The sequence below is a fragment of the Posidoniimonas corsicana genome (assembly GCF_007859765.1).
Lineage (GTDB): Bacteria > Planctomycetota > Planctomycetia > Pirellulales > Lacipirellulaceae > Posidoniimonas > Posidoniimonas corsicana.
The window spans coordinates 2,308,996-2,424,338 of record NZ_SIHJ01000001.1 but is presented as its reverse complement, the minus strand read 5'-3'; the positions used below and the strand labels follow the sequence as shown (position 1 = coordinate 2,424,338).

General features: G+C 68.4%; 89 protein-coding genes and 2 pseudogenes (1 of these 91 running past the window's edge). 49 read left to right on the top strand and 42 right to left on the bottom strand.

Going from position 1 to position 115,343, the window contains the following annotated elements:
* The 4 genes and pseudogenes from KOR34_RS09325 to KOR34_RS09310 form a co-directional block, all read right to left on the bottom strand.
* Window positions 1–1,463: the start of a TAT-variant-translocated molybdopterin oxidoreductase gene (locus KOR34_RS09325; RefSeq protein ID WP_146564289.1), read on the bottom strand. Its footprint begins 1,849 nt before the window's first position; the window shows 1,463 of its 3,312 coding nt (coding positions 1–1,463); it begins with the start codon at window positions 1,461–1,463; its stop codon lies beyond the left edge, outside the window.
* Window positions 1,464–1,550: 87 nt separating this feature from the next.
* Entirely contained in the window at window positions 1,551–2,246 is a 696-nt protein-coding gene (locus KOR34_RS09320; RefSeq protein WP_146564287.1) for a cytochrome c3 family protein, read from the bottom strand.
* Between the two features lie 268 nt (window positions 2,247–2,514).
* Window positions 2,515–3,051 carry a response regulator transcription factor gene (locus KOR34_RS09315; RefSeq protein ID WP_146564285.1) on the bottom strand — a complete coding sequence of 179 codons (537 nt, stop codon included), beginning with the start codon at window positions 3,049–3,051 and terminating at the stop codon, window positions 2,515–2,517.
* A gap of 68 nt (window positions 3,052–3,119) precedes the next feature.
* Window positions 3,120–4,817, bottom strand: a pseudogene (locus KOR34_RS09310) (phytoene desaturase family protein); the annotation flags it as partial.
* A gap of 121 nt (window positions 4,818–4,938) precedes the next feature.
* Here KOR34_RS09310 and KOR34_RS09305 point away from each other — a divergent pair.
* Both KOR34_RS09305 and KOR34_RS09300 read left to right on the top strand, forming a co-directional pair.
* Entirely contained in the window at window positions 4,939–6,060 is a 1,122-nt protein-coding gene (locus tag KOR34_RS09305; RefSeq protein WP_197531278.1) for a glycoside hydrolase family 18 protein, read from the top strand.
* A gap of 43 nt (window positions 6,061–6,103) precedes the next feature.
* Window positions 6,104–8,248, top strand: coding sequence for a prolyl oligopeptidase family serine peptidase (locus KOR34_RS09300; RefSeq protein WP_197531277.1), 2,145 nt, complete (start codon window positions 6,104–6,106; stop codon window positions 8,246–8,248).
* Between the two features lie 16 nt (window positions 8,249–8,264).
* On the opposite strand, the gene KOR34_RS09295 is transcribed toward KOR34_RS09300, so the two are convergent.
* From KOR34_RS09295 to KOR34_RS09285, 3 genes are read right to left on the bottom strand one after another with little or no spacing between them, the layout of a single operon-like run.
* Entirely contained in the window at window positions 8,265–9,074 is an 810-nt protein-coding gene (locus KOR34_RS09295) for a zf-HC2 domain-containing protein (RefSeq protein ID WP_197531276.1), read from the bottom strand.
* A complete protein-coding gene (locus KOR34_RS09290; RefSeq protein WP_146564277.1) occupies window positions 9,064–9,675 on the bottom strand; it encodes a sigma-70 family RNA polymerase sigma factor in 612 nt (203 codons plus the stop codon). The genes KOR34_RS09295 and KOR34_RS09290 overlap by 11 nt, the downstream gene beginning before the upstream one ends.
* Before the next feature lie 16 nt (window positions 9,676–9,691).
* Complete coding sequence (locus KOR34_RS09285; RefSeq protein ID WP_228714555.1) at window positions 9,692–10,237, bottom strand: hypothetical protein; 546 nt, start codon at window positions 10,235–10,237, stop codon at window positions 9,692–9,694.
* Between the two features lie 286 nt (window positions 10,238–10,523).
* On the opposite strand from KOR34_RS09285, the gene KOR34_RS09280 reads away from it, so the two are divergent.
* Complete coding sequence (locus KOR34_RS09280) at window positions 10,524–11,405, top strand: DUF4394 domain-containing protein (RefSeq protein ID WP_197531275.1); 882 nt, start codon at window positions 10,524–10,526, stop codon at window positions 11,403–11,405.
* A gap of 351 nt (window positions 11,406–11,756) precedes the next feature.
* Window positions 11,757–13,166: a vitamin K epoxide reductase family protein gene (locus KOR34_RS09275; RefSeq protein ID WP_146564273.1), complete on the top strand. Its 1,410-nt coding sequence runs from the start codon at window positions 11,757–11,759 to the stop codon at window positions 13,164–13,166.
* Window positions 13,167–13,172: 6 nt separating this feature from the next.
* On the opposite strand, the gene KOR34_RS09270 is transcribed toward KOR34_RS09275, so the two are convergent.
* Window positions 13,173–13,457 (bottom strand): hypothetical protein, encoded by a 285-nt coding sequence (locus KOR34_RS09270; protein ID WP_146564271.1) that lies wholly within the window; start codon window positions 13,455–13,457, stop codon window positions 13,173–13,175.
* A 613-nt stretch (window positions 13,458–14,070) separates the two neighbouring features.
* Here KOR34_RS09270 and KOR34_RS09265 point away from each other — a divergent pair.
* Window positions 14,071–15,624 carry a calcium-binding protein gene (locus tag KOR34_RS09265; protein ID WP_146564269.1) on the top strand — a complete coding sequence of 518 codons (1,554 nt, stop codon included), beginning with the start codon at window positions 14,071–14,073 and terminating at the stop codon, window positions 15,622–15,624.
* Between the two features lie 486 nt (window positions 15,625–16,110).
* Here the strand turns inward: KOR34_RS09265 and mntR are convergent.
* Window positions 16,111–16,545, bottom strand: a pseudogene (gene mntR, locus KOR34_RS09260) (manganese-binding transcriptional regulator MntR); the annotation flags it as partial.
* 100 nt (window positions 16,546–16,645) lie between these two features.
* On the opposite strand from mntR, the gene KOR34_RS09255 reads away from it, so the two are divergent.
* From KOR34_RS09255 to KOR34_RS09240, 4 genes are all read left to right on the top strand, one after another.
* On the top strand, window positions 16,646–17,722 hold the full coding sequence (locus KOR34_RS09255; RefSeq protein WP_146564265.1) for a DUF1559 domain-containing protein: 1,077 nt from the start codon (window positions 16,646–16,648) through the stop codon (window positions 17,720–17,722).
* A gap of 49 nt (window positions 17,723–17,771) precedes the next feature.
* A complete protein-coding gene (locus tag KOR34_RS09250) occupies window positions 17,772–18,095 on the top strand; it encodes a hypothetical protein (RefSeq protein ID WP_146564263.1) in 324 nt (107 codons plus the stop codon).
* A 76-nt stretch (window positions 18,096–18,171) separates the two neighbouring features.
* Window positions 18,172–18,435, top strand: coding sequence for a hypothetical protein (locus KOR34_RS09245; RefSeq protein ID WP_146564261.1), 264 nt, complete (start codon window positions 18,172–18,174; stop codon window positions 18,433–18,435).
* Window positions 18,436–18,626: 191 nt separating this feature from the next.
* Window positions 18,627–20,213, top strand: a complete 1,587-nt coding sequence (locus KOR34_RS09240; protein ID WP_146564259.1) for a glycosyl hydrolase — start codon at window positions 18,627–18,629, stop codon at window positions 20,211–20,213.
* Here KOR34_RS09240 and KOR34_RS09235 read toward each other — a convergent pair.
* From KOR34_RS09235 to KOR34_RS09220, 4 genes are all read right to left on the bottom strand, one after another.
* On the bottom strand, window positions 20,210–20,719 hold the full coding sequence (locus KOR34_RS09235) for a TspO/MBR family protein (RefSeq protein ID WP_228714554.1): 510 nt from the start codon (window positions 20,717–20,719) through the stop codon (window positions 20,210–20,212). The genes KOR34_RS09240 and KOR34_RS09235 overlap by 4 nt on opposite strands.
* A 68-nt stretch (window positions 20,720–20,787) precedes the next feature.
* Complete coding sequence (locus tag KOR34_RS09230; RefSeq protein ID WP_146564257.1) at window positions 20,788–21,477, bottom strand: response regulator transcription factor; 690 nt, start codon at window positions 21,475–21,477, stop codon at window positions 20,788–20,790.
* Complete coding sequence (locus tag KOR34_RS09225; protein WP_228714553.1) at window positions 21,474–23,426, bottom strand: sensor histidine kinase; 1,953 nt, start codon at window positions 23,424–23,426, stop codon at window positions 21,474–21,476. Before KOR34_RS09225 ends, KOR34_RS09230 begins: the two co-directional genes overlap by 4 nt.
* 10 nt (window positions 23,427–23,436) lie before the next feature.
* Window positions 23,437–24,879 carry a DUF3108 domain-containing protein gene (locus KOR34_RS09220; RefSeq protein ID WP_146564255.1) on the bottom strand — a complete coding sequence of 481 codons (1,443 nt, stop codon included), beginning with the start codon at window positions 24,877–24,879 and terminating at the stop codon, window positions 23,437–23,439.
* A 443-nt stretch (window positions 24,880–25,322) separates the two neighbouring features.
* Here KOR34_RS09220 and KOR34_RS09215 point away from each other — a divergent pair, with 443 nt between their 5' ends.
* Genes KOR34_RS09215 through KOR34_RS09205 form a run of 3 tightly spaced genes read left to right on the top strand, consistent with a single transcriptional unit; the run spans window position 25,323 to window position 28,884 of the window.
* Window positions 25,323–26,189 carry a hypothetical protein gene (locus KOR34_RS09215; RefSeq protein WP_146564253.1) on the top strand — a complete coding sequence of 289 codons (867 nt, stop codon included), beginning with the start codon at window positions 25,323–25,325 and terminating at the stop codon, window positions 26,187–26,189.
* Window positions 26,190–26,191: 2 nt separating this feature from the next.
* Entirely contained in the window at window positions 26,192–27,277 is a 1,086-nt protein-coding gene (locus tag KOR34_RS09210) for a 3-oxoacyl-[acyl-carrier-protein] synthase III C-terminal domain-containing protein (protein ID WP_146564251.1), read from the top strand.
* Window positions 27,274–28,884, top strand: coding sequence for an FAD/NAD(P)-binding protein (locus tag KOR34_RS09205; RefSeq protein ID WP_146564249.1), 1,611 nt, complete (start codon window positions 27,274–27,276; stop codon window positions 28,882–28,884). Before KOR34_RS09210 ends, KOR34_RS09205 begins: the two co-directional genes overlap by 4 nt.
* On the opposite strand, the gene KOR34_RS09200 is transcribed toward KOR34_RS09205, so the two are convergent.
* From KOR34_RS09200 to KOR34_RS09175, 6 genes are all read right to left on the bottom strand, one after another.
* The gene (locus KOR34_RS09200) at window positions 28,857–30,230 is read right to left on the bottom strand and encodes a cytochrome P450 (protein WP_146564247.1); all 1,374 of its coding nucleotides are present in this window, start codon (window positions 30,228–30,230) and stop codon (window positions 28,857–28,859) included. The genes KOR34_RS09205 and KOR34_RS09200 overlap by 28 nt on opposite strands.
* A 131-nt stretch (window positions 30,231–30,361) precedes the next feature.
* Window positions 30,362–31,534, bottom strand: a complete 1,173-nt coding sequence (pgsW, locus tag KOR34_RS09195) for a poly-gamma-glutamate system protein (protein ID WP_146564244.1) — start codon at window positions 31,532–31,534, stop codon at window positions 30,362–30,364.
* 81 nt (window positions 31,535–31,615) lie between these two features.
* Complete coding sequence (pgsC, locus tag KOR34_RS09190) at window positions 31,616–32,113, bottom strand: poly-gamma-glutamate biosynthesis protein PgsC (RefSeq protein ID WP_146564243.1); 498 nt, start codon at window positions 32,111–32,113, stop codon at window positions 31,616–31,618.
* The gene (pgsB, locus tag KOR34_RS09185; protein ID WP_146564241.1) at window positions 32,110–33,306 is read right to left on the bottom strand and encodes a poly-gamma-glutamate synthase PgsB; all 1,197 of its coding nucleotides are present in this window, start codon (window positions 33,304–33,306) and stop codon (window positions 32,110–32,112) included. The genes pgsC and pgsB overlap by 4 nt, the downstream gene beginning before the upstream one ends.
* A 243-nt stretch (window positions 33,307–33,549) precedes the next feature.
* Entirely contained in the window at window positions 33,550–35,622 is a 2,073-nt protein-coding gene (locus tag KOR34_RS26585; protein WP_197531274.1) for a sodium:solute symporter family transporter, read from the bottom strand.
* A gap of 154 nt (window positions 35,623–35,776) precedes the next feature.
* Window positions 35,777–36,652, bottom strand: coding sequence for a hypothetical protein (locus KOR34_RS09175; protein WP_146564238.1), 876 nt, complete (start codon window positions 36,650–36,652; stop codon window positions 35,777–35,779).
* Between the two features lie 267 nt (window positions 36,653–36,919).
* Between KOR34_RS09175 and KOR34_RS09170 the strand changes: the two genes are divergently transcribed.
* From KOR34_RS09170 to KOR34_RS09155, 4 genes are all read left to right on the top strand, one after another.
* Entirely contained in the window at window positions 36,920–37,420 is a 501-nt protein-coding gene (locus KOR34_RS09170; protein WP_146564236.1) for a hypothetical protein, read from the top strand.
* 320 nt (window positions 37,421–37,740) lie between these two features.
* Window positions 37,741–38,388 carry a hypothetical protein gene (locus tag KOR34_RS09165; protein WP_146564234.1) on the top strand — a complete coding sequence of 216 codons (648 nt, stop codon included), beginning with the start codon at window positions 37,741–37,743 and terminating at the stop codon, window positions 38,386–38,388.
* A 50-nt stretch (window positions 38,389–38,438) separates the two neighbouring features.
* On the top strand, window positions 38,439–39,611 hold the full coding sequence (locus KOR34_RS09160; RefSeq protein WP_146564232.1) for a TadE/TadG family type IV pilus assembly protein: 1,173 nt from the start codon (window positions 38,439–38,441) through the stop codon (window positions 39,609–39,611).
* Window positions 39,612–39,655: 44 nt separating this feature from the next.
* Window positions 39,656–40,060 (top strand): TadE/TadG family type IV pilus assembly protein, encoded by a 405-nt coding sequence (locus KOR34_RS09155; protein WP_146564230.1) that lies wholly within the window; start codon window positions 39,656–39,658, stop codon window positions 40,058–40,060.
* A 16-nt stretch (window positions 40,061–40,076) separates the two neighbouring features.
* Here the strand turns inward: KOR34_RS09155 and KOR34_RS09150 are convergent, their stop codons facing one another.
* The gene (locus KOR34_RS09150; RefSeq protein ID WP_228714656.1) at window positions 40,077–42,212 is read right to left on the bottom strand and encodes a retropepsin-like aspartic protease; all 2,136 of its coding nucleotides are present in this window, start codon (window positions 42,210–42,212) and stop codon (window positions 40,077–40,079) included.
* Between the two features lie 469 nt (window positions 42,213–42,681).
* Between KOR34_RS09150 and KOR34_RS09145 the strand changes: the two genes are divergently transcribed.
* The 6 genes from KOR34_RS09145 to KOR34_RS09120 all read left to right on the top strand — a co-directional run bounded on the left by KOR34_RS09145 (window position 42,682) and on the right by KOR34_RS09120 (window position 53,239).
* Entirely contained in the window at window positions 42,682–45,915 is a 3,234-nt protein-coding gene (locus KOR34_RS09145; protein WP_146564227.1) for a BamA/OMP85 family outer membrane protein, read from the top strand.
* Between the two features lie 9 nt (window positions 45,916–45,924).
* Window positions 45,925–46,710 (top strand): FkbM family methyltransferase, encoded by a 786-nt coding sequence (locus tag KOR34_RS09140; protein WP_146564225.1) that lies wholly within the window; start codon window positions 45,925–45,927, stop codon window positions 46,708–46,710.
* A gap of 163 nt (window positions 46,711–46,873) precedes the next feature.
* Entirely contained in the window at window positions 46,874–49,561 is a 2,688-nt protein-coding gene (gene mutS, locus KOR34_RS09135) for a DNA mismatch repair protein MutS (RefSeq protein ID WP_146564223.1), read from the top strand.
* Between the two features lie 560 nt (window positions 49,562–50,121).
* Window positions 50,122–51,174, top strand: coding sequence for a substrate-binding domain-containing protein (locus KOR34_RS09130; protein WP_146564221.1), 1,053 nt, complete (start codon window positions 50,122–50,124; stop codon window positions 51,172–51,174).
* Between the two features lie 99 nt (window positions 51,175–51,273).
* Window positions 51,274–52,194, top strand: a complete 921-nt coding sequence (locus KOR34_RS09125; RefSeq protein ID WP_146564219.1) for a hypothetical protein — start codon at window positions 51,274–51,276, stop codon at window positions 52,192–52,194.
* Between the two features lie 82 nt (window positions 52,195–52,276).
* Window positions 52,277–53,239, top strand: a complete 963-nt coding sequence (locus tag KOR34_RS09120; protein WP_146564217.1) for a dockerin type I domain-containing protein — start codon at window positions 52,277–52,279, stop codon at window positions 53,237–53,239.
* Window positions 53,240–53,246: 7 nt separating this feature from the next.
* On the opposite strand, the gene KOR34_RS09115 is transcribed toward KOR34_RS09120, so the two are convergent.
* From KOR34_RS09115 to sufU, 3 genes are all read right to left on the bottom strand, one after another.
* Window positions 53,247–54,014 (bottom strand): hypothetical protein, encoded by a 768-nt coding sequence (locus tag KOR34_RS09115; RefSeq protein ID WP_146564215.1) that lies wholly within the window; start codon window positions 54,012–54,014, stop codon window positions 53,247–53,249.
* A 131-nt stretch (window positions 54,015–54,145) separates the two neighbouring features.
* A complete protein-coding gene (locus KOR34_RS09110; protein WP_146564213.1) occupies window positions 54,146–55,426 on the bottom strand; it encodes a cysteine desulfurase in 1,281 nt (426 codons plus the stop codon).
* Window positions 55,427–55,451: 25 nt separating this feature from the next.
* The gene (gene sufU / locus KOR34_RS09105; RefSeq protein WP_146564211.1) at window positions 55,452–55,847 is read right to left on the bottom strand and encodes a Fe-S cluster assembly sulfur transfer protein SufU; all 396 of its coding nucleotides are present in this window, start codon (window positions 55,845–55,847) and stop codon (window positions 55,452–55,454) included.
* 195 nt (window positions 55,848–56,042) lie between these two features.
* On the opposite strand from sufU, the gene KOR34_RS09100 reads away from it, so the two are divergent.
* Window positions 56,043–57,275, top strand: coding sequence for an LL-diaminopimelate aminotransferase (locus KOR34_RS09100; RefSeq protein ID WP_146564209.1), 1,233 nt, complete (start codon window positions 56,043–56,045; stop codon window positions 57,273–57,275).
* A 61-nt stretch (window positions 57,276–57,336) separates the two neighbouring features.
* Here the strand turns inward: KOR34_RS09100 and KOR34_RS09095 are convergent, their stop codons facing one another.
* On the bottom strand, window positions 57,337–61,065 hold the full coding sequence (locus KOR34_RS09095; RefSeq protein ID WP_146564207.1) for a bifunctional proline dehydrogenase/L-glutamate gamma-semialdehyde dehydrogenase: 3,729 nt from the start codon (window positions 61,063–61,065) through the stop codon (window positions 57,337–57,339).
* A gap of 183 nt (window positions 61,066–61,248) precedes the next feature.
* On the opposite strand from KOR34_RS09095, the gene KOR34_RS09090 reads away from it, so the two are divergent.
* The 13 genes from KOR34_RS09090 to KOR34_RS09035 all read left to right on the top strand — a co-directional run bounded on the left by KOR34_RS09090 (window position 61,249) and on the right by KOR34_RS09035 (window position 75,846).
* Window positions 61,249–62,163 (top strand): RDD family protein, encoded by a 915-nt coding sequence (locus tag KOR34_RS09090; protein WP_197531271.1) that lies wholly within the window; start codon window positions 61,249–61,251, stop codon window positions 62,161–62,163.
* Window positions 62,160–63,170, top strand: a complete 1,011-nt coding sequence (locus KOR34_RS09085; RefSeq protein ID WP_146564203.1) for a stage II sporulation protein M — start codon at window positions 62,160–62,162, stop codon at window positions 63,168–63,170. The genes KOR34_RS09090 and KOR34_RS09085 overlap by 4 nt, the downstream gene beginning before the upstream one ends.
* A 37-nt stretch (window positions 63,171–63,207) precedes the next feature.
* On the top strand, window positions 63,208–64,020 hold the full coding sequence (locus KOR34_RS09080; RefSeq protein WP_146564201.1) for a hypothetical protein: 813 nt from the start codon (window positions 63,208–63,210) through the stop codon (window positions 64,018–64,020).
* Complete coding sequence (locus KOR34_RS09075) at window positions 64,017–64,793, top strand: DUF4129 domain-containing protein (protein WP_146564199.1); 777 nt, start codon at window positions 64,017–64,019, stop codon at window positions 64,791–64,793. The genes KOR34_RS09080 and KOR34_RS09075 overlap by 4 nt, the downstream gene beginning before the upstream one ends.
* A complete protein-coding gene (locus KOR34_RS09070; RefSeq protein WP_146564197.1) occupies window positions 64,790–65,956 on the top strand; it encodes a hypothetical protein in 1,167 nt (388 codons plus the stop codon). Before KOR34_RS09075 ends, KOR34_RS09070 begins: the two co-directional genes overlap by 4 nt.
* 61 nt (window positions 65,957–66,017) lie before the next feature.
* Window positions 66,018–67,076: an AAA family ATPase gene (locus KOR34_RS09065; protein WP_146564195.1), complete on the top strand. Its 1,059-nt coding sequence runs from the start codon at window positions 66,018–66,020 to the stop codon at window positions 67,074–67,076.
* A 42-nt stretch (window positions 67,077–67,118) separates the two neighbouring features.
* Window positions 67,119–68,714 carry a DUF58 domain-containing protein gene (locus KOR34_RS27310; RefSeq protein ID WP_261342643.1) on the top strand — a complete coding sequence of 532 codons (1,596 nt, stop codon included), beginning with the start codon at window positions 67,119–67,121 and terminating at the stop codon, window positions 68,712–68,714.
* A gap of 95 nt (window positions 68,715–68,809) precedes the next feature.
* Window positions 68,810–71,041, top strand: coding sequence for a penicillin acylase family protein (locus tag KOR34_RS09055; RefSeq protein WP_146564193.1), 2,232 nt, complete (start codon window positions 68,810–68,812; stop codon window positions 71,039–71,041).
* A gap of 543 nt (window positions 71,042–71,584) precedes the next feature.
* Complete coding sequence (locus KOR34_RS27095) at window positions 71,585–72,334, top strand: hypothetical protein (protein ID WP_228714663.1); 750 nt, start codon at window positions 71,585–71,587, stop codon at window positions 72,332–72,334.
* Between the two features lie 130 nt (window positions 72,335–72,464).
* Window positions 72,465–73,463: a hypothetical protein gene (locus tag KOR34_RS09050; RefSeq protein WP_261342642.1), complete on the top strand. Its 999-nt coding sequence runs from the start codon at window positions 72,465–72,467 to the stop codon at window positions 73,461–73,463.
* An 87-nt stretch (window positions 73,464–73,550) separates the two neighbouring features.
* A complete protein-coding gene (locus KOR34_RS09045; protein ID WP_146564189.1) occupies window positions 73,551–74,027 on the top strand; it encodes a hypothetical protein in 477 nt (158 codons plus the stop codon).
* Window positions 74,028–74,067: 40 nt separating this feature from the next.
* Window positions 74,068–75,315 (top strand): PEP-CTERM sorting domain-containing protein, encoded by a 1,248-nt coding sequence (locus KOR34_RS09040; RefSeq protein ID WP_146564187.1) that lies wholly within the window; start codon window positions 74,068–74,070, stop codon window positions 75,313–75,315.
* A gap of 84 nt (window positions 75,316–75,399) precedes the next feature.
* A complete protein-coding gene (locus tag KOR34_RS09035) occupies window positions 75,400–75,846 on the top strand; it encodes a hypothetical protein (RefSeq protein WP_146564185.1) in 447 nt (148 codons plus the stop codon).
* Between the two features lie 285 nt (window positions 75,847–76,131).
* On the opposite strand, the gene KOR34_RS09030 is transcribed toward KOR34_RS09035, so the two are convergent.
* The 4 genes from KOR34_RS09030 to KOR34_RS09015 all read right to left on the bottom strand — a co-directional run bounded on the left by KOR34_RS09030 (window position 76,132) and on the right by KOR34_RS09015 (window position 79,075).
* A complete protein-coding gene (locus tag KOR34_RS09030) occupies window positions 76,132–77,163 on the bottom strand; it encodes an SDR family NAD(P)-dependent oxidoreductase (protein WP_146564183.1) in 1,032 nt (343 codons plus the stop codon).
* 88 nt (window positions 77,164–77,251) lie between these two features.
* Window positions 77,252–78,058 carry a cyclase family protein gene (locus tag KOR34_RS09025; protein WP_146564181.1) on the bottom strand — a complete coding sequence of 269 codons (807 nt, stop codon included), beginning with the start codon at window positions 78,056–78,058 and terminating at the stop codon, window positions 77,252–77,254.
* A 24-nt stretch (window positions 78,059–78,082) separates the two neighbouring features.
* Complete coding sequence (locus tag KOR34_RS09020; RefSeq protein WP_146564179.1) at window positions 78,083–78,391, bottom strand: hypothetical protein; 309 nt, start codon at window positions 78,389–78,391, stop codon at window positions 78,083–78,085.
* A gap of 69 nt (window positions 78,392–78,460) precedes the next feature.
* On the bottom strand, window positions 78,461–79,075 hold the full coding sequence (locus KOR34_RS09015) for a MarC family protein (protein WP_146564177.1): 615 nt from the start codon (window positions 79,073–79,075) through the stop codon (window positions 78,461–78,463).
* Between the two features lie 202 nt (window positions 79,076–79,277).
* Between KOR34_RS09015 and KOR34_RS09010 the strand changes: the two genes are divergently transcribed.
* Window positions 79,278–80,114 carry a hypothetical protein gene (locus tag KOR34_RS09010; protein ID WP_146564175.1) on the top strand — a complete coding sequence of 279 codons (837 nt, stop codon included), beginning with the start codon at window positions 79,278–79,280 and terminating at the stop codon, window positions 80,112–80,114.
* On the opposite strand, the gene KOR34_RS09005 is transcribed toward KOR34_RS09010, so the two are convergent.
* Both KOR34_RS09005 and KOR34_RS09000 read right to left on the bottom strand, forming a co-directional pair.
* Complete coding sequence (locus tag KOR34_RS09005; protein ID WP_146564173.1) at window positions 80,099–80,542, bottom strand: NUDIX hydrolase; 444 nt, start codon at window positions 80,540–80,542, stop codon at window positions 80,099–80,101. The genes KOR34_RS09010 and KOR34_RS09005 overlap by 16 nt on opposite strands.
* Window positions 80,543–80,623: 81 nt before the next feature.
* Entirely contained in the window at window positions 80,624–82,342 is a 1,719-nt protein-coding gene (locus tag KOR34_RS09000; RefSeq protein ID WP_146564171.1) for an esterase/lipase family protein, read from the bottom strand.
* A gap of 286 nt (window positions 82,343–82,628) precedes the next feature.
* Between KOR34_RS09000 and KOR34_RS26580 the strand changes: the two genes are divergently transcribed.
* Entirely contained in the window at window positions 82,629–84,263 is a 1,635-nt protein-coding gene (locus KOR34_RS26580) for a phage tail protein (protein ID WP_197531269.1), read from the top strand.
* Between the two features lie 97 nt (window positions 84,264–84,360).
* Window positions 84,361–86,016 (top strand): glycoside hydrolase family 43 protein, encoded by a 1,656-nt coding sequence (locus KOR34_RS08985; protein WP_146564169.1) that lies wholly within the window; start codon window positions 84,361–84,363, stop codon window positions 86,014–86,016.
* On the opposite strand, the gene KOR34_RS08980 is transcribed toward KOR34_RS08985, so the two are convergent.
* Window positions 86,013–86,276, bottom strand: coding sequence for a hypothetical protein (locus KOR34_RS08980; protein WP_146564167.1), 264 nt, complete (start codon window positions 86,274–86,276; stop codon window positions 86,013–86,015). The two genes, KOR34_RS08985 and KOR34_RS08980, sit on opposite strands and share 4 nt — an antisense overlap.
* A 188-nt stretch (window positions 86,277–86,464) precedes the next feature.
* Between KOR34_RS08980 and ggt the strand changes: the two genes are divergently transcribed.
* The 5 genes from ggt to KOR34_RS08955 all read left to right on the top strand — a co-directional run bounded on the left by ggt (window position 86,465) and on the right by KOR34_RS08955 (window position 93,247).
* Window positions 86,465–88,168 carry a gamma-glutamyltransferase gene (ggt, locus tag KOR34_RS08975; RefSeq protein WP_146564165.1) on the top strand — a complete coding sequence of 568 codons (1,704 nt, stop codon included), beginning with the start codon at window positions 86,465–86,467 and terminating at the stop codon, window positions 88,166–88,168.
* A gap of 198 nt (window positions 88,169–88,366) precedes the next feature.
* Window positions 88,367–90,004: an FAD-dependent oxidoreductase gene (locus KOR34_RS08970; RefSeq protein ID WP_146564163.1), complete on the top strand. Its 1,638-nt coding sequence runs from the start codon at window positions 88,367–88,369 to the stop codon at window positions 90,002–90,004.
* A 22-nt stretch (window positions 90,005–90,026) separates the two neighbouring features.
* The gene (locus KOR34_RS08965; RefSeq protein WP_146564161.1) at window positions 90,027–91,424 is read left to right on the top strand and encodes a sulfatase; all 1,398 of its coding nucleotides are present in this window, start codon (window positions 90,027–90,029) and stop codon (window positions 91,422–91,424) included.
* Window positions 91,425–91,552: 128 nt separating this feature from the next.
* Window positions 91,553–92,410 (top strand): hypothetical protein, encoded by an 858-nt coding sequence (locus KOR34_RS08960; RefSeq protein ID WP_146564160.1) that lies wholly within the window; start codon window positions 91,553–91,555, stop codon window positions 92,408–92,410.
* Between the two features lie 156 nt (window positions 92,411–92,566).
* Window positions 92,567–93,247: a carbonic anhydrase gene (locus KOR34_RS08955; RefSeq protein ID WP_146564158.1), complete on the top strand. Its 681-nt coding sequence runs from the start codon at window positions 92,567–92,569 to the stop codon at window positions 93,245–93,247.
* Between the two features lie 68 nt (window positions 93,248–93,315).
* Here the strand turns inward: KOR34_RS08955 and KOR34_RS08950 are convergent, their stop codons facing one another.
* Both KOR34_RS08950 and gap read right to left on the bottom strand, forming a co-directional pair.
* Complete coding sequence (locus KOR34_RS08950) at window positions 93,316–94,803, bottom strand: mechanosensitive ion channel domain-containing protein (protein ID WP_197531268.1); 1,488 nt, start codon at window positions 94,801–94,803, stop codon at window positions 93,316–93,318.
* Between the two features lie 249 nt (window positions 94,804–95,052).
* A complete protein-coding gene (gap, locus tag KOR34_RS08945; protein ID WP_146564154.1) occupies window positions 95,053–96,072 on the bottom strand; it encodes a type I glyceraldehyde-3-phosphate dehydrogenase in 1,020 nt (339 codons plus the stop codon).
* 295 nt (window positions 96,073–96,367) lie between these two features.
* Between gap and sdhB the strand changes: the two genes are divergently transcribed.
* Window positions 96,368–97,210: a succinate dehydrogenase iron-sulfur subunit gene (sdhB, locus tag KOR34_RS08940; RefSeq protein ID WP_228714552.1), complete on the top strand. Its 843-nt coding sequence runs from the start codon at window positions 96,368–96,370 to the stop codon at window positions 97,208–97,210.
* On the opposite strand, the gene KOR34_RS08935 is transcribed toward sdhB, so the two are convergent.
* Window positions 97,188–98,735, bottom strand: a complete 1,548-nt coding sequence (locus KOR34_RS08935) for a hypothetical protein (protein WP_146564150.1) — start codon at window positions 98,733–98,735, stop codon at window positions 97,188–97,190. The genes sdhB and KOR34_RS08935 overlap by 23 nt on opposite strands.
* A gap of 237 nt (window positions 98,736–98,972) precedes the next feature.
* Between KOR34_RS08935 and KOR34_RS08930 the strand changes: the two genes are divergently transcribed.
* A complete protein-coding gene (locus KOR34_RS08930) occupies window positions 98,973–99,242 on the top strand; it encodes a GlsB/YeaQ/YmgE family stress response membrane protein (RefSeq protein WP_146564149.1) in 270 nt (89 codons plus the stop codon).
* A gap of 113 nt (window positions 99,243–99,355) precedes the next feature.
* On the opposite strand, the gene dnaE is transcribed toward KOR34_RS08930, so the two are convergent.
* The 5 genes from dnaE to purH all read right to left on the bottom strand — a co-directional run bounded on the left by dnaE (window position 99,356) and on the right by purH (window position 106,992).
* The gene (gene dnaE / locus KOR34_RS08925; RefSeq protein ID WP_146564147.1) at window positions 99,356–102,961 is read right to left on the bottom strand and encodes a DNA polymerase III subunit alpha; all 3,606 of its coding nucleotides are present in this window, start codon (window positions 102,959–102,961) and stop codon (window positions 99,356–99,358) included.
* Window positions 102,962–103,099: 138 nt separating this feature from the next.
* Window positions 103,100–103,786 carry a hypothetical protein gene (locus tag KOR34_RS08920; protein WP_146564145.1) on the bottom strand — a complete coding sequence of 229 codons (687 nt, stop codon included), beginning with the start codon at window positions 103,784–103,786 and terminating at the stop codon, window positions 103,100–103,102.
* A complete protein-coding gene (locus KOR34_RS08915; protein ID WP_146564143.1) occupies window positions 103,783–104,463 on the bottom strand; it encodes an FHA domain-containing protein in 681 nt (226 codons plus the stop codon). The genes KOR34_RS08920 and KOR34_RS08915 overlap by 4 nt, the downstream gene beginning before the upstream one ends.
* A 253-nt stretch (window positions 104,464–104,716) precedes the next feature.
* A complete protein-coding gene (locus KOR34_RS08910; protein ID WP_146564141.1) occupies window positions 104,717–105,280 on the bottom strand; it encodes an RDD family protein in 564 nt (187 codons plus the stop codon).
* A 134-nt stretch (window positions 105,281–105,414) separates the two neighbouring features.
* Window positions 105,415–106,992 carry a bifunctional phosphoribosylaminoimidazolecarboxamide formyltransferase/IMP cyclohydrolase gene (purH, locus tag KOR34_RS08905; RefSeq protein WP_146564138.1) on the bottom strand — a complete coding sequence of 526 codons (1,578 nt, stop codon included), beginning with the start codon at window positions 106,990–106,992 and terminating at the stop codon, window positions 105,415–105,417.
* Window positions 106,993–107,907: 915 nt separating this feature from the next.
* On the opposite strand from purH, the gene KOR34_RS08900 reads away from it, so the two are divergent.
* The 3 genes from KOR34_RS08900 (at window position 107,908) to KOR34_RS08890 (ending at window position 112,126) form a co-directional block, all read left to right on the top strand.
* Window positions 107,908–109,599: a S41 family peptidase gene (locus KOR34_RS08900; RefSeq protein WP_197531267.1), complete on the top strand. Its 1,692-nt coding sequence runs from the start codon at window positions 107,908–107,910 to the stop codon at window positions 109,597–109,599.
* Window positions 109,600–109,747: 148 nt separating this feature from the next.
* Window positions 109,748–110,287, top strand: coding sequence for a hypothetical protein (locus KOR34_RS26575; RefSeq protein ID WP_197531266.1), 540 nt, complete (start codon window positions 109,748–109,750; stop codon window positions 110,285–110,287).
* A gap of 291 nt (window positions 110,288–110,578) precedes the next feature.
* Entirely contained in the window at window positions 110,579–112,126 is a 1,548-nt protein-coding gene (locus KOR34_RS08890; protein ID WP_146564134.1) for a tetratricopeptide repeat protein, read from the top strand.
* 157 nt (window positions 112,127–112,283) lie between these two features.
* On the opposite strand, the gene KOR34_RS08885 is transcribed toward KOR34_RS08890, so the two are convergent.
* Genes KOR34_RS08885 through KOR34_RS08875 form a run of 3 tightly spaced genes read right to left on the bottom strand, consistent with a single transcriptional unit; the run spans window position 112,284 to window position 114,674 of the window.
* Window positions 112,284–113,363, bottom strand: a complete 1,080-nt coding sequence (locus tag KOR34_RS08885; protein ID WP_146564132.1) for a deiodinase family protein — start codon at window positions 113,361–113,363, stop codon at window positions 112,284–112,286.
* 14 nt (window positions 113,364–113,377) lie between these two features.
* The gene (locus KOR34_RS08880; RefSeq protein WP_146564130.1) at window positions 113,378–113,758 is read right to left on the bottom strand and encodes a hypothetical protein; all 381 of its coding nucleotides are present in this window, start codon (window positions 113,756–113,758) and stop codon (window positions 113,378–113,380) included.
* Window positions 113,745–114,674, bottom strand: a complete 930-nt coding sequence (locus tag KOR34_RS08875; RefSeq protein ID WP_197531265.1) for a DUF1559 family PulG-like putative transporter — start codon at window positions 114,672–114,674, stop codon at window positions 113,745–113,747. The genes KOR34_RS08880 and KOR34_RS08875 overlap by 14 nt, the downstream gene beginning before the upstream one ends.
* Window positions 114,675–115,343: the final 669 nt, after the last annotated feature.

Below are 115,343 nucleotides of genomic sequence, written 5' to 3'. Positions count from 1 at the left end.
TGAACGCAGACCGTTCCGTCCCAGGCGCGGGTGTCCCCCCACGACTCGAAAGGGTGGGTCTCCGGCAGGCTCCAGGTGCAGGCCTGCGAGGTTTCGTCGTCGTAGGGGCTGAGGTGGATGGAGGTCTCTACCTCGCCCAGCCGCTTCGCGAAGTCGAGGTCGACCGGCGCGTCGTAGATGGGGTTGCCGCCCAGGATCACCAGCGTGTCGATGCGCCGCGCGGCGATCTCGCCGGCCAGGTCCGCGAGCGGCTTGACCTCGGCGGCGCCCTGCGGCTCGGCCGAGTAGAGCACCGTCTGGCCGGCGTTCTCCAGAGCCGCGTTGATCTTGTGGGCCAAGGCGAAGGACTCGGCCGACTGGCAACCGCCCACCGCGACCACGCCCGCCCCCTTGTGGGCGAGCAGGTCCTGGGCAAGGGCGGCCAGGAACTGGTCTTCGGTCGGCGACTTGGCGTCTTCGGCAATCGCCGGCACGGTGACCTCGCCGCTCTCGACCAGAGCCAGCAGCTTGGACAGGGCAGCCGGGACGGCCGACGACTTCAACGGCAGGCGATGGTCGGCGCAGCCGCCGGTCATGCTGAACTGGCTCTCGACACAGTACAGGCGGTTCATCTCGCCGTCGGGGTCGCGGCCCTCAGCGTAGTCGGCCGACAGCGCGATCGACTCGGGGTCGTCCTTCAGCAGGTCGCAGTCGAAGCAGGCGATTACCTTCGCGTCCGCCAGGCTGTAGCGGGTGCGGACCCGCTCGCCAAAGGCGAGCTCGGCGCCCGCAAGCTCGGCCTCGCGCGAGATTGGGGCATACTCGTAGAGCTTGGCCTGCGGGAACTTTTCCAGCAGCGACTTGAGTGCGGCGTCGATCGACAGCGAGCTGGTTGGCTGCTTGAGCACCGCCAGCGAGGCGCCCCCACCTTCGCCGAGCTTGGTGGCGAGCTCGCCCAAGCGCGATTCGACGTCGGCCCAGTCGACGCCCTGCGCCTCCTTGCCGCTGCGGTCGATGGGCTGCTGCTGGCGGTCGGGGTCGTACAGCGAAAGCGTCGCGGCCTGACTGAACGAGTCGCTGCCACCCCGGCTGGCCGGGTGATTGGGGTTGCCGTCAACCTTGATGGGGCGGCCGTCGTAGCACGAGACCAGCAGGTGCCGGGGCGCGCCCGCCCAATCGATGTTGGTGGCGTACTTGGTGATCGACCCGGGGACGTAACCCTCGGGGCGATCGGAGAACGTGGCGATCGTTTCGGTCTTCCACCGGCAGCCCTGCACAGCGGCCAGCGCGAACGAGGCGCTCATCAGCTGCATCCAACGCCGGCGGCTGACGCCTGCGGGGATCTCGTCCGCGGCCTGCGGGAACTCCCGGTGCACAAACTCCAGGAACTCGGGGGTCTGCTGCAGCTCGTCGATGCTGCGCCAGTACTTGCTGGGGCCCGACTTGGGGGAGCTGGTGCGGGTTTGAGTGGTTGCTTCGCTCATCGCGTGAGGCTGACTTGTGATCGGTTGCGCGTTGCGGAAAGGCCGCGGGCGGCCTGGTTGCGGGGCCTGCGTGAGAGGTCCCGTTGTCTACCGGTGGCAGGTGGAGCAGCTAGTCGGCGCCTGCGAGCTCCAACCGTGCTTCTTCTGCAGCTCCTCGCCGTAAGCCTGCGGGTCGACGTCGCCGTCGAGGCTCCAGGCCAGGTTGGTGATCTGGTCGGGGTCGCGTTGCCGTGGCGCGGGATTGCGGTGGCACTCCAGGCACCAGCTCATGCTCAGCGGCTTCATCTGCTCGACCCGCTCCATCTGATCGACGCGGCCGTGACACTCAACGCAGCTGACGCCCCGGTTCACGTGGACGCTGTGGTTGAAGTAGACGTAGTCGCCCAGGTCGTGGACCCGCTCCCACTGCATCGGCTCGCCGGTGGTGATCGCCTCGCGGATCGGCAGCAGTTTGAGGCTCGCGGTGTGCACGGCGGTGGTCGTGTTGTTGCCGTCCGCGCCCGGCCCACGGTGGCAGTTCGCGCACACGTTCGTGCCCGGAACCGCGGCGTGGGCCGATGACTCCACGGTGTTGTGGCAGTACCGGCAGTCCATCTTCAGCTCGCCGGCGTGCAGCTTATGGCTGAACGGGACGGGCTGCTCGGGCGCGTAGCCGGCGTTCATGACGCTAGGCCAGGTGCCGTACAAGAACATGCCGCCCACGTAGGCGCCGCCCGCGGCAGCGCCGCCGAGCACCATCAGAGTGAACGTGTTGACCCAGGGCGGAAAGTGAAAGCGGTCCACAGCCGGTCCGTCAAATTGCAAGTGTCTATCAAAAAACGACTTACGACGAACCGGCCTGGTCTCCAGGACGGCCCGCCAGCACCTATGCAACGTCAGTTAGAAGAGCTACTTCGAGGCGTGACTCGGTGAGCGCGACGCTGCACAAGTGCAGTAAGGAGCTAAAGATAACGACCGAATCGCGGCTCAACTAGACGGCAAAGAGTCACACCCGAATGGGTGGGCTTGGATGTTTGCGCGTGGCCGCTGGCGCCGCGGCGCCCCAGATCCACTAAGGCGCCAGCTTCTTCAGCTTGCGTTGCAGGGTACGACGGGGGATGCCGAGCTTCTCCGCCGCGCGGGTGACGTTGCCGTCGCAGTCCGAAAGCGTCTGCTGGATGTGGTTCCACTCGGCTTCGGCGAGCGAAGGCGGGTGGATCTCGTCGGCCGCGGCGGGCTCGGTAGGCAGCTCGCCCCCGCCGCGGCGGAACGCCTCGACGACCTGATCGGCGTCGGCCGGCTTGGTGATGTAGTTGACCGCGCCCAGCCGCATCGCGTCGACCGCGTTGGCGATGCTGCCGTACCCCGTCAGGATCACACACTTCAATTCGGGCAGCAGACCCCGCAGCTCGGTCAGCAGCTCCAGTCCGGTGCGGCCTGGCATCTTGAGGTCGAGCACTGCAAGGTCCGGCCCCTCCGCTCTGGCGACGGCGACTGCCTCATCCGCGTTTGCGGCCGGGTGCACCTCGAGCCCGCGTTTGGTCAACGCCCGCGCCATCCGCTCGCGGAGCAGCTCATCGTCGTCGACTAACAGGAGCTTCTGGGCCATTCGGCTAGTTTGCCACAAACGGGGCGCCCCGACAAACAGCTAGCCAGCATACGGCTGCCCCAGGACCGCTACCCCCACCGACCGTCGCGGAGGATCTCTTCCGCCGCGTTCTTGCCGCACGCGCCCATCACACCGCCGCCTGGGTGACTGGCGGCGCCGCACAGATAGAGTCCGCTGACCGGGGTGCGGTGGTCGGCCCATCCCGGCACCGGCCGGAAGCAGTAGAGCTGGTTGGCGTTCATCGCGCCCTGCATGATGTTGCCGCCGGTGATGCCGTAGGTCCGCTCCAGGTCCAGCGGGCTGAGCACCTGGCGGTGCTCGATGGCGTCGGGCACGTTGGGGGCGTACTCGGCCAGCTTGCGGATGCAGCGGTCGGCAAAGTCGTCCTTGATAGCGTCCCACTGGTCGGGCGACTTCTGCACGGTCTCCTCGGTGCGGTCGCGGGCGTCTAGCGGCGCCAGGTTGAAGGGCGCGTACTGTACGAACATCGACAGGATGTGCTTGCCGGCCGGGGCGATGGTCTCGTCGACGCTGGTCGCCATCGTCATCTCGAGGATCGGCTCCTCGGCCGGACGGCCGTACTTGGCGTCGTCGTAGGCGCGTTCCAGGTAGTCCATCGAGGGGCCAATGTGCATCGTGCCGTGGTGGTGCGGCATCACGCCCCGCGGTGCTCCCGGCTCGGTCGGGCGGGCGGTGAAGTTGGGCGGCTCGGCGAGCGCCAGGTTGATCTTCATTGACGCCGAGGCGTAGTCGATGTTCGCCACCGCCGTGCGGAAGCTCTCTGGCAGATCCGCCGGCTGTAAGAACTTCTCGAACGTCAGGTGCGCGTCGACGCTCGAGCCGACGACCGGCGCCTCGATGACCGAGCCGTCAACCAGCGTCACGCCGACCGCCTTGCCGCCGCTGGTGTTGATGCCGGCCACCGGCGACTCGCGTCGCACGTCCACCCCCAACTGCTTCCCGGCGCTGGCGAGCGCCTCAGACAGGGCGCCCATGCCGCCCCGGACGTAGCCCCACACGCCGCGGGCGCCGCCCGCCTCGCCCATCACGTGGTGCAGCAGCACGTACGCGCTGCCGGGCGAGCTGATCGACAGGAAGGCGCCGATGATGGCGTCGGTCGCGAGGGTGGCCTTGAGCGCCTCTGACTCGAACCATCGCTCCAGGATAGGTCGCGCGGGGCCGGTGAGCAGCTCGATGGCGGCGGGCATGTCGTCCCCAAGCGACGCCATCGCCTGATACATCGACCAGCCCTTCTTAATGTCCCGCATCTTCTTGGGGATGCCGATCTTCCGCCAGCTGGCTGGCAGCGGCAGCGGGTCGGGCGCGGCTTCGCTGAGCACCGGCTCCAGCACCGCGGCTACCCGTTCCAGCAGGGCTTCGTACTTGGGGTACTGCTCGGCGTCGCGGGCGCTGAACTGGCTTATCTCGCGGTGGCACAGCTCGGCGTCGGGGCCCATCAGCAGGCTGCGGCCGTCGGGCAGGGGGGTGAACGAGCTAGGAGTCCGCGGCAGGACCTCGAGGCCATGCTCCTTGAGCTTGAGGTCGCGGATGATCTGCGGGAGGAACAGGCTGATCACGTAGGCCGCGGTGCTGACCTTGTAGCCGGGCCAAAGCTCCTCGGTCGTTGCACAGCCGCCCAGCACGTGCCGGCGCTCCAGCACGCAGACCTTCTTGCCCGCCTTGGCAAGGTAGCAGGCACAGACCAACCCGTTGTGACCGCCGCCGATGATAACCGCGTCGTACGCCGCGTTGCCTGCCATGTGCGCCGATTCCTTTCGCGTGCCCGCTCCTGGCGCCCTAGGGGGTTTGGGGCTGGCGGAGTGTTCCTGTTTGACGGACCATAAGAATAGCGAAAGTCACGAATCGAGAAATGCCAGAGTAGCCGCTATGGTCGCCCGCCGACTCGCCCCGCTGATGATCCTCGCCACGGCTCTGGCCTGCGCCACGCCCGCAACTGCCCAGCGGACCCCACGGGTGTTCCTGGGCTACTACGCGGCGATCGGCGACCTGCCGATCGAACAGATCCCGTGGCGCCAGCTGACGCACGTCAGCCACGCGTTCCTGGCGGTCGACTCCGACGGAGAACTGGTCGAGAACGACCTGGTCCCCAGCAAGCGGCTGACCGAAGCGGCCCACCAGAACCGTGTGAGGGTGCTGCTCAGCCTGGGCGGCGGGAAGACCGCGGAGGGCCTGACAAAGATTGCCCAATCGCCCGAACGCCTTGAGGCATACGCGAAGTCGGTCACCGCCGCGGCAATCGACAACGGTTACGATGGCGTCGACATCGACTGGGAGTCGCCCCACAACCAGCAAACCATGGAGGGCTTTGCTCGGCTCGTGAAGCTGCTCCGCGGCGAACTCGACGCGGCAGCTCGGCGTTCGCGGAGGAGGACCCCTTACCTGCTGACCGCGGCGGTGCCGCCGTCCAACCACCTCGGCAAGTGGTTCGATACCGGCGCCATCGCCAGCCGCATCGACTGGTTCAACGTCATGGCCTACGACATGAGCGGGCCCTGGGAGCGGACCGCAGGACACCACGCGCCGCTGTTCCCTTCCCCGAAGGACCCGGAGCGCAGCTGGCGATCGGTGCAGTCGGCCATGGAGTACTGGCACAAGGACCGGGGAGTCCCGAAGGGGAAGCTGATCGTCGGGTTGCCGATGTACGGGAGGGCGTTGCCGGTCTCCAAGCCGCTGGAGCCGCTCGACCCGGCCAAGCGTCAGCAGCACGGCGCGCTCGACTTCCGCAAGGTCCGCGAGCTCGTCGGGCAGGGCTGGCCGGCCATGTGGGACCACGACAGCCATGCCCCCTGGGCGAGGCCCCCCGCGCAGCGGAAGTCGCCGCTGCTGATCTGCTTCGACGACCGCAACAGCATCGACGAGAAGTCCAAGTGGGCCCAGCAGCAGGGCTACCGGGGTCTGTCGTTCTGGGCGATCCACCAAGACCTGATGCCCGACGGCGCCCACTGGCTGCTGCAGTCCGCCTACCGCGCCTGGCCGCCCGCGAACTGACGCCCCGCCTCTCACCCAACCTCGCCCCACATTGAGCAACGCCATGAAGCCCTCCGCCTGGTTGATGACGCCGCTGCTGTTTGTCGTACCCACTCCCGTACCCGCCGAGGCGCCCAGCGTGGACAAGCCCCCGTACCCACAGACCCGGACCGTCGACCACGTGGACGTGCTGCACGGGCAGAGCGTCCCGGACCCGTACCGCTGGCTCGAGGACGACGTGCGCGTGTCGGACGAGGTCGCCGACTGGGTGAAGTCGCAGCAAGCATTCACCGACAGCTACCTGGAGAACCTGCCGGGGCTCGAAGCGGTCAAGGAGCGGCTGACGGAGCTCTGGAACTTCGAGCGTTACGGTCCGCCCCGCAGAGTGGGCGATCGGTACCTGTACTCCAAGAACGACGGGCTGCAGAACCAGGCCGTCTTGTACATCACCGACGCCTACGACGCCGACGGCCAGGTGCTGATCGACCCCAACACCTGGAGCAACGACGGCACGGTCGCCCTGGCGGGCACGTCGGCCAGCGAGGACGGCCGCTTCCTGGCCTACCAGAAGAGCGAGGCCGGCAGCGACTGGCGGACCATCTACGTGATGAACCTCGACGACAAGTCGACTCTGCCCGACGAGCTCAAGTGGGTGAAGTTCACCAGCGTCACCTGGGACAAGCCGGGCGAGGGGTTCTACTACAAACGGTACCCCGAGCCGGCCGAAGGCGAGGAGTTTCAATCGGCCGCTTTAAACCCGGCAATCTACTACCACAAGCTCGGCGAGCCCCAGGCGGAAGACCGGCTGGTGTTCCGCATCCCGGAGCACCCGGACTGGTCACTCGGCGTCAGCCGCACGTTTGACGGCAAGTACCTGCTCGCGACCGCCCGCCACGGCACCGACTGGCAGAACCATCTGTACTACCGCCCGGCGGCGGAAACGGAGGCCGAGTTCCGCCCGCTGGTCGACAACTTCGACCACCTGTTCGCCCCCATCGGCAGCGATGGCGCCACACTCTACCTGCTGACTGACTACCAGGCGCCCCGACGGCGGGTGGTGGCGATGGACATCAACGAGCCGGCGCTCGACAAGCTGGTCGAAGTCATCCCACAGTCCGACGCCGCGTTGGAAGACGTGTCGCACGTCGGCGGCAAGCTGATCGCCAGCTACCTGCAGGACGTGGCGTCGGTGGTGAAGGTGTACAGCGTCGACGGCGAGCTGGAGCGCACTGTGGAGCTGCCCGGACTCGGCAGCGCGGGCGGCTTTGGCGGCAAGCCTAACCAAACCGAAACCTTCTACACCTACAGCAGCTACGACCACCCGCCCAGCACCTACCGCTACGACATCGCGTCAGGCGAGAGCCGGCTGGTCCGCCAGCCCAAGGTCGACTTCAACCCAGCGGACTACCAGGTCAGCCGCGTGTTCTACGAGAGCAAGGACGGCGTGCGGATACCCATGTTCCTGGCGCACAAGAAGGGGATTCAGCTCGACGGGCAGAACCCAACTCTGCTGTACGGCTACGGCGGGTTCAGCATCTCGGTCACGCCCGGCTTCTCCGTCAGCCGCCTGGAGTGGATGGAGCAGGGCGGCGTGCTGGCGGTGGCGAATCTCCGCGGCGGCGGCGAATACGGCGAGGACTGGCACCTGGCCGGCAAGCTCGACAAGAAGCAGAACGTCTTTGACGACTTTATCGCCGCGGCCGAGTGGCTGATCGAACACAAGTACGCCAGCCCCCAGACGCTCGGCATCCAGGGACGCAGCAACGGCGGCCTGCTGGTTGGCGCGGTCATGACCCAGCGGCCCGAGCTGTTCGGCGCGTGCCTGCCGGGCGTGGGCGTGATGGACATGCTGCGGTTCCACCAGTTCACGGCCGGTCAGTTCTGGCGGAGCGAGTACGGCTCGGCCGACGAGCCCGACCAGTTCGAGACGCTGCTAGCCTACTCGCCCTACCACAACATCGAACCCGGGACCGCCTACCCGCCGACCCTGATCAGCACCGCCGACACCGACGACCGCGTCGTGCCGATGCACAGCTTCAAGTTCGGAGCAAGAATGCAGGCCGCCCAGGCAGGCGACGCGCCGATCCTGATGCACATCGAGTCGCGGGCCGGGCACGGCGCCGGCACGCCCACCACCAAGCTCATCGAGCAGGCCGCCGATGACATCGCGTTCCTGCTCTACCACCTGCGGCCCGACGACTCGCCGTAGCGAAATGGAATTGGCGTCACGGCTCGGCGCCGATCTGCATCCGACCCAACTCTGGGCCGGTGGGCGCGGCGTGGTCGCCGGCCGGTTCATCGGTGAGCAGCACGCCGCGGACACGCGTGGTGTCGCCGGGGACATCCACGACGCCGCTCGCCTGCGCGGCGCCGATCGAGTCGAGAGGGCCGCCGAACAGCACCGCGTCGGCGTCGTCGACGAACCAGGCCCACACGCGGCGTCCCGGATCGCTCACCTCAACGCCCGCCACCAGCACGTGCATCTGGCTGGCGAGCGGGTCGTAGAAGACAACCGCCTGGATCCGCGGGTCCTCGGACCTGGTCGGCATGCCGGTCAATTGCGCCCGCGGCGGTCCAAACTCGCGCTCGGCGGCCGCGACACGCCGGCGCCACTGGATGACGCCCGCCTCGTCGGCTGCGGGGTCGCTCACACCGGCCACACCCCCAGGGTCGGTCGCTCCGCCGGGGCCCAGGAACAACGAAGCGGCCACGCCGACCACGGCTGCACAAACCGTGACCGCCAGGTACGGCAGGTACCCTGCCCAGCTTTGTTCACTAGCCGGATTGCCGGCCGTCGCCGGCGTTACGCGTTCGTTCTCAATGGCGGCCAGCACATCGTCGCGGAGACCCGCGCGGGGCGTGACAGGCGGCAGGCCCTCAGCCAGCAGGCCAACCGCCTGCTCAATGGCGTCACGCTCGGCGGCGCATTCCGGACACCCCGAGCGCAGGTGCGCGTCGACACGCGCCCGCTCGCCCTCGGGCAGCGAGCCCGCGACGTACTCGGGCAGTCGGTCTTGAACCTCGTCACACCGCATCACGCACTCCCATCTCGGCCAGCACACGTCGGAGCGTCTTGAGGCCGCTCCGGATGCGCGTCTTGACGGTGCCCAGCGGAAGGCCGAGTTGTTCAGCAATCTGCTTGTGGGTGAGACCATCGAAGAAGGACCGCATCAACACTTCTCGTTGCTCGTCACTGAGCTGACGCACCGCCAGCCGCACGGCGCTGCGTTGCTCGGACGACTCAACCGCCGCGGAGGGGTCGGGGGCCGACGCGTCGTTGCCGGTCGCTGAGGCGCCCGATTCTTGGGCCTCGGCCGTCTTGCCGCGGCGGGTGGCGGCCGACCTCAATCGGTCAATAGAACGGCTACGGGCCAGCGTTACTAAGTACGTGCGGCAGGAGCCCCTGGCGCCATCAAATCCCGAAGGTTTCCGCCAGATTTCCAGAAACACATCCGAAACTGCCGCCTCGGCGTCTGCCGGCTGCCGCAGAACCCGCAGGCAGACCGCGTAGACGATCGCCGCGTAGCGGTCGTACACCTCGGCCAGCGCCGCGCGGTCCCCGTGGGCCACTCGGTCCATCAAGGTGGAGTCGGTCGGGCCGTCGGGCGCGGCGTCTGGCTGAGCGGCTTCTGGCAAGTGCGGACGCCTGCGGCTAGATCTGGGACGGCTCGGTGGCGGGCGCCGGCGGCGCTCCGCCCGTCAGACAGTAGACATGGTCCGTCAGCCAACTGCCATTGGCCTCGCCCGCGTCGCGGCTCAGGTAGAACCTGAACAGCGCGACCTCGTTGTTGGGTCCGACCACGGTTACCAGCACGGTGGCGAGGTCCCCGTGCTGAGCCGCTCGACCTGCGTGCCAGCTCCGGTTCACCACCATCGTGTCGTACGGCGGCGACAACACCATCTTCTCAAACTCCGCGTCCGTCCCCGTCGCCGCCCGGTTGGCCGACGAAGCGAACGCCCGCACCTGGTGGATTGCGCTGCGGTCGTGGCGGCACCGGGAGAGCGCGTCCATCTGCTCCGCCACCACCTGCCCGGGCGAAAGTTCAGGCCGCGGGAGGCTCAGCTCTTCCGGCAGCGGGGGGCCATCGATCGGCTGGGAGTTGGGGCTGGTCGTTGTGCGACCAGTGGTCGCCCAACCGAGCGGCGCGGCCGCGCCCAGCCACCCGGCGACAAACCCCGCCGCGGCCAGCGCGCCCATCAGCGCCCAACGGCGGTTTCGTCGCGCGGCAGGACGGGGAACGGGCGTCACAATTGGCCTCAGAGAGGAGCTGCAAGACACATGAGCAACGAGCGGTGCACGCTACTGAAGCGCGGACTGCATCGTAGGCTCAGCGACCGGGTCGGTCAATTTCGCACCATGGTTTCGAACACTTGAGGGAAACTTCGAGTTTCTTGAATCCGTCGCACGCGACCGGCCGTAGCTCCGGTAATCGGATTGGGCGCCCATGCGCCCGCCACAAAAGCAAGCACCAGGAGCAGCTGTAATGAAACAACGACTCGCGTTGGCGTTTATCGTGACCGCCACACTCTCTATCGCCGGCTCCGCCCCGGCGGGCGAGATCGTCTTCGGCGTCACCGACGACCAGACCCTTGTGAGCTGGGACTCTACCGCGCCCGGCGCGCTGCTGAGCGGCTCCGCGATCATGGGTCTGCAGAGCAACGAGAGGGTCGTTGGCATCGACTTCCGTCCGGCGACCGGTCAGCTCTATGCGCTCGGAAGTTTCAGCCGGCTCTACACACTCGACACGTCGACCGGCATGGCGTCTGAGGTCGGCAGTGGCCCGTTTGCGCCGCCGATCAGCGGTTCCAACTTTGGGTTCGATTTTAACCCGGTGATCGATCGAATCCGCCTCGACTCGGACACCAACGCCAACTACGTGCTGCACCCGGACACGGGCGGCGCGACCGTCGTGACCGACCTGTTCTACGGTCCGGGCGACCCCAACGAGAACGAAGACCCCAACGTGGTGCACGCCTCGTACACCAACAGCTTCGCCGGCACGACCTCCACGCAGCTGTACGGCGTCGACACCGGCCTGGACATCCTGGTCACGCAGGCCAACTCGGCCGGCACCCTTGGCACGGTTGGCTCGATCGGGACCGACGTCACCGCGACCGGCGGGTTCGACATCTCTGGATCGACGGGCGTGGGCTACATGGCGATCGAGGACGCCGCCACTTCATTCTCGACTTTCTGGACCGTCGACCTGACCACAGGCACGGGGACGGGTATCGGCGAGATCGGCAGCGGCATCGTGATCACCGCGATGGCCGTCTCCCCGGTTCCCGAACCGGCAACCTCGCTGCTGGCCGTGGCGGCGATTGGCGCCGTGGGCGCTGTTCGACGGACGCGCCGCAATGCGTAGCTCCACCCGCTAGGCGCGTCGGTTGGCAAGCTGTCCCCCCAGCGACTCTGACTCGACCCCGCCAACCGGCGTCGCCTGCGGTACCCCAGCTCATCCAACCTCGCAGCAGCCGCCTCCCAGGCGGCTGCTTTCGTGCGCTGCCACGCTGGGTCGCGGCAGCGCAGTCTGGAGCGGGACCTAGCGGTTGTGAGAGTCGTGCGACGCGGGGCGCGTCACAACCGGCCCCCCGGGGCCTGGCGCCAGGCTTGGTGAGCAGCGCCGGCGAGCGTGTTCCGGCTGCGGCGACTACAATACGAGGATCGACCCACTCGACCTCGGCCTTGTAGCCGCCGCCCAAGGAACCGCCTCGCTATGCGGGACAAACGCACCACCGCCGCCCTGCTGATCTCGCTGCTCGCGCTGGCCGCCGCCGGCGTGTCCGCGTACCTGGCGTGGAAGTCCATCACCGCCGGCCCCGTAGCGGGCTGCGGAGCGATTGATGGGCCGGCATGCGACGAGATCCTCGCAAGCCGCTGGTCGAAGTGGTTTGGCGTGCCGGTCAGCCTGCTGGCGGTAGGCGTCTACCTGATGATGATCCCAGCCGCCTGGGCGGCCGCTCTGCGGCCCGGTCGGGCGACCCTCGCGCTGCTGGCGTGCCTGTCGCTGTCGGCGTTTGGCGCCGGCGCGTGGTTTGTCGGCGTTCAGGCGGTGCTGCTGCATGGCTTCTGCCCGTGGTGCCTGGCGGTGCACGTGTGTGCGGCCCTGACGGCGGTGCTCACCTTCTACCTGATCTCAGCGGCAGCCGGCTCCGATGAGCAGCGTGCCGCCACGCTGGTGAGCGCCACGGTGCCCGGTGTGCGGCGTAGGGCGGCGCCGAGGCGTGCGTCCGGTGGCCCGCTGCTGGGAGCGCTGGGCGCGGTGCTCGGTGTGGCGGCCCTCGTAGGCGGACAATTGGCGTCTGAGGACGAGTCGCCCGCAATGCAGGAGGTCGTGATCGCCACGCCCGACCAGGCGACCAGTGCCGACGCGGAGGCGCCCCCAACCGACCCGACCGATGACGCCGGCAACGATCAAGACCAGCCAACCGACGACGACGACCCGGTTGCCGCCCCTACCGAAGACGGCGCCCCACCCCCGCTCGAGCCGATCGAACTCAGCGCTTCGCCCGAGGCCGCGTCCGGCGGCGCCGGCGACCGTGAGTTCCGCTTCGTCGGCCTGAGCGAGCCGGTCGACCTCGACCAGATGCCGGTGCTCGGCAGCCGCGACGCCAAGCACGTGATGGTCGAGGTGGTCGACTACACCTGCAAGCACTGCCGCGCGCTGCACCCGTATGTGAAGCAGGCGCTGGAGGACCACGACGGGCAGGTCGCGGTTGTGGTGCACAACTTGCCGCTGAACCCGGCGTGCAACCCGAACTTCCCGGCCGGCAAGGAGCCGTCAGAGGCCGCGCGGCACGCCTGCGACTACGCCCGCCTGGCGATCAGCGTGTGGCGGCTGGCACCCGACAAGTTCCCCGCCTACCACGACTGGCTGATGGAGGGCGACAAGCCGCCGCGGATCACCAAGGCGCGGGTCCGCGCAGCCGACCTGGTTGGCGACGACGTCCTGCTAAGCAGCAAGCTGCGGGACGAGGTCGCCAACCGCATCAACGATCAGTGCACCAGCCTCAAGAGCCTCAAGGGCGGCCTGCCCGTGATGCTGTTCGAGTACAGCGCCGTGCAGGGCGTGCCGAAAGACCCGGACGCCTTTGACGACCTGCTGAGGTCGAAGTTTGGCCTGTAGCGTGGCTCAGCCCTGCGGGCCAGGCGGCAGCATGTTGTTGCCGTAGATCACCTGCGGCGAGTCCATCGGCGCGTAGTTCAGCTCCGACCCGCCGTAGCCAGCCGACACGCCGCAGCTGTCGCACCCGCCGCACGGCGAGCTCGGGCAGCAGGACGGCGCCGGGGCCGGCGCGCAGAGCGGGGCCGGCTGCACCACCGCCGGGCGGGGCGTAAACAACCGACGGCAGAAGCAGCAGCCGCTGCACGAGGTGATGACCATCGCGGCGGCAAGCGCCAAACATGTCTTGTTCATCTTGTCCCTCCTGGACGGCCGCGGCGGGGAGGTGGGAAACAGGGGGCGGGGCGCTCGCGGGGAGCGCGGGGGGCCGCGGTGGTTTCGTCCAAGCAACTGTGCGCTGCGACGCGCGTCGTGCAAACGCCACGGTCGCATTTTCGCAACATCCGACGCCCCCCCTCGCCGCGCCAACCGCAACGACCCGCACACGCGGCCCCGCGCACCCCAGGCGGCGGTGTTCAATCCCGCGTCGCGCACCGCTGCAACGAGGCGCAAAACGCACCGCCCAACCGGCCCGCGCATCCCAACACGAGACTCCCACGCGTCCCGCTGAGAGACGCCGTCCCTTATCTGGAAAGACCCTAGTTCTCGCTTGATCCGCCGGCGACCGGCCGCCAATACTCGAATCAGCGGCGGGCACAACTTCTCTTACGCCCCCGCCGGCGCCATCTGGGGCGGCGCCGCTGCACGTGCTAGGCAGACCGGCGGGCTGGGCCAGCCGCGACCGGGGCCTCGCACGGGGCCAGGCCATTCGGGCCGAGCACCGCTCGGCCGCTGTCCGTCCGCCTCCGCGAGCGGACGCCCACCAAGCGTGAGGGGCGCTTACCAACTCTTCTACAGGACAAGAACCATGGCCAACCTATCGAAACACAACGCCCGCAAGAGCCTGCTCAACCGCCGCCGTTCGTCCGCGCGGCGCGCCCGGGTCGAACGCCTGGAGAGCCGCACGCTGCTGGCGGCCGACTTCATGGCGATCGACCCGACCGCCGCCGACACGCTGCCCGCCGAACCACCGGAGGGGGCGATCTTTGTGGTCGGCACCGAAGACGCCGACCGCATCCGCGTGTCGGTCTCCGGGGACCGGCTTGTGGTCAACGTCAACGGCGAGATCACCAGCTACGACAACTCCCTGATAACCAAGATCTACATGAAGACCGGCGGCGGCGACGACCGCGTCCGCTTCGGCTGGAACGTGACCCAGAACGCCGAGGTCTACCTCGGCGCGGGCGACGACTCCGCCGTGCTCGGCGCAGGGCACGACGTCGTGGTGGCCGGCGACGGCGACGACCGCGTCAGCGGCGGGCTCGGCAACGACCTGCTGATCGGCGGCGCAGGCAACGACCACCTGGCCGGCTCCCACGGCCACGACGCGCTGGTCGGCGGCCTGGGCGACGACAACCTCAACGGCGGCCGCGGCAACGACGCCATGGCCGGCGGCGACGGCCACGACACCCTCCGCGGCGGCGCCGGCGACGACTGGCTCTTCGGCGACGCCACGAACGACGTCCCCGACGACTACGCCGGACTGGTCGACTACGCCCGCCGGTACGGCAACACCGGCCGCGGAAACGACTCGCTCTCCGGCGGCGCCGGCGACGACGTACTGCTCGGCGGCGCCCTGGCCGACAAGATCGAGGGCGGCAGCGGCGACGACCTGATCCTCGGCGGCCGCGGCGACGACGGCATCTCGGCCGGCGCCGGCGATGACTTTGTCTTCGGCGGCTGGGGCGCCGACGCCATCCGCGGCGGCGATGGCGCCGACGTGCTGGTCGGCGATCCGCGCGACGAGCTCCCCTCCACCGACGACCCGATCGACGCCCGGCCCGACGCCCGCCACTCCGCGATCGACGACGCCGAGGCGCTCGTGCGCAGCCTGGAGGAGATCGCCGAATTCCCCGACGACGCCGGGGAGCTTTCCGCCAACGCCGCGCCGGCGCCTGACCTGCGTGTCCGCACCGCCGACCGCATCAGCGGCGGCCGCGGCGCCGACCTGATCTACGGCATGCTGGGCGACGACCACATCGAAGGGGGCGCCGGCGACGACGCCATCTCCGGCGGGTCGGGCGCCGACCGCATCAGCGGGGGCGCCGGGAACGACCGCATCGGCGGCGGCCTCGGCAACGACCGCATCAACGGCGGCGCCGGCAACGACGCCCTCCACGGCCAGCGGGGCAACGACATCCTGCTGGGCGGGTCTGGCGACGACGCGCTGTTCGGCGGCGCCGGCTTCGATGTGCTGTTCGGCCAGCTCGGCGACGACCGCCTCAACGGCGGCGACGACACCGACCTGCTCATCGGCGGCCAAGGCGCCGACAAGATCGAGGCCCTCGACGGCGTGGTCGACTACATCCTCGCCGACGAGGACGACGACGTCGAAGCGGACCCCTTCGACTTCATCTTCTAGGGGAACCGGTTGGGCCCCCTCCCTCGGCCTCGGGGGAGGGGGCATGGGTTCGGGCCGGCGCCCACCAACAGACCGCTCCCACCGGTCGGCGGAGTTCTGACCTGCTGGGTTTTGTCCGATTCGTTTTGTCCAAAAACACGAGCGGAGGGGACAAAACTCTGGGCGCACGTCCGCCCCGATGTCCCGTAAGTGCTTTTCAAACAATCGCTTACGAAGCTTGCCTTGGAACCGGGCCCGAGGGTTTTGTCCGATCGTGGTCGCGCAAGGGACAAAACAGAAACCCAGCCGCGCGAGCGGCCGCCATCACTGACCGCGCAGCAAGAGCCGAGCCCGCCCGCTGCTGCGGTGGGCCTTTCCCGGCTGTGTGCGCGTAAGTTCACCACCTATTCGACCACACCAGGTGGCCGGTTTCCACAAGAATCCCCCCGGAGCAAGCAACGGCGAACGCCGAGTTCCTGCTGCAGTGAGAAGGCGGGGCGGCCGGGCCTAACGCAGCTTCTTGATCAGCGACTTCATCCGCTTGAGGGTCTCGTCGCTGACGTGGTGCTCGATCCCCTCGGCGTCGATCTGGGCGGTCGCCTCGCTGACGCCGATGGCGCGGAGGAAGTCGAGCACCACCTCGTGCCGGCGGCGGGACGCGTCCGCCAGCTTCTGGCCCTTGGCGGTCAGCTCCAGCGGCCCGTACGGCTCGGCGTCCACCAGGCCCGCGGCCCGCAGGCGGCCCACGGTCTTGCTGACGGTCACCGCGCTGACGCCGAACAGCCGCACCAGGTCCGCGGCGCGGCACTGCCCCTTCTCGCCGATCACGTCGGAGATCGCCTCGACGTAGTCCTCGGCGGTCTCGCTAGCGTGGTCGTTGCGGGTGCGGCGGAACGGGGCCGCGGGTCGGGGGCTGCCTGTCATACGGTTTGTCGCCTGCGCCGTCTTCCTTGCTGAAACTGCTTGACCGCCAGTTTAGCACCGGCTAAAATTCCCCGCAAGTTTAGCCTGTGCTAACTTTCGCCCATCCGAAAGACCGCCGATGCCCGCCCCCCGCTCCCGCCGCCCCCTCCCCGCGTTCACCCTGGTCGAGCTGCTGGTGGTGATCGCCATCATCGGCGTGCTGATCTCGCTGCTGCTGCCGGCCGTGCAGGCCGCCCGCGAGGCCGCCCGCCGTTCGCAGTGCCTGAACAACCTGAAGCAGATCGGCCTCGCGACGCTCGGCTTCGAGGACGCCCACAAGCACCTGCCGCCGGGCTACGCGTCGCGTTCGACCCAGACGCCTCCCCCCGCGACGCGCGACCCACAAACCTGGGACGCGCCGCCCGGCTGGGGCTGGGGCGCCCACCTGCTGCCGCACATCGAAGAGTCGGCGCTGGCGGCGCAGATCGACCTCACCGAGCCGATCTGGGCGCCGCAGCACCAGCAGGCGATCGCCGCCGAGCCCACCACGTTTTCCTGCCCGTCCAGCTCCGGCCCGCGCGACCCGTTCCAGGTGCTCGACGAGCCGGGCGCCCCGCTCTCGATCGGTGGGGTCGTGCCCTACGTTGGGCGGTCCAACTACGTGGCGAGCCACGGGCAGGAGTCGTGCTGGGGCGAGTGCGGCGCCGCGTCGACCGGCGTCGTGTTCACCGACATCTACAACAGCACCACCGAGACCATCACCGTCAACGGCGACGCGTCGAAGGTGGCGGACGGGCCGTTCTTCCGCGGCTCGCAGGTGCGGCTCAAGCAGATCACCGACGGCCTGTCGAAGACCATCTTCTTCGGCGAACACTCCTCGGGCCTCAGCGACAAGACCTGGGTCGGCGTCGTGCCCGGCGCGTTCACCCACCCGCGGTTCAGCTCGCCGGAGAACGGGCCCGACGCGGCCGCCACGCTGGTGCTGGTGCACGCGGGCCCGTCGGGCGGCGAGCTCGACATCACCGGCGCGCCGATCATCCACCCCATCAACTTCCCGACCTACCACGTGGGGCAGATGTTCGCCGAGCACACCGGCGGCGGCAACGTCGCGCTGGGCGACGGCTCCGTCCGCTTCGTCACGGACGACGTCGACCTGATCGTCTGGGCAGAGCACTCCAGCATGAACGAGGAAGAGGTCAGCCTCGAGGCGCTGTAGCCGGCCGCAGGCGCAACCCCACAGGCGCAGCACGCAAACAGGATCCGCAATGAAACCCCGCACCACCTATGCCTGCCTGGCCCTCGCGCTGACGCTCGCCGTCGGCTGCGGCGGCTACGGCGAGGTCAGCCCCGTCGCGTACGACTACGCGATGGCCCTGTACTCGCTCTCCAACCAGAAGGCGGCCGACCGCGTGCCCGCGGTCGCCGAGCAGGTGGAGGCCTCGCACCAGGCGGGCGACCTCAGCGACCGCGAGGCCCGCTGGCTGCAGGGCATCCTTTCCGACGCCGAGTCCGGCGACTGGAAGTCCGCCGCCAAGCAGGCCCGCCGGATGATGGAGGACCAGGTCAAGCGCGGCGCCGCGAACCGGTAGAGAGAAGGGGTCAGACACCTTTTCTTGGCCCGTTTGAAGAGCTTGGTATCTACCATGTCGCGATGAAGGTTGTGCCATGAACGTTGATTCCATCGCCACTGCACTAATTGAGACATGCGTATTCTTCGCCACGTCTGAAGAGGACCTCGTTGATCCGGATACGGCCGTAGAACAGCTGGAACACATCGCGGCACATCTCAAAAACCTTGATGACCTATCCAAGGAGCGGTTCTTAGCAGTGGCCGAAGAGCTTGCCGTGCAAGCAGAGCTTACACAAGGCAATTCGCAGCGGGTGAAATGTCTGAGAGCTCTGGGGGCCAATCTGGGATTGTCAGACTGACTACGAATCCACCAGAACCACAACAGGCTCTCGTTCGTTAGGGCGCAAGAAGGTGAGCGAAAGAGGTGGCTGCCACCTTTTTTCTCTAGGTCAAGCGCGGCGCCGCAGACCGGGTTGGCGGCGGGTAGCGTCCACCGGGTATGCTAGCCGGGCAGGACCGACCTCCCCGAACCCTCAGCGCCCGACCCACCGTGTTTACCGAGACCGAAGCCAGCCGCAAAGCCATTGGGGACGTCGACGTCCTCTACCACGACGGGCTGTACCACCTGTTCCACCTGGTGCTGCCCAACCACGACTTCATCGCCCACGCGGTCAGCACCGACGCCATCAACTGGCGGCGGGTCAGCAACGCGCTGTTCATCGGCGACCCCGGCTCCTGGGACGACCTGATGCTGTGGACGATGGCGGTCTCGCCCGACCCGCACCAGCCCGGCCGCTGGCGGATGTTCTACACCGGCCTGTCGCGGCGCGAGCAGGGCGGCATCCAGCGGCTCGGCATGGCGGTCAGCGACGACCTCTACCACTGGCGCAAGGCGCCGGTCAACTGGCGCGACGAGCGCGGACCGCACGACCCGCCGGCCGTGCTGAAGGCCCGCGAGATCGCCGGGCAGCAGCCCACCAGCTGCCGCCACTCCGAGCTGTCGCCCGACAGCGCGTTCCCCCTGGAGCCCGACCCCGAGTACTACGAGGCGACCCTCGACGAGGGCCGCCACTGGGTCAGCTTCCGCGACCCCTACTACTACCGCGAGGGCGACCGCGGCTGGCTGATCATGGCCGCCCGCACCAAGACCGGGCCGGTCGTGCGGCGGGGCTGCGTGGGCGTCATGGAAGAGACCTCGCCCGGCCGGTTCGAGACCCGCCCGCCGCTGCACCACCCCGGGCTGTACGACGACATCGAGGTGCCCAACCTCATCAAGATCGAGGACGAGTACTACCTGATCGGCAGCCTCCGCGAGGACGCCAAGATTCGCTACTGGCACACCCACCAGATCGGCGCGCCGTGGCGGAGCTACCACGACAACGTGCTGCTGGCCCAGGGCAACTACGCCGGACGCCTGTGCCAGGACGAGAAGGGCTGGCTGGTGTGGAACTTCTTCTCGCTGGGCGGGCCGGACCGCACGTCGCACAACATCATGCCGCCGCCCAAGCGGCTGCAGCGCACCCCGGGCGGGCTGATCCGCACCACCACCTTCGAGGGCCTCGACGACTGGGTCGGCGAGCGGATCGAGACCCGCTGCGTCCGCCCGCTCGACGAGCAGTCGACCGACCAGCTCTGCGCGGTCGACGGCAACCAGATCGAGCTCGCCTGCGAGGCCGGCTTCCGCGCGTTCGTGTTCGACGGGTCGATCAAGTCCGCGCGGCTGCGGGCCAAGATCGACCTGCACGGGCTCGGGAAGTGCGGCATCGTGTTCCGCGTCGACCCCCAGACCTACGACGGCTACTACCTGTCGCTCGACCTGCTCAAGGGCATCGCCCAACTCCGCGCCTGGCAGACCGGCGAGCCGGGCAGCGGCGAGCACATGATGCAGTTCCGCACGCTGCAGGGCGGCAACTGGCACAGCGAGACCCCCGGCGAGGCCGAGATCCAGCTCATCGCGTTCGGCCACTACCTCGAGTTCTCGGTCGAGGGGCGGGTGATCCTGACGCTCGCCGACCCGACGTTCAGCGAGGGCCTGTTCGGCGTCTACCTGGAGTCCGCCAAGATGTGCCTGCGCGACGTGGAGCTGCGGCGGATGGGCGAGCCGACCCAGTCGCCCCACCACCTGGTCACGGGCTAGCCCAGCATCGCCGGGTTGAGCCGCCAGATGGCCAGGTTCAGCGCCGCCGCGAACGCGACCCACAGCAGGTAGGGGACCAGCAGCGCGCCGGCCAGCGGCCGCGCCCGCCAGAACGCGACCAGCGTCGCGACGATCAGGGCCGCCAGCGCCAGGATGTCCAAGAAGGCGAGGCCGCCCAGCCGCCACGCGAAGAACAGCCAGCTCCACACCGCGTTCACCGCCAGCTGAACCAGGAACAGCAGCAGGGCAGGGCGGTTGCTCCGGAAGCCGCCCGACCGCCACACCAGCCAGGCCGCCACGCCCATCAGCGCGTACAGCGCGGTCCAGACCGGGCCAAACACCCAACCCGGCGGCGCCCACGAGGGTTGCTGCAGATCGGCGTAGAACGATCGCGCCTGCACCGACGCCAGCGCCCCGACGGCCGACGCGGCGAAGCAGACCACGAGCCAGCCGACGAGGCCGGCCGCCTGCCTGCCGATCGGCATGCTGGGTTGGGGTTGGTTCATAGCGCCACGGTTCTGAGCGATCCTCCAGATACCTAAACGTAGCGGCGTCCGGCCCGCCGACCAGCCGGCTACTCGCCCAGCTCGAAGCGGTAGCCGATGTTGCGAAGGGTGTGGATGTGCTTGGGGCTGCTCGGGTCGCGTTCGATCTTGCTCCGCAGGGTCGCCACGCAGCGGTCGACGCTCCGCCCGCTGACCACGATCGACCGACCCCACACCTGGTTGATGATGTCGCTGCGGGTGAACGCGCGGTGGGGCCGCGACGCGAAGAAGTCGAGCAGGCGGTACTCCTTGGCGGTGAGCGGCACCTCCTCGCCGGCGCGCGTCAGCGTGCAGGACGCGCGGTCGAGCACGGCGTCGCCGATCGCGACCCGGTCCGGGGCGTCGGCGGTCGGGCGGTGCAGCAGCCGCTTGACCCGCGCCATCAGCTCGCGGATGCCGAACGGCTTGGTCACGTAGTCGTCGGCGCCCAGCTCCAGGCCGCGGACGATCTCCTCCTCCTGCCCCTTGGCGGTCACCATCACGATCGGCAGGGTCAGCCCCGCCGACCGCACCCGCTGGCACACCTCGTAGCCGTTGAGCAGCGGCAGCATGATGTCCAAGAGCAGCACGTCCGGCGGCTGGGCCAACGCCTGCGCCAGGCCCGCCTCGCCGTTGGCGGCGGTGTGCACCTCGTACCCGGCCATGCGGAAGTTGTCGCCGAGCCCGCGCAGCAGCGCCGGGTCGTCCTCGACGATGAGGATGCTGGCGGGCGGAGTCATGCGGGCTGCTCCTGTTCGCCCGCCGGGCGTTCGGAGGCCGCCGCGCGGCGCGGTTCGAGCTCGGGCAGCCAGAGGGTAAACGCGCTCCCCTCGCCCGGCCGGCTCTCGACGGTCGCCTCGCCGCCGTGCGCTTCGACGATCGTCCGCACGATGCTGAGCCCCAGCCCGCAGCCGCCCCGGTCGCGGGCGACCCGTTGGTCGACCTGGTAGAAGCGGTCGAACACGCGGGCGGCGGACTGCGTGCTGAGCCCGATGCCGTTGTCGCGGACCACGATCGCGACCCGCCCGTCGACCACGCCGGCCGACAGCTCGATCCGCTTCGCCTCTCCGCTGTACTTCCAGGCGTTTTCCAGCAGGTTGACCACCGCCGAGACCAGCGCGTCGGCGTCGCCCAGCACCTGGGCCGGCGGGCCCGGGTCGACCCGCAGGGCGCCGCCATCGTCGCCGACGTGCTCCCGGAAAACGGACGCCGCCTGCCGCACCACTTCCTGAACCTCAACCGGCGCCGACGCGAACCGCTGGCTGCCCCGCTCCATCCGGGAGAAGGTCAGGAAGTTGTCGATCAGCCGCGTCAGCCGCGCGTTCTCCTGCGAGATGAGCTCGAGGTACTCCCGGGCGTTCGCGTCGGTGGGGCTGCCGCCCTCGGCCAGCAGCGTGTCGACCAGCAGGCGGATCGAGGCCAACGGCGTCTTGAGTTCGTGCGACACGGTCGCCACGAGGTCATTCTTTAGTTGGGCCAGACGGAGCCGCTGACGCAGCGCGGCGATCAGCAGCCACGCCAGCACCACGGTCGCCGCGATCACCAGCACCGTGATCCACAGGTGCACGGCGTGTCGCTGCCGCGACGAGGCGGCGAACGGGTCGCCCTCGGCGGCCTCGAGCCCCAGCCGCCACTGCCCCACGCCCTCTCCCAGCGGGGCGTCCAGCAGCAGGCCGCTGGGCTCGCCGCCGGGCTGGTGCGCGGTGAACGCCACGCCGCTGGGCAGCGCGATGTCGTCGGTCAGTGCGAGCAGCCGTTGGCGGAGCTTGTCGGCGTGGTGCAACGCGACCACCCGACCATCGGCAAGCGACTGGCTCCACACGCCGGTCAGCGGCGTCGGGCGCAGCGAGTCGGTGGCGAAGCCGGCGTCGTAGGCTTCGGCTGCCTCGGCGGCGAGGGTCTCGGCCGGCAGGGTCGGCAGACGCGACCCGAGCTCGGGCCACCGCCGCAGCTCCTCCATCAAGAACCGACGCTGCGTCGCTAGCAGCGGGTTCTGCTGGTAGTCGTTCAGGCGTGCGACCAACTGGTCCGCGACGCCACGCCACTCCGGCGAGTCGGGCGGCAGCAGCTCGAGCAACCGCAGGCCCGCCACCGCCGCCGGCGAACGGCCCTGGCCATCAAAAACCTCCTGCGCGGCGAACTGCGTCTGCAGCACCTCGACCGCCGCCTCGCGCTCGCCCGCCGCCAGCAGGCACCGCACCTGCGACTGCCGGGCGCTGGCGCGGGTCGCTTCGTCGGCGGCGTCGCGGGCGATCAACGCGTAGGCCTCGGCGGCCGCCTCAAATCGGCGCTCGGCGAACTCCAGCCGGCGGGCGGAGGCCCACTCGGCCGACTGGGCCGCCGGCTCCTCGGGCGGCGGGGCAGGGCGGTCGGGGTAGACGACGCGCGCGTTGGCGTCGCTGATCAGCAGGCTGTCGACCTCGCCGCTCGCAACGATCTCCGCGAACGCCGCCGCGGGCTGCTGGTCGCTCGCCCGGTCGGCGAGCCGCCGCAGGCGCTCCGACCAACGCTGCTCGAGCGTCTGACGGGCCGCGTCGAGCTGCGTCTGGTAGGCGTCGCGCAACCGTTGGTTGGCGGCCAGCTGTTCATTGCGAACCGCCTCGCGCATCATCCACACCACCCCCGCCGACGGCACGAGCACCGTCAGCAGGAGCAGCAGCAGAGGCCACGCGAGGCGGTCGCTACGCATCGTCGCCGTCCTATTCGACCTTCAGGCTGGAAACGATCTTCGTGATGGCGGGCTGCCACTTGTCGAAGTCCTCGGTGGGGGCAGAGAACCGCAGGTTCACCGCGGACTTGTCGCCGAACACCGCGACCCGCTGGGCCTTCTGGTTCTTGTCGCCCTCCTTGTACTCGAACACCGCCACCGCCGCCTGGCGGCCGTTGATCTCAACGGCCTGGATCGAGTCGTCGTCGAGCGTCAGGTCCACCAGCCGCTCGCGATACTTCTTGAGCGCCTCCTTCAGCCAGTCGCTGGGCGTGGTGAACTTCTCCTTGATCGGCGTCAGCTCGCCCCCCTCGACGCGGGACTGCATCGTGGCGTCCGGGTCGATCAGCCAGGTCGTGGTGCGGGGGTCCTGCTCCGACTGCGAAGGCGTGTACGTGTGCCACTCGGGCGGCAGCGTCAGCGTGAACAGGTCCCGCTTGAGCGGCACGCTCTCGCCGGTGGTCGCCTTGCGGACCTCCATCAGGTCGGCCACGACGCCGCCGGCCGCGAACCGCACGATGTTGCGCCGCTCGTCGTTGGCGATCCAGAAGGTCTGGTTGAGGTCGTCGATGTGCAGCCGGAAGCACTCGAACTTGCCGGCCGGGACCTCGATGGTCTCGACCTTCGTGACGCTCAGCTTCAACGGGATCGCCATCGCGGTCAGGCTCGAGATGACCGTCGGCGTGGTCTTGAAGCCCTCCTTCAGCGGCAGGCGCCGGAACATCTCGGCGGCCTGCTCGTTGTCGTAGAGCGGCCCCTCGGACTCGAGGGTGACCGGCTCGCTCCTGCCCGCCAGCGTGATGACCACCTTGTCCTTCTCGTACACGGCGTCGGCCTCACCGAGCACCGAGTGCCGCCAGTGGCTCTCGATCGGCGCGAACGTGTCGAGGTCCGCCCACACGCGGCTCTTGCCGAAGGCGCCGTTGAGGGTCACCACCTGCCACGACTCGCACTTCCACGCCTCGACGCCGTCGCGCGGCTGCTTGGCCACCCGGTAGATCTGGCAGCCGATGCCCATGCCGGTCGGCAGCTTCATCTCGAACTGCAGCTCGTCGCCGTCGCCCCACGGCGTGGCGAGCAGCTTGGGGCTGCCCGGCAGCCGGTCCTTCGCCTTCGCCACCCATCGGGTCGCCTTGGGGTAGTCGTCGACCACGGCCTGGAACGCCTTGGTCGCCTCCTGGGTCTTGCCCTGCTTCTCGAGGCAGGCGCCGATGCGGAACTGCGCCTCGGCCGCCGCGTCGATCGACTTGGCGCCCTCAGCGACCACCTTCTGGTAGATCTCGATCGCCTGGTCGAGGTCGCCAACGGTCTCCTCGGTGTAGATCGCCTTCTCCAGCAGCTCCGACCCTGTGGCGGCCGGCGCTGCCGCGGCGGCCAACACCAGGCAGGCAATCAAGGCGAGCGGACGGCCCGCCGATGTTCGTGAACGCAACATGGGGTTGCTCCTTTACTCCGATCAGAAAAGTCGCCAGGGCCGGCCGTCCCCGCAGGGCCCACGCGGAAGACGCCCGCGCCCTCTAGCGTAAACCAACGCTACTGGCGCTACGACGCCCATCCTAGGGCCCGTTTGTTACCGCCGTGTTACGCGGGTGTGCCGGGGATGTCCTTTCCGCGAGAATCCCTGCGCCCACACGGGGCGGTCGCCGCCGACGCGGCGGGGGTTCGTGCGGGCCAGGCATCCGGCGCCAGTCCGCCCGGCGCTGGGCGCCCGCCTCCCCAGCCGCCCACGATCGCCCACCCGTTCGCTGCTGGCGCCCTAAGTCCAGTAAACAAAACGCCTTATGATACACTCCTAAGCTTTGGCGCCGCGTGTGCGTCCTCCGTAACGGGGACGCCACGCGAGATCCATTCGCACCGCCCCGCCAGCCATCCACTGCCATGCACCAGTTCCCCTACATCACCGACTACGTGAACGGCGTGTTCGCCCGCGAGAAGACGCAGTGGGACTTCATTCTGCTGCGGCCGGTGCTGCTGGTGCTGTACTTCATCGTGCGGTTCATCAGCTTCCCGCTGAAGTTCGTGCTGCACCGCTGGCCGCTCGGGTTCGAGGCCTACCTGATCGACTTCTGGATGGCGTTCGGGATGAAGTACCTGGCGCGGGCCGACGCGGCCGAGCTGTTCATGCGTCACGTGCAGATCGAGCCGCTCTTGTACCAGCACATCCTGCGGCGCGAGGGCGTGCCGCTCGCGTCGACGGGCCGGAAGCTGAACACCATCGACGGCGACTACAGCGTCGGTGACATCCGCACCGTGCTGCAGAACCGGCTGACCATCGGCCACGACCTGCTGTCGTACGAGGTCGTCGACCGGTTCGACAAACAGGCGTTCCTCGACAACCTCGACCACATCCGCTCCACCAGGCCGCGCGACCACGAGGAGTGGAGCAAGGCGGTGCTCGAGTCCAACCGCAAACGCTCGCTGCAGCTGCTGGGCCCCACCAATATCGTGATGCTGGTGGTGATGACCATCACCGTGTTCGGCGACCTCAAGACCACCATCACAGCGCTCAACTCCTTCGGGTCCGACTCCATCCTGCTGTGGTGCGTCAAGCGGATCTACGAGGGCAACGACGCCGTGCAGACCGACCTCGACTTCTTCATGCAGGAGGTGTCCAACCGCGGGCACTACAACTCCAGCGCGTTCTTCTCGAACCCCAGCCAGTACCTGTACTACCACATCGTGTTCGACGAGGTGGTCTACGACCTGCTGCGTCGCGTGCCGCCCGTCCCCCACCAGGCGACCTGACCATGCCGTGCTACCTCACTCAGACCGCCTCGTTCCTGCCGGGAGTCCCGGTCGACAACGACAGCATCCAGCTCTTCCTGGGCGCGCTGGACGGCGAGGAAGCGGTCCGCGAGAAGATCCTCACGATGAACGGCATTGTCCGCCGCCACTACGCCCAGGACGAGCGGCAGCGCCCCACGCACGACGTCTACCGCCTGGGCGCCGAGGCGGTCGGCAGGCTCGGGTCGGCGGCCGGCTGCGGCGGGGCGACCTACCTGTCGGCCGGCACGACCTTCGCCCCGCTCGCGGCGCCGGGGTACGCGTCGTTGCTGCACGCGCGGCTCGCCGAGGCCGGGCTGCTCCGCCAGCCGGTGGAGATCAGCTCGCACGCGGGCATCTGCTCGTCTGCGGCGGCGGCGCTGGCGGCGGCCGTCCGAGCGGTCGCCAGCGGCGACCACGCAAGCGCGCTCTGCGTCGGCGCCGAGCACTCGTCCGAGGTGCTCAAGTCGTCGGTCATCCAGCCGGTCGACGACCGCGCCGACCACGCCAACCTCCGGAATAGCCGGTGGTTCATGTCGGTGTTCCTCCGCTTCATGCTGTCGGACGGCGCGGGCGCCTTCCTGCTGCAGGACCGGCCGCGGGAGGACGGGCTCTCGCTGCGGGTCGACTGGACGCACTCCCTCTCGCTGGCGGACCGCGCGCCGCTCTGCATGAAACTGGAGAGCCGCAACTCGCTGCTGAGCCAGGACGTGTCGGTGCTGTCGGAACACCTGTTCCCGTGCGTCGACGTGTTCCTCGAGGACGCGTTCCGCCGCCGCAGCGACTCGGTCGACGACTACCGGATGGTGCTGCCGCACATGTCCTCGTTCTTCTTCCGCCGCAAGATGGAGCGGGCCATCGCCAAGCGGTGCGCCGACCCCCAGGCGCCGACGCCGTACTGGACCAACCTCGCCACCGCCGGCAACACGGGCGCCGCGAGCATCTTTGTCATGCTCGACGAGTACCTGCACACCCAGCCGGTTGAGCCCGGCGATCGGCTGCTGCTGTTCGTCCCAGAGTCGGGCCAGTTCAACTTCGTGCTGATCAGCCTTACCGCGGTGTCGTCATGAACGGGGACAACACGCCGCGGCGGCTGGCGATCATTGGCGCTGGCAGTAGCGGGCTGATCAGCCTGAAGCACGCGATCGACGCGCTGCCCAACTGGGAGGTGCGGTGCTTCGAGGAGTCGGACCGCGTCACCGGCGCGTGGGGCCGCCCCTACGACGGGTTTGTCTCGACCTCCACGAAGTACACCACCCAGTTCTCCTGCTACCCGCGGTACGACGCGACCGTCCGGCCCGACGGCGGCGCCAGCCGCGGCGAGTTCTTCCGCGACGGTGAGTACGGCGAGTACCTGCAGGACTTCGCCGACCACTTCGACCTGCGGCGGCATATCTCCCACGGCTGCCGCGTGACCGCCGTGCGCCGGCCCGCCGGGGGACATGGGTGGGACGTCACGTTTCACGTGCGTGACATTGCTCAATCAGCTTCCGAACAGTTCGACGCGGTGATCATCTGCACGGGCCTGGTCGCCGAGCCACGCCCGTTGGGAGACCAGGCGACGCTGGCCGACCTGCGGCGGCTCTGCTCCACCGCAGGGCTGGCGGAGATTACCGGCAAGACAGTGGTGGTGATCGGCGGCGGCGAGATGGCGGCCGACTTCGCCAACCGCCTCGCGCAGCCAGCGGCCGGCAATCGGGTGTACCTCTCGCTCCGCTCCGGGATCCGCGTCAGCCCGCGCTACCACCCCATCCGCGGCGTGCCGTCGGACTTCCTGCGGAACCGCCTGATGCTGTCGATCCACCCCGACATCCGCAACTGGATCGGCCAGCGGTTCGTCGCGGCCCGAATCCGGCACCAGGGGTGGTTTGAATGGCTGTTCCCCTCGTCTAGTAAGACGCAGAACGATGCGGGCGGCGATGTGTTCGAGCAGCGCAAGCGGTGGGGACGGCGGCTCAACCGGCACGCCCGGCACGGACTGTTCGACATGTTCCACAACAAGAGCGACGACTTCTTGACCGCGGTGGCCGAGGGCAGGCTGCAGGTGGTTGGCCCGCCGACGGACGCGACGCTCACCCGCTACGAGGGGTTCGATGGCGATGCGCCCCAGCAGATCACGCCCGACGTGGTTGTGCCGGCGGTCGGCTTCCGGTCGCGGCTGGGCGAGCTGCTGGGCGACCAGACCAATGTGTCTGACTTCTACCTGGGCTGCTGCCACGCCGAGCACGACGACCTGTTCCTGGTCGGCTTCGCGCGGCCGGTGATCGGCAACATCCCGTCGATCAGCGAGGTCCAGGCGCGGCTCGTGACGCGGCTGATCGCCGGGCAGACGCCGCGTCCGGACGGCGTCGGCCGCCTGAACGCCGCGGACGCCGCCGCGCGGCGCGAGCGCTACGGCGGCGTCGACACGCGGCTGATCTACCCGGTCGAGATGTTCCCGTACTGCGACCAGCTCGCCGCGCTGATGCAGGCGGGCCCCCGCCCGCGGACCCTCCGCGACCGCTGGACGCAGCTGACGGCGCCGGCGACCACGCTCGACTACGACTTCCCTGACGACAACCGCTTAGACGCCGGCCTGCCGCGCCCGCCCAGGTACCTGCCGCTCCCGCTGATCATGCTGCTGTTTGCGCTCAAGCCGGTGGACTGGCTCTACCGGTCGGTGCCGGGCCGCCGCTGAGTAACGCGGACCCGCAGCCCGTGCTTGGGGCGCATCGTGAGCAGCGCGGACACCGCGTGGCGGTGGCTGCTGTCGACCTGTACCCGGAAGCGGCTGGCCAGCGAAGCGAGCAGCACCACGAGTTCCTGGACCGCGAAGTGGACGCCCACGCACACGCGCGGCCCGCCGCCGAACGGCACGTAGGCGTGGGTCGAGCGCGGGTTCTCCTCGGCCCCGGGGCGGAACCGCTCCGGGTCGAAGGCCTCGGGGTCGGTCCAGAAGCCGGGGTGGCGGTGCAGCGCGTAGCGACTGAAGGCCACCATCGTCCCCGCCGGCAGCGTCTGCCCGCCGAGCTGTACTTCCCGCATGACGTTGCGGTTCTCGAACCAGAACGGCGGGTGCAGTCGGAGCGTCTCGTCGATGACCATCTTGGTGTACACCAGCCGCGGTAGATGGTCGGCGGCGAGCGGCCCGTTGCCGAGCACCCCGTCGAGTTCCTCGTGCAGCCGCGCCTCCACCTCGGGGTGGCGGCTCAGCTCGTACCAGATCCAGGTTAGGGCCACAGACGAAGTCTCGTGCCCGCCGACGATCATGCCGAGCGCCTCGTCCCGGATCTCTTTGTCGGACAGTCGGGGCAGATCAGAGTCCTCCGCCGGCTGGCAGAGCATCGACAGCAGCCCGCCCCCGGCCGGCGCGGCGCGGGCGCGGTCGATCATCGCCTGGATGAAGCCGTGGAACTCGCGCAGCGTCGACCCGAGCCGGAGGTTGAGCGTCGAGGGGAACCAGGCGCTGCGGACAATCGGCAGCGGCGCCTTGGAGCTGTAGTGGTCGATGACCTGCGTCCACCGGCGGATGGAGTCGGCCGCCTCGTCGAAGCCGTCCTCGAACAGCGCCCGCCCGATCACCTCGAGCGTGAGTCGGTCCATCTCGGGGGCCGCGTCGAACACCGCCTCCTCGCGCGCGGCTCGCGTCCACTCGGCGGCGAGCGTGTCGGCCGAGCCGACCATCAGGTCGAAGTACGACCGCACCGGGCCGGGACCCATCACCCGCTGCACCACCGCGCGGCTCCGCTTCCACTGATCGCCCTCGGCCACCACGAGCCCGTCGCCGAACGCCCGCCGGAAGCGGTCGTACAGCGGGCTGTTCTTGTCGAAGCCGCGGTTGGTCTCCTGCAAGACCTGCTTGACCAGCGCCGGGTGATTGACCAGGTAGAAGCTGAGCACCCCGCGGTACCGGACGAAGTCGCCGAACTCCTGCGTGAGCGTCTCGAAGAACCGCTCCCGGCTGCCGGCGAGCATCCACAGCCGGTAGGACCACGGCGTGGCAGCAAGCGATCCGTCAAAGGTGCGCGGGTCGCTGCGGGCCATCGAGGGTGCCACTCGGAGACTACCGGTCGATCTGTTCTAGCAAGCGCGCGATAGATCGGGCCGGGTCCTGTCGTCAGCACCCGCTGTGCCTAGTGTGGACCAACCCCCGCCGTACAACGCCGCGGCGTTCGCTACACCATCGGTTCCGGCGGGCCGGCGGCTTTGCGGGCGGCGCCGCCGCGGAGCAGTCGGAAGCCGATGTCGGTGCGGATGAAGCCCCACAGCGCGAACAGGATGGTCGCCAGCACAAACGCCACGACCGGCTTGCGGTAGTCGATCCCCTGGAAGACTCCGGCCGTGCCGACCTCGCGGAGCTGGATGAACTCGTCCCCCTCCTCGCTGGGCGTCTCGAGCGGCTGGAGCAGCCCGTAGCGGGCGGCCAGGTTCACGATGTTCACCAGGTGGATGCAGGGGATGCCCTCCTTGGCCAGCTGCGGCATGACGCCCGGCAGCCGGTCGACGCGGGGCGGTGCGACCAGGTTCAGCCCCGGCTCGAATAGGTCCTTGCCGATGTGCGTGCCGACGCTGGTGGCGCCGCCGCCGACGTTGACGTACACCTTGATCGGTCGGCCGCCGAGGGCGTCGCGGTAGATGTCGCGGCGGGCCTTCACGTGGTCCTCCAGGGAGTCCTCCTCGATGAGCTTCAGGCCGTTGCGCTCGGCGCCCTCGCGGACGGCCTCCATGCCCTCTTCGGTGGCGGGGCCCTCGTCCTCCTGCCCGCCGGGCGAGACCGCCAGCGAGCGGGTGTGCAGCACGCCCTTCTCGTTGAGGATCCGCTCCATGTCGATCCACATCAGGTGCGGCACGTTGGCGCCCCACTCGCTGGCCGAGGCGCTGGAGATCACCAGCGGCTCGAGGCCGAGGGTCTCACAGGCGGCGACCGCGCAGATGTTGAGCGCCGGGAACGACCCCGACAGGCCCAGCGCGACGACATCGCCCTTCTTGGCGCCCGCCTCGCGGAGCATCTCGACCATCACCGCGGCGAAGTTCGGGTTCACGGACACCTGCTTGGCCGGCAGCACGCCGTGCACGCTGGTGATGACAGAAGTGGGCAGGCCGATGATGCCGGTCTCGGACGGGTCGTGGTCGGAGTCGATCGGCGGGCCGGCCTCGACGCGGGCCTCCTTGATGATCTCGAACGCCTCCTCCGCGGCGCGGGCCGCGGCCAGCTTGGACTCGCGGTACGGGCGGCGCTGCTCGGTCTTCGTGAACTCGGAGATCACCAGCCCGGCGACCGAAAGCATCGCGATCAGCAGCAGCGCCGTGCGTGAGACGGTCCGGGGACGCCAGTAGACTTTTTTCATAACGCTGCGAGTGCTGTGTCTGAGCGGACGTGTCGGTGGAACAAAAACAGCCGCGGAACGCGGGCCCCAACGCTCCGCCCGCTACAGCTGGTTGAGGGTCATGCCAAAGATCAGGATCAGGATCAGCCGCACCACGACCGACGCGGCGGTCAGGGCGCTGAGCGTCTCGACCAGCCCCTGCCGGTCGATCCAGATCGCGACCAGCCCGGGGATGATGTAGCCGATGACCTCCATCGTCGAGCCGCTGCTGCTGAGCTCGGGCGTGTAGCCGGCCCTGATCAGGGCGTCCTCGACCGGCAGCAGCGAGAACATCGAGTTGAGCAGGAAGCCGACCAGGATCATCATCACCGTGCGGCGCTTGCCGTAGATGATGATGAAGGTCGACAGGAGCCGCACTACCAGGAACGTGGCCAGCGCGCAGGCCAGCGTCAGCAGCACGTCGATCGGCTTGCCGAGGTAGAGCGCGAAGTAGCCCGGCACGACCATGCCGCCGGCCGCCAGGCCGAACACCTCGGAGAACATCAGGCTGACCGCCAGCCCGACCCCGATCGACACCGCCACAATATCCACATCAATCACTTGAACGCCCTCATGGTGCTGCGGTTGGCGAAGTACCGGACCACGTCCAGCCCCACGCCGCCGATGTTGGCCATGCCCATCACCAGGGCAGACCCGGCGGACAGTTCGATCACCCGCTCGAAGATCTCGTCCGCCTTGCGGTCCTCGAGGAACACCAGCTTCAGCGCGTCGATGCCCTGCTTCACCGCCTCGCGGGCGAACATGAAGGTGCCCGTGCCGATCAGCACGTAGTAGTCCGCCTGCGGCCACTGCGCGATGACGCGGCCGAGCTGCGCGGAGCGGTCGGGGCGGTCGACGCGGCAGTTGAACACCGCGATCCGGCGTTTGACGTCCGGGTAGCGCTCGAGCGCCATCTTCCAGATCCGCTCGGTCGACTCGGGGTCGTTGGCCGCGAAGCCGTTGACGAACTTGATCTCCCGGCCGAAGAAGTCCATCTCGTGGGCCACCATCGCGCCGGTGTCCGGCTTTGCCGCCCACATGCCGCGGAGCGCGGTCGCGCGGTCGGCGCCCAGGTCCTCGCAGACCCGCAGCGACAGCGCGACGTTCTCCGCGTGCTCCACGTAGGGGAAGCCGGCCAGGTCGAGCGGTGTGATGGCCGCGACGTCCTCCTCGGTGACCGCGATGAGCTGAGCGCCGCGGTCGTCGCATACCTTCTGGAACAGGTCGATGTGGTCACGCTCGGCGGTGAACAGCTTCTGGCCGGGCGGCACCATGCCCAACAACGCCAGTGCGACGTCCCGCTCGCCGGGCCCCATCACGTCGAGGTGGTCTTCGCGGGCGTTGGTGATCACGCCGTGGGTGGCGCGGACCAGCTTGTTCTCGCTGAGGAATTGGAGGTAGGGGATCAGCGCCATGCACTCCATGACGATCGACTCGGCGCCGAACTCGAGGGCGGCGTCGACGATGCGGATCTGCTCGATCACGTTCGCGCCGGCCGGCCGGAAGACGGGGAACTCGGTGCCGTCCGGCAGGATCATCTGCGGCAGCGTGCCGGTGGTCTTGCAGCAGGTGCGGATGCCAGATTCCCGCATGCCGGCGGCGATCAGCCGCGCGACGCTCGACTTGCCGCGGGTCCCGTTCACGTGGACCCGGGTGGGGATCTGGTTCAGGCGGCGGCGGTGAAAAAACGACTCCGCGGCGCCGGCCGAGACCAACAGGCCGGTGGTGGCGAGGAGCGTGGCGAGGCCAACCATAAGATGCTTGCACCCGGCCGGCCGCAGGAGGGCCGGTCGATTAGATTTGTGGCCGGCGCATCCTGGCGCGCGGCCCTGTCCCGAGCGGACAATCTAGCGTATCTGGGCAGGCTGCCAATACCAGCTTGGCGAAAAAACGGCCGTGGCGGTGCGCTGGGCGTCATGCGACCACCGGGGCCGCCGCCCGGGCGCCCCGCGGCGGGCTCGCCGTGGGACGCCACCATCAGCCGGCCCTGCGCACCGCTACCAGAAGATGTAGTACAGCACGATCGTCAGGCCGACGGAGAACACCGCCATGACCTGCGCCAGCCGGCTGGGCTGCATGTCCATTTCGACGTTGACCGGCAGCTCGACCGGCGCCCTGAGCGGCTTCACCAGGGTCATCACGGTGAGCACCGACAGGATGATCAGGAAGGTCATCGACATGCGGTCCAGGAACGAGCGGTCGGCGATCCACTGCAGCGCCGCGACGCCGTCCAGGCCGGGGATCATCGGGCCGAACTTGAACAGGCCGTACAGCACGGGGCTGAGCACCAGGCCGACGATGCCGCACTCACGGGGCGCCCGGTGCACCAGCAGGCCGAACAGGAAGATCGCCAGCACGCCCGGCGAGATGAAGCCCTGGAACTCTTGGATGAAGGTGAAGATCCCGGAGAAGCTGGGGTGCCCCAGGAACGGCGCGATCAGCATGGCGATCACCACGAACAGCACCACGAAGAACCGGCCCGCGCGGACCAGCTCGGCCGCCGGCGCGGCGCCGCCGCGGATCTTGTTGTAGATGTCCATCGTGGCGATCGTCGACGCCGAGTTGAGCATCGACGCCAGCGAGCTGACCACCGCGCCGAAGATGGCCGCCAGCACGAAGCCCTTCAGGCCGATGCCAATCGGCAGCAGCTCGCGGAGCAGCGTCGGGAACGCGTTGTCGTAGTCGTGCGCAGAGAGGGTCGCGACCTCGATCTTGGCGTCCTTGGGCGTGTCGCTGGACGAGACGCTCGCCTCGGCCAGCTCGGCCGCCGACGCGTCCGGGCCGGGGGCTTCGCCGCTCGCGCCGCCGGTGGCCTGGAGGTTGTACGCCACAATCCTGGCCGCGTCGGCCGGGTGCAGCTCGGCGAAGTCCTCGTCAAACTTGTACAGCCGCTGATCGGCGGGCTCGGCGGCCAGCAGCCCTTCGAGCTTGGCGACCAGGCCCTTGTTGCGCGCCAGCTCGGCGTCCGGTTTGACCGAGTCGCTCAGCTCGGCGTACAGGTCGGGCGAGTGCGTGGCGAGGATCGTGGCGTTGCGGCCAACGGCGTCTTCCTTCAGCTCGCCGTTGAACAGGTTGAACGCCAGGATGCCCGGGATCACGACGATGAACGGGATGATCAGCTTCAGGATCGCGGCGAACACCACGCCCTTCTGCCCCTCGGCGAGCGACTTGGAGCCGAGCGTCCGCTGCGTGATGTACTGGTTGAGGCCCCAGTAGAAGAAGTTGGGGATCCAGAGGCCGAGCACCAACGCGGACCAGGGGATCTTGGGGTCGTCCAGCGGCCGCTTCATGTGCAGCTTGCCCTCGGGCAGCGGCGCGTCGTTGAGCTTCCAGAACCGCCCCCAGCCCCCCTCGTCCTGGATGTCCTCGACGGTCAGCTCGGCGTTGCGGGACGTGGCGAGCAGCGCCTCGGGGTCGGTCCGCTCCAGCAGCGCGAACGCCAGGTAGGCGATGATGCAGCCGCCGACAATCAGCGCGGCGCCCTGGATCAGGTCGGCCCAGGCGCAGGCCTTCAAACCGCCGGCGAACACATAGGCCGCCGCCAGCGTGCCGATGATCCAGCAGCCGACCGTGATGTTGCCCAGGTCGTACCCGGCGACCAGGATCCCCTGGAAGTTGCCGGTGATCACCTTGGCGCCCGAGTAGATGACCGACGCCGTGGGCACGCCCACCAGGATGATCATCGTGGCGATCGCCATCCAGGTGCGGGAGAACGCGCCGTAGCGGTACTCCAGGAACTCCGGGATGGTGTAGATGCCGCTCTTGAGGAACTTGGGCAGGAACACAAACGCCACCACCACCAGGGTGATGGCGGCCATCCACTCGTAGCTGGCGATCGCCATGCCGAGCCACGCGGCCGCCTCGCCGCTCATGCCGACGAACTGCTCGGTGCTGATGTTGGCCGCGATCAGCGAGAAGCCGACCAGCCACCAGGTCAGCCCGCGGCCAGCCAGGAAGTAGTCCGACGCGCCCTTCTCACCCTCGGTGTCCTCGTCCCGGCTCTTGTACAGGCCTACCGCAATGACCGTGATGATAAACGCGACAAAGACAACGCCGTCGAGTAAGCCCATAAATAGCACGCCCTGCTGTAGGCCCGCGGCTCAGACAGCCCGGGCGACACGATTGGTGGTAGTCGGTGCGGGCCAGGATCCGCAGACGAGAGCCGCCATTGTAGCCAGCCGGCAGGCTGCAAGAAAGTCGCCGCTGGGCTGCGGCGAACGGTGGTCAACGGCGGCGTCCGATCCGCCTGACGAGGGCGGCCGCCACGCACAGCAGGGCGGCCGACGCGGGCTCGGGCGCGGCGGCAGACCCGGCGGCCGGCGCGGCGTCGGCGTGGCCGTAATTGTCTCGCCAGACATCGTAGTCGACGGGGCCCACGGCGCCGTCCTCGCTGCCGTCGGCGCCGGCCCCGGGGGTCAGGCCCGTCTGCCCCAGCGAGTCGCGCCACACGGTGTAATCGGCCGCGTCGACCACGCCGTCCTGGTTGTAGTCGCCGGTCAGAGAGCCGAGCTCGCTCACCGGCAGGGCGTAGGCGTCGTCGATCGAGATGCCGGCCCGCGAACTGCCGCTGCCCGACACACGCAGCTCCACCGGCAGGGTGCCGGCGGACGCCTCGTACCGCGCCGCGAACAACCGGAAGTCGACCGGGTCCGAGCCGGGCGTCACGAAGCCCTGCAGGTTGTGCTCGGCGACGTGCAGCGGCAGCGGGCTACCGTCGACGTAAATGCCGAGCCCGCCGCTGGCGATCGCCTGCAGCACGTCGAAGTTCTCGGCCGCGTCGGTCCCAATGTAGAACCCGATCTCGTAGAAGTCGTCGGTGAAGGTCACCGGCTGGCTGAGCGCGAGGTGCTCTCCGGCGCCCTGCGTGGCCGCCACAACGGCGACCGCGGCGTAGTCGCCCGAGCGGACGTTGACCACCGCAGGTGAGAAGATGCTCCCCTCGCCGACGATCTCGTCGCCGTCGTGACCCACCATGCTGTTCTCTGTGCGCCCGGCGACGGTCCAGCCGCTGAAGTCGCCGGACTCGAACCCGCCGTTCACAAAGTCGGCGGTGGCGACGCCCGCCGCGAGGCCCAGCCAACCAAACAGGGCAGTCGCCAAACAGGAACGTAGCGGAGGCATCGAGGGTTACCCGGAATCAGTCGGTCACAGCATTGGGCGGGCGAGAGCGGATCAACCTAGCCAGCCGTCCGATCGGGTGTCCACGGGCGTGGGCGTTTCTTAACCAAGTCTTAGCGCAGCCGGCACAACCGTCGCATCCCGAGCGGGGACCCGCCGCACCTTCATACGGGTTAGCCCGACCCGGCGTCCGCGTGTGGCCTAGGTTTTCAGAAGGGATTCTTCTGCTCACACTTCGGGGGACACGACATGCAGGACATCAAACGCCGCAGCAAGCACTTCATCGACCGCGCCGTTCAAGGGGCGTTGTTGTTCCGCGCCGCGCGGTACTGGGTGCTGAGCCTGAGCATGGTGGCCGGGCTGACCGTGCTCGGTTGGCTGTTCGTGTGGCCGGGCGTCCCGACCGTGGTTTCCGATTGGGGGCAGTTGGCGCCGCTGGCCGAGGTGCTCGCCGTCGGCCTCGTGGTGACGGTGCTGATGCTCCCGGTGGTGCTGTACGATCTCTCGAAGCTCAGCAACCGCTTCGTGGGCCCGATCTACCGCCTGCGATGCAGCCTGAACGACCTTGCCGACGGCAAGCCGGTGCGGCCGATCAAGTTCCGCGACGGCGACTACTGGCAAGATGTTGCAGACGCGTTCAACCGCGTGCTCGAGAAGCACAACGCCGCGATCGACTCCCCAGTCGACGACAGCGGGCGCCCTGCCGAGGCCCTAGAGGAGGCGGAGCGCGAGTCGCTCATGCCGGTCTAACCGGCTCGGACGGCGCACCCCCTCCAACGCCGGCGGGTGTGCGCAGGGTTGTAAAAGACTTCCGACCTAGGGCGAAAACGCAAGCTACGGTTTCTATTAGGCAAGAGGCATTGCAGGTGAGTGCAGTCGGGCCACCCAGAAATGGGTTTCAGCACTCTCGGCAGGGCCGTCACTTCTCTTCCGGGGCGGTTCGGCGCTAACAGGCTGAGCCACGCGGGGGGCGTGACGGCCAACCTCTTGCCCGGCGCACGGCGCTAACTATCTCATCGCAACACTATTCAGGGGGCAGCCGCCACAGTGCGGCGCCTGGGAGGCGTTTCATGAATTGGTCCACACTGCGCGCAGCGTCCGCGTTCCTCCCAATGGTCGCGCTCATCGCGACTGGGCCCCCCGCCGCGCAGGCGGCCGACACCGACGTGCTCATGATCGAAGAGCACTGGGAGCTGCAGGTGGGCGGACCAGACGCCGACCGGTCGGCGCCCCAGGTCAGCATGGTGATGTCGCCGACCGGTCACCTGGACGGCAACTTCTTCGTCGTGACGGTCAACCACGGCAGCTTCCCCGACTTCAGCCCGGGCGGCGTGCAGGTGCAGCACTGGATCGGCGACCACTGCGCCGACGCCAAGAACAGCTACAGCAAGTACTCGCTGATCTACGACGGCGAGACCGTGAGCTGGAAGCAGCGGATGACGCTCGACGGCGGCACGCTCTCGTTTGAGGTGATTGACGGATCGTCCGAGTCCATCGGGACCTTCGGGGCCAACGGCCTGCTGAAGGACACCATCTCGGTAAGCCAGACGCGGTTGAACACCTACGTTCCAGCGATCTCGCTCACCGAGTCCGGAATCGGCTTCGCCGGCAACCGCGTCTCCTCCCTGACGCTCAAGAAGCTCGTCTGGAAAACGGCCGACGGCCAGTACCACGAGCTGAACGCGCCGATCGATATCTCTACGGGCCTGGACCCGTAGCACAGCCGGCTGGCCCTCCCGCACCTCACTCTATCCCTTAGATCGACGCCATGAGAAACCAACGAACCAACCGTCGACACGCCCCCGCATCACGCCGCCGCGGCGTGGTCGCAATCCTCGCCGCAGTGTTCGCCGTCGTGATGGTGGGCATGGCCGCGTTTGCGGTCGACCTGGGTTACATGCTCTCCGTGAAGGAGGAGCTGCAGCGGACCGCCGACTCGGCCGCCCTGGCCGCCTGCTGGGACTACAGCCAGCAGCTCATCGACGGCGCCGACAGCGACACCGCGGAGTGCTCCGCACGGCTGGCCGCGGCTGGCTACGCCGGCAGCAACGTGGTGAGCACCGAGGCGCCCGCCCTCCACTCGAACTACTCCAACTCGCCAGCGGGGGACCTGGTCTTCGGCCACGTCAGCGACGTCTACGGCGCCAACGTCACCCTCGACACGAGCGGCGCCAACCTGTTCAACGCGGTGCGGGTCAAGGTGCGGCGGGACAACACCGTGAACGGCGTGGCGCCGTACTTCTTCGCCAAGGTTTTCGGCAAGACGGGCCAGTCGCTCGAGGCCTCGGCCACCGCGGCGATCGTCCGCGACATCCGTGGGTTCCAGACGACTAACAGCGGCCAGAACATCGACATCCTGCCCTTCGCGCTCGACCTGGATACCTGGAACGGTTGGGTCGCCGGGTACGGCGAGGACAAGTGGACCTACAACGAGCACTCCAAGACCGTTAGCGCCGGTCCCGACGGCAAGCTCGAGGTGAACCTCTACCCGCAGGGCACGGGCTCGCCCGGCAACCGCGGCACGGTGGACATCGGCAGCAGCAACAACAGCACGTCGGATATTAACCGGCAGATCCTGTACGGCGTCAACAACGACGACCTGTCCTACCACGGCGGCGTGCTAGAGTTTAACGAACACGGCAAGCTCTACCTCAACGGCGACACCGGCATCAGCGCCGGCTGCAAGGACGAGCTGGCCGCCATCAAGGGGCAGCCGCGCTGCATCCCGATCTTCAGCGAGGTCAACGGCCCCGGCAACAACGCCATCTACACCATCGTCAAGTGGTACGGCATCCGCATCATGGACGTGAAGTTGACCGGCCCGATGAACAAGAAGCACGTCACGATCCAGGCGGCGCCGCTGGTCACCTCCGGCGTGGTGCCGTCCACGGTCACCGGCACCAGCTCTTACGTCTACTCCCCCGTTGTGCTGCTCCAGTGAGCGGCGGTTGCGACGACCTCGTACCTACACCCCCGGGAGAGAAAATGCCCCGCAATGACAACCAGCGCCGCGGCGTCGCGGCGGTCGAGTTCGCCCTCGTGGCGCCGCTGTTCTTCCTGCTCATCCTCGGCTCGATCGAGCTGAGCCGTGGCTTCATGGTGCAACAGGTGCTGACCAACGCGTCCCGCGTCGGCGCCCGCGAGGCCGTGATGCTGACCGCCTCACAAGCCGGCGTTGAGGACGCGGCCGAAGTCTACGCCGACGGCATGGGCGTGGAGGGCGTGGTGGTCACGGTCACGCCGAACCCGTCCACCGCGCGGTCCGGCGACGAGATCAGCGTCACGGTGTCGGTGCCGTACTCGGCGATCTCCTGGCTGCCGGCGCCCCAGTTCCTGGGCTCCAAGACGCTCACCGCGACCTCCGTGATGCGGAAGGAAGGCTTCGACTAGCCGCCCGGCGATTGCGCTAGCAGCGGCGTTTGAAGCCGGCGCCCACCAGCAGCGCCGCCGACAGCAGCGCGGCCGAGGCCGGCGTGGGGGCCTGCGAAGCGGAAGGCGTGGACTGCGCCAGCGATGCGCCGAAGTTGTCGCGCCAGGTGTTGTAGTCCTGCTGGCTGTAGACGGTCCCCAGCCCGTCGCGCCACACGGTGTAGTCCGCCGCGTCGACGGCGCCGTCGCCGTTGAAGTCGCCCTGCAGGCCGACGCTAACGCCGGCGTAGGCGAGCACCACGCTGTTGGGGTTGTACTGGACGTCCCACAGGTAGCCGACCGGCAGGCTCAGCACGTCGAACTCTCCAACCACGCCCTCGTCGGCGGAGATCAGGGTGAACATGTCGCTCGCCGAGGGGGTGTACCCGGCGGTGAGGGTGACCGCGAGCTCGCCGCTCAGGAACGCGAACCGGGTGGCGGTGATCTGATCGGTCGTGTCGCCCACCTCGAACCGCAGCGTGCCCTCCTCGAGGTTGGCGAGGTCGCCCTGAATATCGAGAGTCCCCTCCGGCGCGATCGTGCCCGTCAGGTTGCGGACGGCGCCGTTGATCGGGCCGTTGCCCACGGCGATCTCACCGCCGCCGCTGAGCTCGCCCCCTTCGATGTTGATGAACGCCGCGTCGATGCGGGCGCCCTCCTCAAGCTCGATCGCGGCGCCCTCGCCGATCACCATATCGTGGAACACGGTCAGCGTGGGCGAACCGGCCGACCGCACGCGCAGCCGGGCGTCGCCCTCGACGGTGACGCGGAACACCGTGTGGTCGGCCGTCACGTCCGAGACGACCCCCGCGCCGGCTTCGCCCCGGATGAGCACGTCCCACAACTCGCCGGGCGTGCCCTGGGCGTCCCAGCGGGCGGGCTCCGACCACTGTCCGGCCGCGGCCGCCCAGGTGTGGCGGCTCGTGATCGGGTCGCCGATGTACAGGCTGGGGCCCACGCCGCCTTGGCCAATCGACGGGTTGGCGTCGATCACCAGGTTCCGCCCGTTGAACAGGTTGGTGCCCACGATGCCGTCGATGATGTTGCCCGGGTTGTTAGGGTTGGTCACGTCCAGCACCGCCACCGGCACGTTGGTCAGCGTGAAGCCGCCGCCGATGGTGTCGATGTTGAGCTCATCCAGGTAGAACCCCGGCACGCCGCCCTGCACGCCGCCCGAGCCCTCCACCTGCAGCACGAAGTCGGGCGTGTCGAGCACGGGGTCGAAGCCGAGCCGCACGGCCATCTGCTCGGAGATCACCGTCAGGTCGGCGCCCGTGTCGAACAGCAGCGCCTTGTCCTGCTGGTTGTGGCCGTTGTTGATCAGGTCCACCTCCAGGAAGATGCCGCCGCCGTTGCCGTTGGAGTCCAGAATCACCGACGGCGAAGCCGGGTTGTTGGCCACGTTGATCTCGCCGCCGCCGCCGAGGATGTCATCCAGGTCGAGGTTGAACACGTACTGCGGACCCTGGACGAACCCGATGCCCGGCTGCAGCACGAGCGGCGCGCGGCGGGTGATGCCCTCGCTTGCGCCGGTCCCCAGCTCGGTGAACTCGATCTGCGGGGTGCGGACCGTGCGGCCCTCGTGCTGGAAGATCTGCGGCTGGTCGTTGCGGATCACCACCGTGTGGTGGGCCGCCATCGGCAGCCCGATGATGTTCGGCAGCTCCCACTCGTCGGGCGCCGTGAGGGTGGCGAAGCTCGTCTGACCCCGCAGCGCGTTCTGGTTCATCCCCAGCGTGGCGCCCGCCGAGGTCCGGTCGCCGAGGCCGGCGGCGTAGATGCCGCCGGCGTCATTAATCTCTAACAGGATCTGGCCGGTAGCGCCGCCGATGATCTGCGAGTTCGTGCCCCGCATGCCGGCGCCCTGGATGTCGAACCCGTTAAACGCCTCCTGGGTGATGATGTGGGTGGCGGCGCCGGAGTCGAACAGCGCGATGTCAAAGTACGGCGTCGCGCCCGAGCCCAGCAGCGGCGCGCCGGGGCTGTTGGCGGGGTCGGAGATGAACGGCACGTCGCCCAGGTCGATCGCGTCGAGCGACTTGGCCTCGTCGGTCATCCCGAAGCCAACGAAGGGAATGAACCCGCCCAGCGATACGCCCTGCCCGCGCGAAGACGCGCAAGACAGGCAGACCATTACGAGCACAACGGGCCTGGTCCAGAAACTCAGCGCAGTATTCACCATGGTGACCCTCACCGCCGCGGACCGTGCCGCGGCCTGCCGTTCGAACGGGTGGCGGGTACGAGCCGCGGTGGGTTCCGGACCACCGCGCCGCCAGACTCGCACACCCGGCGTCGTCGCCGCCTCCAAGTGCGCGCAAGTGTAGACTAGGCAGCCACTTCGCGTCGGTCAAGCAAACGGGACGGCGGCCACTCGCCGGCCGGCGACCTTCGTTGCCCCGTGGCCGGGGCCGGCCTGCTAGCAGCGGGGCCAATCTGCCTTGTGACGCCTGCGGGGTTCTTGTATCTCTACGCGGCCCGTTTCCCGGCGGAGGGCATTTGTAGCGCCCCCGCCGAGTCGACGCGTTGCGGCCTTCCGAGTCCGCTCCGGCGCTTCAAGCGAGCTACACGACAGACGCCTGACGCGAGCAACACGCCTGATACCTATGACAAACCAATTGACCAGCCCATCCCGGACGCGCCTGTGTGTAGCCCTCGTGCTGTCGATGGCGGCCTACGCCGCCTACGCCCAGTCGCCGGGCCGTGGGCTGCCGACGTCACCGATCGGCAGTCAGCGGATCGGGCCGGAAACGGTCGCTACCCCGGCGCCCACAGGGCTGTCGATGCTGGCCGGAGAAGAGCTGGTCGCCGACATCCGCGTCGAGGGCAACAAGACCATCCCTGCCCCTAAGATCACGGCGCAGCTTTCCACGCGGGTAGGCCGGCCGTTCGACTCGGCCGCGCTCGCCCGCGACGTTCGCAAGCTCGCCTCGATGCCGTGGTTCGTCAGCGTGCGTCCCTACTCGGAGCGCACCGAGAACGGTCGGATCGTCATCCTCCGCGTGGTCGAACGCTCGACGGTCCGCTACGTCTCGTACTTGGGGAACTCGAAGCTCAAGGACAAGAAGCTCGCCAAGGAAACCGGCCTGAAGGAGGGCGCCGCCGTCGACCCCTACCTGGTGGAGGACGGCCGCCGCAAGATCCTGGCCGCCTACGCCGACGCCGGCTTCCCCAACGCCCAGGTCACGATCCTCGAGGGCGACCAGGCCGACGACCGCGGCATCGTCTACGTGATCAACGAGGGCGTGAAGCAGAAGATCTGGAAGGTGCAGTTCGAGGGCAACGACTCCGACTTCGCCAGCGACCGCCGGCTCAAGACCCGCGTGCAAACCAAGCCGGGCTACTTCTACCTGATCGGCGGCAACTTCAACCGCGAGACCCTCGATGGCGACCTCCGCAAGCTGACCGAGTACTACCGCGCCTTTGGCTTCTTCCAGGCCAAGGTCGGCCGCACGCTCGAGTTCGGCGAGACCGGCGAGTGGGTCACCGTGAAGTTCGTGATCCACGAAGGGCCCCGCTACGAGGTCCGCACGGTCCGCTACGTCGGCAACGAGAAGTTCGGCGACGACTCGCTCGCGCTCGGCGCCAAGCTGCCGCAGGGCGAGTTCTTCGAGCAGGCCAAGATGAACGCCGACGTCGAGTGGCTCAAGGAGGTCTACGGCAGCCAGGGCTACGTGTTCGCCGACGTGAAGGCGGAACCGGTATTTCTCGAGGAGCCCGGCAAGATCGACCTGGTCTACCACATCGACGAGGGGAAGAAGTGGCGCGTGGGGCGCATCTTCGTGCACATCGACGGCGAGAACCCCCACACCCGCATCCAGACCGCGCTCAACCGGCTGTCGCTCCGGCCGGGCGAGATCATGGACATCCGTGAGCTGCGCGCCAGCGAGCGGCGGCTGCAGGCCAGCCAGCTGTTCCTGACCGACCCGGCGCGGGGCGTTTCGCCGAAGATCACCTACCGCATCCCCGAGCTCGACGACACGGAGTTTGTCGCCTCGGGCGGCGGCGCGATCCGCGGCCAGAGCCCGCAGGACGAGTCGTGGATTGTCGAGCAGCTCAAGCGGCCCGGCCGCCGGCTCTACCAGGCGTTCAGCCGCCAGCCGCAGCAGCCGTCCCCGGAGCAGACGCTTCCGCCCGTGGACGTGCACATCGAGCTGCCCGACGCAGTCGATACCGCCGCGCCCGGCGCCCCCGTGCAGGATGACGCGCAACCAGACGCTGCGAATCAACGCCTGAGCCCCGGCGCACAGTTCTCAAGCGGCGGGCCAAGCATCCGGCGGCTGCCGCCGGTGGAAGAGCCCGTGCACCGCCACGTGGCGTACAAGCCGCCGATCACCGAGCGCAGCGCCTGGCAGTCCGCCAACCGCCCCGTGCACGCCGCGTACGCCGACCTGCAGCTCCCACCGACGCAGCAGATCCGCGGTCAGAGCCCGCAGCAGGCGGTGTACCAGCAGCCGTACGGCGGGACGGTGCCCCGCGCCACCAGCCCCGCGTCGGCGCCGGTCGCGCCGGCTCAGCCGGTCCAGCCCGTGCAGTACGAGCAGTACCAGCCGAGTCAGCAACCCGTTTACGAACCGCAGCCCGCGTACGCCCCGCCGACCGGAGGGGGCTTCCCGCCGCCACCGGCCGCTGCGCCCCCGGGCTACCCGCCGCCCGGTTACCCTGCGCCGACGTCGCCTAGCGATATCCCGCCCGCCGGAACGCCCTACCCGCCCACGCCGCAGATCCCCAGCACGACCCCCGACCCCGCGTTGTTCCCCAACCAGGGCTTCGCCACAGGCGAGCCCGCGGTCGACCTGCACGTGCAGCTGGCCGAAGCGCAGACCGGCCGGTTCATGGTGGGCGTCGGCGTCAACTCGGACGCGGGCGTGGTGGGCCAGATCATGATCGACGAGCGCAACTTCGACTGGCGGCGGATCCCCACCAGCTGGCAGGATGTGGTGAACGGCACCGCGTTCCGGGGCGGGGGTCAGAGCTTCCGCATCGAGGCCGCGCCGGGCACCCAGGTGCAGCGGTACCTGATGAGCTTCACCAACCCCTACCTGTTTGACACGCCGATCAGCCTCTCGCTCTCAGGCTCGTTCTACGACCGCCGCTACACCGACTGGGACGAGCAGCGTCTGGGCGGCCGCGTGAGCCTGGGCTACCAGTGGACCGAGAACGACCTGACCGCCCGGCTCACCTACCGCGGCGAGAACGTCAACATCCATGACGCCAACACCATCGCCGTGCCCGAGCTGGCCGAGACCGTCGGCGACAACAGTCTCAACGGGTTCGGCGTGGTGATCGCCAACGACACCCGCAACAACCCCTTCTTCGCCACCGACGGCCACTACGTGGAGCTGCAGCTGGAGCAGGTGGTCGGCAGCTTCAACTACCCCCGGGCCGTGGTCGACGCCCGCAAGTACTTCTTGCTGAACGAGCGCCCCGACCACTCCGGCCGGCACGTGCTGGTCGCGCAGACGCGGCTGGGCTTCACCGGCGACGACACGCCAGTCTACGACCGTTTCTTCGCGGGCGGCTACTCGACCATGCGTGGCTTCGACTTCCGCGGCGCCTCGCCCCGCGCCGGCGGCGACTTCATGTTCCTCAACACGCTGGAGTACCTGTTCCCGCTCACCGCGGACGACATGGTCAACGGCGTCTGCTTCTGCGACTTCGGCACGGTCGAAGACTCGGTCACGATCGACACCTGGCGTGTGGCGCCGGGCGTCGGCCTGCGGATCCAGGTGCCGGCCATGGGCCCGGCGCCGATCGCGCTCGACTTCGCGTGGCCCGTCTCGCGGGCCGACACCGACGAGCTGCAGGTGTTCACGTTCAACGTTGGCTTTATGCGGTAGGCAACCAGCATGTCGTTCCTGAAGCGAGTCAAGCGTCACGTCCGCCCGTTCCTGCCCAGCGGCAAGGGCCTGCAGCGGCTGCAGGACCGCCTGCTCCGCAAGGCGCGGCTGCGCCGCACGCGCGACCCGCTGCCCCTGATTATGGACTCCGGCTTGGCCTACGGCAGCGTGCTGCCGCTGGCCATCAGCGACGTGCTGCTCGACAAGCCCGACTTCACCTTCCTGCAGATCGGCGCGTACGACGGCGTCGCGCACGACGACCTGGGCGACGTCATCTCCCGCCGCAGGCTGCGCGGCGTGCTGGTTGAGCCGCAGCCCGAGGTGTTCAAGCGGCTGGAGTCGCTGTACGGCGACTCCGACCACCTCACGCTGGTCAACGCGGCCATTGACCGCCAGCCGGGCACGCGGGAGTTCTACATCCCCCCCCGCGACTGCACGCAGACCGCCTCGTTCAACGCCGAGCACGTGATGAAGTACGGCTTCGCACGGCACGAGCTGATCGTCCACAACGTCGAGTGCCTGACCATCGAGGGCGTGCTGGAGCGGGCCGGGGTCGACTCGATCGACCTGCTGCAGATCGACGCCGAGGGCTACGACCACGAGATTCTCAAGGGCGTCGACTTCTCGCGCTTCCGCCCGGCGCTGATCCGCTTCGAGCACCGCCACGTGCCGCCCGCGGAGATCGACGCCTGCCTCGCCCGGTTAGCCGGCTACGGCTACCGCTTCTTCTGCGAGGCGAATGACGTCATCGCCATCCAGACCGAGCGTCCCGCCGCGGCGAAGCTGGCGGCCTAGCTTCCGCCCGCCGATCCCGTTCCGGTGGACCGCCAACGCCCGCACCGCCGTCCCCCCGGTTGAGGGTGACGCCTGGAGCTTGGCTGCTCTGTCAAGCCACTTGAGCCTCCCCCGGGCGGTGGTTTAGCATTCACGGCTTCGTCCACCAGCGGAGCCGTGAGCAATGTCGCTTAGTCCCATGATGCAGCAGTACCACCAGGCCAAGGAGGCCGCGGGGGACGCGTTGCTGCTGTTCCGCATGGGCGACTTTTACGAGTTGTTCTACCAGGACGCCAAGGACGCCGCCGAGCTGCTAGGCATCACGCTCACCGCCCGCGACAAGGGCGACGCCGCGCGCGGGATCGAGCCGACGCCCATGTCCGGCTTCCCCCACCACCAACTCGACCAGTACCTCGCCCGCATCGTCCGCGCCGGCCGCCGCGCCGCCATCTGCGACCAGATGGAGGACCCAAAGCAGGCCAAGGGCATCGTCCGCCGCGAGGTGACCCGCATCGTCAGCCCCGGCACGCTGACCGAGGACGGGCTGCTCGACCCTAAGAGCAGCAACTTCCTGGCGGCGATTGTGCCCGCCGGCGAGCAGACCGGGCTGGCGTGGGTAGACGTGTCCACCGGGCGGTTCCATGCTGCCGCGATGGCCACCGACCGGCTGTCCGACCAGATCGTCCGCATCGCGCCCAGCGAGTGCCTGCTGTCCGACGACCTGCCCGACCCTGCCGACCTGCCCGAGCGCTGCACCCGCACCCGGCGGCCCGGCTGGGCGTTCGGCCAGCAGGTCGCGGCCGAGGCGTTGAAGAAGCTGCTGGGTGTGAAGTCGCTCGACGGGTTCGGCTTCGAGGAAGACTCCGAGCGCGACGCGCTGGCCATCCGCGCGGCGGGCGCGATCGTCGACTACCTGCAGGAAACCCAACGCTCTCGGCTCGGACACATCGACCGGCTGCTCCCGTTCGAGAACGAGTCCACCCTGCAGATCGACGCCGCCACCTGGCGGAGCCTCGAGATCGCCCACACGCTGCGCGACGGCCGCCGCGAGGGCGCGCTCCTGGGCGTGATCGACCGCACGGTCACTTCGCCCGGCGCCCGCCTGCTGGCGGAGTGGCTCCGCGGGCCGCTGACCGACGCCGAGCGGATCAACGGCCGACTGGACGCCGTGGCCGAGCTGGTGGACGCGCCGTCGTTGACCGACGCGGTCCGCGAGAAGCTCCGCGCCGTGTACGACATCGAGCGGCTGGTCTCCCGCGTGACCACCGGCCGCGCCAGCCCGCGTGACCTGTCCTGCGTGGGCCGCACGCTGGCCGGGCTGCCGGCGCTCAAGGCGAAGCTGTCCGGCCGGTCTAGCGAGCGGCTGGCGCAGATCGAGCAGCGGATCGACCTCTGCCCGGAGCTCCGCGCCAAGCTCGAGGCCGCGCTCGAGGACGACTGCCCCCACCAGGCCCGCGACGGCGGCTTCGTCCGCCCGGGGTTCCTTCCGGAGCTCGACGAGTGCCGCGAGCTGATGGCCGGCGGCAAGCAGTGGATCGCCAAGTACCAGGCGCAGCAGGTCGAGGAGACCGGGATCCCGTCGATGAAGGTCGGCTTCAACAAGGTGTTCGGCTACTACCTGGAGGTCACCCACGCGCACCGCGACAAGATCCCCGACTCGTTCATCCGCAAGCAGACGCTCAAGAACGCCGAGCGGTACATCACGCCGGAGCTGAAGGAGTACGAGGAGAAGGTGCTGTCTGCGGAGGAGCGGGTCAAGGAGATCGAGCTGCGCGTGTTCGCCGAGCTGTGCGAGCAGGTGATCGAGGCCGGCCGCCGGCTGCTGTCGACCGCCGCCGCGCTCGCCGAGCTGGACGTGCTGGCCGGGCTGGCCGACCTGGCCCGCAGCCGCGCGTACACCCGGCCCACCATCACCGACGCCCCGGTGCTGGACGTCGAGGAGGGCCGCCACCCGGTGCTCGACGTGATGCAGCCCGAAGGCCAGTTCGTTCCGAACGGCGTCTCGTGCGCCGCGCGGACAGAAGACCCCGAGGCGCTGCTCAACTCCGGCGCGCCGAAGCCCGATACCCGAAACCCGGAAACCTCGCCTTCGCTGCTCCTCATCACCGGCCCCAACATGGCCGGCAAGAGCACCTACATCCGCCAGACGGCGCTGATCACGCTGCTGGCGCAGATCGGCAGCTTCGTGCCGGCCAAGCGCGCCACGGTCGGCGTGGCCGACCGGCTGTTCGCCCGGGTCGGCGCGTCGGACGAGCTCTCCCGCGGCCAGTCGACCTTCATGGTCGAGATGACCGAGACCGCCCGGATCCTCAACACGGCCACCCGCCGCAGCCTGGTGGTGCTGGACGAGATCGGCCGCGGCACCAGCACGTACGACGGGCTGTCGCTCGCGTGGGCGATCGCCGAGTGCCTGCACAACGACATCGGCTGCCGCGCGCTGTTCGCCACGCACTACCACGAGCTGACCGACCTGGCCGACCAGCTCGACGGGGTCGCCAACCGCAGCGTCGCGGTGCACGAGCACCAGGGCGACGTCGTCTTCCTGCACCAGATTGTCGAGGGCGCCGCCGACAAGAGCTACGGCATCCACGTGGCAAAGCTGGCGGGCGTGCCCCGCGGGGTGAACCAGCGCGCGCAGGAGATCCTCTCTAAGCTCGAGTCGCAGCACGACGCCGAAACTCAGCTCACCCCCGTCGAAGCCCAGCCCGTGGTCAGCAAGCCCGCCGCGCCCGCCGACGGGCTGCAGCTGCAGCTGTTCGACGCGTACGAGCACCCGCTGGTCGACAAGATCCGCCGACTGGAGATCGACGGCACCACGCCGATCGACGCGCTGCTCATGCTGCGGGAGTGGAAAGAGTCGCTCGGCAGCTAGCCGCCCGCCCCCGCCGCAAGCAGCGGCCCCGTCGCACTCAGGGTGCTCCGCCGGCCCAGAGTTTTGTCCCGTTCTGGCGCATCGATTTTTAGGGACAAAAGTCGGACCCTACCGCCGGTGCCGATTCGCGTTTCACCCTGCTATAGCAGTGTCTTCTGATTTAACCCGGTGGTGTCGGCCCCGACTTTTGTCCACGCGTGTGCGCCGACAGGGACAAATGTCCGGGCGCCCAACGGACCACGGCCGCACGCCTCGGTGACCTTCGCATGCACCCTCCACGCAAACACCTCAACGAAGTTTAGTTCTCTGACGCTGCTGGGGCCTGCGCGCTGACTGCGCTAAAGCACCGACGCACAGCACGCCTCCTATTGGACCGCGCTGGGTGGCCGGTTTCTATTGAAAAGTCTCCGCCCGGCGCAACACTTTCTCGCCGCGTTGATTCTTTTTTTGGTGTAGCGGGCGGTCGTGGTAAGATTCGACCGGACCCGCTCGGCGCGGCGCGCTCTCGGCGCCCCGGCCCGGGGGCGGACGTCCTCTCCTCTAGCAGAAGGTTGTGTACGATGTCCACACAACGCACCGTCCTCATGACACTGCTGATCGCCGCGGCGATCGGCGTCGCGGTCTACCGGATCAGCGTCTTCCAGAAGCCGACCCCGATGGTCGAGCGCCCCAGCCTGGTGATCGTCACCGGCGGCAGCGAGCCCTACTGGCAATCTATCGCCCGCGGCGCCGAGGCCGCCGGCCGCGACGTCAACGCCGAGGTCAAGGTCTACATGCCCGAGGCCGACGAGGACGTGCAGTCGCAAGCGGTGCTGCTGAACAAGATCGACACCGACTCGGTCCGGGGCGTCGCGCTCAGCCCGCTCGACGCCGAGAGCCAGACGCGGCTGATCGACAACCTGGCGAAGGACGTGTTCGTGGTGACCGTCGACTCCGACGCGCCGCTCTCCGACCGGCTGTGCTACGTCGGCACCAGCAACCGGTCGGCCGGCGCCAAGGCGGCGGCGTTGGTCAAGGAGTCCGTGCCCGACGGCGGCAAGGTGGCCGTGCTGCTGGCCAACCTGTCCAAGGACAACATGCTGGAGCGCAAGGCCGGCTTCCAGGAAGAGCTCATCGGCGGCGACGACGAGGACGCCAACGCCAACGGGACCTACGAGATCGTGGCCTACCTGGTCGACGAGGGGAACGACAAACGGGCCGGCGACCAGCTCCGCGAGCTGCTGGCCCAGCACAGCGACCTCGCCTGCCTGGTCGGCATGAACGCCCGCCACGGCGGGCTGCTGCTGTCGGTCCTGGAGGACGAGGGCCGGCTGGGCGACATCCCGCTGGTGACGTTCGACACCTCGGACGAGACCCTCGGCGGCATCGAGTCGGGCCACATCGCGGCCACCATCGCGCAGGACCCCTACCAGTTTGGCTACGAGGCGACCCGCGTGCTCGCCTCCTACTGCGAGCGCCAGGCGAGCGCCATCCCGCCGCCCGGCAACTTTAGCACGATGACCATCGCCACCAAGGTTGTCCGACGCGACAACCTGGACGAGTTCCGCACCGCCGAGGCCGACCGCGAGAAGAAGGCCGAGGCGGCCGCCAAGCCGGCGGACGACAAAGAGTAACGCGGCTCGGGGATGGTTGAGGCCGCGGGAATAATCCCCCGGCTCTTGGATGAATCTACGCGTTCGCGCCTCCGCCCGTCCCCGCAAACGAGTCGCCCTGTGCCCGACACCGCCGCTCGCCTGGCCTGCGTTGCCGCATTGGCCACCGCCTTCTGCCCGGCCGCCCAGGGCAGCGAACCGATCGAAGCCGCCGCGCGTCGGCAGTGGAGTCAGCGGCGGGCGGAGCTCGAGTCGGTCCACTTCACGATCCGCGCCGATCACGCCCGCCAAGGCGACGCGCGGCCAGCGACCCCCGACGACCCCTTCGCGACCAGCCACACGACCGACTCCTCCACGATCGACTACTACTACCACGCGGGCCGGTTCTCGATCGACCAGTTGTTCCACGCGCGGGACGGCCAGCGGGTAGAGGACCACGGCCGAGGGGTGCGGCGCCTGCAGGTCGCCTTCGACCAGCAATCGACGCGGGCGTTGTGGACGCCCTACTCGGACCAGCCCCCGACCGGTCGCGAGCACCGCGGCGGACAGCCGCCGGGGTGGGCGAACGTGGCCGGTGTGATGGCAGTCCGGCTGTGGCTCGCCCCGATGGCCGTGCTGCGGCAGCAGGGGTGGGACGTCCGGCGGATGCGGGCGTCGCCGGCGGCGGAACCGCTGCCCGAGAGCCGGCTCGTCGCCTTCGATTTCCCCCGTCGCCACGGCGACCGCGACACGGTGGGGCGCCTAAGCGTGGACCCGGCACGGGGCTGCCTGCCGGTCCGCTGGGTGGTGCTCCACCGCGGCCAGACCCGGAGCTCGCTGGACATCGCCTACGCCCTAACCAACGAGCGGTGGGCGCCCTCAGACTGGACCCGCCATCGGTTCGATCGATCGGCGGACACCCCAACGGAAACCGTCACGGGGCGCGTTGAGCAGGCCCGGCTGAATCTCGAGATCGACTCAGAGCAGTTTGCGCTGCGGTTCCCTGCTAGCACGCGGGTGACTAGCACGGCGGATGCGTCGCCAACCCGCAGCGCCGAATGATGGCGCCGCCCGCCGGCAATCCGCTACCCTCGACGGTTTCGACGACTCACCCAGACCGCGGCCGGGCGCCGACAAGTCTTTCATGGGCAGCATCACTCGGGCATTCTACGGCGTTGTGGCCGGCGTTGCGTGCGTCGCTATCACCGCCCCCGCGCGCGCCGAGCAGGTGGGCGTCTACCAGGCGGGCGCCACCGTGGCCTTCGACCCCGAGCTGTACGGCTGGATCCCAGCGGACGCCGCCGACGCCGGCCTGGCGGTGCTCGACACGGTCGGCGGGACCGGCGCCGCCTGGCAGATTGCCGACAGCGCCGTCGGGGGCGCGGCGCCGCACTACCTGCAGCCGCTGAGCGGACGCTACCTGGCCGACGCCCGCCAGCTCGGCTGGCGGATGACGGCCGCCGCGCGGCTGGTGAGCCCCAGCGGCGGCTTGCCCAGCATGGGCATCGGCGTCTACTTCGACAACGCCGCGTACCTGCTGCAGCTGGACCTGGAAGGCGGCGCGCTGGTCGCCTCGCTGTGGGACCACAACAACCCGGTGCGGATCCTCAGCGAGCCGCTCACCGGCGTGGCCGACGCGCAGGCGTACCACGACTACGAACTCCGCTGGTCGCCCGCCAGCGGGCTGGCGTCGCTCTACTTCGACGGCCGCCACATAACCGACTGGGACGGCGTCCCCTCGGTCCATGGCCCCGGCGGGAACGTGTACCAGTTTGGCGCGAGCGCCGCCAGCGGCTCGGGCGTGATGAACTTCCGCCGCGTCGAGTTCGAGACCCTCACCTCGCTGTCGATCCCCGGCGACTACAACGGCGACTCGGCGGTCGACGCCGCCGACTACGCCGTCTGGCGGGACCACCTGGGCGGCGGCTTCGCCGCGGCCGACGGCAACCGCGACGGCGTGGTTAACCAGCAGGACTACGAGGTGTGGCGGGACAACTTCGGCCGCGCGGCCGGAATAGGAATTGACCAGGTTCCGGAACCCTCGGCGCTGCTGCTGGCGCCCGTTGCCATCTGGTTACGCGGCCGCGACAAACGCGCAACGCGTTGACGGGCAATCAGTACTGCGGAGAGCGGAACGGGTTGTCTGCGTCGGCGACCACCTCGCGGTCGCCTTCGTTCGGCTCTCGGTAAGGCTCCTCGGGGAGGTCCTGGTCCTCGACGGCTGCGCGGGCTTCGAGGAAGTACAGCGTCAGCAGGATCGGCCAGATCAGCGACAACCAACTCACCAGCGTGTCGATGGCGATCACCGCCGGGAAGTACAGGTCCGCAGGCAGCCACTCGAACGACAGGTAGAGCAGCATCGTCAGCGCGGAAACCGCGAGGAGCCCAAGCACCGCAAACCCAAGGATCTGCCAGCGGTACCCCTGAGACAGCCAGGTGCTCCTGCTGAACGAGTGGTTCACGCCCGCGTCGTCCAGCACGATCGAGGGGTAGATCAAAGCCCACCTCAAGGCGAGGTACACGCCGGGGATCACCAGCGCCACCAGCCCGAGGGTGACCCCGATGTTGAACAGGATGGTTGCGCCAACCATTGCAGGCCAATGCCGCATCGCCTGCCCCAGCGCCGGCAGGAACCGCACCGGCTCCGCCATCCGCGAGCGGGCGGCGACAACGGTTGCGAAGCCCGCCGCCAGGGAGCCGAACAGCACCTCGGAGAGGCCGTACGCCTGGAAAGCCGCGACGTCGAACTCATCTGCGGAACTCTCGTCCACGAGCAGGTTGAGCCCCACATTCACGGGCAGGTAGATCAGCAGCGCGATCCCCAGCAGCGCAGGCAGATTGGACGCGAAGATCGCCAGCGACTGGCTCAGGAGTCGGATCATGGATTGACCGATCGGTGACGGGCGTGGCGATCGCGAAGCCCGTGCTTCGGAAGTCTGCGCCAACACCCAGGCGTATCATAGCCAGGCGGAGCGCGGCGGTTCAACAACGCTCGACGCTCTACCCTAGGCCGCTACTGCTTCCGCCGCCGCTTGCGCCCCGACGGCTTGAAGCGGTCGCCGATCTTCTTGAGCGACTCGACCAGCACGTCGATCTCTTCCGGGCGGTTGTACAGGTAGAAGCTGGCCCGGGTGCTGGCGGTGATGCCGAGCAGGTCGTGCAGAGGCTGCGTGCAGTGGTGCCCGGCGCGGACCGCGACGCCGTCGAAGTCCAAGAGCTGCGCGATGTCGTGCGGGTGGGGCCGCTCCAGCACGAAGCTCACCAGGCCCGCGCGCTGCGTGGGGCCGGGGCCCAGCAGGCGGATGCCGGGGACCTCCTGCAGACGCTCCCAGGCGTGGTCGATGAGGGCCTCCTCGTGCCGGTGGATCGCGTCCAGACCGACCGACTGCAGGTAGTCGACCGCGGCGCCCAGCGCGATGGCGCCGGCGATGGGCGGCGTGCCGGCCTCGAACCGGGTGGGGATGTCGGCCGGGGTGAAGCGGTCCAGGTAGACGCGGTTAATCATGCTGCCGCCGCCCATAAAGGGGGGCGTCTGGGCGAGCAGCTCCCGCCGCCCGTACAGTACGCCCACGCCCGAGGGGCCGCACATCTTGTGGCCGCTGAGCGCCAGGAAGTCGACGCCCAGCTGCCGCACGTCGGTCACCATGTGCGGGGCGCTCTGCGCGGCGTCCACCAGCACCACGGCGCCCGACTCGTGCGCACGGCGGGTCAGTTCCTTCACCGGGTTGATCGTGCCGAGCGTGTTGCTGACCGAGGCGAACGCGCAAAGCTTGGTGCGGTCGGTCAGCACCTCGTCCAGGCGGTCGAGGTCGAGCCGGCCGTCCTCGGTGAGCGGGATGTGCTTGATCGACGCGCCGGTCCGCTCGGCCAGCTGGAACCAGGGCACCAGGTTCGAGTGGTGCTCCATCGGCGTCAGCAGGATCTCGTCGTCGGGGCCGACGTTGGCGTCGCCCCACGCGCGGGCCACCGCGTTGATGGCCGCGGTCGTGCCGCCGGTGAAGACGACCTCCTCGGCGTGCTCGGCGCCCAGGAAGCCGCGGACCTTCTCGCGGGCCAGCTCGTAGGCGTCGGTCGCGCGCTCGCTAAGCGTGTGGATGCCGCGGTGAACGTTGGCGTAGTCGTGCGAGTAGCACTGCACGATCGCGTCGATCACCTGACGCGGCCGGTGCGAGCTGGCCGCGCTGTCCAGGAACACCAGGGGACGGCCGTCGTGCACGCGCTGGTCGAGGATGGGGAAGTCCTCGCGCACCGACTCCGGCAGCAGGTGCGGCGAGGCTAGCGTAGTTTCGCTCATGGTGTGGTGTTCGCCCTTCCTCGGGTCAGCCCTCGCCGGCGCCCACCGGCGAGTGCACCGCCTGCTGGATCACCCGCCAGGAGAGCAGGCAGCACTTCTGCCGGTTGGGGGTGAGCCGCGGGCCGTAGAGCTTGAGCATGTCCTCGGCGGTGAACTGCTTGAGCTCGTCGGTGGTCTTGCCCTGGATCTGCTCGAGCAGCATCGACGCGGACGCCTGGCTGATGACGCAGCCGTCGCCTGAGAAGTAGCAGTCCTCGATCTTGCCCTCCTCGTCGAGCTTCAGGTCGATCCGCACGACGTCGCCGCACAGCGGGTTCTTGTCCTCATGACTGTGCGTGCGCGAGGGAAGTTCGCCCCGGTGGAACGGGTCCTCGTAGTGATCCAGGATGTGCTCCTCGTAGAGCTCTTCTTCGCTGGGCATTCTAGGGAAACGGCGGTTGGCGGGCGGTTTGCGGGGAACTCTCCATTCTAGTACGGCGGCGGCGGCGCGGCCACGTGGGGTGGCCCACCGCAAACCGCGGAAACACGGGGGATCCGCCGCCGGTCGACGCTAACCGGTTCGTCCGATAAGCTGTTTCGGTTCTCCCCACTCGTTTCTCGCTGACTGTATACAGAAATGTCCGACCCCTACTTCCAGAAGCTCTTCGCCGACCGCATCGGCGGCGCCAACTACGGCAAGGATGGCGCCATCTACAAGTTCGAGAAGATCAAGCGCGCCAAGCGGAAGGCGCTGGCCGAGCACCCCGAGCGGAGGCTGCTGGACTTCGGCATCGGCGAGAACGACTCCATGGCGCCCGAGGTCGTGCGCAGGGCGATGGCCCAGGAGATCAACAAGCCGGAGAACCGCGGCTACGCGGACAACGGCGTGCTGGAGTTCAAGGAGGCCGCCGCGCGGTTCATGGAGCGCGAGTTCGGCGTCAAGCTGAACCCGGCCACCGAGATCAACCACGACATCGGCAGCAAGCCGGTCTACGCCAAGCTGCCCGGCGTGTTCATCAACCCGGGCGACGTCACGCTGATGACCGTGCCGGGCTACCCGGTGGCGGGCAACTTCACGCGGTTCTACGGCGGCACGGTGCACAACCTGCCGCTGCTCAAGGAGAACGGCTTCCTGCCCGACCTGGACGGCATCCCCGGCAACGTGCTGGAGCGCGCCAAGCTGATCGTGCTGAACTTCCCCAACAGCCCCACCGGCAAGACCGCCACCACCGAGTTCTACGAGAAGGCGATCGAGTTCGCCAAGCAGAACGAGATCGTCGTGGTGCAGGACGCCGCGCACGCGATGCTGTCGTTCGACCAGGAGCCGACCAGCTTCCTGTCCGTGCCGGGCGCGAAGGACGTGGGCGTCGAGGTGCACTCGATGTCCAAGGGCTTCGACATGATCGGCTGGCGGATCGGCTGGGTCTGCGGCAACGAGCGGATCGTCAGCGCGTTCGCCGACTACAAGGACAACGGCGACAGCGGGCAGTTCATCGCCATCCAGAAGGCGGCGGCCGCCGGGCTGGACGACCCGGCCATCCCCAAGGAGATCCGCGCCAAGTACCGCCGCCGGATGGAGAAGCTGGTCGCCACGCTCACCGAGTGCGGCTTCGAGTGCGAGATGCCCGGCGGCACCTACTTCCTCTACACGCCGGCGCCCAAGGCGTTCGAGGGGGGGCCGGAGTTCGCCAACGCCGAAGAGGTCAGCCAGTTCCTGATCACCGAGCAGTCCATCTGCACCGTGCCGTGGGACGACGCCGGCTCGTTCCTCCGCTTCAGCGTCACCTACGAGGCGGCCGACGAAGCCGCCGAGGACGACCTGATGGCCGAGACCGCCGCGCGGCTCACCGAGCTGTCGCCCGTGTTCTGAGCGTGACAGCCGCCGTCACCACGGCGAAGCGTGGATGCTATGTCGCGTCGCGGCCGCGCCGCTAGAGCGGCTCGGCGCGTTGTTCGTCCGCCCGGTCGCCCAGGTTGCCGTAGCGGTGGTACATGTTGCACACGCTCTGCTCGTGCAGGCACCACAGCAGGTCCACGCGGCCGCGGCGGGTGATCGGCTCGTCGGCCAGGTACAGCATCGCGGCGGCCTTCGCCTCGCGGACCGCCTCGTGCACGCGGTCGGGCGAGGTGAACCGCACCCGCCCGCTGCGGCCGGCGGCGACCGTCTCGGCGAGTTGCTCGACCGACTCCTCGAGCATCTCCAGCCCGCCGGCCCACAGCTCGGTGGCGGCGTCGATCGCGTCGAAGAGCTCCCGCCGCTTGTCGGCCACCGCCGGCGACGCCGAAACGATCACGCGGCAGCCGACCGCGCGGCCCGCGGCGATCATCGCCAGCACGTCGTGCACGGAGTCGTCGCCGTGCACGCGCGCCCGCAGCACCTCCATCGGCAGGTACCGGCGGAAGTTGTCCTCGCCCACCAACCGGAAGTGGTCGTGGGACCGGAGGAACTCCGACTCGGCAGCGGCGGCGTAGTCCGCGACCGTGCCCTGGATGGCGGCGGTCTCGTCGGACTGGAGCCCGATCGCGGCGGCGACTTCACCGACAAAGGTCGATAGCTCCGACGCCAGGTCGGGGTCCGCTGATGTGGCCGTCGACGCTGGGGGGCCGCTGCGCTCGAGGTGCATGAACTGCGCGACGTAGTTGGGGCCGCCGGCCTTCATGCCGGGGCCGACGTTGCTCTTGCCCATGCCGCCGAACGGCTGCCGCAGCACGATGGCGCCGGTGGTCGACCGGTTGAGGTACAGGTTACCGGCGCGGATGGTGTGCCGCCACAGCTCCTGCTCGCGGTCGTCCAGGCTCTCGATGCCCGAGGTCAGCCCGAACCCGGTCGCGTTGACCAGCTCGATCGCGTGCCGCAGGTTCTTGGCGTGCATCACGCCCAGGAGCGGGCCGAAGAACTCCGTGTTGTGGGTGAAGCCGCCCGCGGGCACGCCCCACTTCACGCCGGGCGAGACCAGGCTCGGGTTGTCGCCCACGCGCAGCTTCGGCATCACGCACCACGACTCGCCCTCCTCCAGCTCCTTGAGACCCCGCTCCAATTCGCCCGAGGGCGGGCGGATCAGCGGGCCCATCTTGGTCGGCAGCTCCCACGCGGACCCGACCCGCAGGCTGGTGACCGCGTCAACCAACGCGTCGCGGAAGCCGGCGTCGTGGTAGACCTCGTCCTCGAGGATCAGGAGCGACGTGGCCGAGCACTTCTGACCGCTGTGGCCGAAGGCCGAGTGCAGCACGTTTTTGATCGCCAGGTCGCGGTCCGCCAGCGCGGTGACGATCGTGGCGTTCTTGCCGCCGGTTTCGGCGTAGAGGTTCATCGACGGCTTGGCGGCCAGCATCCGCTGCGCGGTCTCGGTGCCGCCGGTCAGAATCACCGCGTCTACGGACGGGTGGGCCGCCAGGTGCTGCCCCACGCTGGCGCCGGGGCAGGGCATGAACTGCAGCGCCTCGCGCGGCACGCCCGCCTGCCAGAAGCACTCACACAGCCGGTAGGCGATCAGCACGGTGTCGCTGGCCGGCTTGAGGATCACCCGGTTGCCGGCCGCCAACGCCGCGGCGATCCCCCCGCACGGGATGGCGAGCGGGAAGTTCCAGGGCGACACCACCACCACCACGCCCTTCTCCCGCGCGGCCACGCCCGGCAACGCGTGAAACGCCGACGCGCTGTCGGCGTAGAAGCGGCAGAAGTCGATCGCCTCGCTGACCTCGGGGTCGGACTCGGTGAGCAGCTTCCCCCCTTCGGCCAGCATGACGCCGAGCAGGTCGCCGCGGTCGGCGGCAATCTCCTCAGCCACCCGGTGGAGCGCCTCGCGCCGCTCGTCCGGAGAACGCCGGCTCCAGTCGCTAGGATCCTCCACCGCGCACCGCAGCGCGCGGTCGGCCTCTTCGAGGCTCGCCTGGCGGAACCGGGCGACCACCGCGCCGGGGCGCGAGGGGTCGGTCGACTCGGAAATGGCGGCATCCGGCGCCAGTTGCTCGCCAGCGATCACCAGTGGGACCTCGGCGGCCTGGTCGTCGCGTTTGGCCGCCCACTCCTTGATGATGGAGTCGGCCCACTCGCTGTGGTGCGGCAGAGCCCAGTCGGTGTCGGGCTCGTTGGAGAAGTCCGGGAACCGGAGATCCGGACTTGCTTGCTCGCTTCCCCTTTCCCCTTTCGTCATTCCCTTTTCGCAACGCCGGTCCTGCGTGCGGCGAGGCTCGCTGCGGACGTCGTCGATCGCCTCGAACGACTTGACGAACTGCGACTCCAGCTCCTGCCAGGCCTCGTTGCCGACGCTGATGTTGAACGCGTGCCGCAGGAAGTTGTCCGGGCCGGTGTTCTCGTCCAGGCGGCGGATCAGGTAGCCGATCGCGTGGATGAAGTCGCGCTGGTAGCACGTGGGCGCGTAGAGCAGCACGTTCTGCGACAGCTCGAACAACGCCCGCCGCTGATGGCTGGCCATCCCCTCGAGCATCTCGAACTGCACGTCGGCCAGCGCGCCGGCGTGGGCCGAAGCTACCAGCCCGTAGGCCAGCGTGAACAGGTTGTGCGACGCGATGCCCAGCCGCACCGCCGCGCGGTTCTCGTCGGACAAGCCCTCGTGCAGCATCCGCTTGTAGTTGGCGTCGGTCTCGAGCTTGGTCTTGTAGGGCGCCTGGGGCCAGCCGCGGATCGAGGCCTCGACGCGCTCCATCTCCATGTTGGCGCCCTTGACGATCCGCATGGTGATCGGCGCGCCGCCGGCGGCCACACGCTCGCGCGCCCAGGCGTTGATCCGCTGCTGCACGCCGTACGAGTCGGGGATGTACGCCTGCAGCACGATGCCGGCGTGCACGCCCTCGAGGCCCGGCCGGTCGAGCGTCTGCATGAACGCCTCGGCGGTGAGGTGCAGGTCGCGGTACTCCTCCATGTCGAGGTAGACAAACTTCGGCACCACCTGCCCGTCCGCCCGGGTGAACTTGCCCCGCGACGCGGCGCGGAACAGCAGCTCGAGCCGGTCGGCCAGCACGTCCGTGGTGTGCCGCCGCGCCAGCGGCGAGATCTGCGAATAAATCGTCGAGATCTTGACGCTGATCACCTCGACCTCCGGCTTCTGCAGCGAGGCCAGGTAGCCGTCCAGGCGGTGCTGAGCCTCGCGCTCGCCGAGCAGCGCCTCGCCCAGCTGGTTGACGTTCATCCGCACGCCCTCTTCACGGCGGCGCGTGAGGTGCTTGGTGAGCAGCTCCGCCTCGGCCGGCAACACGACGTTGGCGGTCTCGTGCTGCATCTTGTCCTTCACCATCGGCATCGCCACGCCCGGCAGGTACGCGCCGAACGACTGGAAGCCGCGGAGCATGGTGCGCTCGATCGGGCTGAAGAACCGCGGGATGCCCTGCGCGTCGAGCACGTGGATAAACTGGTCCGCCGCGCGGCCCCACACGCCGGACCGGAACGCCTGGTCGGTCAGCTGGACCATGGTCGCCTTGTCGCCCGGGTTCTGCATCATGCGGTTGAGCTCGGCCTGCTGGCGCCGCTCGGGCGGGGTCTGCAGCTCGGTCGCCCGCTGCTGCAGCCGGCGGGCGACCCACAGGGTCTCTTGCACCGGCAGTGGAACGGGCGACTCGCTATCGGCCTCGAACCCGGTGAGCAGCTTGGCGAGCTCCTCCTCAACCTGCGCGACGGTAGGAGCGGGAAGAATTGGCGGCATCCGGCGCGATCCTCAACTAAAACCTGGCGAACATTTCGCCGCTATTCTATGCGCCGCACGGGCGCCGCGGCGAACGTGAAAAAACTTCTTGGTTGCGGAACACCCCGCATTGGGCCGATAATTGGAGGTCGGCTGCGAACCACCCGCTCTACGAGACCCCCTACATCTAGCCTTCGGTCGCCTGTGCCGCTGACTGCCAGCCAAATCGACTCGCACGTCCAGGTTGTGACGCCGGAGAACATCGCGTTCGAGTACCGTGTGGCGGGCCCCTACGGCCGGGTCATGGCGTTTCTGATCGACACGGTGATCTTCTGCCTGGCGATCCTGGCGATCTCGATCGTCTCCGGGATGGTGCTTGGCTACCTGGGCGTGGGCGGCCTGGCGATGTTCGTCATCGCGGTTGTGGCGTTTGTGCTGTACTGGTTCTACGGCGGATTCTTCGAGGCGGTCTGGAATGGCCAGACGCCTGGTAAGCGGATGACCGGTTTGCGCGTCTTGCGGACAGACGGCCGCCCGATATCCGCTGTACAGGCGGTGCTGCGGAACGTGCTGCGGATCGCGGACGCGCTGCCGATTGTCTACATCCCGGGTTTCTTCTTTGATGAAGCTCCGCTGGTGTACACCTCGTACCTGCTGGCGTTGTTCTCGATGGCGCTGACCCGCCGCAACCAGCGCGTGGGCGACTTGGTGTGCGGCACGATGGTGGTGGCCGAAGACCGGTCGCGGTTCGGCAAGGTGCCGGCCCCCGAGGAGCCCGGCCTGGCGGAGCTGCTCGAGTCCATCCCCGCCAACTTTGTGCCCAGCCGATCGCTGGCCAAGGCGATCTCGCACTACGTGGGCCGGCGGCGCTACTTCGGCCCCGCCCGGCGCCAGGAGATCGCCCGCCACGTCGGCGACCTGCTAGTCGACCGCCTGCGGCTGCCGCCCGACACCGACCACGACCTGCTGCTGTGCGCCCTGTACGTGCGGGCGTTCCACAAGGCGGAGCCGGGCGACACCGAGGACGCCGTGATCGCCCCCCGGGTGCCGATCCCGGCCGAGCCGCCGCCCCCGCCCCCGAAACCCGCCCGCCGGCGACCGCCGACGCCAACCGCATGAAAGCCGCCGAACTTGTCGACACGCGGACGCCGCTGTGGCGTCAGCTCGAGTCGCTCTGCATTCAGCTGGAGAGCCGGGGCGAGCGCGCCAAGCTGGCGGCCGACCGCCGCAGCGAGTTCGCGTCGCTGTACCGCTCGGCCTGCGCCGACCTCGCGCTCGCCGACGCGCACCAGCTGCCGTCGGAGACCGTCCGCTACCTGCACCAGCTGGTGGGCCGCGCCCACAACCAGCTGTACCGCACGCAGGGGATGGCCACCGAGTCGTGGATGACCGAGATGTTCCAGCGGGTGCCCCGCCGGCTGTTCCACGACAAGTCGCTGCGGCTGTCGGCGCTGCTGTTCTGGGGCGGTTTCCTGCTGTCGGCGTTCCTGGCGTCGGACTTCACGCCGTACCCGCGGTTCGCGGAGCAGGTGATCACCAAGGACGGGATGCTGGCGGTCGAGGAGATGTACGCCGACCCGCCGGGCGTGAACCGGACCATGGACGACAACTTCATCATGGCCGGCTTCTACATCTACAACAACGCCGGGATCGGGCTGAGGTGCTTCGTGATGGGCGCGGCGTTCTTCGGGGTGGGCGGCCTGTTCGCCATCTCGTTCAACGCGGTCTACCTGGGCGCGGTGTTCGGGCACATGTCCACCACCGCCCAGAGCGACAACTTCTTCAACTTTGTTACGGCCCACGGCCCGTTTGAACTGACCGCGATCGTGATGTCCGGCGCGGCCGGCATGCGGCTCGGGTTTGCGGTGGTCAAGACCAACGGCCTCAGCCGCCGCGAGTCGGTGCAGGCCGCCGCGCGGCAGGCGCTGCCGACGATGATGGCGGCGGTGCTGCTGTTCATCGGCGCGGCGTTCATCGAGGGGTTCATCTCGCCAACCGAAATCCCCTACGAGATCAAGGCGCTCGTGGCGATGATCTCGACGCTCATGCTGCTGGGCTACCTGGTGGTGCTCGGCTACTCCGCCCAACCCGACGACGAAACCGACGAACGCCTGGCGGTGCAGTGAACCCGCCCGCCGCGCTGCTACCCGCTAGCTCTGCCCCATGAACCTGGACGCCACCCACATCGCGATCCGCGAGCGCGGCTTTGCCGAGGTGATGGACCTTGCGCTGAAGGTGATCCGCGCCCACCTCGGCCCGCTGGTGCTGTGTGGGCTGGCGGGCGCGGCGCCGTGGGCGGTGATCAACGGGCTGCTGCTGGACGGGATGGTTTCCGACCTGGACATCTGGGACCAGACCCCCTGGTTCCTGACGCTGATGGGTCTGCTGGTCGCGGTCGAGACGCCGCTCGCCACCGCCCCCATCACGCTGTACATGGGCCAGGTCACGTTCCAGGATCAGACCGACCCGCGGCGGATCCTCGGCGACCTGCTGCAGAGCCTGCCCCAGCTGCTGTGGCACGTCGCGTTCCGCGCCGTCATGGCCGTGACCTTCATCGGCCTGGTGCTGCCGTACGGCTTCGCCCCGTTCACGCAGGAGTTGATCCTGCTGGAACGCAACCCGATGCTGCCGGGCAAAGAGAAACGGATGACCACCCGCCGCCGCAGCCGCAACCTGCACAAGAGCGCCAGCGGCGACCTGTTTGGCCATTGGCTCGCGGCGTTATGCTCCGGGGTATTGCTAGTGCTGGCGCTGGTCGGCGGCCTGCACACCGCGGCCTCGCAGCTCGGCGGGTACGAGATTTCCCGCACGCAGCTCATCACGGTGCTGGTCCCCATCTGCGTGTGGATGGTTGTCTGCTATTTTGCCGTGGTGCGGTTCCTGGCCTACCTGGACCTGAGGATCCAGCGTGAGGGCTGGGAGGTCGAGCTCAAGATGCGTAGCGAGGCCGCCAGGCTGGCCAGGGGGATGGCGTGATCAGGAACCTGGCAACTCGAACCCTGCTGGCCGCCCTGCTCTGCTGCGCGTCACCCTGCGCGGCGGAGGACCTGGCCGAGCCCGAGGCGGCGGTGGACGCCGGCCGCGACGCGCTGGCCGACCACTGGGACCTCAACTGGTACGACGAGCAGGCCGACGGCTTCCAGCCGGTCGACCTGCCCAAGCCGCGGCAGCGGTCTGGGTTCTGGGACTGGCTCGACAGCCTGTTCAGCGGCTGGGGATGGAGCTGGGGCCTCGGCGAGGTGATTGTGTTCCTGCTGTGGCTCGTGGCGGCCGCGCTGCTGATGTGGCTGATCATTGCGCTGATCAAGGCCTACCAGCAGACCGAGCAGTCCGCCGCGCTCGACACCGCCCAGGAGCACGACGCCCGCGCGCACCTGCAGCGCGTCGAGGCGCTGCCGGTCACGCTCGAAGAGAAGGTGGACAACTACCTGCACGCCGCCCGCCAGGCTTACGACGCCGGCGACCTGAGCCGCGCAATCGTCTACCTGTTCAGCCACGAGCTGATCGAGCTGGACCGCGCAGCCAGGCTGCGGCTGGTCAAGGGCAAGACCAACCGCCAGTACCTCCGCGAGCTCCGCGGCGGCGCCGAGCCGTCGTCGCGGCTGGCGGAGATCCTGGGGCGCACCGTGCGGGTGTTCGAGGCCGCGTTCTTCGGCGCGCACCCACCCACCCGCGACGCGTTCGAGAGCTGCTGGCAAGAGGCGAGCGAGTTCGAACGCCTGCTCGCCGTCGAGGAGGTGACCGCATGACTCCCCCTTCCTCAAACGTCCGATCACGCCCGCCCGCTACAACTGCGGCCCTGCTACTGGCTTCGGCCCTGCTGCTGTTGGTAGGCTGCGGGCAAAAGGATATCCGCACCGAGTACGGCAGCCGCAGCGGCTACGGCGCGAGCAGCGTCAACGGCACCTCGGTGCTGGGGCGGATGTTCGAGAACGCCGGGCACCGGGTGCGGTCCTGGCGGCTGATGTCCCCCTCACTCTCCAAGGCGGACGTGATCGTCTACTTCCCGACGGAGAGCGGCCCGCTGTCGCCGGACGCCTCGGCCTGGCTGTACGACTGGCTCTGCTACAGCTATGACGAAGACACCTACCAGTCGGAGGACAAGATCCTGATCCTCGTGGGCCGCGCCTACGACGCCGAGGAGATGTACTGGAAGCAGACCCAGGCCTCTGCGCCGACCGGCCTGCAGGGCGCCTACGCAGGCAAGCTGGCGCAGGCGCCCCGTCAGGGACTCACCGGCCCCGCCGGGCCGAGCAAGGGCACGGTCGACGAGTGGTACGACATCGCCACGCCCGGCACGGCGACCAAGGTCAAGAAACTCACCGGCCCGTGGGCCCGCGGCGTCGACGCCAGCAAGTCGACCATCGAGCACAGCAAGACCATCTGGCCCAACGACGACCTGACGGTGCTCCTGGCCGACGGCGACGGCCACCCGCTGGTGAGCGAGCAGGCGTACGTCGAGGACGGCGACGACTGGGACGCCAGCGAATCGAACCTGATCCTGATCGAGAACGGCTCGTTCCTGCTGAACGCCCCGCTGGTGAACCACGAGAACCGCAAGCTGGCCGGCCGGCTGGTGGACTTCATCGGCGAATCGCCCAAGGACGTCGTGTTCCTCGAAGCGAGCCCCACCCCCACCATCAGCGACTCGGACCCCAACCAGTCGCCCCCCACCGGGCTGGAGCTGTTCCGCGTGTGGCCAATCGGAGCGGTGCTGGCCCAACTGGCGGCGCTGGGCGTGGTGTTCGCGCTGGCGCAGTTCCCCATTTTCGGCGTTCCCCGCCGGCTGGAGCGCCCCGCGCTGACCGACTTCAGCAAGCACGTGGGCGCGCTGGCCAAGCTGCTGGCAGGTACACGCGACCGGGCGTACGCCAGCGGCCTGGTCCGCAAGTACTTTACCGAACGCAAGTAGGCGCCCCGCGGCGCCCGCCATCAGATACCAACGAGACCCAAACCGAGCGATCGACCCTTCCATGTCCGACGAACCGAACAACGAACCCGACATCATCCTCGACCCGTCCGTCAGCGAGGCCCTCCGCCCGGCCGAGCCGGCGCCGGCCCCGGCGCCGCCACGCGAGAAGACGCAGCTGGAGCGGCTCTACGAGGCCATCACCCGCGAGGTCGCCAAGGTCTACGTCGGCCAGGACGAGCTGGTTCTGTCGACGCTGGTCGCGTTGTTCTCGGGCGGGCACGTGCTGATCGAGAGCGTCCCCGGCCTGGGCAAGACGCTGTTCGTCCGCACGCTGGGCAAGGTGCTGGGCTGCGACTTCGGCCGCATCCAGTTCACGGCCGACCTGATGCCGTCGGACGTGACCGGCGCTCCGATCTTCAACATGAAGACCCAGGAGTTTGACTTCCGCCCGGGCCCGGTGTTCACCCAGCTGCTGCTGGCCGACGAGATCAACCGCTCGCCCGCCAAGACGCACGCCGCCCTGCTGGAGATCATGCAGGAACGGCGGGTGACGGTGGAGAACACCACGCACAAGCTCGAGCCCCCGTTCCTGGTGATGGCCACGCAGAACCCGGTGGAGAGCGAGGGCACCTACAACCTGCCGGAGGCCCAGCTCGACCGCTTCATGTTCAAGGTGATGGTCGACTACCCGAAGGCGGACGAGGAGGCCCGCGTGCTGCGCGAGCACAGCCTGCAGGTCGACCTCGACAAGCGGCTCGCCGAGGAGGTCCAGACCGTCTCGTCCCCGGAGCAGGTGGTCAAGGCGACCCGGCTGTGCGGCCAGGTGCGGGTGGAGGACAAGCTGATCAACTACATCAACCAGATCGTGCGCCAGACGCGGCAGTGGCCCACCATCCACCTGGGCGCCTCGCCGCGGGCCGGCATCGCGCTGGTGCAGGGCGCCCGCACGCTGGCCGCCTTCAGCGGGCGCGACTACGCCATCCCCGATGACGTGCAGGAGATCGTGCTCCCCGCGCTGCGGCACCGGGTGTTCCTGACCGCCGAAGCGGAGGTCGAGGGCCGCGAAGTCGACCAGGTGCTCAGCGAGCTGATCCGCACGGTCGAGGTTCCAAGAATCTGATTCTCTTCCCACCCGCAACTTCCACACACCAGCCACCAACCTATGCTCCTCACCTACCTGCTCCCTGCCGCGCTGCTGCTCACGCTGTTCGCGTGGCTCGCGCGCGAGGTGTTCGGCTGGAGCCCTAAGGTGGTGCGCAGTGTGATCGTGGCGGTGTGGGCGCCGTTCCTATTGGAGTGGGGGCGTCAGTCGTTTTCGGACGGCACGCCCATGGTGTTCCTGCTGGTGGTGCTGGGCGTGGCGTTGGGGCTGTTGGCCAAATGGGGCGCGGTCTACCCCAACCGGCCGCTGGTGCTGCTGCTGTTGGCGCCCGCCGTGCTGGCGGTGTCGCTGGTGTTCCTGCCGGCCATGTGGGTCGGCGTGGCGGCCATCAACGCGTTGCTGGCCGTGGCGGCGGTGGTCGACCTGTTCTCGCTGGCGCGGGCCGAGGCGTTCTCCGCCGAGCGGCAGGTGGGCCTGACCGCGTCGCTCGGCAAGTCGCACCCGGTGTCGCTCACCATCGCCAACCGCGCCGCGCGCGGCCAGCCGGTCCGCATCCGCGACGGCGTGCCGCCCGAACTGACCGCCGACCCCGACGAGTTCCTCATCAACCTGGCCGCCGAGAGCCGCAGCACCCTGCGCTACGACCTCCGCGCCGCCAGCCGCGGCGAGTTCCTCCTCAGCGAGGTGCACCTGAGCGTCCGCAGCCGGCTCGGGCTGTGGCAGCGGCTGCTGCGGCTGCCCTGCAAGTCGCGGCTGAACGTGTACCCGGACATGAAGCAGCTCGGCGAGTACGCCGTGCTGGCGCGCACCAACCGGCTCAGCCTGATGGGCCTGCGGCGGACCCGCAAGATCGGCCAGGACAACGAGTTCGAACGCCTCCGCGACTACACGCTCGACGACAACTACAAGCACATCGAGTGGCGCAGCACCGCGCGGCGGGGCAAGCTCACGGTCAAGGACTTCCAGGCCAACCAGAGCCAGCGGATCGTGTTCCTGGTGGACTGCGGGCGGATGATGACCGGCGAGGCCGCCGGCGTCAGCATGCTGGACCACGCGCTCAACTCGGCGCTGCTGCTGTCGTTCGTCGCGCTCCGCCAGAACGACCAGGTCGGCCTGATGTGCTTCTCCGACGATGTGCACTCGTTCCTGCCGCCCAAGGGCGGGCGCGAGCAGATGAACCGCATCCTGCACGCCTGCTACAACCAGTTCCCGCGGATGGTCGAGTCCCGCTACGACGAGGCCTTCCACCGCCTGAGCGAGACCGTCCGCAAGCGCACGCTCGTGATCCTGATCACCAACGTGATCGACGAGGTGAACGCCAATCAGGTCAGCCGCCACCTCACCACCCTGTCCGGCAAGCACCTGCCGATGGGCGTGATGCTGCGGGACCACGCGTTGTTCGACCCGATCGACGCGGTCGAGCCGGAGTACGAGGCCCACCTCGCCGACGGCGGCAACCAGCCCGGCGGAGTGCTCGCCATCCCCGAGCCCCGCCTCTACCAGGCCGCCGCCGCGGCCGACATCCTGCTGTGGCGCCGCCGCGTGCTCGCCAACCTCGAGACCAAGGGCGTGCTGCTGGTGGACACCTTCCCCGAGAAGCTCACCGCGCCGCTCGTCAACCAGTACATGGAGATCAAGGCGCGGCACCTGTTGTAGGCGGGCTATCGGCTGTTGGCTGATCGCTGTTGGTTTGGTTCAGCCCGCCGCGCAACGCGGTAGCCCAATCCCCCAAGACCGCGTACACTCCTCGCATGGAGGCCATCCAACCCAAGGCGGCGCGGTACGATTTCAGGGCGGAGCGTGACGCCGCCGGCGTGCCGCACGTGCACGCCAGCAGCTGGCGCCACGCGCTCTACGCGCTCGGCTACCTGCACGCCCTGGACCGCCCGACGCAGATCCACTTCGCCCGGGCGGTCGCCTCCGGCGTCGCGTCGGAGAGGATCGCCAACAAGCCCGAGCTGCTGGAGATGGACCTGTTCCTCCGCCGCGCGGGCATCCACCTGCGGCTCGACTACGAGGCCAAGCTGCTGCCGCCGCGGGTGCTGCAGCAGCTCGAGTGGTACTGCCAAGGGTTGAACGACGGCATGCTCGAGTCGGCCGACGCGTGGATCGGCCCCACGCTGCCGATGTGGGTCACTGGCTACCGGCCCGCGCCGTGGGACGTCGAGTCCGTGATGCTGATCGGCAACCTGCTGTCGTTCGCCGGGCTGGCGGTCGGCGAGCAGGAGGCCGAGCGGCAGCTCTTGGAGCTGATCCAGCTCGGCATCCCCGACGAGCGCCTCCGCGAGCTGTTCAGCCCCTACCTCGACGGCATCGACTTCGAGCCGCTCCGCGACATCCACGTCAGCAAGCGCCTGTCCGACGAGGCGCTCGAGCTCCTCTCCGACCTCCCCCGCCTGGCCGGCAGCAACGCGTGGGCGGTCAGCCCGGCCCGCAGCGCCTCCGGCGGCGCGCTGCTCGCTTCCGACCCGCACCTGGAGGTCAACCGCCTGCCGGCCATCTGGTACGAGGTCGCGCTCAACTGGGGCGACTCGCCCGAGCACGAGCCGAACTACGCGCTCGGCGCCACGCTGCCCGGCTGCCCGCTGATGGCCGTGGGCCGCACGCGGCGGCTGTCGTGGGGCGTGACCTACATGCACGCCGACACCAGCGACTACTTCATCGAGGACTGCCGCCCCGGCGGCCAGACCGGCTGGCAGTACCGCCGCGGCGAGGACCAGTGGCACGACTTCCGACTCCGCACCGAGTCGCTCAAGCCCAAGGGCGGCGAGCGCATCGAGATGCCCGTCTACGAGAACGACGTCGGCGTCCTCACGCTCGCCCCCGAGGAGCCCGGCAAGCACCTGTCGGTCGCCTGGATCGGCAGCCACCAGGGCGGGGGCCGCGCCATCGGCACGTGGCTCGACGTGATCGCCGCCGGCGACGCCGCCGAGGCAATGGACATCGTCCGCGAGTCGCCCCACCCGTCGCTGGTGTGGGTGTTCGCCGACAGCCAGGGGCACATCGGCTCGCAGGCCAGCGGCTGGCACCCCCGCCGGCGGCCCGGCGTCGGCGGCTTCGTGCCGATGCCCGCCTGGGAGGAATCGAACCACTGGCTCGGCGTGGTGCCGGCCGACCTCATGCCCCGCGAGTACGACCCGCCCATCGGTTTTGTCGCCAGCGCCAACGAGGAGCTCTACCGCAAGGACGGACCGCCGCTGCACGCGTTCGGGCTGGCCGACTACCGCAAGCGCCGCATCGTGCAGCGCCTGACCGAGCTCCCCCAGGCCACCCTGGCCGACATGCAGGCCCTGCAGTACGACGTCACCAGCCTGCAGGCCGAGGACCTGCTGCCGGTGCTGCTGGCCCACGTGGGCGACTGCCCGCTCAAGCGCCGCCTGGAGAAGTGGGACCGCCGCTACAACCTCGAGAGCACCGAGGCCACCCTCTTCATGCACTTCTACCGGCACGTGCTGCTAGAGATCTTCGGCCACGAGGAGGGCATCGGCTGGCGGCGGATGTTTTACCTCACCACCCGCATGGGCTTCTCACGCATGGTGCTGACCGCCGCCGACCGCATGCTGCGGAAGGTCACCAGCAGCTGGTGGCGCGTCCGCGACAAGGGCGAGATGATCCGCCGCGCCGCCGAGCGCGCCGCCGCCGAGCCCGAGCAGCCCTGGGCGCAGGTCAACCGCTTCCACTTCGTGAACCGCTTCTTCGGCGCGAGCATGACCGGCCGCCTGCTCGGCATCCGCACCACCGAGTCCCCCATGCCCGGCAATCACGCCACCCCCTTCCAGGGCCACCTGCTCCAGACCGCCACCCGCGAGGCCACCTTCGCGCCCAGCTACCACTTCGTGACCGACATGTCCGAGAATGTCGCGCACACCAACCTGCCGGGCGGCCCCAGCGAGAACGCGTTCAGCAAGTGGTACCAGACCGACATCGCGCTGTGGACGAGCGGCCGCTACAAGCCCCTGGCGCCCGGGGGCCCGGGCGAGTGAGTGGTGAGTGGTGAGTGGTGAGTGGTTGGTGGTTGGTATGAAGCGTCGCGGCTCTGCCGCGCCGTTGTCCCCCTTCCCGGCAGGGGGAGGGAGAGGGTGAGCCCCTCAAACCAGCCCGACTTTTGTCCCCTTCTGGCGCATCGATTTTTAGGGACAAAAGTCGTCCCCCACCGGACGCGCCGACCTTCGTTCTACACTTGTATAGCAGCCTCGGCTGCGATCCCGATCAGGAATCGCCACCGACTTTTGTCCCTCCCTACGCGCCAATAGGGACAAAAGTCCAACGCCCCTTTTCCCTACCCAGCAGCCGCCGAGAGACCGCCCCCCAGCACCCCTATTGGACCGCGCTGGGTGGTCGGTTTCTACAAAGAAGTGGGGAGTAAGCGTTGCTTCAGCAGCACGCACGCTTACCGGCGTTCGCGACGTGCCCAAACTGTGCTACGCTGCCGCGACTACCGGAACCGACAGAGCACTCGCACTTCCTCACGCGTGCGAAAGGACCAAGCCATGCGACGCGGAGTGCTAACCCTGCTAGCAGCCGTCATGATCCTGCTCGCATCGACCGCTATCGGAGAAGAACCGAGCCTCGACCTCCGGCTAGCGGTTGAGATCTACGACGCGCAGCAATCGCAGGTCGACCGGCTCGTGGAAGCCGGTGACGCGAAGGACCGTGTCCTAGCTATTCGGAGCTGTTTCGAGGCCCTGCGTCGGGGAGATACCAACACTGCTCTCGACCAACTTGGCGCTGCACGACACAGCAATGCGGAGGCGCCACCGATTCTGTTTGACCTCGAGTCAGTAGCGGGAGCCGTAATAGCACTGTATTTGGCGGATGACAACAAGGCCCGCGATTTGCTCGCGAGACTGCCCGAGAAGACCGCGACCAAGCCACACGGGTTGTTGCCGCCTCTTGGCAATCTTCGAGAAGAAACTCAGGGCGACCCACCCGCGGAAGCCAATGCCGCGGCCGTGTCCTACAACAACCATCTCCGCGCCAGACTACTCTACCTGGCTGGTGATCTAAACGCAGCGTACACCCTAGTCCACCAAGTCGCACTGGAACGGCAGGATCGCCTAGGGACCTCTCACCCGGATACCTGGGACGCGTCAATCGACCTCGTCGAGTATGGTCTCCCGATTGTCGGCGGCGAGACCCTCTATGACTTCTCGACAACACTCAATCGCCAGTCCGCTTCCGGCGCGCCGCCCTCCGCTAGAGATTCGCATCGTCGCTACTCATGCCGAGGTCCTGCGAGCCACGGGTCGGCACAAGCAAGCCATCGACTTGTGTGAGACTCGTCTCTTGAATTCGCCACACATGGACGACGCTTGCAGTGCCCGGATACTCACCACCCTCGCGAGGTGTTGCGTCGCGTCCGAAGACTCCGAACGAGCAGTCGAGTATGCGAGAGACGCCTGCGAGATGGCTCAGAACCTCCAGCCTCGGAATCGATTCCTTGCCTGCCGGGCGTTGTGCACGCTCGCCTCCGCACAACTCGCCGCCAACTATGGCCGCGCTGAAGTCAAGGCAACGACCGCCTCGCTGGTGGCCAGTGTTCGCAAGACCGATCGTGACACGGTTCTCGGCGTCGAATGCGACATGCTGCGAGCAAGCATCGCCGATCGAAACGGCAAAGAGAAAACGGCGTACCGGGACATCCTTGCCCCCCTCGAGAGAAGCCGCGCACTGGGGAGGCATGGTTTAGAACTGGACCTCGCTCTAAAGTTGTCCACCTACTTCTATGCTCACGATAGAATCGCAGGTGCAACAGCTCTCTACGAGCATTTTCTTCCCACGCCCGCAGAAGGGCTTAGTCCGCACCTGTTGAAGCACACGCTGCTCTACGCGACCTGCCGCAAGCGAACCGGCGAGTGGAAGAAGTGCCTAGCGTTACTATCCCCCATCCAGGACGAGTGCATCGATTTGGAGAACACGGTCGACATTGGCATAGCGGTCCTCCACGCCGAAGCCGTCGGCCGCTGTGGCGACTGGCCGGAATCGGTTCGGTTGTCCCGGTCAATCGTACAGCAGCTTTCCTCGCGTGAAGACCCTGATGCGGACGGTGGCCAGTGGGCCTCTCAGTTACTATTCGCGTACCAGGGTTTGGTCAACTCGTTGACCGAGAACGGCGAACTCGACGAAGCGAATCGAGCACTAGTTAAATCGGAGAAACTCGCGGCGAAGGCCCACGGCCAATCGAGCCCCTGGCGGCTCGGCATTGTCAAAAAGCAGGGCGAAATCGCTATGCGACAGCAGCGCTACGCCGACGCCGCCGAGCTGTTCGGCCAGATCGAAAGTGAGACCGCTGATAACGAAAACGCCACCGAGTTTCACGAGCACGCCCGTTCCCGCCGCAACGAGGCGCTACGGCTGGCGAACGCCGCTGAAGCGGATACCGCCGCTCCAGCCCTGGCCAGGTAGCGTTGCCTTTTCCCTAGCTGGGAACTTCGCACACACCCCAGGCGTCCAACCGGGCGACGCAACTCCCGCCAGCCTCCGGAGCCAGCCATGACGCCTGCCGTTCTCGCCCTGCTTGCGTTCGCCATTCCGTACAGAGACTTTGTCGATAGTGTGCCTACCCCTGAAGCGGGGCGGGCAGTGGCGGTGGCGCCCAACTACTCCGGCCAGTGGCGGCTCGACTGGGACGACGCGGTCGACGGCTCGCTGGCCGCCGAGCCGAAGTCGTGCACCGTGCGGCTGAATTGTGTGGCGGGCGAGTTGAGCGGCGACTTCATCGGCCCCGTGGCGGGCCGCGAACGCGACGCCGTGATCCGGGGCGAGGTCTCTCACTCCGTCGAGGGCAGCCTGCTGACGTTCAAGCAGGTCGAGGAGGGCTACGCCTGCTGCTACCAGGTGTTCCTGAGCGCGACCACCGCCGACGCGTCCGATCGGAAGCCTCAGCGCTGTCTTCATTGCACCCGCCGCGCCGCCCAGTTAGACTGCGGTCGTGCGCAACTGGACTCCCGGCGGGAAGTCCTGCCTTGACTCGCAACCTTGGAAGATTTCAACGGCAAAGGTGTGACTAATGTCTAACGCGTCCCTCAAGCTGCTCAATCCGGTGTCAGGCGTCTTCTCCGGCCTGATGTGGTTCCGTCTCAGGAACACGAATCCTGCGGCCTGTTCTGCGGCGGCAACCCTCGCGATCCTGGCCACAGTCTCCGCTGCGCCCAAGTTGCTCAACGCCGTTGAGATCTACCGCGCGGATCGAATTGAAGACGTGGGATCGATCGACCTGGGGCCCGGGCGGGAGGTCCGCAGCTTCGAAATCCCAGAGGAGTACCTCGAGACCGAATGGTTCATGAGGCTAGGGCCCAAGTCTTTCACTCCCGACCAGTCCATCCTCACCGTCTGGTCAACCTGGGGTGTCGGCACCCGGGGCGACCGCTGGGACGTCCGTACGGGCGATTACCTCGGCCGCACGCCGTGGCGGTACCACTTCCACTACGGGATCACCGAGGGGCAGCCCCTCTACAACGCCCAAATCGATGGCTCCTCCGGGACCGACGTGGTGCTGCAGCAGACGGCAACAGCGCCGCACCATTCCATCTCCGAAAGGATCGACGCCCCGTCCGGCGGCGCCGACCTCCTGGCCACCGAGGTCTACGCCAATACCGATAACTTCGGCTCGATCCGGGTCCCCACCTACGACGTGCTGTTCGACAGCCAAACCGGGCTAGTGCGGCAGGTCTTTGACAAGGTGGTTTCGTTCGGACCCGGGCCGCTCGGCCCGCAGTCGCGGCTGTACGAGCTGAGCGGGGACTCCATGAACGTCTACGAGGAGAAGTACACCGACGCAACGACCTACTTCGACCTGGTCAACACCTACTTGGTGGAGGTTGATCCCTACTACTCGTTCCACCTCGGCCCCGACAACGCTATCTACTACGTCCAAGAGACGCTCGACGAGTTCGGCAACGAGATCCAGGGCCAACGGACCATCCGCCACTTTGACGCGCTCACCGGCGCCGACCTGGGCGTCTTCGCCGAGCAGCCGCAGTTCGACCCATTGTCGCATCTCGACGGCTTCACCAGCATCCGTTTTTCGCGCGACGGCCTCCTCTACGTCCAGCACGGGTTCGAGATCCCAGGCAATGCGTTCACCTGGTTCGATCCGGCCACCGGGGAGAAGCTGGGCGGGTGGGCCGACGAGTGGCCAAGAAACCCGTACTACAGCACAGACTGGGAGCCACTGGTTTCTGTGCCTGAGCCGAGCGGCCTAGCCCTGCTCGCCCTCGGGATGATGGCGGGCCAACTCCGCTGCCGGCGTCTGTGAAGTGGCTGCCGCATGGCTGGGAACTAACCCAGCCACCGGCACGTCGAACTGGAGGTCCCAATTCCCCAGCCCCCGGAGCCAGCCATGACGCCTGCCGTTCTCGCCTTGCTTGCGTTCGCCATTCCGTACAGCGACTTTGTCGATAGTGTGCCTACCCCTGAAGCGGGGCGGGCGGTGGCGGTGGCGCCCAACTACTCCGGCCAGTGGCGGCTCGACTGGGACGACGTGGTCGACGGCTCGCTGGCCGCCGAGCCGAAGTCGTGCACCGTGCGGCTGAAGTGTGTGGCGGGCGAGTTGAGCGGCGACTTCATCGGCCCCGTGGCGGGCCGCGAACGTGACGCCGTGATCCGGGGCGAGGTCTCTCACTCCGTCGAGGGCAGCCTGCTGACGTTCAAGCAGGTCGAGGAAGGCTACGCCTGCTGCTACCTGGTGTTCCTGAGCGCGACTACCGCCGACGCGTCCGCCCAGACCGGCGTCTGGCACGACACCCGCGGCGGCGCCGGTGAGTTCCGCCTGCTGAAGCATCAGTAGTCGCCGACGAACACCAGGGCAAACGATGTCAACGAGAGCCTACACCTTGGCGGTCGTAGCGGCCGTTGTATCTATTTCGGTGTTGGCCTGCTCCCACACGTCTCGAGTGGCGGCCCTCAACTTCGTCATGGAGTTAGTCGAGACCATTCGTAGAGAAATCGTCCAGATGTAAGACCTTCCGCGGTTCAGCAGGAAACTGTCAATCGAACTTGGTTGCGACATCACCTTGCCTCTCCCCCTACCGGGGAGGGGGACTAGGTGAGGAACTCATTCTTGAGTCGGCCCTTACCGGATCGCGTGCTGACGCATCTGGTTGTTCCGCACGGCCGCCTGCTCGTTGAGCTGCGTCAGCCACGAAGGCGACCACTCGCTCTGGCTGTCGTAGCCGCGGGCGGAGTGGCGGCCGATGCCGCCCATCTCGGGCAGCAGCCGCGCGGCGGCGGATAGCGCCTCCTGCGTGAGCGTGGGGAACAGCGACTGCAGCAGCACGCCGACGTTGGCGTTCTCGCGGAGCACCACCTCGCCGACGCCGCCCTGACAGGCGGCGAGGATCTGATCGGCGGCGGTCTCGGCGTTCATCGACAGCACCGGCAGCGAGTCGCCGATGCTGAACCAGGCGTACTCCTTGCGGTGCTGGCCCTTGAAGATCGCGTTGCGGGGGCTGCCGGTGCGCATCAGGCTGGGGCAGACCGTGGAGACAAGAATGCCGTCGGCGGCGAGCTCGGCCCGCAGGCCCTTCGACAGGCCGACCTGCGCGAACTTGCTGGCGGCGTATGGCAGCATGTGCGGCACCGCCCGCAGCCCGCCCACCGAGGCGATGTTGACGATGCGTCCCCACCCGCGCGAGCGCATGCCCGGCAGCACGGCCAGCGCGGCGTGCAGGGTTCCCCAGCAGTTGGTGGCCATGGCGTCGTGGAAGTCGTCGAGCGTCATCGCGTCGAGCGGCCCGACGTGGATCACGCCGGCTACGTTGAACAGCAGGTCGATCGAACCGAACCGCTGCTGCGCCTGCGCGACGGCCAGCTCGACCTCTTCGGGGTCCTGCACGTCGCACACAATCGACATCACCTCGCCGCGCTGCCGCAGCTCGGCCTCGGCGGCGTCGAGGTCCGCCTGCGTGCGGGCCACGATCACCACGTTCACGCCCTGGTCGGCGAGCTTGCGGGCCAGGACGAGGCCCAGCCCGCGTGACCCGCCGGTGACCAGGGCGGTCTTTCCCTGCCAGTCGAAGTGGCGGGTTCGCCGCAGGGCGGCCCGCGCCGCGTAGAAGGCCGCTACGCCGGTCGCGGCGAGCGCTAGGGCATTGGAAACACGCATGTACAAGCCTGCCGGGGTGAGTGGGCCATCGCCTCCCGCCGGCCTAGAGAAGCAAACCTGGCGCCATTCTCAGGCCGCGAGGTTGCGGTCATTCCGCAACGATGGCGATCACCCGGCACGGGGCGCCGCTGCCGCCGGCGATCTTCATCGGCAGCGCGACCACGCGGAAGCCGCGGGGCGGCAGGTCGGCCGGCAGCGCGACGTTCTCCAACGCCGGCACGTTGTGGCGGAACAGGTTGACGTGGCTCTGGAACATCTGCGAGGGGCCGTTATCAATGCTGGCTGTGTCGATGCCGACCGACTTGACGCGGCGTTTGGTCGCCAGCCACTCGGCGGCCGTGGGGTCGAGGCCCGGGAAGTGCAGCTCTTGAACGGCGGCCTCGCCGGTCTTGCTGGTGCCGAGGTAAGCGGTGCGGTCACCCAAGTGCGCGGCATAGCCGGTCCGCAGCAGCACGATCTTGTCCTCCAGCGACCCACCGTGCTCCGCCTCCCAGTCGCGCAGGTCCTCGACCGTGACCAGGTAGTCGGGGTCGGCGGCGCACCGCCGCGAGACGTCGACGCACACGCCGTCGCCGACGAGCCGCGTGAGCGGGATCTGCTCGACGGTCTGGCCGGGCTTGGAGAAGTGGTGCGGCGCGTCGATGTGGGTGCCGCCGTGCTCCGGCGCGGCGAACCGGTTGGACGCGTAGAAGTAGCCCCGCTCGGTGACGCCGTTCTTTTCCTGCTGCAGCACGAAGCCGGGCTCGGTCGGCCAGTAGATGGTCTGCGCGTCGAACGCGTGCGTCAGGTCGCGGATCGTGTCGGCGGCAAAGGCTGGCTCGGCCGATGCGAGAACCAAAGGGAGAGTCAGCGCCAGACGGAGAGTGACGCGTCGGAACGAGGAGAGGAGTGTCACGGCGGATGGCGCCGGGGCGCCGCGTCAGTAGGTTTCGTTCTGCTCGTCCTCGACAACGGCGCCGGGGATCTTGGCCGCCAGCACGCGGAGCCGGCTGAGAAGTTCGTCGACGCTGGTCTGGGGGTCGATCCGGCAGGACAGGCTGGGGCCTTCCTTGATCAGCGCGGCCTGCGTGCCGGGCAGCGTGATGATGAGGTCGCCGTCCTGCTCGATCAGCTTGTACCCCGGCAGCGAAGCCACGGCGGACTCGATGTCGCGGCGGCCGATGTTGCGGACCTCGCCGCGTTGGGGCGCCGCCTCGCTGTAGCGCGTGACGTGAACGAAGGTGCTCATATTCGGCCCTCGTTGGAGTGAGAAGAACGCCGCGTCCCGGCCTTGTTATTGTAGCAGGTCCGGGGCCCGCTAGGCAAAGTACTCTTTGGTCCCCTCCAGCACGTTGGTCGCGGCCACCGACGCCAGGATCAGCCCCATCACGCGGCTCACGACGCTCGCCCCGCCCTCGCCGATTACGCGGACAATCGGGCCGGCCAGCAGCATGCAGCCGTAGGTGATCGCCAGGACCACCAGCACCACGCAGGCGGTCGCCGCCTGGTCGAGCACGGTGTGCACGCTGTTCTCCGTCAGCAGCACCACCGCCATCATCGCGCCCGGCGACGCGATCGACGGCGTGGCGAGTGGGTACACGGCCACCTCCTGCACGCTCCGCAGCAGCTTCTCTTCCCCCTCCGGCTTGCTCTCGCCGAAGATCATCGTCAGCGCGAACAAGAACAGCACGATGCCGCCCGCGATCCGGAACGCGGGCAGCGGCACACTCATGCCCAGCAGCAGCGGCTCGCCCGCGACGATGAAGAACAGCAGGATGCCGGCCGCCGCGAGAGCCGCGACCTTGGCGATGTGCCGGCGCTCGGCGGGTTTGCGTCCCTTGGTGGCGGCCAAGAAGACGGGCACCGATCCAATGGGGTCGATCACCGCCCAGAGCAGGACAAACGTTGTAATGAGTTCTTCGGTCGAGGGCATGCGTGCGGGGCGTGGCGGAGGGCTCGTTTCGGGCGGGAAGCGGCCAGTCTAGCAGAGTTGGCCGCCGTCGACGGCCCGCCAGCGGCCGATGCGCCCGGTATCCCGCCAGAAAGTTGCGTCGGGCGGGGGCGCGAACTATCCTGCGCAGCAGCGCGTCCCGGCGGCAGCCGGGGCGAGAGCCGCCCTCCTCTGAGTGACCGCCATGAGATCCGCCGCTGCCGCGTTTGCCGTCCTGTTGTGCCTTGCTTCGCCAGTCTGCCGGGCTGAGCTGGTCCGGTTCCAGATTACCGCCAGCGTCGACGCCATCGACGACCCGCTGGGCGTGCTGGCGGGCGCCGTGATGATTGGCGACCCGCTGACCGGCCTGCTGCAGTACGACCTCGCCATCATCGCCAACGACGACAACCCTTCGCCCGACTTCGGCGCGTGGCTGCTGTCGCCGCCGGGCGACAACTTTATCGAAGGATCCAACGCCGCCGCGGGCAACTTCCAGACAATCGATTCGTTCCGCGCGTCCACGGCTAACAACGGGCCGCTGGGAGACCGGCTATCGTTCTTCGGCACGGGCGACACCACGCCGTCGACCGTCGAGCACCCCAACGCCGAGTACGTCGAGCTGAACGTGGCGCTGACCGACTCCGACGCAACCGTTTTGGCGAACGACCAACTCCCCTCCGTGCTCAACCTGGCGGACTACGAGCAGGCGGTCGTCACGCTGACGGCCGAGGGGTTCAACGACAACTCCGAGTTCGCGACGCTGTACGAGGTCTCCGCGACCATCACCCAGCTCAGGCGGCTGGCCGGCCCGGGCCCGAGCGGCGACTTCAACGGCGACGGCGCCGTCGACGCGGCGGACTACACCGTCTGGCGAGACGGGCTGGGGCTGGGCTACGTGGCGCAGGACTACAACACATGGCGGGCGGGTTACGGCGCGTCCGCTGCTTCGCTTAGCGCCACCGCGGCGCCCGAGCCCGCAGCGCTGGCCGGGGCACTGCTGGCGGTGATGGGCGCCGGCGGCCACCGCTACCGGAGAGGTTGAATCGGCACGGCGCCGTCCGCCAAGGCGCGTTCTAGCTCCTGCAGCACGGGACGCAGCGGTTCGTGGACGATCTTGATCGCGTCTTCCAACGAGAGCACCTGGCGTTGCCGGGCGCCGAAGTCCTCCCAGTCGTCCAGCACGCTGGTGCAGAGCAGCGGGAAGATCGTGATCTGGGCCACGCCGCCCCACTTCGCCTGCTCGTAGCTGCCGAGCGCGTCGCCCACGACGCTGCCGATCACGCCGGCCTCCTCGAGGGCCTCCTTCTGCGCTGTGGTGCGGTCGGTCTCGCCCGGGTCGATGATCCCCTTGGGGAAAATCCACTTCTTCGCGGACCGCGAGGTCACGAGCACCACGCGGGGCTGGCCCGCCTCGTCAAAGTATGGCAGGCCGCCGGCCTGGTTGAAGCACCAATCGGGTCTGGACGCCATGAGGGGTGGTCGCGGTGGGGAGATCGAGGGGGGACGCCAATAGCGTAGCCCGTCAGCCGCGTTAGGGACACGCCCCCACGGTTAGTCCCAGTCGGCCGGTGTCCGCTGGGCGGCCAGGCGGCGGGCGTGCTCCGCGAGGTGCAGCCGCAGGATGTTCTCGACCTCCTTCACCGTGGGCTCGACCTTGTTCATCTGCAGGTGCGACGCGTCCACCACCCGCTCGGTCGCGACGCCGCGGAGCCGGGCGCTCCAGGCGGGGACGATGCCGTCGGTCGGCTCGCCGGACCAGTCGTACCGGTCCTCGCCGATGATCGAGTGCAGCGCCACCGCGGGGTTGTACGGCAGCGCGGCGGTGGCCTGCAGCAGCGGGCTGCTCGGCTCCAGCAGGTCGATGCTGGTGGGCAATCGATCCACGTCGCCGTTGCGCAGCAGGCCCGGGTTGTCGCGGACGAGCTGGTCAAACTCCGCGTTGCGTCGGGCCGACGGCCGCACCATCGACGACACCAGCCGCCCCACGGGCCGCTTCGCCCAGTACGAGCCGAGGTGCGGCGTGGCGATGTAAACCACCCGCGACACGTCGGGCGACGGGCGGAAGTAGAACTCCGCCTGGAGCAACCGCCGCACCTCCGGCGTGGTGCGGACGCTCGCCAGCGGCGCCGTGGCCGCCGCGTCCCACAGCGTCTGGCCGCTCTCGGTGACCTGCAGCTTCGAAACGAGCCCCCCCATGCTGTGGCCGACCAGCACGGTCCGCGACAACGCCGCGTCGCGTCGCGCGGGGTCATAGACGCGGCGGAACTCGGCGAGCTGACGCCGCAGCCGCGCCGCGCTTTCCAAGAACGGGCCCCCGGTGGCGTAGTCGAACGCCAGCCACTGGAAGCGGTCGTTGAGGTCCGGCCGCGCCCGCAGCTCATTGGTCATCGCGACCCACGTCCGGGGGTCGCTCAGCAGCCCGTGCACAAGCACCACCGGAATCTTGCCCGGCTGGAACGGCTCGATCATGTACAGGCCTTCGCGCGGGCCGCCGTCGTTGGGCCGGATAAAGCCGTCGATCCACTGCCGGTCGTCGGTCAGGCCGATGAACGCGAATGGCGCGCTGAGGTCGCGCTCGATCGCGACGCGGCGGCCGGCGACCATCGTCGACGACACGCGCAGCGGGTCGTAGAAGCGGAGCTCGTAGCCCGACCGGTCGGCCGAAGTGCGTAGCACGACGGTCGCCGAGAACACCTGTCTCGCATGCGTGAACGGCGCAGGGTTCGCTGTGTTGCGCCTGGCCACCAGCGCCAGTCCGAGCCCCGTGCCGCGGTGCTGGCGCAGCAGCACCGGGTCCTCGTACGAGCCAACCGGGTTCAGCACGGCGAACGCGTCGGGAGTCCACAAGAATCCGCTGTAACGCGCCGGCACAACCACGCCGTCGGCGGACAGCCCGCGGCAGGGGTCCCAGCGGCCGAACTGCTGCGCGGTGATCAACATTTGCGCGAGCGCCGAGTCGTACAGCTCGGTCACGCGCGGCGGGGCGGGGCGGCCCGCGGCGAGGCAGGCTTCTAGATCACGCCAACTGTGAGCAGCCGACCGGAAATAATTGTCGACACAGGTGGGGTCGCCATCGGCGTGGGCCCGCACGGCGGCCGCGTACGTCGCTTCGGCCGCGGAAAGACCCGCCGTGTCCGACCACGCCGACGCCGAAGGGACAACGCCCGGCGGGCGCCACACGACCTCGCTGCACAGCGCGGGACGCGCGCCAACAGCCGCCAGCAGCAGCGTCGCAACGCGGGTCCAGCGTTGGAGCGTGGCGCGCGGCACCGTTGGATTCCTCCGTGATCGTGGGTTTCCCAGATCGAGCGTCCGGCTCGGGGTCCTCAAAGACTAGCTCACCGATCGGGTCGACGCGGGCGTCAGCGGCAGAAAAACCGGCCGACAGCGCGCCGCTGCCGGCGACAACCCGCACAAACCGCAGCACCCCACCGCGACCGTCGTCACGCGCCCCTGCCCACGAGGCAAGAACCTGACGGCGCTTCGCGGAGCGGTTCGGCTTATACTGCCGATCGTCACCATGATCCGACGACTCCGACCCGAAGGCGGGCCCGCGATGTCCACGCTCCGAGCTGTGGCGTGTCTACTACTATTCCTCTCACTCACGCCCGCCGGGCACGCGGCGGACTCCCTCCCGGCCGGCGGCGGGCTGCCGTTTGCGAACGATCAGCCGTCGCTCGGCATGCGGTACATGGTCCGCCTGCAGGGCGCCGACGACGAGCTGGGCGAGGTGGGGCTGTTCGCCGCCAACTTCGCGCCGCAGGGCTGGACGTTGGCTGAGGGGCAGCTGCTCCCCATCGCACAGCACCCGGCCCTGTTCGACCTGCTTGGCGCCACGTTCGGCGGCGACGGCGATGTCGCATTCGCGCTGCCCGACCTGCGGGGCCGCACGCCGATTGGCGTTGGCGCGGGACCCGGCCTGACCAGCTACAGCCTGGGGGAACAGGTTGGCGCCGACCAACAAACCCTCGCCGCCGTACCCGTCCACTCGCACAGCCTGCCGAACGGGCTGACCACCGGCGCCGCGGGCAAGGCGTCCAGCCACTCCAACCTGCAGCCCTCGCTGGCGCTCACGCCTGTGATCGCTTTGACCGGCCTTTACCCTTCCCACAACGCGCTGACGGCCGACGGGCAGGTCGCCGAGGGCGTTTCGCCGGCCGGCGCCGAGCCCTACCTCAGCGAAGTGACCTGGCTGGCGCACGACAAGGTCCCCAGCGGCTGGGCAATTGCGGACGGTCGCCTGCTGGACATCGTCGATCACGATGCGTTGTTCTCTCTGCTGGGCACGACCTACGGCGGTGACGGACGCGTCAACTTCCGGCTGCCCGACCTGCGGGGCCGCACGCCGATTGGCGCCGGTCGCGGCGCCGGGCTCAGCGATCGCCGGCAGGGAATCACCTACGGCGAGGAGCAAGAGTCCCTCTCTGCACCTCAACTGCCTGCGCACTCGCACGATCTAGAGCAAGGTGGCCAGACCGACCCGGCAGGCGGCGGCGCGCCGCAGTCGAACATGCAGCCGTCGCTCACCATGCGTTTCGGCATCGCGCTGGAAGGGATCTACCCGAGCCAGGCCGCGACTGGCGGCGAGACCGACGACGGCCCCGCGGCCGCCCTCGGCGGGAGCACCGATCCGTACCTAGCGGGCATGACAATGTTCGCCAGCAACTTCGTCCCGCGCGGCTACGCCGAGGCGTCGGGGCAGCTGCTGCCCATCAGTCAGCACACGGCGCTGTTCTCGCTGCTGTGGAACAACTACGGCGGCGACGCCGAGGTTACCTTCGAGCTGCCGGACCTGCGTGGCAGGGCGGCCGTGGGCGTGGGCGCCGGGCCTGGGCTGACGCCACGGCTGTGGGCGCAGCCGTTCGGCGCCGAACAGAGCGTGCTGACCGAAGCCAACATTCCGTCGCACTCCCACACGGTCCCCGTCGCCGGCGACTACAACGACGACGGCCAGGTGGACGCGGCCGACTACACCGTGTGGCGTGATCACCTGGGGGCGCCCGCCGGCTCGCTGCCCAACGACCCGCACGCCGGGCCGATCGGCGCCGAGCAGTACGCCGCCTGGAGGGACAACTACGGCCAACCTTCGACGCCCGCCGCGGCGGCCGCCCCAGAGCCCGGTGCGCTGACCCTCGCCGCGTTGCTGGCCGTGGCCCCGCTCCGGCGGATCCGGCAGCGGCGACGGCGTTGAGGCGTTCGGTCAGCGGCCATCCCAATGCAATCAGCCGCCTCGGCCAGCGGGTACAATGAGGGGCTGTTCGCCTCGTTCTGCCCCCTGTTCTCGAGTCATGTTGCACCTGCCGTCTGTCTGGCCGTACGCCCGCCCCGTCGCCCTCGCTTTGTTGTCCGCGGCGCTGACCGCGGCGGTCGCACGCCCCGCGCTCGCGCAGCAGGCGTCCCCGGCGCCGCCCGCCTGGGATCCTTCCCCCGGTGACGGGACCTACCGGAACCCGGTGCTGCACTCCGACTTCAGCGACCCCGACGCCGTGCGCGTGGGGGACGACTACTACCTGACGTCGTCATCGTTCAACTGCGTGCCCGGGCTGCCGATCCTGCACTCGACCGACCTGGTGCACTGGCGGCTGGTCAACCACGCCCTGCCGAAGCTGTACGACCCGATGTTCGACCGCCCGCAGCACGGCAACGGCGTGTGGGCGCCCTCGATCCGCTTCCACGATGGCTGGTACTACATCTACTGGGGCGACCCCGACCTGGGCATCTACATGACCCGCACGCGGGATCCCCGCGGCGCGTGGGAGGAACCCAGGCTGGTGAAGAAGGCCAGCGGCAACATCGACCCCTGCCCGCTGTGGGACGACGACGGCCGCGTCTACATGGTGCAGGCGTTCGCGCACTCGCGGGCCGGCATCAACGGGATCTTGTCCGTGGTCGAGCTATCCGCCGACGGGACCAAAGCGATCGACAAGGGCTGGGTGGTGTTCGACGGGCACCGCGAGCACCCCACGGTTGAGGGGCCCAAGTTCTACAAGCGTAACGGCTACTACTACATCTTCGCGCCCGCCGGCGGCGTGGCCGAGGGCTGGCAGCTGGTGCTCCGGTCGCGGAATGTGCGCGGGCCGTACGAGACGCGGACCGTGCTCGCCCAAGGCGACACCAGCGTCAACGGCCCGCACCAGGGCGCGTGGGTCGACACGCCTGATGGCCGGTCCTGGTTCCTGCACTTCCAGGAGGTGCAGCCGTACGGTCGGCTTGTCCACCTGGAACCGATGCGGTGGGTCGACGACTGGCCCGTCATCGGCGAGGACCCGGACGGCGACGGCGTCGGGCAACCGGTCGCAACGCACCCGCTGCCATTCGCCGACTCAGCCTCCACGGTGGTGCCGCAAACCAGCGACCGCTTTGATTCGGACTCCCTGGGTCTGCAGTGGCAGTGGCAGGGCGCCCCGCGGGACGATTGGTGGTCGCTGAGCGAACGCCCCGGCTGGCTCCGGCTGGCCGCCGCCGCGCGGCCCGACGGCTTCCGCAACCTGTGGGACGCCGCCAGCCCGCTGCTGCAGAAGATGCCGGCGCCCCGGTTCCAGGCGACCTGCCGGCTGGACGCCAGCGCGCTCACGCCGGGCGACCACTGCGGCCTGATCGTCATGGGCCGCGACTACGCGTCGATCGACATCGGCGCGTCGGACGACGGCCTAACGGTCTCGCAGCGCACGTGCCGCGCCGACCGCGGCGAACGCGAACGCGAGTCCGAATCCGCGACGCTGCCGGGCGGGCAGGTCGAGCTCCGGCTGCAAGTCGAGGACGGCGGCGTGTGCCGCTTCAGCTACCGCACTCCCGGCGCCGAGTGGTCGGACCTGGGCGGGCCGTTCTCCGCCCGCGAGGGGAAGTGGATCGGCGCCAAGTTCGGCCTGTACTGCCTGGCGCCGAACGGCGAGCCGTCTGGCGGGACCGTCGACGTGGCCGAAGTTATCGTGCGTCCGCTCTAGTCCGCCACGGACCCGATCCGCCGCGGGCTGCCCGAGTTCTTCACGTAGAACACATCGCCCGTGTGTGAGTCGACGATGTACGCCGCGTTGCCAAACTGAGACCCGCACGAGTCCAGCAGGTACCGCTGCGACGACCCGACCGGTGCGTCCGCCTCCACCGGCGGCAGGGCCACTTCTTGCTGCCCCCACCCTCGCCCGCAGGCGATCCCCAGCAGCAGCACGATCACCAGCGCGGCGTTCTTCTTCACAGTGTTGGTCACGATCGATTCCCTCGGCGTTAATTCAGATCCAAGCCGCTCATCATAGTGGTGCGATGCGGGCGCCGGCAAACTCGCCCGTCCGGTAGGCGGGTCCACGGTCTGGTAGAATAGCGGCTGCTGCAAGAGGACCCGTCAGGCGCCCCCGCGACACCGCCCTCTGATCCCACGCCACCGATCCCACGTTTCCAATGCCACGCCCACTAGCCCTGGTCTGCCTGATGACGCTCTACGTGCCCCTGTGCGGCAGGGCCGCGGACCGCCCGAGCGGCCGCGACTTCGTGACCCGTTCGCCCGCGGTGTCGCGACACGGAATGGCGGCCACGAGTCAGCCGCTAGCCAGCCTGGCCGCGGTGGACATCCTGCGGGCCGGCGGCAACGCGGTGGACGCCGCGATCGCCGCCAACGCGGTGCTGTGCGTCACCGAGCCCACGAGCTGCGGCCTGGGCGGCGACCTGTTCGCCATCGTTTGGGACGCCAAGTCGCAACAACTCTACGGGCTCAACGGCAGCGGGCGCAGCCCCAAATCCCTAACAGCCGAGGTGTTCAAAGAGCAGGGCCTCACCAGCATCCCCAGCTACGGGCCGCTGCCAATCACCGTGCCGGGCTGCGTCGACGGCTGGATCATACTGCACGAGCGATTTGGCAAGCTGCCGCTGAGCGAGGTGCTCACGCCCGCGATCCGCTGCGCTGAAGATGGCTTCCCGGTCACCGAGGTGATCGCCGGCTACTGGAAGGCCGGGGTTGCTGCGCACCGCGAACACCCCGGCTTCATGGAGGTGTTCGCGCCCGACGGCGAGGCCCCCGCCCACGGCCAGACATTCAAGAACCCGGCTCTCGGCCAGACGCTCCGCGCGATCGCCGCAGGCGGCGCCGACGCGTTCTACCGCGGCGACATCGCTGACGTCATCGACCGCTTCATGCGCGACATCGGCGGCTACCTCCGTCGCGAGGACCTGGCCGCCCATCGCAGCGAGTGGGTCGAACCGGTCGGCGTGGACTACCACGGCTGCCGCGTGTGGGAGCTGCCGCCCAACGGGCAAGGGATCGCCGCGTTGCAGATGCTGCAAGTGCTGAAGGGCGCCGACCTGGCCGCGGCAGGCTTCGGCAGCGCCGACCACCTGCACTTCCTGGTCGAGGCCAAGAAGCTGGCGTTCGCGGACCGCGCCAAGTTCTACGCCGACCCCGACTTCTCCAAGGCGCCGGTCGACGCGCTGATCTCGCCGGAGTACGGCGCCCGCCGGTACGCTCAGATCAGCCCCACCTCCGCCGGCGCCGCATACGAGCCCGGCAACCCGGCGCTCCGCGACGGCGACACCGTCTACCTGACCACCGCGGACCAGGACCGCAACATGGTGTCCCTGATCCAGAGCAACTACCGCGGCTTCGGCGCGGGGCCCTGCCCGCCAGGGCTCGGCTTCTGCCTGCAGGACCGGGGCGAGCTGTTCGACCTAACGCCCGGCCGCGCCAACTCGTACGCGCCGGGCAAGCGGCCGTTCCACACCATTATCCCCGCGTTCGTCACCAAAGAGGGCCGCCCGCTAATGAGCTTCGGCGTCATGGGGGGAGACATGCAGCCGCAGGGGCACGTGCAGATCCTGCTCAATCTGTTCGAGTTCGGTATGGGCCTGCAAGAAGCGGGCGACGCGCCGCGCGTGAGGCACGCCGGCTCGCCCACGCCAACCGGCGACCCGGCCGAGCCCAACGGCGGCACGGTGCTGCTCGAAACAGGCTACAACGCCGACACCATCGAAGAGCTCCGCCGCCGCGGGCACCAGACCGCCGACGGCGACGGCTCGTTCGGCGGCTACCAGGCGATCTGGTACGACCAGGAGCAAAACGTGTACTTCGGCGCCACCGAGTCCCGCAAGGACGGCGTCGCGTTGGGCTACTGATTCGCGACGCCCGGGGCGTAGCCAATTCTCTGGATAGCGCAAACCGCTAACAGGCGGCCAATGGGTTGCAGTAGGATCTAGAGCGTGCTTCACGCAACTGTAACGTCGATAGCGAATCCGCAGCCCGCTAGCAACGCTACAGGCGCGTGAAGTGAGCTCTAAGGAGCCTGCTCCACACAACTGCACCGAGCCGCCGCCATGCGCCGATTGTTACTCTTCTCTGCCCTCGTGCTGACAGCCGCTTGCGCCGCTTCGGCGGCGCCTCCCCCCGCATCGTTCGACATTGTCGTGTACGGCGGGACGTCCGGCGGCATCGCCGCGGCGGTCGAGGCGACCCGCCACGGCCGCACGGTGGTGGTGGTCTCGCCGGACCAGCGGATCGGCGGCCTCAGCACCAACGGGCTGGGCCACACGGACATCGGCAACAAGCACATCGTGGGGGGCGTGTCGCTGGAGTTCTACCAGGCGATCCGCGCGTACTACGAGTCGCCCGACGCCTGGCGGCAGCAGCGGCGTTCCGACTACCGCTACGCGGGGCAGGGGGTCGCGAAGGCCGACACGCAGGCCATGTGGACCTTCGAGCCGAGCGCCGCGCTGGCCGTGTTCGAGGACTGGGTCCAGCGCGACAACATCCGTGTGCTGCGGGGCGAGCGGCTGGTCCGGCCCGGCGGGGTGACCGTTGAGGAAGGGCGCATCCGCTCCATCGAGCTGGAATCCGGCCAGCGGATCACCGGCCGCGCGTTCATCGACGCCACCTACGAGGGCGACCTGCTGGCCGCGGCCGGCGTCTCATACACGGTAGGGCGAGAAGCAAACTCCCAATACGGCGAAACCCTCAACGGCGTGCAGACCGCCCACGCCGTGAACCACCAGCTGCTGCCCGGCGTCGACGCCTACGCCCGGCCGGGCGACCCGTCGAGCGGCCTGCTGCCCGGCATCGACCCAACCGGCCCCGGCGCCGAGGGAGCCGCCGACCACCGCGTGCAGGCCTACTGCTTCCGCATGTGCCTGACCGACGCGCCCGGTAACCGCGTGCCGTTCCACAGACCCAGTGGTTTCCGTGAGGAGGAGTACGAACTGCTCTTCCGCAACTTCGAGGCGGGCCTCGACTTCGCGCCGCTCACGCTGCACCGGATGCCCAACCTCAAGACCGACAGCAACAACAACGGCGGGTTCTCCACGGACTATATCGGGCAGAACTACGAGTACCCCGAGGCGGGCTACCAGCGCCGCGCAGAGATCCTGCGGTCCCACCTCACCTACCAGCAGGGCCTGATGTGGGTGCTGGCCAACCACCCCCGCGTGCCGCAGAAGATCCGCGACCAGATGTCCGAGTGGGGCGTCTGCCGCGACGAGTTCACCGAGACCGAGGGCTGGCCCCCGTGCCTGTACGTGCGCGAGGCGCGGCGGATGGTCGGCCCGGTCGTGATGACGCAGCACCACTGCCAGGGTCGCGAGCTGGCGGAGGACTCGGTCGGCATGGCGGCCTACACGATGGACTCGCACAACGTGCAGCGATACGTCGACCACGACGGCCACGCCCGCAACGAGGGCGACGTGCAGGTCGGCGGGTTTCCTCCGTTCCCAATCTCGTACCGGTCGATCGTCCCGCAGGCCGGCGAGTGCACCAACCTCTGGACGCCGGTCTGTTTGTCGGCGTCGCACATCGCGTACGGCTCGATCCGCATGGAGCCGGTGTTCATGATCCTGGGCCAGTCGTCCGCGGCCGCGGCGTCGATCGCCGTCCAGCGCGACATCGACGCCCAAGACGTTCACTACGCGGAGCTGCGAGAGGTGCTGCTGCGTGAGCAGCAGGTCCTAGCCGGCAAGAAGTGACCCCTTTTCGACAGGCGGCGCTATGAATCGTTCTGCTCACCTGGCTTTGGTCGTGCTGCTGACCGCGGCTTCGACGGCGGCTGCGCGGCGGCCCAACATCGTGTTCCTGCTGGTCGACGACCTCGGCTGGGGGGCGATGAGCGCCTACGGATCGACCATGCACGACACACCCCACTTCGACCGACTGTGCGAGCGCGGCATGCGGTTCACCAACGCGTACGCGGCGTGCACCGTCTGCTCTCCCAGCCGTGCGGCGCTGCTCACCGGGCGTTACCCGGCGCGGCTGCGGCTGACGGACTGGATCCCCGGCCACGCCCACCCCAACGCACCGCTCGCGATCCCGGACTGGGACCGGCAGATCAACCCGCAGTTGGACACCCTGCCCGAGACGCTGCGCGGCGCCGGTTACCAGACCTGGTTCCTCGGCAAGTGGCACCTGCAGCCGATCGACAAGCGGTGGTCGCGCGAGCGGACCAAGCGGGAGCAGGCGCTGCACACCCCGCAGGCGCACGGGTTCGACGTGAACATCGGCGGTCGCGAGTGGGGCCAGCCCAAGGGCCGTGGCAAGTACTTCTACCCGTTCGACATGCCGGGCATCGAGTCTGGCGAGGAGGGCGAGTACCTGACCGATCGCCTCACCGACGAGGCCCTCGGCCTGCTCGATCAGGCGGGCGACGAGCCGTTCCTGCTCTACCTGTCGTACTACACGGTGCACGGGCCGCTGATGGGCAAGCCGGAGTATGTCTCCCACTACCGCGATGCGATTGAGCGTTCCGGCGATCACGCGCAGGCGGCCGCCCGAGCCAACTACGCGGCCATGCACCGCAGCCTGGACGACAGCGTGGGCCGCATCACCGCCAAGCTGGACGAGCTGGGCCTGGCCGACGACACCATCATTGTCTTCACCGGCGACAACGGCGGCGACCGCCACGACGCCTGCGGCGGACTCCGCGGCCGCAAAGGGACCGCCTTCGAAGGGGGCGTACGCGAGCCGACCTGCGTCGTCTGGCCGGGTCGCGTGCCGGCTGGGGCCAGTTCCGACACGCCGATCATCGGGATGGACTTTTACCCCACGCTGCTAGCGTTGGCGGGCGTCGCGCCCCAGCCGCAGCAGCACCTGGACGGCGTGGACCTGTCGCCGGTGCTCACCGGGTCGGGCGGAATCGAAGAGCGGAACCTGTTCTGGCACTACCCGCACTACCACCGCACCACCCCCTACAGCTCGGTCCGCAGCGGGGACTGGAAGCTGATCGAGTGGCACGAGGACGACCAGCTGATGCTGTTCGACCTGAGCGCCGACCCGGCCGAGAAAACGAACCTGGCCGGCGCCAAGCCCGACAAAGCCGTCGAGCTCAAGCGCGCACTCGACGAGTGGCGCGAAGCGGTAGCCGCGCAGCCGACTACCCGCAAAGCCGGCTAGCGGTCCCCCGCGAACTCCCTAGCCCGACCTGAAACGCGGGGCTATCCTGCAGGTTCAGCTTGAGGAACTCAGTGGGCCGGCGGATGGATCTCCGACGCGTCCGTGCACCGTCGCCATCGCCCGCGTCTATGAAGTTTGTTTGTCCGCTCCTGCTGCTCGCCGCGTTGCTGCCGCCGCTGGCCAACGCCGATAACCTCGCGCGTTTCGAGCTCACCGCGCGAGTCGACCTCGTGCTCGACCCGCTCGACCTGCTCGGCGGCGGAGTCCAACCCGGCGACACGCTCTCCGCCATCCTCCAGTACGACCTGGACCTCAACGCCGCGGACGACGACCCCTCGCCCAACCACAGCAGCCGTAGCGCCACGCCGCCCGGCGGCAACTTCGTGCGGGGGACTAATGGCGCCAGCAGGCACTTCGACACGACCAACTCGTTTCTTGCCGACATCACAAACAACGCCCCCGACGGGGACTACCTCTCCTTCTTCCTGTCCGGCGACACGACGCCGTCGATGACCGCCTCGCCGCTGATCGAGTCGGTGCGGATGGACCTCATCCTGCACGACGCCCAGGGCACGGCGCTGGCCGACGACCTGCTGCCCGCCATGATCAATCTGGCCGACTTCCAGAGCGCGAGCATCTTCTTCTCAGGGGCCGGCGAAGAGATTGGACCGCCGCCGCACTTCCCACTGTTCGACCTCATCGCCACGGTGACCAGCCTGACGCTGGTGACCACGCAGAACCTGCAGGGCGACTTCAACGGCGATGGCCGGGTCGACGCGGCCGACTACACCGTCTGGCGTGACGGCCTGGGCGCGCCCTTCAGCCTGACCGACTACCAAGAGTGGCGGGACAACTACGGGGCCGGCGCCGCGCCGGCGTTCGCCACGGCCGCCCCCGAGCCCCACGCCGCGGCGGTGGGCGTCGTACTAGCGGCGATCGCCGTTTTGGTTCGCGGGCGCCCCTCAGCCGCCCCACTCCACGGGTGACTCGATCAGGTTGGCGGAGTCGGCGACACGCCCGTCGCCTCAGCCGCATCGCCGCGGCGGACGGCCGCTGCCCGCCATTGTTGAGATTGTCGTCCCTGAACGCTATCGTGGGGGCGTTCACCCTCAAGTCGATCACCCTCCTCTCGGAGCTTGTCCATGGCGAAGAAGAAAGCGGCGCAGAAGTCAGCGGCCGAGGCGCTTGAAGCCTTGAAAGCCGGCAACGACCGGTTTGTTGAAGAGGACTTCAACGATCCCAAAGAAGATTGCTCGCTGCGGAACATCAAGCGGAGGGAGGAACTGGTCGGCGGGCAGAAGCCGTGGGCGATCGTGCTCTGTTGCGCGGACAGCCGGGTCCCGCCGGAGATCGCTTTCGACTGCGGGCTGGGCGAGATCTTCACGATCCGGGTCGCGGGCAACGTCGCCAATCCAGAGTCGATCGCGAGCATCGAGTACGCGGCCATCAAGAAGATCGGCGGCATCGGCGCCAACCTAATTGTGGTGCTGGGCCACGAGAGCTGCGGCGCGGTCAAGGCGGCGATCGACAACGCCGCCGCGCCGAAGCCGGCCGACCTGGGTCCGCACATTAACGGCCTGCTGAGCTACCTGACGCCGGCTGTGAGCAAGCTCTCACCGAAGAAGGTTACCGAATTCAATAACGCCTCGCTCAGCAAAAGGAAGAAGGACAGCACGCTAACCGAGGCGGTCAAGGCGAACGCGCTGAACTCGGTCTCTGAGCTGAACACCCTGTCTCAGAAGATCCCGAACGAAGACGGCGTGGTCGTGGTCCCCGCCATCTACCGCCTGGCGACCGGGAAGGTCGACTTCTTCGAGGCCTAACGGCCCGAGGGAACGGTGCTTTGGCGGCGGTCCGCGGACGCCCGTGTCGACGGTCGCGCCAGGCACGCTTACGTTCCGCCGGATTGAGAATCCGCGGGTGACTCGATCAGGTTGGCGGCGTCGGACAGCTTCCGCGCGCCGGCCGCCTGCTGCTCGATCTCCTGCTTCTCGGACGTGAGGTTGCCCTCGGCCTCGGTCGACTCGGGCTCCGGCTCGTCCGCCTCGGCAAGGGCGGCCGGCTGGTCGCGTGGTTCGTCTCTAGCCGGTTCGCGCGGCGGCGCGCCGGCGGCCGCGTCGGCCCCGATCATCCGCACCGGCACGCCCTGCGGGAAGATCATCTCGCGCGCCTCGTCCGGCAGCGTGAAGCCGTCGCGCTGCAGGCGCCGCTTCACGAGCCGCATGATCGCGGAGCGGACCTTGATGTGGCTGTACTTCGACGCGTCCACCCAGAAGTAGATGCTGAGATTGACGGTCGAGGCGGCCAGCTCGTTGACCAGCACCAACGGCTCGGGGTCTTTGAGCACCGCGTCGTGGTCGCGGAGCGTCTTGAGCACGGCGTCCTGCGCTGCGGGCGCCGAGTCGGAGTAGTCGATGCCGACCACGAACCCGAGCCGCACGTTGGGGTTGGCCGACGCGTTCTCGATCACGCTCTTGTAGACCAGCGAGTTCGGAATCTGCACGTGGTTCCCGTCGAGCGTCATGATCTGCGTGCCGCGTGACGTGACCGTCTGCACGAAGCCTTGGTGCTCGTTGATAGTCACCAGGTCGCCTACCTCGAACGGACGGCGCATGCTGATCAGGATGCTGGCCAGGTAGTTTTCGGCGATGTCCCGGAACGCGATGCCGATAACGATGCCGAGCAGCCCGGTGCCCCCCAGCACCGTGGCCGCCAACCGGGTCAGCCCCGCCACCCGCAGCGCCAGGTAGGCGCCCAGCAGCAGCACCGGCACGGCCGCGAACCGCGCCGCCATGCCCCGGAGCAGCTCGTTCTCCACCCGGCGGTTGGCCACCGCCCTGCCCACAACGCCGGCGACCTTGGCCGCCAGCCACGTCAGCAGCAACACCGCCACGGCCACCAAGAACGTCGGCGCCGCCTGGATGACGCCGCGGAGCATCTGCTCGAGCTGCGAGTTGGCCGCCGAGAAGTCGAACAGGCTCGGCGTGTCCACCTCGATATTGTTGACCACCGCCACCACGTCCTCGGTCCGCCCGGCAAGCCGCTGGGCCCACTCGCTGCGCTGGTCGGTCTCCGTGGCGCCCTCCAGGAAGGCCACGCCCTCCTGGACCCGTACGACCGGCGCCCGAAACCAGCCGGTCGCCTCCAGGATGCCCTGGAGACGCTCGGCGATCTGTTCGTCTTCGGCCCGCGGCTCGACCGTCACGTCCTTGGGCTGCGGCGAAGTCTGCTCGGCGGAGGCCTCTGGTTCGGCGGGCGGCGGGTCCGCCGCATCTTGGGCCCGGGCGGCAGCGGCGAGCAGGACCACGGTGAGCAGCGAAACTAGCAGGCGCAGACCACAGGCGTCGGCGGTTCGGGGCGTCGGAAGGCAACCTCGCAACATCGGACCCTCAGGCGTGACAGGATAGGTTCGGCAACGACGGACCCCGGGCGGCTTGGGTTCGTGGCGGCCAACTTGGATGCCCAGGAGCCACCACTAGTCCCGCAGACCGAGATCTACCGCCGGATGGACGCTGAACAAGCAACTACCGGTCCGCTTCCGCCTCTTCGCTGATCGATCAGCGCACAAAAAGAGCCCCGGTCGCAAGCGACCGGGGCTCGGAGAATCACTATATGGTCTAACCGACGCTTACAGCGCGGCCAGCTTGGCGATCAGGTCGACCGTGCGGCAGGAGTAGCCCCACTCGTTGTCGTACCAGCTCACCACCTTCACCATCTTGTCGGTGATAGCCGTGGTCCACGGGCCGGCAAAGATGCTGCTGTGCGGGTCGTGGATGATGTCGGTCGAGACGATCGGGTCCTCGGTGTAAGCGAGGATGCCCTTGAGCGGGCCCTCGGCGGCCTCCTTCATCGCGGCGTTGATCGCCTCGGGCGTGGCGGCCTTCGACAGGTTGGCGGTCAGGTCGACCACCGAGCCGGTCACCACGGGGACACGCATGGCGTAGCCGGTAAGCTTGCCCTGCAGCTCGGGGATCACCAGGCCGACGGCCTTCGCGGCGCCGGTGGTGGTGGGGATGATGTTCATCGCCGCGGCGCGGGCCCGGTACGGGTCCTTGTGCGGCAGGTCCTGCACGTTCTGATCGTTCGTGTAGGCGTGGATGGTGGTCATCAGACCGTTCTCAATGCCGAAGGTCTCGTGGAGGACCTTGGCGACCGGGGCCAGGCAGTTGGTGGTGCAGCTGGCGTTGCTGATGCACTTGTGGTCGGCGGTCAGCTTGTCGTCATTGACGCCCAGCACGCAGGTCAGGTCGGCCCCGTCCTTGGCGGGCTGGCTGAGCACCACCTTCTTGGCGCCGGCGTCCAGGTGGGTGTCGTATCCCGGGCGGTCGGCGGTCTTGGCCGAGGCGAACACGCCGGTCGACTCGACGCAGACGTCCACGCCCAGCTCGCCCCACGGGCACTCGGCCGGGTTGCGGATAGCGGTGGCCTTGATCTTCTTGCCGTTGACGATCAGGTGCTCATCGTCAAAGTCCACCGTGCCGGGGAAGCGGCCGTGGGTGCTGTCGTACTTGAGCAGCGTGGCGAGCATCTGGTTGTCGGTGAGGTCGTTAATCGCGACCACCTCGAACTCGTCGCTCCGCTCAATGAGCCCACGAAACGTCAGCCGTCCGATACGGCCAAAACCATTGATGGCGACTTTGGTAGCCACGGTTGGATCTCCTGATTCAATCAACTGGGTCGGGGTCGGCCAGAGGCAGGGGCGTACGGCCGACCGGAGGGTAATGCCTGATACGGGTGCAGGGCCGGCATTATACTGGGGCCGTGGGGACCCCAAAAGGGGCGCAAGAAAAGGTCCGATTCGCGCAAAGTGGACGGCCCGGCCCTCTGTCGTTCCCGCCGTTGGCGTCCGCCCCCTTTGGCCCTAGAATCCTGTAGTGGCGGGCGTGGAAACAGGCCCGCCGCCGGCAACCCGACCCGCCCTCACGAGGCCCCTGATGACTGGCATGAGCAACCCCGCAACCGGCGCTAAGTCCTTTATTGTGAAGGTCCAACGCCAGACAGCGCCCGGCGAGCCGACCCGCTGGGAGCGGTTCCGCGTGCCGTACGAGCCGAACCTGAACGTCATCAGCGTGCTGCAGAAGATCGCCGCGATGGCCAAAACGTCCGATGGCAAGGACACCACGCCGGTCGCATGGGACTGCAACTGCCTGGAGGAGGTGTGCGGCGCCTGCACCATGGTGGTCAACGGCCGGGTGCGGCAGGCCTGCTCCGCGCTGGTGGACCGGCTGCTGGAGGACTCGCCCGGCGAGATCGAGCTGCGGCCAATGAGCAAGTACCCCGTGGTCCGCGACCTGGTGGTGGACCGCGGCCGCGTGTTCAACGCGCTCAAGCGGGTCAAGGCGTGGGTCGGCGTCGACGACTACTACGACCGCGGCCCCGGCCCCAAGGAGTCGCAGGACCAGCAGGAGACGCGCTACCCGCTCTCCGAGTGCATGACCTGCGGCTGCTGCATGGAGGCCTGCCCCCAGTACACCAAGGTCGAGGTCAAGAAGAAGGGCGGCGAGACCGACGAGCAGTTCGAGGCCCGCCGCGAGGCCGCCTACGACACCGCGTTCCTCGGCGCGGCGCCCATCAGCCAGGCGATCCTGTTCAATGAGCACGGCACCGGCAAGATGGCCGCCGACGACCGCCTGGAAGAACTGATGAGCCCCGGCGGCGTGCAGGTGTGCGGCAACGCCCAGAACTGCGTGGCGGTCTGCCCGAAGGAGATCCCCCTCACCCGCAGCATCGCCCGCGCCGGCCGGCAGGTGACGGTCTACTCGATCAAGAAGTTCTTCGGGCGGTAAGCGTCCCGACGGCCACGACCCACAGCAACGCCGCGCCCGGCTCGGGCGCGGCGTTTGTTGTTGATGCGGCAGCTAGCGCCGCGCCGTAGTTGTCGCGCCACAGATGGTAGTTGCTCTGCTGGTACTCCGCGCCAAGGCCATCACGCCAGACGGTGTAGTCGGCCGCGTCCACCTGCCCGTCGGCGTTGAAGTCGCCCGGCAGGCCCTCGACGACCGCCAGCGAGAGCGTGTAAGCGTCGGTCTGCAGCGCCCACTGCAGGCCGCTGGGAAGCGGCGGCGCCGCGGCGAGCGACGCCGAGCCGGTGACTCCGCCGGCCGCCGTGACCAGCGGGAAGACGTCGCCGGCCTGGGCGCCGGCGGCGCCGGCGGCGTCGATCTGCAGCACGCCGTCGATGGTCAGGGCGCCCACCACCTCGGCCACGCCGTAAGCGTTGGCGGGGTCGCCGGGCAGCTCGGCCAGCAGCGCGGCGCCGTTAAGGGTCAGGTCCCCCAGGAACACGGCGCGGGCCCCCTCGAAAACGCTCACCCGGCCGCCGTCGACCACGACGTCATCATGGAAGCGGAGCACGCTGTTGTTCGCGGCCGCGATGGTCGAGTTGGCCGTGGACCAAACGCGGCCGTGCAGGTCATTCTCGCCGCCGACCGCGGTGATTTGGGCATCGTTCTGCATGTCGTGGGTAGCGAAGGTCCCGCGGTTGAACCGTGCGACGCCGTCGACTAGGGTCAGTGCGCCCGACGTGCTCGCCCCTTCATCGGTGCGGTTGATGAAATGGAGGTGGAACTCGATCTCTCCGCCGTGGACGCTTATCTGGCCGTCGTTCCTGAACTCGCCTGTCTGGATGCTCGAGAGCTGCAGCCGCTGAGAGTCCGCGACCTCGATGCGGCCCGCGTTGGCCCCGGCGTAGCCGAGCAAGACGGCGCCGTCGCCCCGCAGGAGGCCCCCGTTGGTGAGTTCTTGCGCCCGGAGCTCCCCATTGGCGAGCGTCACCTCGGTCGGGCTGTAGAACAAGACTGTCCTGTTCAGCGCGTCGAAGATCCCCCCATTGGAGACGCCGATCGTCGACACCCCTGCGGTCGGCTGGAGGTTGAGCTGGCTGGAGACCCGCAGAGTAGAGAGGTCGCCGTCGACGACGATTTGAAACGGCGAGGGCTCTTCGCTGCTGAAGCGTTCGGTGCGGAGGTAGCCGCCGTCGAGCACCTCGATCCGCGCCACGGACACGTCTCGGACCTGCAGGTCGTTGGTGGTCCAGCTACTGCCTGCGCCGCTGACACGCATCACTGCGGCGCCCAGGTCGGGTCCGCCGAAGTTGTAACCTAGATCGACGCTGTTGGTCGCGAGGGAAGTCCCGCCGTCGACGGTCACCTCGCCGTAGCGGTCGCCGCCGATCGTCACATAGCTTCCGGTGCCAGGCGGGTTGGGTCCGACCTGCCCTACGACCGTGACCCCCGCCCGGGCGGGGTTAACGACAGGGCAAAGCCAACAAGCAGACGCCACCAACAGGACAAGGAAGAGCTGCTTGGCCATCTGCGAGAACCCCAGAATTGCGGGAAGAGGAACCCCCAGGATGGCCGCCGGCCGAGCCCAGGTCAAGCAGCTTCGGCGGCGATCCTGATCGCCCGGCTGCCTGCCAGGGCCAGATCCGGCCACCGGCGCCTGGCAATTACGCCCCCGAGGTAGGTCCGGCACGCCCATTGCTCTGCTAGTGCCGACCGTTCACCAGACCCTGATCCGATTCACTAACCGTTGCTTGAGGAGAGAACCATGGGACTTATTTGGGCGATTATCGTTTGGACCGTGTTCGGCCTGGTTGCCGGCGCGCTCGCGCGGCTGCTGGTTCCCGGCCGTCAGCCAATGAGCACGCTTTCAACAATAGTGCTGGGCGTGATCGGCTCGTTTGTAGGCGGGTTCATCGGCTTTCTGTTCACCGGCGGCGAGATGGTCCGCGCGTCGGGCTTCATCATGTCGGTGATCGGAGCGGTGATCGCTCTGTCGGTCTACCTGTACAGCAACCGACGCAAGACCGCGGTGTAAACCTGAAGCGCCGCCAAGCGTCGATACGAGTCCCTCAGCGACTCTCATAAGAAAGCCCCGCCGGCTTGTGCCGGCGGGGCTTTTATCGTTGCGCGCTTCGTGCGTCGACGTAGCTAGTCCCGCCGCCGGTCACGCCCGTTGCGGCCGTTCGGGGGCGGGGCGGAGGGCTTCGGCGGGGCGCTCACCAGGCGGAACGCGCCGGGGTGCAGGTGCTCGTCGACGCGGCGGCGGAGCTCCGCCTCGAGGGTCACGCGGCGGCCGCTCTCGAGGATCGCCATGCCGTCGCCGCCGGCCAGCGAGAGCTGCAGCTTGAGCGGCATCTGACCGGGGTAGCCGCGGATGATCTCGCGGAGCGTCTTGAGGCCCTCGAGCCCGTGCCGGTCCTCGTCCACCGTGATCGTGACCCCGCTGGTGAAGCGGGTCTCGAGCTCTTCGACCGGCATTAGCTCGTTGATGATTAGGTTGACCTCCTCGGCGCCCGGCCGGCGGTCGACCACGGCGCGGATGCCGACGATCGCGTCGCCCACCACCTGGTCGCCGAACTGGGCGAACTGCTCCGGCCACATGATGCACCGCACAATGCCATCCAGGTCCTCCAGGTCCCACATGGCGTACTTGCTGGGCATGCCGGGCTTGGGGTTTTTGGTGTGGCTCATCTTGATAGCGGCCAGCATGCCGCCCAGCACCACCTCGCTGCGGTGCTCCAGGTTGTTGACGCTCTTGCTGGTGTGGGTGGCGTAGGTGCGGAGGATCTGCTCGTACTCCGCCAGCGGGTGGCTGGAGAGGTAGAAGCCGAGCACCTCCTTCTCGTAAGTCAGCATCTCCTTCTCGGGCCAGGAAGCGGCCTCGGGCAGGTCGGCGCTGGCATCGTCGGCGGCCTCGTCCTCGGCGTCGTCGAACAGCCCCTTCTGGCCGCTCTTGCGGTCGGCCTGGGCCGAGGCGCCCGACTGCATTGCCCGCTCCACCCCCGCCATCAGGCGGGCGCGGTCGGCGCCGAACGAGTCGAACGCGCCGGCCTTGACGAGGGTCTCGACGGTGGCGCGGTTGCACGCCTGGGGGTCGACCCTCTCACAGAAGTCGAACAGGTCGGCGAAGGGCCCGTTCTTCTCCCGCTCGGCCACCACGGCGTCGGCCGCGCCGCCGCCGCACGCCTTGATGGCGGACAGGCCGAACAGGATCTTGCCCTCGCGGACCGCGAAGTCGACGAACGACCGGTTCACGTCCGGCGGCACGACCTCGATGTTCATCCGGGTGCAGTCTTCCAGGTGCTCGACTAGCGAGTCCTTGCTCTTGAAGTTGCGGCCCGGGATGTCGCCCGAGAGCAGCGCGGCCATGAACTGCACCGGGTAGTGCGCCTTGAGGTAGGCGGTCATGTACGCGATGAGCGCGTAGGCGGTGGAGTGGCTCTTGTTGAAGCCGTATCCGGCAAACTTCTCGATCATGCCGAACAGCTCTTCGGCCTTCTTCTTGTCGAGCCCTTTCTCCTGGGCGCCCTTGATGAACTCTTCCTGGAACTTGGCGATGATCGGCAGCTTCTTCTTGCTGATCGCCTTGATGCACTTGTACGCGTTGGACAGCTCGATGCCGCCCAGCAGGTTGAGGATCCGCATCACCTGCTCTTGGTACACCATGACGCCGTGCGTCTCGGCGAGCACCTCCTCCATCACCGGGTGGGGGTACTCGGCGGCGCGGCGGCCGTGCTTGACCTCGATGTACTGGTCCACCATGCCGCCCTCCAGCGGGCCCGGCCGGTACAGCGCGGCGGTGGCGATGATGTCGCGGAAGTTGTCCGGACGCATCCGCTGCAGCAGGTCGCGGATGCCGCCCGACTCGAGCTGGAAGATGCCCTTGGTCTCGCCGCGGCACAAGAGCGCGTAGGAAGGCTTGTCGTCCAGCGGGAACTTGTAGGGGTCGATCCGCTCGCCGGTCGACTCCTCGATCAGGTCGATGCTGCGGGCCAGGATGGTCAGGTTCCGCAGGCCCAGGAAGTCCATCTTCAGCAGGCCGGCGGCCTCGACGTCGTTCATCGACCACTGGGTGATGACCTCGGTCTTGCCTTTGACGTGCTGCAGCGGCACGTACTCGCTGACCGGCTCCTTGGCGATCACCACCGCCGCCGCGTGCGTCCCCACGTTGCGCGCGAGGCCCTCAATCTTACGGGCCAGGTCTAGTAGCTCGCGGACCTCGGGGTCGCCCTCGTAGGCGGCCTTCAGCTCGTCGGACTGCTCCAGCGCCTTGTCGAGGCTGATGCCGAGCTGGTCGGGGATCATCGCGGTGATCTGGTCGACGCGGAAGATCGGCATCGACATCGTGCGGCCGACATCCTTAATCGCCGCCCGCGCGGCCAGCGTGCCGAACGTGCCGATCTGCGCGACGTTGGCCTCGCCGTACTTCTCCTTGACGTACTGGATCACTTCGACCCGGCGGTCCTTGCAGAAGTCGATGTCGATATCCGGCGCTTCCAGGCGGCTGATGTCTAGGAACCGCTCGAACAGCAGGTCGTACTCCAGCGGGCAGACGTGGCTCATCTTCAACGCGAAGCAGACGATCGACCCCACGCCCGAACCACGCGCCGTGCAGGGGATGTTGCTCGCGACCGCGAACCGGACAAAGTCCCACACGATGAGGAAGTAGTCCGGGAAGCCGAGCGTGTTGATCACGTGCAGCTCGCGGTCGATGCGGGCCATGACCTCGTCGGACAGCTCGCCGGTGGAGGGGTCGTTGCCCTGCCAGCGGTGCGGCTGGTCCTCGTACCGTTCCTTCAGGCCGGCGATGACCAGCTCGCGGAGGTAGACCTCGCTCTCCTTGATGTCCGGCTCGGTGTTTCCGGGCGTGGTGAACGTGGGGAAGAACCGCTTGCCGAGCTCCAGGTCGAGGTCCACCGAGTCGGCGATCTCCTGGCTGCGCGCCAGCGCGTCCTCGTGCCCGGGCAGGGCGGCGTACATGTCCTCCGGCCCGCGGAGGTAGAACTGGTCGCCCTCCATCTTCATCCGGTTGGTGTCGGTCCGGAACCGGCCGGTGTTGATGCACAGCAGCACGTCCTGAGCCTCGGCGTCCTCCTGGTTGACGTAGTGGGCGTCGGAGGTGGCGACCAGCGGCATGCCCATCTGCTGGGCCAGCTCCACTGTCAGCTCCATCGCGGCCCGCTGGATCTCAACGCCGTTGTTCTGGATCTCCAGGAAGTAGCGGTCGCCGAAGGTGCTTTGGAACCAGTGGGCGATCTTCTCGCCCTGCTTGAGCGCCTCGCCGGCGGTCGACCCAGACAGCAGCGTGCGGCTCAGCTCGCCGCTCACGCAGCCCGACAGGCAGATGATGCCCTCGGAGTACTCCTTGAGGATCTCCTTGTCGATGCGGGGCTTGTGGTAGAAGCCCTCCAGGTACGCCTTGCTGGCCAGCTTAACCAGGTTCTTGAAGCCGGTGCGGTTCTGGGCGAGCAGGGTCAGGTGGTAGGCGGCGTCCTTGCTGCTGGATGCGCCGCCCTTGTCCCGGCGGCTGCCCGGTGCGATGTAGGCCTCGTACCCGACGATCGGGTTGATGTCCTCGTCCTTGCAGGCGCGGTAAAACTCCAGCGCGCCGTACAGGTTGCCGTGGTCGGTCAGCGCCAGGCCGTTCATGCCCAGCTCCTTGGCCCTGCCTACTAGCTTCTTGATCGGGCTGGCGCCATCTAGCAGGCTGTAGTGGCTGTGGCAGTGCAGGTGAACAAACGGCTTCGCATCCATCGTGCGGCGGGTCCTTCCCAAGAATCGCGAGAACTAGCGGTGCAGGCAGGCATTCTACCGGCGGCGGGTCGGGCCCGCCAATCAGCGGAAAACTCGCAACGGAGCCTCGCACCGAGAAAACCAGCGTGGCCCGCGCAACTAGATTGACAGCGCCGCGGCGGCTATGAGATTGACCACCGCAGCGACGCCAATCGCGGCCACGGCGACCGCCGTGGCCCGCGCGGTCGCCAATGACACCGCCTTGTCGGCCAGCCCCTCGGACAGACCGTCCCGCATGGCCAACAGGTCGACGCGGGCGTTGTCGCCGGGCAGGCCGGGGATGTGCTCGATCAGCTGCTGCGTCACCGCCCAACCGGCGGCGCCGGTCAGCTTCTTGGCGATCCAGCGGCCCTGGGCCGGCAGCCAGCGCTCGAGCGAGTCGCCGAAGAACAGGCTGGTGAAGTGCTCGCTGAGCCGCTCCTTCGCCTGCCCGACCGTGGCGCCGTCCAGCTCGGCCGCGACCGTCTTGGAGCCGCCGGGGCGTTTGTCGCTGACCCCCAGCGCCTGCTTGAAGATCACCTTGCTGAGCATCGGGCCGACGCCGGTCGCGCGGACCCAGTCGCGGATCGTCTCGGTGACGGCCAGCCTCACGCCGCAGACGAGCCCGGCCAGCATTACCCCTACGGCGACCAGCACCCCGACGACCACCAGCCGCCAGAAGGACTGATCGCTGACTAGATAGTAGCAGACGCCCCCCACCACGAGGGCGAAGCCCCCGCCGCCTACGAGCGCGCCCTGGAGGAAGCGGCGGAGGTTGTCGGCGATCAGCCGTGCGAGGAACTTCATTCCGCGTCCGGCTCGCCGATCTTCCGGAGGTACTCGGCCAGGAGCGACTGGATGTCGAGCAGGTCCTGCCAGTTCTCGTACAGCATCTCGACCGGCTCGCCGTCCTTGGGGGCGGTGACCGCCTGGATCAGCGTGCGGGCGCGCAGGTGTAGGTACTCGAGGATCTCGGAGAACTGCGCTGCCTGGCCGGGGCTCAGCCCGACCGGCACGTCCGGTGGTGAGGGTATGTGCAGCGTGCTGCGGAGGTCTTCCTCCTCGGTCCACAGCAATTCCGACTCGTTCTCGGGCCGGTCCTCGGCGCGGCGGGCGAGCTCATCGGGGTCGAGCTCCTCGGCGATCGGCGCGCCGTTGGCCCGCAGCTCTTCCAGCCTGCCGGCGATCTGCTCGCGGGTGCCATACAGCAGCACGGAGCGGCCAACGTGGATCAAGTCGCCGTAGCGGAGGATGCGGAGCTGGGTCTCCTCGCCGTTGACGCGGGTGCCGTTGGTGCTCCCCAGGTCGGTAAGGACCACCTTGTCCTGGTCGTCCTGGATCTTGATGTGGAAGCGGCTGATCCGCTCGTCGTTGAGCTGGACCGTGTTGCCCTCCTCCCGGCCGATGGTCACCGGCACGGGCAGGCCCTCGTAGACGGTTCCCCGGTCGCTGCCGTCTAGAACTCGCAGGGTAATACGGGACATAGAGCAACGCTGGATCTGAACGCCAACCGAGCAACCGCACAGGGCGGTGGCCGCCCGCCTAGGACCCGCCCGCCCGCAACCTTGAGTCGCGTATCCGGCGTCCTATCTTCCCTGTGACCTTTAACTTGCGCTTATAACACGCCGGGGTGAGCGAAGCAAGTTACGGGGCGTTTTCCCGGCCGATTCGAGCCCTAAAACGGCTGCGCGCAGCTGGACATCTCCCCCAGGCGTGAAACCCAGCCAGGTCGCGGGGCTACGCCTCGACGACAACCGTGTCCGCAATATCGTCGTGCAGGCAGTAGCGGGTCTTGCGGAAGATCATCAGCGGGTCGAGCAGGCCGAACAGCGCGCCCACAAACGGGATGAGCCCGATGATCCACAGCAGCAGGTAGCGGTGGAAGATCAGCCGGGAGAACTCCGCCTTGCTGCCGTCCTTGCGGACGATCTTGATACCCAGCGCCTTCTTTCCGACCGTCTGGCCGTTGGCGTGCAGCAGGTAGCCGTTCACCAGAAGGTACGCGGCCAGCGGTGCGACAAAGGACAGCACCAGCTGCACCGGCCCCATGGCCAGGTAAATGGACCAGGGGTTGAACGGGTTGATGTCCTCAGGGTTTTCGGGCGGTGGCTGAAAGTACCCAAAGCTGAAGTAGTAGTACAACGGCAGCATCACCACGTTCAGCACGATGCCGTCCAGGATTACCGCGACCAGCCGCTGCCCCCGCCCGGCTAGCCGGCCTCCGAGCATGTACTCCGGCTCAGCGCCGTCGGGCGCGTCCTCCGACATCGGCGATGCGTACGGGTTGGCGGCGTCGGGCATGCGCTAGCTCCTGGTACGGGGTCGATTCACCTGGCGGTCTGCGGCCGATACTAGCAGGTAACGTCCGCGTTCGCACAGGCTGTCGCCCCGAGGAGACCTGCCAGGGGTCCCATCGGCGAGCCATCTCACACCAACTAGTGGCGGAAGTGCCGCACGCCGGTCAGCACCATCGGCAGGCCGTGCTGGTTGCAGGCGGCGATGACCTGCTCGTCGTTCCGGGACCCGCCCGGCTGGATGAACGCCTTCACGCCGGCGGCGGCGGCGGTGTGGATCGAGTCGTCGAACGGGAAGAAGGCGTCGCTCGCGAGGACCGAACCGGCAACCCTCTCGCCCGCTTTGCGGATCGAGATCTCGACCGAGTCGACGCGGCTCATCTGGCCTGCGCCGACGCCCACGAGGGCGTTGTCGCGGCTTAAGACGATCGCGTTCGATTTGACATGCCGACAGGCGGCCCACGCGAAGCGGAGCTCGGCTAGTTGGGCGTCGGTCGGCTGGGCTTCAGTGACGACCTTCCACTGCGACTCGTCATCCGGCATGTCGTCGGCGGCCTGGGCCAGGTAGCCGCCGTCGATCGCCCGCAACTGCAGCGCGCCGCCGCCCGGCTTCACCTCGCCGACCTTCAGCAGCCGCACGTTGGACCGCCACTTCGGCTTGGTGGTGAGGATCTCCAGGGCCTCGGGCGTGAAGTCAGGGGCGACGATCGCCTCGACGAACTTGCCGGGCTCGGCCAGGCACTCGGCCGCGGCGGCGTCGACCGGCGCGTTGTAGCCGAGGATCGAGCCGAAGGCGCTGACCGGGTCGCCGTCCCAGGCGCGGCGGGTCGCCTCGCCGACGCTGTCGGCGGTTGCGGCGCCGCAGGGGTTGTTGTGCTTCAGCACCGCGACGCCGGGCGACGGCAACGAGCGCGCGACGCCGAGCGCGGCGTCGAGGTCCAGCAGGTTGTTGTAAGACAGCTCCTTGCCGTTGAGCTGCTGGGCGTTCACCAGCGAGTGCGGGCCGGCGTCCGCCTCGACGTACAGCGCGGCCGCCTGGTGGGGGTTCTCGCCGTAGCGGAGCGAGGACTTCTTGGTGACCGTGACGCTCAGCTCGGCGGGCGTGTGCTCGTCGGCCTCCGTGGCGTCCAGCTTGGCAAAGTAGCCGGCGATGGCGGTGTCGTACCCGGCGGTGTGGGCGAACGCCTCGCCGGCCAGCGCGCGGCGGAGTTCCGGCGTGGTGACGCCGGTCGCCTCGACCTCGGCCAAGATCCGGTCGTACTGACCGGGGTTCGACGCGATCGTAACGAACGCGTGGTTCTTGGCCGCGGCGCGGACCATCGTGGGGCCGCCGATGTCGATCTTCTCAATCGCCTCGTCGACGGTCACACCGGGCTTGGCAATCGTCTCGCGGAAGGGGTACAGGTTCACTACGACTAGCTCGAACGGCAGGATGCCGTGCTCCCCCGCGGCGGCGACGTCCGACTCGTTGTCGCGCCGCTGCAGGATGCCGCCGTGCACCTTGGGGTGCAGCGTCTTGAGGCGGCCGTCCATCATCTCGGGGAAGCCGGTGTAGTCGGTCACGTCGCGGACCGGGACGCCCGTGTCCTCCAGCGCCTTGCGTGAGCCACCGGTGCTGTAGAGCTCGACCCCCAGACGGGTGAGCGCCTGGGCAAACTGGGTGAGTCCGGTCTTGTCGCTAACGCTGATCAGCGCCCGCTCGACTTTTGGCGATTCCACGGTCTTCCTTCTGAATTGCAGCAGACAACTTTCTTGGACGGTTTGTCGCAGCGGCTGCAAGAAAGCGCGCCGGGGGAACGAACCCTCTAGCACTGCCGGCGTAGTAAGGGCAGGGCAGCCTTAGCCCCATCCCCTCTCCCTACCCCGCACGCCGTCGCTACGATCCGAGCGCGGCACGATAGCACCTCACGCCGCCCCTTTCAACTTGCCGCCGCGGTCCAATGTCCTCCCCCTCCTAAACCGCGGTGGCTGAAAGGGGCGGCTGTTTTTGTGCCCACCTCTCCCCGGCTGGCCCTCCAAGCAGGTGGACCGCCGTCGGCGGCGCCGATGCGGCGCCGACCCGGCTGGCAGCCTTAGCCTCAAATTCTCTGACGCTAGGAATCCGACGGCGGGGGCGCGAACCGGCCGACAGGCGTTCCCGTAGTAGGGGGTGTCCTGCAAACGGACACGCAGAACCGACCGGGGACACGACTCCCCGGGCTCTTACGGCACGACGCCAATCTCTGGGTCCCGTTCTTATCCCGCGGCGGAGACCGCGGCCTGACCCCGGGCGTTGAGGCGGCCAACCGCTACAGGTGGCCGTCCCGAACGAGCCGCACCAAGATGCCAAACCGCAGACGCCGTGCGCCTGGCGCGCCGGACCTCCGGGATGGTTGCGATGTGCGGATCACGCCGCCGCCGGGGCCGCTGAACGGGGGAAATCTGTGCCGCGCTTTTTTTGACCGGCGCACTTCCGTGACCTATATTCGCCTGTGCCCGCAGCTTTTTGCGTAGCGAGCGCCCGGCCCCGCCCCGACAGCCCTCACGTCGTGGCTGGGCCGCACGACCCCTCCAACCGGAGCGGCCGTGACCAGGAACCCGGCCGGCCCCCACGCCGCCCGGTCGCCGCGGGCCCCTTGGAAGATGGAACGAAGCATGCTGAATCGGGTCTCTGACTTGCTGGGGCGTAGCCTGCTTGCGATCGTGCTCGCCGGCGTCGCCGCGTCGGGCGTCGCCGCCCAGGCGCCGCCCGTGGTCCCTGCCGACAGCAGCACGTCGGTTGCGACGCTAATCTCCCAGGGCATGGAGCTCGAGACGCAGAAGCGGTGGGGCGACGCGCTGTCGTTCTACGAGGACGCGCTCCGCGACCACCCCTCCGACCCGAAGCTCCGCCAGCGGTTCCTTACCGCCCGGATGCACTTCAGCCTCGAGCGACGCTACACCGACGACAGCTTCGTCGACGCGGTCCACACGCTCAGCAGCCAGCAGGCCGACGGCCTGTACCGGGAGCTGCTCAGCAAGATGGAGTCGCACTACGTCACCTCCCCGCAGTGGGACGCCGCCGCCCGCAAGGGTCTGTACGGCCTGCAGATCGCCCTGCGAGACCCTGAGTTCCTCCGCAAGAACGCGGTCCGCGCCAACAAGCAGCAGCTGGAACAGCTCTCTGGCGAACTGCGGAAGCTGGCGTCCGGCTCGATCGAGAACAGCAGCCAGGGCGCCCAGCGGGTGGAGCAGCAAGCGGCCCGGCTGGCCTCGTACCGCATCGGACTGAACCCGGTTGCGACCGCGTTGGAGTTCACCGCGGCCGCCGCCGAGACCCTCGACCACTACTCCTCGTTCCTCACCCCCGCTCAGCTGAAGGACGTCTACTCGCAGATCGAGGGCAACTTTGTCGGGCTGGGCGTCGAGCTCAAACCGGACAACGGCGCCCTGCTGATCGTCCGCGTGATCCCGAACAGCCCGGCCGAACGGGGCGGCATCCACGACGGCGACCGCATCGTCGCGGTCGACGGGCAGCCCACCGCCGAGCTGAGCACCGACGAGGCCGCCGGCCTGCTGACGGGCGAGGAAGGCTCGTACGTCCGTGTGACGGTGGTCTCGCCCCGCGAGGAGGGCCACCTGGTCGCCCGCCCGGTCGACGGCCGCCTGTCGAGCTGGATGGGCGAGCCCGCCGTGACCCGCGAGCTGACCGTGCGTCGCGAGCACGTCGACGTGCCGAGCCTCGAGGGCGTGCGGATTGTGGACCAGCAGTACGGCGTGGCCTACGTCCGCGTGCCGGTCTTCCAGAAGTCGACCAGCCGCGACCTGGACGCCGCCCTGTGGGACCTGCACAGCAAGGGCATGCGGAGCCTGATCGTGGACCTCCGCAGCAACCCCGGCGGGCTGCTGACCTCCAGCGTCGAGATGGCGGATAAGTTTGTCGCCGAGGGCAACATCGTCTCGACCCGCGGCCGCAGCGAGGGCGAGAGCATCGACTTCCGGGCCCACCGGGCCGGCACCTGGCGTGTGCCGCTGGTGGTCCTGATCGACGGCGACAGCGCCAGCGCCAGCGAAATCTTTGCCGCGGCGATCCGGGACCACCGCCGCGGCGCCCTGGTCGGAGAGCGTTCCTTCGGCAAGGGGTCCGTGCAGGGGATCTTCTCCCTCGGGCAGGGCGGGGCGGGCATCCGCCTCACCACGGCTAAGTTTTTCTCGCCCCACCAGCATCCAATCAGCAAAGTCGGGGTTGATCCCGATATCGTCGTGCGACGAGCTACGAGCTTGACTGGTGGGGCTTCTGAGGAAGACGAGGACCCGGCCCTGCAGCGGGCCATCGAGGCCGCCAAACGCCAGGTTGCGATGCGGTAGCGGGCCAACGCCCCCGGCCCGACACCGGGCCCCGCATTGACGAAGGTTGGTCCGGGCCAGATACTTAGGGCTGTCGCGGCGCCCGGCCACTCTCGGCCGGCCACGGTTCTTGGCCGCGAATACCCGAATCACCGCAGCGGATACCACCATGCCGGCGCCCCGCCAAGAAGACGACGACGACCTCTACGAAGACGACTTCGATTTCGTTGACGACGATCTCGACGACGACCTCGAGGAGGACGAGGAGAAGCCGGCGCCCAGGAAGAAAAAAACCGCCAAGAAGGCGGCCAAGAAGACCGCCGAAAAGAAGAGCTCTCCCAAGAAGAAGGCGGCCAAGAAGTCCGCCAAGAAGAAGGCCCCCAAGAAGACCAAGGCCAAGCGCGCCGAGGAGGAGCCGGTCGAGGACGACGACGCGCCGACCGACGCCGATCCGCAGGAGCAGGCGCCCCAGGCTCAGGAAGACCCCCCCGCCGAGGAGGCCGCCCCGGAAGAGCCCCCCAAGCCCGAGACGAACTACGTCGTTCACGTCTACGAGCACGGCGGCTTCCGCCGCACGATCGAGCGGGAGTTCACCGCCGAGGACGCCGAGGCCTTCGCCGCCGAGTACAGCAAGACCGCCAAGCCGTACACCCGCTTCGCGGTGGCCGCCCTGAAGGACGTCGAGCCCTCGCCGGTCCTCAAACCGTAGCAGCCGGCACGGCCCTCCCCACCCGACCGGGCCCGGCCGACAAGCGGCCGCCGACGCCCGACCTTCTCCCCCACCTCCGCCCGGTCCGAGCAACCCTCGCGGCCGGGCGGCTCCGCGCAACCGTTGCATCCGAACCCCGGAAAACCCGGATCGGAGCGGCAATCTAGGGGGCGCGTCCATGGGCCGATGGTACGATGGCCTGTAGCTTTGCGCTTCTCCAGACCGCGTTCCGGTCGCCAGAGGCTCGCCTGAGCTGCAACCTGTCTCCTAAGAAATACGGGCTGTCGGACCATGATTCACCGCTTCTACCGCAATCTCCCTCTCGCCTCGCTGCTGGTCGTCGGCCTGCTGACGCCGGCCGCTACCGCGCAGCTGACCCAGGAAGAGGCGATCGAACAGATCCGGGCCGCGATCGAGCAGGGCCAGCAGCAGCTTGCGGACAAGGAGTTCGAGGCGGCCGTCGACACGTTCTCACAGGCGATTCAGCTGAGCAACGGGCAGCTGGGCGCACCGTACATCGGCCGCGCCCAAGCCCGCAAGGAGCTTGAGGAGTACGGCAAGGCCCAAGAGGACCTGAAGAACTTCCAGCAGTACAACCAAGACCGCACCCCGGCGCTGCTGGCCCAGGCCAGCAACCTGAGCGGCGAGATCTACATCGAGCTGGGCGCCCTCGGCGACGCCCTGGCCGACTTTGAGGAGGCCGTCGAGTACGACTCGTCCAACCCCCTCTACCAGTTCAACCTCGGCAAGGTCTACGCCTTGGGCGGCGCGCCCGACCAGGGCCGCAAGGCGCTGACCAAGTGGATCGAAGCCGGCGCCGACGACCCCGAGAAGAACGCCGAGGCCTACCGCCTGCGGGCGCAGACCTACGCCCAGCTGGGCAAGTATGAGGACGCCGACGCCGACATCGCCGCCGCGCTGGCGATCGACTCCGACGACCACGAGATCCACGCGCTGAAGGGAACCATCGCGGCTATCCAGGAAAAGTGGGACGACGCAGCGGCATCGTTCAAGGACGCGCTCGACAAGTATGAGCCGGAAGAGGACTCGGACCTGCCGTACATCGAGGGCCACCTGCAGCGCTCGGCGATGCTGGAAGAGGCCGCCAAGGCGACCGACGACCCCGAGAAGCAGCGTGAACTGTTCCAGGAAAAGCTGGACGAGAGCCAGCGGCTGCTGGACGCCCTGCCCGACCGCCCCGATGTGGCGCCCGCAAAGGCCTCGGCCCTGTTCAGCCGCGGCGTCGCGGAGCGTCAACTGGGCGACTTGGCCGCCGCGGTCCGCTCGTTCTCCGACGCCATCGACATCAACCCCGCCATGGCCCAGGCGTACTTCCGCCGCGGCATCTGCTTCTTCCACATGGGCGAGGAGCGGATGGCCATCGACGACTTCGACAAGGCCGCCAGCATCGACTTCGCCAGCCCCCACGCCGCACTGTGGAAGGGCCGCACCTACGCCGAGCTCGAGGAGTACTACGAAGCCCTCAAGGCCTACGCCCAGGCCCTCTCGGTCAGCGACCGCTACACCGACGCCTACGTCAACCGCGGCCTGGTGTACGTGAAGCTTGGCGAGTACGAACGCGCCATCGCCGACTTCAACGACGCCATCCGCCTGCAGCCCACCAACGCCCAGCACTACTACTTCCGCGGCGTCGCCTACGCGTTGCAGGGCGACCACAAACGGGCGATCAAGTCGCTGGCCACCGCCATCGACTTTGACGACACCCTGGCGCCCGCCTACCTCAAGCTCGCCGAAGAGCTGGACGCCATCGGCCGCTCCGACCTGGCCAGCGACTACCGCGCCCGCGGCAACGAGCTGAGCAACCACGTGAGCCAGTAGGTTCAGTCGGCAGCCAGCAACGATAAGACCCAGAAGGCCCCGCGGATTCCGCGGGGCCTCTTTTTGTTGATGAGTTCCAGCTACCCGGAGAACAAGTCCACCGGGTGCAGGGTATGACAGCCCAGACGCCGCAGCAGGATCAGGCGCGAGTCTCAGGCTATTTGGAGTCAGCAAGCAGGGTAAGGATTAGCGCCTGCTCCATCTCACGCGGCGTGAACCCAAACGGCCCAGGGCCACCCTGAAAGGCGATGCGTCCCGCGCGGTCCACCACGTAGAGCCGGTCGGGAGTAGCGGCGTAGGCCGTGCCAACGGCGTTGTCGATTCGGTCCACCACCATCGTCGCGTTCAGACGCAGCACCGCCTGGCAGTGGGCCGCCACCTCCTGCCGCTCCAAGAGGCTCGACGGCTGCTCAAACAGAATCCCCGCTCGGGCATTCGTCGACGTTGCCTGGGTGTGATCGGCAGTGGGGTGGGCTTCTCGGACGTACACAGCGAGGAACTCCGCCCGGTCGCCCCACCGCTCCGATATCGCCTCAATTGCGGGCGCGTGGGTGCGGAAGTTGCCACACGTGAAGCTGCCGAAGACGAGCACAACCGGCTTCTTGCCACGGAAGTCGGAGAGCCGGACAGACTTCTGCTGTTCGGGAGTCGAAAGCTCGAAATCGGGCGCTTCCGAGCCGGGCGCCGGCGCCGGCGTAGCAAAATCGTACTCGCTCTCCATTCTCTGCCTCGTCATGCGCCTTATCGACGTCCGGCGGCGTCGCAGCGGGTTGTAGAGGAACGCTTCGAGGTCTTCCTCGTTGAAGGACTCTCGCCCGTCAGTGCCGAGAGCGGCGCGCCACTCTTCGGCCGAAAGGCGACCATTGCTGTCGACGTCCAAAGACTTGAACAGGGCGAAGGTGGCTTCGTGCTGCAGCGCAAGGCGGCCCGCACCGGACCAATCGAAGTCGTGTGGGGTGACCGCGCCGTCCGAGTCGCAGTCGAGGCGTGCGAAGCTCATCCGGCCTCCAACAAACTCACTCTCCGTGACCCGGGCGTCGCGGTTGTCATCGTACCTCTGCGCAAACCAGTCCCAGCCATAGCGAGACAGCCCCGGGATCGGCGACCCGAACTCCCAGTCGCTCCCGGGGGTTGAACTGGCATTCGTGTCGGCGCTAGCCGACAACGATAGTTGAGCGTACGCGGCCGGTCCGCCGAGCATCACGAAAGCGGCGAGGGTCTTGATAGTGAAGTGCATGGTTTGACTCCTGGTTATTCTTCGTGGACCACGACGATTGCCGGGTCGGTGTCGATACGGTAGAGGGCCATGTGTTTCCGCGTGGCGCCGCTGGGGCTCTGAATGGTCAGTCGCACATCGCAGCGCCAACCAAAGCCTGCGGACTGGCTGGACGTGACCTCGTAGTCAACGAGGCGGGCGCCGCCGAGCCACTCCGAGTCGCTGACATGAACGGGCTCCGCCTGCGTTTTAAGGGACTCGGGCGTCTGCCCGGCCTTCCACGCGTCGAGAACCCGGCGCAGCGCCGCCTCAGCGCGGTCGGGGTCGGCCATCGTGACCGCCTTCTGCTGGCAACCACACACGCAACAAGCGACCACGACCAACAGCAGGACCCGCGGATAACTACTGAATGGCATACTCGACCTCCTCTCCGCTACGCGAACCGAGCGCCCGCCAGGCGGGCAGATCGACGCTCGACTGGATGAGCGCCACCGATCCGTCGCACCGCAAGAGGCAGACGCCCGCCGGGTGGGCGCTGCTTGCGCCCCGCGCCGAGTGGCCGGGCGGGAAGTGGCAGGAGCGGGAGTTGGGCGGCGACACGTGCTGGTAGCCGGCCACGTGGTCGGACGTCCCCGCCAGCCACGGAGCCCCGATGTTCGAGAACCGCTGGAACGACAGGTTCGTGTAGTCCATCTCCGCGCACATGGTCATCGCCTCGTCGGCCGAGGTGGGGTGCGTGCCGGGCGTAAAGACATCGCGGAACTCGCTCGCCAGCGCGTTAGACCAGTCGCCCAGCAGACGCTCACTGAAGCAAGCTGTCTTGCTGGTTCCATCGGTGATCTGGCCGATCCGCACGTCGCTGTGCCCGTACATCACGCCGTTCTGCATGGTCGTGTCGCTCCCCTCGCAAGGCTCGTAGTTGGTTCCCGCATACCCCGGCGGGAACGAAGTCTGAGAGTCCGAGGGACAGAGGAACTCCGCGACCACCATGCCGCGGGCGTACTCGTTCTCTGGAGAGTCCCAAAAGACCTCAAAGTCGATGCGGTCGTACTCGTTGCCGGCCTCCAAGTACGGCAGCAGCAGCGAGTGCGCGCTAAAAACCCGACCGCCGGAACCGCCCCAGCGGCTGGGCGGCATCCAGCCCTTGGCGTCGTGGTACATCTGAACGGCCAAGCCGATCTGCTTGAGATTGTTCTCGCATTGCGATCGCCTCGCCGCTTCTCGCGCCGACTGAACCGCTGGCAGCAGCAGCGAGATCAGGATGCCAATGATTGCGATAACGACCAGTAGTTCGACAAGCGTGAAGCCTCGTCGAGTGGGGGTATGAGCCACGGCAGGTCCTCCCGTGAGTTGGGTGCGTCTAAGTTGGAGCAGTTGGACGTAGAGCATCTGTGCGCGGCACGGCCGCACAAGAGCGTTGTGCAGGGCGCAGGAATGCGCCCTTGAATGGCCTCAAGACGCATCACCAGCCACGCCGGCCGTGAAGGCCGACGCATACGGAGCACGAAGCAAGCTGCGATGCAATCAGATCCGACGGCCCAGTTCGAAGAGATAACGAGGGACTACCGCGCAGCGGTGTCCACAGCCAAGGCCTTCGGAGAATGGAAGGGCCTAAACGCGGGGAGGGCGGTCCGTGCGAGAAGGGAAGCCACGGCTTGCCTTGGCGTCCAATTCGAGAGAGAAGCGACGGGGAGATGCGTCTGGGTCCCGTGAATCCACTAGGGCCACCATACCCACGCGTGATTCCTTCTGGATCACTACGTAACCCGCTGACTGTTGCGGCGCGCTGGTCGGCGCCTTCCGACACAGCGGCCCTTCGCAGGGCCCTCCCGCCGTCTGGAGACGCGACAGGCCCGCCGCTTGCTTGCCAGCGCCCTCGGGCATAGCCTCCTGCTGCTCAGACTGCCCCGCTAGCTCGGCTTCTTCTTGGGCAGGGTGCGCGAGCCAATCGCCGCAGGTCGCGCGCGCGGACTGCCCGCTCAACGCACAGGCGACGATCAC

Coding starts and splice junctions, on each gene's coding strand:
- KOR34_RS09065 (WP_146564195.1), top strand. CDS start 66,018: ATGTCCGACGAACCGAACAACGAACCCGACATCATCCTCGACCCGTCC.
- KOR34_RS26580 (WP_197531269.1), top strand. CDS start 82,629: ATGTCCACGCTCCGAGCTGTGGCGTGTCTACTACTATTCCTCTCACTC.
- KOR34_RS09035 (WP_146564185.1), top strand. CDS start 75,400: ATGACGCCTGCCGTTCTCGCCTTGCTTGCGTTCGCCATTCCGTACAGC.
- KOR34_RS09245 (WP_146564261.1), top strand. CDS start 18,172: ATGAACGTTGATTCCATCGCCACTGCACTAATTGAGACATGCGTATTC.
- KOR34_RS09170 (WP_146564236.1), top strand. CDS start 36,920: ATGCAGGACATCAAACGCCGCAGCAAGCACTTCATCGACCGCGCCGTT.
- KOR34_RS09250 (WP_146564263.1), top strand. CDS start 17,772: ATGAAACCCCGCACCACCTATGCCTGCCTGGCCCTCGCGCTGACGCTC.
- KOR34_RS09225 (WP_228714553.1), bottom strand. CDS start 23,426: ATGCGTAGCGACCGCCTCGCGTGGCCTCTGCTGCTGCTCCTGCTGACG.
- KOR34_RS08970 (WP_146564163.1), top strand. CDS start 88,367: ATGCGCCGATTGTTACTCTTCTCTGCCCTCGTGCTGACAGCCGCTTGC.
- dnaE (WP_146564147.1), bottom strand. CDS start 102,961: ATGGATGCGAAGCCGTTTGTTCACCTGCACTGCCACAGCCACTACAGC.
- KOR34_RS09265 (WP_146564269.1), top strand. CDS start 14,071: ATGGCCAACCTATCGAAACACAACGCCCGCAAGAGCCTGCTCAACCGC.
- KOR34_RS08915 (WP_146564143.1), bottom strand. CDS start 104,463: ATGTCCCGTATTACCCTGCGAGTTCTAGACGGCAGCGACCGGGGAACC.
- KOR34_RS08960 (WP_146564160.1), top strand. CDS start 91,553: ATGAAGTTTGTTTGTCCGCTCCTGCTGCTCGCCGCGTTGCTGCCGCCG.
- KOR34_RS09205 (WP_146564249.1), top strand. CDS start 27,274: ATGAACGGGGACAACACGCCGCGGCGGCTGGCGATCATTGGCGCTGGC.
- KOR34_RS27095 (WP_228714663.1), top strand. CDS start 71,585: ATGATCCTGCTCGCATCGACCGCTATCGGAGAAGAACCGAGCCTCGAC.
- KOR34_RS09150 (WP_228714656.1), bottom strand. CDS start 42,212: ATGGTCTGCCTGTCTTGCGCGTCTTCGCGCGGGCAGGGCGTATCGCTG.
- pgsB (WP_146564241.1), bottom strand. CDS start 33,306: ATGGTTGGCCTCGCCACGCTCCTCGCCACCACCGGCCTGTTGGTCTCG.
- KOR34_RS08920 (WP_146564145.1), bottom strand. CDS start 103,786: ATGAAGTTCCTCGCACGGCTGATCGCCGACAACCTCCGCCGCTTCCTC.
- KOR34_RS09285 (WP_228714555.1), bottom strand. CDS start 10,237: ATGGGCGCGCTGGCCGCGGCGGGGTTTGTCGCCGGGTGGCTGGGCGCG.
- KOR34_RS09095 (WP_146564207.1), bottom strand. CDS start 61,065: ATGCCGCCAATTCTTCCCGCTCCTACCGTCGCGCAGGTTGAGGAGGAG.
- KOR34_RS09275 (WP_146564273.1), top strand. CDS start 11,757: ATGCGGGACAAACGCACCACCGCCGCCCTGCTGATCTCGCTGCTCGCG.
- KOR34_RS09020 (WP_146564179.1), bottom strand. CDS start 78,391: ATGAGCACCTTCGTTCACGTCACGCGCTACAGCGAGGCGGCGCCCCAA.
- KOR34_RS09145 (WP_146564227.1), top strand. CDS start 42,682: ATGACAAACCAATTGACCAGCCCATCCCGGACGCGCCTGTGTGTAGCC.
- KOR34_RS09050 (WP_261342642.1), top strand. CDS start 72,465: ATGGCTCAGAACCTCCAGCCTCGGAATCGATTCCTTGCCTGCCGGGCG.
- ggt (WP_146564165.1), top strand. CDS start 86,465: ATGCCACGCCCACTAGCCCTGGTCTGCCTGATGACGCTCTACGTGCCC.
- KOR34_RS09305 (WP_197531278.1), top strand. CDS start 4,939: ATGGTCGCCCGCCGACTCGCCCCGCTGATGATCCTCGCCACGGCTCTG.
- KOR34_RS09215 (WP_146564253.1), top strand. CDS start 25,323: ATGCACCAGTTCCCCTACATCACCGACTACGTGAACGGCGTGTTCGCC.
- KOR34_RS09230 (WP_146564257.1), bottom strand. CDS start 21,477: ATGACTCCGCCCGCCAGCATCCTCATCGTCGAGGACGACCCGGCGCTG.
- KOR34_RS09220 (WP_146564255.1), bottom strand. CDS start 24,879: ATGTTGCGTTCACGAACATCGGCGGGCCGTCCGCTCGCCTTGATTGCC.
- sufU (WP_146564211.1), bottom strand. CDS start 55,847: ATGCCCAGCGAAGAAGAGCTCTACGAGGAGCACATCCTGGATCACTAC.
- KOR34_RS09070 (WP_146564197.1), top strand. CDS start 64,790: ATGACTCCCCCTTCCTCAAACGTCCGATCACGCCCGCCCGCTACAACT.
- KOR34_RS09100 (WP_146564209.1), top strand. CDS start 56,043: ATGTCCGACCCCTACTTCCAGAAGCTCTTCGCCGACCGCATCGGCGGC.
- KOR34_RS08890 (WP_146564134.1), top strand. CDS start 110,579: ATGATTCACCGCTTCTACCGCAATCTCCCTCTCGCCTCGCTGCTGGTC.
- KOR34_RS09255 (WP_146564265.1), top strand. CDS start 16,646: ATGCCCGCCCCCCGCTCCCGCCGCCCCCTCCCCGCGTTCACCCTGGTC.
- KOR34_RS09200 (WP_146564247.1), bottom strand. CDS start 30,230: ATGGCCCGCAGCGACCCGCGCACCTTTGACGGATCGCTTGCTGCCACG.
- KOR34_RS08910 (WP_146564141.1), bottom strand. CDS start 105,280: ATGCCCGACGCCGCCAACCCGTACGCATCGCCGATGTCGGAGGACGCG.
- KOR34_RS08900 (WP_197531267.1), top strand. CDS start 107,908: ATGCTGAATCGGGTCTCTGACTTGCTGGGGCGTAGCCTGCTTGCGATC.
- KOR34_RS09085 (WP_146564203.1), top strand. CDS start 62,160: ATGAAAGCCGCCGAACTTGTCGACACGCGGACGCCGCTGTGGCGTCAG.
- KOR34_RS08955 (WP_146564158.1), top strand. CDS start 92,567: ATGGCGAAGAAGAAAGCGGCGCAGAAGTCAGCGGCCGAGGCGCTTGAA.
- KOR34_RS09300 (WP_197531277.1), top strand. CDS start 6,104: ATGAAGCCCTCCGCCTGGTTGATGACGCCGCTGCTGTTTGTCGTACCC.
- KOR34_RS09015 (WP_146564177.1), bottom strand. CDS start 79,075: ATGCCCTCGACCGAAGAACTCATTACAACGTTTGTCCTGCTCTGGGCG.
- KOR34_RS09045 (WP_146564189.1), top strand. CDS start 73,551: ATGACGCCTGCCGTTCTCGCCCTGCTTGCGTTCGCCATTCCGTACAGA.
- KOR34_RS08965 (WP_146564161.1), top strand. CDS start 90,027: ATGAATCGTTCTGCTCACCTGGCTTTGGTCGTGCTGCTGACCGCGGCT.
- KOR34_RS09115 (WP_146564215.1), bottom strand. CDS start 54,014: ATGATCCGACTCCTGAGCCAGTCGCTGGCGATCTTCGCGTCCAATCTG.
- KOR34_RS08985 (WP_146564169.1), top strand. CDS start 84,361: ATGTTGCACCTGCCGTCTGTCTGGCCGTACGCCCGCCCCGTCGCCCTC.
- mutS (WP_146564223.1), top strand. CDS start 46,874: ATGTCGCTTAGTCCCATGATGCAGCAGTACCACCAGGCCAAGGAGGCC.
- KOR34_RS09295 (WP_197531276.1), bottom strand. CDS start 9,074: ATGCGGTGTGACGAGGTTCAAGACCGACTGCCCGAGTACGTCGCGGGC.
- KOR34_RS08935 (WP_146564150.1), bottom strand. CDS start 98,735: ATGGCCAAGCAGCTCTTCCTTGTCCTGTTGGTGGCGTCTGCTTGTTGG.
- KOR34_RS09160 (WP_146564232.1), top strand. CDS start 38,439: ATGAGAAACCAACGAACCAACCGTCGACACGCCCCCGCATCACGCCGC.
- KOR34_RS09280 (WP_197531275.1), top strand. CDS start 10,524: ATGAAACAACGACTCGCGTTGGCGTTTATCGTGACCGCCACACTCTCT.
- KOR34_RS09210 (WP_146564251.1), top strand. CDS start 26,192: ATGCCGTGCTACCTCACTCAGACCGCCTCGTTCCTGCCGGGAGTCCCG.
- KOR34_RS09165 (WP_146564234.1), top strand. CDS start 37,741: ATGAATTGGTCCACACTGCGCGCAGCGTCCGCGTTCCTCCCAATGGTC.
- KOR34_RS09315 (WP_146564285.1), bottom strand. CDS start 3,051: ATGGCCCAGAAGCTCCTGTTAGTCGACGACGATGAGCTGCTCCGCGAG.
- KOR34_RS09140 (WP_146564225.1), top strand. CDS start 45,925: ATGTCGTTCCTGAAGCGAGTCAAGCGTCACGTCCGCCCGTTCCTGCCC.
- KOR34_RS08885 (WP_146564132.1), bottom strand. CDS start 113,363: ATGCACTTCACTATCAAGACCCTCGCCGCTTTCGTGATGCTCGGCGGA.
- KOR34_RS09030 (WP_146564183.1), bottom strand. CDS start 77,163: ATGCGTGTTTCCAATGCCCTAGCGCTCGCCGCGACCGGCGTAGCGGCC.
- KOR34_RS08880 (WP_146564130.1), bottom strand. CDS start 113,758: ATGCCATTCAGTAGTTATCCGCGGGTCCTGCTGTTGGTCGTGGTCGCT.
- KOR34_RS09040 (WP_146564187.1), top strand. CDS start 74,068: ATGTCTAACGCGTCCCTCAAGCTGCTCAATCCGGTGTCAGGCGTCTTC.
- KOR34_RS09110 (WP_146564213.1), bottom strand. CDS start 55,426: ATGAGCGAAACTACGCTAGCCTCGCCGCACCTGCTGCCGGAGTCGGTG.
- KOR34_RS09155 (WP_146564230.1), top strand. CDS start 39,656: ATGCCCCGCAATGACAACCAGCGCCGCGGCGTCGCGGCGGTCGAGTTC.
- KOR34_RS09120 (WP_146564217.1), top strand. CDS start 52,277: ATGGGCAGCATCACTCGGGCATTCTACGGCGTTGTGGCCGGCGTTGCG.
- KOR34_RS27310 (WP_261342643.1), top strand. CDS start 67,119: ATGCTCCTCACCTACCTGCTCCCTGCCGCGCTGCTGCTCACGCTGTTC.
- KOR34_RS09080 (WP_146564201.1), top strand. CDS start 63,208: ATGAACCTGGACGCCACCCACATCGCGATCCGCGAGCGCGGCTTTGCC.
- pgsW (WP_146564244.1), bottom strand. CDS start 31,534: ATGAAAAAAGTCTACTGGCGTCCCCGGACCGTCTCACGCACGGCGCTG.
- sdhB (WP_228714552.1), top strand. CDS start 96,368: ATGAGCAACCCCGCAACCGGCGCTAAGTCCTTTATTGTGAAGGTCCAA.
- KOR34_RS09055 (WP_146564193.1), top strand. CDS start 68,810: ATGGAGGCCATCCAACCCAAGGCGGCGCGGTACGATTTCAGGGCGGAG.
- KOR34_RS09270 (WP_146564271.1), bottom strand. CDS start 13,457: ATGAACAAGACATGTTTGGCGCTTGCCGCCGCGATGGTCATCACCTCG.
- KOR34_RS26575 (WP_197531266.1), top strand. CDS start 109,748: ATGCCGGCGCCCCGCCAAGAAGACGACGACGACCTCTACGAAGACGAC.
- KOR34_RS09235 (WP_228714554.1), bottom strand. CDS start 20,719: ATGAACCAACCCCAACCCAGCATGCCGATCGGCAGGCAGGCGGCCGGC.
- KOR34_RS09005 (WP_146564173.1), bottom strand. CDS start 80,542: ATGGCGTCCAGACCCGATTGGTGCTTCAACCAGGCCGGCGGCCTGCCA.
- KOR34_RS09130 (WP_146564221.1), top strand. CDS start 50,122: ATGTCCACACAACGCACCGTCCTCATGACACTGCTGATCGCCGCGGCG.
- KOR34_RS26585 (WP_197531274.1), bottom strand. CDS start 35,622: ATGGGCTTACTCGACGGCGTTGTCTTTGTCGCGTTTATCATCACGGTC.
- KOR34_RS08930 (WP_146564149.1), top strand. CDS start 98,973: ATGGGACTTATTTGGGCGATTATCGTTTGGACCGTGTTCGGCCTGGTT.
- KOR34_RS09010 (WP_146564175.1), top strand. CDS start 79,278: ATGAGATCCGCCGCTGCCGCGTTTGCCGTCCTGTTGTGCCTTGCTTCG.